At 62.9% G+C, this 113,922-nt stretch carries 101 protein-coding genes and 3 pseudogenes (2 of these 104 cut by a window edge); 45 read left to right on the top strand and 59 right to left on the bottom strand.

Translation table 11 applies throughout. The features are described 5' to 3' along the window. Positions 1–603 carry the 3' portion of a PrpF domain-containing protein gene (locus LFT47_RS09565; protein WP_236817647.1) on the top strand. It extends 537 nt beyond the left edge of the window, so 603 of the gene's 1,140 nt are visible here — the last part of the coding sequence; the start codon falls outside the window, past its left edge; the stop codon is at positions 601–603. 57 nt (positions 604–660) lie between these two features. Further along, complete coding sequence (dctA, locus tag LFT47_RS09570) at positions 661–1,971, top strand: C4-dicarboxylate transporter DctA (RefSeq protein WP_236817649.1); 1,311 nt, start codon at positions 661–663, stop codon at positions 1,969–1,971. 378 nt (positions 1,972–2,349) lie between these two features. Here dctA and LFT47_RS21375 read toward each other — a convergent pair whose 3' ends face one another. From LFT47_RS21375 to LFT47_RS09595, 6 genes are all read right to left on the bottom strand, one after another. After that, positions 2,350–2,484: a hypothetical protein gene (locus LFT47_RS21375; protein WP_272909623.1), complete on the bottom strand. Its 135-nt coding sequence runs from the start codon at positions 2,482–2,484 to the stop codon at positions 2,350–2,352. A gap of 77 nt (positions 2,485–2,561) precedes the next feature. Beyond that, a complete protein-coding gene (locus LFT47_RS09575; RefSeq protein ID WP_236817651.1) occupies positions 2,562–3,383 on the bottom strand; it encodes an SDR family NAD(P)-dependent oxidoreductase in 822 nt (273 codons plus the stop codon). Between the two features lie 31 nt (positions 3,384–3,414). After that, the gene (locus tag LFT47_RS09580; protein ID WP_236817659.1) at positions 3,415–4,227 is read right to left on the bottom strand and encodes a sugar phosphate isomerase/epimerase family protein; all 813 of its coding nucleotides are present in this window, start codon (positions 4,225–4,227) and stop codon (positions 3,415–3,417) included. Between the two features lie 182 nt (positions 4,228–4,409). Next, complete coding sequence (locus LFT47_RS09585; RefSeq protein ID WP_236817661.1) at positions 4,410–5,825, bottom strand: MFS transporter; 1,416 nt, start codon at positions 5,823–5,825, stop codon at positions 4,410–4,412. Positions 5,826–6,201: 376 nt separating this feature from the next. Next, positions 6,202–6,747, bottom strand: a complete 546-nt coding sequence (locus tag LFT47_RS09590; RefSeq protein ID WP_236818494.1) for an AAA family ATPase — start codon at positions 6,745–6,747, stop codon at positions 6,202–6,204. Continuing rightward, on the bottom strand, positions 6,747–7,394 hold the full coding sequence (locus LFT47_RS09595; protein WP_236817663.1) for a bifunctional 4-hydroxy-2-oxoglutarate aldolase/2-dehydro-3-deoxy-phosphogluconate aldolase: 648 nt from the start codon (positions 7,392–7,394) through the stop codon (positions 6,747–6,749). Before LFT47_RS09595 ends, LFT47_RS09590 begins: the two co-directional genes overlap by 1 nt. Positions 7,395–7,545: 151 nt before the next feature. Between LFT47_RS09595 and LFT47_RS09600 the strand changes: the two genes are divergently transcribed. From LFT47_RS09600 to LFT47_RS09625, 6 genes are all read left to right on the top strand, one after another. Continuing rightward, positions 7,546–8,529 (top strand): Gfo/Idh/MocA family protein, encoded by a 984-nt coding sequence (locus tag LFT47_RS09600; protein ID WP_236817669.1) that lies wholly within the window; start codon positions 7,546–7,548, stop codon positions 8,527–8,529. Continuing rightward, the gene (locus tag LFT47_RS09605) at positions 8,492–9,511 is read left to right on the top strand and encodes a LacI family DNA-binding transcriptional regulator (protein ID WP_236817671.1); all 1,020 of its coding nucleotides are present in this window, start codon (positions 8,492–8,494) and stop codon (positions 9,509–9,511) included. The genes LFT47_RS09600 and LFT47_RS09605 overlap by 38 nt, the downstream gene beginning before the upstream one ends. After that, complete coding sequence (locus LFT47_RS09610) at positions 9,508–10,077, top strand: VOC family protein (RefSeq protein ID WP_236817673.1); 570 nt, start codon at positions 9,508–9,510, stop codon at positions 10,075–10,077. The genes LFT47_RS09605 and LFT47_RS09610 overlap by 4 nt, the downstream gene beginning before the upstream one ends. 1 nt (position 10,078) lies before the next feature. Beyond that, the gene (locus LFT47_RS09615; RefSeq protein ID WP_236817675.1) at positions 10,079–10,981 is read left to right on the top strand and encodes a sugar phosphate isomerase/epimerase family protein; all 903 of its coding nucleotides are present in this window, start codon (positions 10,079–10,081) and stop codon (positions 10,979–10,981) included. Continuing rightward, positions 10,978–11,973, top strand: coding sequence for a Gfo/Idh/MocA family protein (locus LFT47_RS09620; protein WP_236817677.1), 996 nt, complete (start codon positions 10,978–10,980; stop codon positions 11,971–11,973). Before LFT47_RS09615 ends, LFT47_RS09620 begins: the two co-directional genes overlap by 4 nt. Positions 11,974–12,124: 151 nt before the next feature. Next, the gene (locus tag LFT47_RS09625; RefSeq protein ID WP_236817679.1) at positions 12,125–12,874 is read left to right on the top strand and encodes an SDR family NAD(P)-dependent oxidoreductase; all 750 of its coding nucleotides are present in this window, start codon (positions 12,125–12,127) and stop codon (positions 12,872–12,874) included. A gap of 163 nt (positions 12,875–13,037) precedes the next feature. On the opposite strand, the gene LFT47_RS09630 is transcribed toward LFT47_RS09625, so the two are convergent. Then, complete coding sequence (locus LFT47_RS09630; RefSeq protein ID WP_236817680.1) at positions 13,038–13,520, bottom strand: winged helix-turn-helix transcriptional regulator; 483 nt, start codon at positions 13,518–13,520, stop codon at positions 13,038–13,040. 127 nt (positions 13,521–13,647) lie between these two features. Here LFT47_RS09630 and LFT47_RS09635 point away from each other — a divergent pair, with 127 nt between their 5' ends. The 3 genes from LFT47_RS09635 to LFT47_RS09645 are packed head-to-tail and all read left to right on the top strand — an operon-like array spanning position 13,648 to position 15,970. After that, positions 13,648–14,364: an SDR family oxidoreductase gene (locus LFT47_RS09635; RefSeq protein WP_236817682.1), complete on the top strand. Its 717-nt coding sequence runs from the start codon at positions 13,648–13,650 to the stop codon at positions 14,362–14,364. 47 nt (positions 14,365–14,411) lie between these two features. Next, a complete protein-coding gene (locus tag LFT47_RS09640; RefSeq protein ID WP_236817684.1) occupies positions 14,412–14,936 on the top strand; it encodes a PaaI family thioesterase in 525 nt (174 codons plus the stop codon). Beyond that, positions 14,933–15,970 carry a TDT family transporter gene (locus LFT47_RS09645; RefSeq protein WP_236817686.1) on the top strand — a complete coding sequence of 346 codons (1,038 nt, stop codon included), beginning with the start codon at positions 14,933–14,935 and terminating at the stop codon, positions 15,968–15,970. Before LFT47_RS09640 ends, LFT47_RS09645 begins: the two co-directional genes overlap by 4 nt. Before the next feature lie 241 nt (positions 15,971–16,211). Here LFT47_RS09645 and LFT47_RS09650 read toward each other — a convergent pair whose 3' ends face one another. The 3 genes from LFT47_RS09650 to LFT47_RS09660 all read right to left on the bottom strand — a co-directional run bounded on the left by LFT47_RS09650 (position 16,212) and on the right by LFT47_RS09660 (position 18,802). Then, the gene (locus tag LFT47_RS09650) at positions 16,212–16,814 is read right to left on the bottom strand and encodes a TetR/AcrR family transcriptional regulator (RefSeq protein ID WP_236817688.1); all 603 of its coding nucleotides are present in this window, start codon (positions 16,812–16,814) and stop codon (positions 16,212–16,214) included. A gap of 77 nt (positions 16,815–16,891) precedes the next feature. Then, positions 16,892–17,758, bottom strand: a complete 867-nt coding sequence (locus LFT47_RS09655; protein WP_236817691.1) for an alpha/beta fold hydrolase — start codon at positions 17,756–17,758, stop codon at positions 16,892–16,894. A gap of 45 nt (positions 17,759–17,803) precedes the next feature. After that, on the bottom strand, positions 17,804–18,802 hold the full coding sequence (locus LFT47_RS09660; RefSeq protein WP_236817693.1) for an NADP-dependent oxidoreductase: 999 nt from the start codon (positions 18,800–18,802) through the stop codon (positions 17,804–17,806). A 1,028-nt stretch (positions 18,803–19,830) separates the two neighbouring features. Here LFT47_RS09660 and LFT47_RS09665 point away from each other — a divergent pair. Next, entirely contained in the window at positions 19,831–19,968 is a 138-nt protein-coding gene (locus LFT47_RS09665; RefSeq protein WP_236817695.1) for a hypothetical protein, read from the top strand. Positions 19,969–20,648: 680 nt separating this feature from the next. Here LFT47_RS09665 and pxpA read toward each other — a convergent pair. Genes pxpA through LFT47_RS09690 form a run of 5 tightly spaced genes read right to left on the bottom strand, consistent with a single transcriptional unit; the run spans position 20,649 to position 26,563 of the window. Further along, positions 20,649–21,386 (bottom strand): 5-oxoprolinase subunit PxpA, encoded by a 738-nt coding sequence (pxpA, locus tag LFT47_RS09670; RefSeq protein WP_236817697.1) that lies wholly within the window; start codon positions 21,384–21,386, stop codon positions 20,649–20,651. Further along, entirely contained in the window at positions 21,383–22,879 is a 1,497-nt protein-coding gene (locus LFT47_RS09675) for an amidase (RefSeq protein WP_236817699.1), read from the bottom strand. The genes pxpA and LFT47_RS09675 overlap by 4 nt, the downstream gene beginning before the upstream one ends. 27 nt (positions 22,880–22,906) lie before the next feature. Further along, complete coding sequence (locus tag LFT47_RS09680) at positions 22,907–23,914, bottom strand: ABC transporter permease (RefSeq protein ID WP_236817700.1); 1,008 nt, start codon at positions 23,912–23,914, stop codon at positions 22,907–22,909. Beyond that, the gene (locus tag LFT47_RS09685; protein ID WP_236817702.1) at positions 23,911–25,464 is read right to left on the bottom strand and encodes a sugar ABC transporter ATP-binding protein; all 1,554 of its coding nucleotides are present in this window, start codon (positions 25,462–25,464) and stop codon (positions 23,911–23,913) included. The genes LFT47_RS09680 and LFT47_RS09685 overlap by 4 nt, the downstream gene beginning before the upstream one ends. Position 25,465: 1 nt before the next feature. Beyond that, complete coding sequence (locus tag LFT47_RS09690) at positions 25,466–26,563, bottom strand: sugar ABC transporter substrate-binding protein (RefSeq protein WP_236817704.1); 1,098 nt, start codon at positions 26,561–26,563, stop codon at positions 25,466–25,468. 157 nt (positions 26,564–26,720) lie between these two features. On the opposite strand from LFT47_RS09690, the gene LFT47_RS09695 reads away from it, so the two are divergent. After that, positions 26,721–27,506, top strand: coding sequence for a FadR/GntR family transcriptional regulator (locus tag LFT47_RS09695; RefSeq protein WP_236817706.1), 786 nt, complete (start codon positions 26,721–26,723; stop codon positions 27,504–27,506). Between the two features lie 383 nt (positions 27,507–27,889). On the opposite strand, the gene LFT47_RS09700 is transcribed toward LFT47_RS09695, so the two are convergent. The 4 genes from LFT47_RS09700 to LFT47_RS09715 are packed head-to-tail and all read right to left on the bottom strand — an operon-like array spanning position 27,890 to position 33,184. Further along, a complete protein-coding gene (locus LFT47_RS09700) occupies positions 27,890–29,596 on the bottom strand; it encodes a flavin monoamine oxidase family protein (RefSeq protein WP_442863450.1) in 1,707 nt (568 codons plus the stop codon). A gap of 8 nt (positions 29,597–29,604) precedes the next feature. Then, a complete protein-coding gene (locus LFT47_RS09705; protein ID WP_236817708.1) occupies positions 29,605–30,426 on the bottom strand; it encodes a nitrilase-related carbon-nitrogen hydrolase in 822 nt (273 codons plus the stop codon). After that, positions 30,423–31,691: a M20 family metallo-hydrolase gene (locus tag LFT47_RS09710; protein ID WP_236817714.1), complete on the bottom strand. Its 1,269-nt coding sequence runs from the start codon at positions 31,689–31,691 to the stop codon at positions 30,423–30,425. The genes LFT47_RS09705 and LFT47_RS09710 overlap by 4 nt, the downstream gene beginning before the upstream one ends. A gap of 5 nt (positions 31,692–31,696) precedes the next feature. After that, entirely contained in the window at positions 31,697–33,184 is a 1,488-nt protein-coding gene (locus LFT47_RS09715; RefSeq protein WP_236817716.1) for an amino acid permease, read from the bottom strand. Positions 33,185–33,362: 178 nt separating this feature from the next. On the opposite strand from LFT47_RS09715, the gene LFT47_RS09720 reads away from it, so the two are divergent. Further along, the gene (locus tag LFT47_RS09720; RefSeq protein WP_236817718.1) at positions 33,363–34,541 is read left to right on the top strand and encodes a helix-turn-helix domain-containing protein; all 1,179 of its coding nucleotides are present in this window, start codon (positions 33,363–33,365) and stop codon (positions 34,539–34,541) included. A gap of 15 nt (positions 34,542–34,556) precedes the next feature. On the opposite strand, the gene LFT47_RS09725 is transcribed toward LFT47_RS09720, so the two are convergent. The 4 genes from LFT47_RS09725 to LFT47_RS09740 all read right to left on the bottom strand — a co-directional run bounded on the left by LFT47_RS09725 (position 34,557) and on the right by LFT47_RS09740 (position 38,446). Next, a complete protein-coding gene (locus LFT47_RS09725; RefSeq protein WP_236817720.1) occupies positions 34,557–35,291 on the bottom strand; it encodes an RraA family protein in 735 nt (244 codons plus the stop codon). Next, a complete protein-coding gene (locus tag LFT47_RS09730) occupies positions 35,288–35,713 on the bottom strand; it encodes a RidA family protein (RefSeq protein WP_236817722.1) in 426 nt (141 codons plus the stop codon). Before LFT47_RS09730 ends, LFT47_RS09725 begins: the two co-directional genes overlap by 4 nt. Next, positions 35,710–37,068: an MFS transporter gene (locus tag LFT47_RS09735; RefSeq protein ID WP_236817724.1), complete on the bottom strand. Its 1,359-nt coding sequence runs from the start codon at positions 37,066–37,068 to the stop codon at positions 35,710–35,712. The genes LFT47_RS09730 and LFT47_RS09735 overlap by 4 nt, the downstream gene beginning before the upstream one ends. Before the next feature lie 175 nt (positions 37,069–37,243). Beyond that, positions 37,244–38,446 (bottom strand): PucR family transcriptional regulator, encoded by a 1,203-nt coding sequence (locus tag LFT47_RS09740; RefSeq protein ID WP_236817726.1) that lies wholly within the window; start codon positions 38,444–38,446, stop codon positions 37,244–37,246. Positions 38,447–38,598: 152 nt separating this feature from the next. Between LFT47_RS09740 and LFT47_RS09745 the strand changes: the two genes are divergently transcribed. From LFT47_RS09745 to LFT47_RS09765, 5 genes are read left to right on the top strand one after another with little or no spacing between them, the layout of a single operon-like run. Further along, positions 38,599–39,936 carry an MFS transporter gene (locus tag LFT47_RS09745; protein WP_236817728.1) on the top strand — a complete coding sequence of 446 codons (1,338 nt, stop codon included), beginning with the start codon at positions 38,599–38,601 and terminating at the stop codon, positions 39,934–39,936. Further along, positions 39,933–41,564: a thiamine pyrophosphate-dependent enzyme gene (locus LFT47_RS09750; protein ID WP_236817730.1), complete on the top strand. Its 1,632-nt coding sequence runs from the start codon at positions 39,933–39,935 to the stop codon at positions 41,562–41,564. The genes LFT47_RS09745 and LFT47_RS09750 overlap by 4 nt, the downstream gene beginning before the upstream one ends. 12 nt (positions 41,565–41,576) lie before the next feature. Then, on the top strand, positions 41,577–42,983 hold the full coding sequence (locus tag LFT47_RS09755) for a gamma-aminobutyraldehyde dehydrogenase (protein WP_236817732.1): 1,407 nt from the start codon (positions 41,577–41,579) through the stop codon (positions 42,981–42,983). 9 nt (positions 42,984–42,992) lie between these two features. Next, on the top strand, positions 42,993–44,687 hold the full coding sequence (locus LFT47_RS09760) for an amidohydrolase (RefSeq protein WP_236817734.1): 1,695 nt from the start codon (positions 42,993–42,995) through the stop codon (positions 44,685–44,687). Positions 44,688–44,731: 44 nt separating this feature from the next. Beyond that, a complete protein-coding gene (locus tag LFT47_RS09765) occupies positions 44,732–45,991 on the top strand; it encodes a M20 family metallo-hydrolase (protein WP_236817736.1) in 1,260 nt (419 codons plus the stop codon). A 271-nt stretch (positions 45,992–46,262) separates the two neighbouring features. Here LFT47_RS09765 and LFT47_RS09770 read toward each other — a convergent pair whose 3' ends face one another. The 9 genes from LFT47_RS09770 to LFT47_RS09810 form a co-directional block, all read right to left on the bottom strand. Next, positions 46,263–47,300, bottom strand: coding sequence for a DUF4862 family protein (locus LFT47_RS09770; RefSeq protein WP_236817738.1), 1,038 nt, complete (start codon positions 47,298–47,300; stop codon positions 46,263–46,265). Between the two features lie 22 nt (positions 47,301–47,322). Beyond that, positions 47,323–48,273, bottom strand: a complete 951-nt coding sequence (locus LFT47_RS09775; RefSeq protein WP_236817740.1) for a sugar kinase — start codon at positions 48,271–48,273, stop codon at positions 47,323–47,325. Continuing rightward, positions 48,270–48,956, bottom strand: coding sequence for a bifunctional 4-hydroxy-2-oxoglutarate aldolase/2-dehydro-3-deoxy-phosphogluconate aldolase (locus tag LFT47_RS09780; protein WP_236817742.1), 687 nt, complete (start codon positions 48,954–48,956; stop codon positions 48,270–48,272). Before LFT47_RS09780 ends, LFT47_RS09775 begins: the two co-directional genes overlap by 4 nt. Positions 48,957–49,032: 76 nt before the next feature. Beyond that, positions 49,033–50,427 (bottom strand): MFS transporter, encoded by a 1,395-nt coding sequence (locus LFT47_RS09785; RefSeq protein ID WP_236817744.1) that lies wholly within the window; start codon positions 50,425–50,427, stop codon positions 49,033–49,035. A gap of 50 nt (positions 50,428–50,477) precedes the next feature. Then, positions 50,478–51,530, bottom strand: a complete 1,053-nt coding sequence (locus LFT47_RS09790; protein WP_236817746.1) for an NAD(P)-dependent alcohol dehydrogenase — start codon at positions 51,528–51,530, stop codon at positions 50,478–50,480. Further along, the gene (locus LFT47_RS09795; RefSeq protein WP_236817748.1) at positions 51,527–53,053 is read right to left on the bottom strand and encodes a mannitol dehydrogenase family protein; all 1,527 of its coding nucleotides are present in this window, start codon (positions 53,051–53,053) and stop codon (positions 51,527–51,529) included. The genes LFT47_RS09790 and LFT47_RS09795 overlap by 4 nt, the downstream gene beginning before the upstream one ends. Positions 53,054–53,056: 3 nt before the next feature. Then, positions 53,057–54,274 (bottom strand): D-mannonate dehydratase ManD, encoded by a 1,218-nt coding sequence (manD, locus tag LFT47_RS09800; RefSeq protein ID WP_236817750.1) that lies wholly within the window; start codon positions 54,272–54,274, stop codon positions 53,057–53,059. Continuing rightward, positions 54,271–55,251 (bottom strand): 2-hydroxyacid dehydrogenase, encoded by a 981-nt coding sequence (locus LFT47_RS09805; RefSeq protein ID WP_236817752.1) that lies wholly within the window; start codon positions 55,249–55,251, stop codon positions 54,271–54,273. The genes manD and LFT47_RS09805 overlap by 4 nt, the downstream gene beginning before the upstream one ends. 2 nt (positions 55,252–55,253) lie before the next feature. After that, the gene (locus LFT47_RS09810) at positions 55,254–56,243 is read right to left on the bottom strand and encodes a LacI family DNA-binding transcriptional regulator (RefSeq protein ID WP_236817754.1); all 990 of its coding nucleotides are present in this window, start codon (positions 56,241–56,243) and stop codon (positions 55,254–55,256) included. Positions 56,244–56,324: 81 nt separating this feature from the next. On the opposite strand from LFT47_RS09810, the gene LFT47_RS09815 reads away from it, so the two are divergent. The 3 genes from LFT47_RS09815 to LFT47_RS21430 all read left to right on the top strand — a co-directional run bounded on the left by LFT47_RS09815 (position 56,325) and on the right by LFT47_RS21430 (position 58,731). Then, complete coding sequence (locus LFT47_RS09815) at positions 56,325–56,531, top strand: hypothetical protein (protein ID WP_236817756.1); 207 nt, start codon at positions 56,325–56,327, stop codon at positions 56,529–56,531. A 1,058-nt stretch (positions 56,532–57,589) separates the two neighbouring features. Continuing rightward, positions 57,590–57,805 (top strand): hypothetical protein, encoded by a 216-nt coding sequence (locus LFT47_RS09820; protein WP_236817763.1) that lies wholly within the window; start codon positions 57,590–57,592, stop codon positions 57,803–57,805. A 776-nt stretch (positions 57,806–58,581) separates the two neighbouring features. Continuing rightward, positions 58,582–58,731 (top strand): DUF1016 N-terminal domain-containing protein, encoded by a 150-nt coding sequence (locus LFT47_RS21430; protein ID WP_336885434.1) that lies wholly within the window; start codon positions 58,582–58,584, stop codon positions 58,729–58,731. A 381-nt stretch (positions 58,732–59,112) separates the two neighbouring features. Here the strand turns inward: LFT47_RS21430 and LFT47_RS09830 are convergent, their stop codons facing one another. From LFT47_RS09830 to LFT47_RS09850, 5 genes are all read right to left on the bottom strand, one after another. Then, positions 59,113–59,259 carry a hypothetical protein gene (locus LFT47_RS09830; protein ID WP_236817765.1) on the bottom strand — a complete coding sequence of 49 codons (147 nt, stop codon included), beginning with the start codon at positions 59,257–59,259 and terminating at the stop codon, positions 59,113–59,115. Positions 59,260–59,357: 98 nt separating this feature from the next. Next, positions 59,358–61,292 carry an ATP-dependent nuclease gene (locus LFT47_RS09835; protein WP_236817767.1) on the bottom strand — a complete coding sequence of 645 codons (1,935 nt, stop codon included), beginning with the start codon at positions 61,290–61,292 and terminating at the stop codon, positions 59,358–59,360. 252 nt (positions 61,293–61,544) lie between these two features. After that, positions 61,545–62,267: a hypothetical protein gene (locus LFT47_RS09840; RefSeq protein WP_236817769.1), complete on the bottom strand. Its 723-nt coding sequence runs from the start codon at positions 62,265–62,267 to the stop codon at positions 61,545–61,547. After that, positions 62,257–62,937, bottom strand: a complete 681-nt coding sequence (locus tag LFT47_RS09845; protein ID WP_236817771.1) for a helix-turn-helix domain-containing protein — start codon at positions 62,935–62,937, stop codon at positions 62,257–62,259. Before LFT47_RS09845 ends, LFT47_RS09840 begins: the two co-directional genes overlap by 11 nt. Before the next feature lie 107 nt (positions 62,938–63,044). Continuing rightward, positions 63,045–64,019 carry a hypothetical protein gene (locus LFT47_RS09850; protein WP_236817774.1) on the bottom strand — a complete coding sequence of 325 codons (975 nt, stop codon included), beginning with the start codon at positions 64,017–64,019 and terminating at the stop codon, positions 63,045–63,047. A gap of 208 nt (positions 64,020–64,227) precedes the next feature. On the opposite strand from LFT47_RS09850, the pseudogene LFT47_RS09855 reads away from it, so the two are divergent. Further along, positions 64,228–65,070, top strand: a pseudogene (locus LFT47_RS09855) (PDDEXK nuclease domain-containing protein); the annotation flags it as partial. A 140-nt stretch (positions 65,071–65,210) separates the two neighbouring features. Then, complete coding sequence (locus LFT47_RS21495) at positions 65,211–65,447, top strand: WYL domain-containing protein (RefSeq protein ID WP_442863465.1); 237 nt, start codon at positions 65,211–65,213, stop codon at positions 65,445–65,447. 335 nt (positions 65,448–65,782) lie between these two features. On the opposite strand, the gene LFT47_RS09860 is transcribed toward LFT47_RS21495, so the two are convergent. Beyond that, positions 65,783–67,612, bottom strand: coding sequence for an ATP-dependent nuclease (locus LFT47_RS09860; protein ID WP_236817775.1), 1,830 nt, complete (start codon positions 67,610–67,612; stop codon positions 65,783–65,785). 785 nt (positions 67,613–68,397) lie between these two features. Next, complete coding sequence (locus tag LFT47_RS09865; RefSeq protein ID WP_236817777.1) at positions 68,398–70,026, bottom strand: fibronectin type III domain-containing protein; 1,629 nt, start codon at positions 70,024–70,026, stop codon at positions 68,398–68,400. Between the two features lie 220 nt (positions 70,027–70,246). Between LFT47_RS09865 and LFT47_RS09870 the strand changes: the two genes are divergently transcribed. Continuing rightward, positions 70,247–70,603 carry a Fic family protein gene (locus LFT47_RS09870; RefSeq protein ID WP_236817778.1) on the top strand — a complete coding sequence of 119 codons (357 nt, stop codon included), beginning with the start codon at positions 70,247–70,249 and terminating at the stop codon, positions 70,601–70,603. 220 nt (positions 70,604–70,823) lie between these two features. On the opposite strand, the gene LFT47_RS09875 is transcribed toward LFT47_RS09870, so the two are convergent. Next, entirely contained in the window at positions 70,824–71,324 is a 501-nt protein-coding gene (locus LFT47_RS09875; RefSeq protein ID WP_236817786.1) for a GrpB family protein, read from the bottom strand. Positions 71,325–71,566: 242 nt separating this feature from the next. Further along, positions 71,567–71,935 carry a VOC family protein gene (locus LFT47_RS09880; protein ID WP_236817788.1) on the bottom strand — a complete coding sequence of 123 codons (369 nt, stop codon included), beginning with the start codon at positions 71,933–71,935 and terminating at the stop codon, positions 71,567–71,569. Positions 71,936–71,997: 62 nt separating this feature from the next. Here LFT47_RS09880 and LFT47_RS09885 point away from each other — a divergent pair, with 62 nt between their 5' ends. Continuing rightward, entirely contained in the window at positions 71,998–72,459 is a 462-nt protein-coding gene (locus LFT47_RS09885; protein ID WP_236817790.1) for a MarR family winged helix-turn-helix transcriptional regulator, read from the top strand. A gap of 8 nt (positions 72,460–72,467) precedes the next feature. Here the strand turns inward: LFT47_RS09885 and LFT47_RS09890 are convergent. The 6 genes and pseudogenes from LFT47_RS09890 to LFT47_RS09915 all read right to left on the bottom strand — a co-directional run bounded on the left by LFT47_RS09890 (position 72,468) and on the right by LFT47_RS09915 (position 79,586). Beyond that, positions 72,468–73,434 (bottom strand): annotated as a pseudogene (locus LFT47_RS09890) (carbohydrate kinase family protein). A gap of 26 nt (positions 73,435–73,460) precedes the next feature. Next, positions 73,461–74,969 carry a glycoside hydrolase family 32 protein gene (locus LFT47_RS09895; RefSeq protein WP_236817792.1) on the bottom strand — a complete coding sequence of 503 codons (1,509 nt, stop codon included), beginning with the start codon at positions 74,967–74,969 and terminating at the stop codon, positions 73,461–73,463. 200 nt (positions 74,970–75,169) lie between these two features. Further along, on the bottom strand, positions 75,170–75,961 hold the full coding sequence (locus LFT47_RS09900; RefSeq protein WP_236818498.1) for a carbohydrate ABC transporter permease: 792 nt from the start codon (positions 75,959–75,961) through the stop codon (positions 75,170–75,172). A gap of 139 nt (positions 75,962–76,100) precedes the next feature. Beyond that, complete coding sequence (locus LFT47_RS09905; protein ID WP_236817799.1) at positions 76,101–77,066, bottom strand: carbohydrate ABC transporter permease; 966 nt, start codon at positions 77,064–77,066, stop codon at positions 76,101–76,103. A gap of 72 nt (positions 77,067–77,138) precedes the next feature. After that, positions 77,139–78,368 carry an ABC transporter substrate-binding protein gene (locus LFT47_RS09910; protein WP_236817801.1) on the bottom strand — a complete coding sequence of 410 codons (1,230 nt, stop codon included), beginning with the start codon at positions 78,366–78,368 and terminating at the stop codon, positions 77,139–77,141. A 192-nt stretch (positions 78,369–78,560) separates the two neighbouring features. Next, entirely contained in the window at positions 78,561–79,586 is a 1,026-nt protein-coding gene (locus tag LFT47_RS09915) for a LacI family DNA-binding transcriptional regulator (RefSeq protein WP_236817803.1), read from the bottom strand. Between the two features lie 590 nt (positions 79,587–80,176). Here LFT47_RS09915 and LFT47_RS09920 point away from each other — a divergent pair. After that, the gene (locus tag LFT47_RS09920; protein WP_236817805.1) at positions 80,177–81,634 is read left to right on the top strand and encodes a hypothetical protein; all 1,458 of its coding nucleotides are present in this window, start codon (positions 80,177–80,179) and stop codon (positions 81,632–81,634) included. A gap of 195 nt (positions 81,635–81,829) precedes the next feature. Here the strand turns inward: LFT47_RS09920 and LFT47_RS09925 are convergent, their stop codons facing one another. After that, entirely contained in the window at positions 81,830–82,006 is a 177-nt protein-coding gene (locus LFT47_RS09925) for a hypothetical protein (protein WP_236817807.1), read from the bottom strand. A gap of 126 nt (positions 82,007–82,132) precedes the next feature. Here LFT47_RS09925 and LFT47_RS09930 point away from each other — a divergent pair, with 126 nt between their 5' ends. The 4 genes and pseudogenes from LFT47_RS09930 to LFT47_RS21500 form a co-directional block, all read left to right on the top strand. Then, a complete protein-coding gene (locus LFT47_RS09930; RefSeq protein ID WP_236817809.1) occupies positions 82,133–83,032 on the top strand; it encodes a helix-turn-helix transcriptional regulator in 900 nt (299 codons plus the stop codon). A 2-nt stretch (positions 83,033–83,034) separates the two neighbouring features. Beyond that, positions 83,035–84,021 carry an aldo/keto reductase gene (locus tag LFT47_RS09935; RefSeq protein ID WP_236817811.1) on the top strand — a complete coding sequence of 329 codons (987 nt, stop codon included), beginning with the start codon at positions 83,035–83,037 and terminating at the stop codon, positions 84,019–84,021. A 22-nt stretch (positions 84,022–84,043) separates the two neighbouring features. Beyond that, positions 84,044–84,466, top strand: a complete 423-nt coding sequence (locus tag LFT47_RS09940; protein WP_236817813.1) for a cupin domain-containing protein — start codon at positions 84,044–84,046, stop codon at positions 84,464–84,466. Between the two features lie 110 nt (positions 84,467–84,576). Beyond that, positions 84,577–84,795 (top strand): annotated as a pseudogene (locus LFT47_RS21500) (SDR family oxidoreductase); the annotation flags it as partial. A gap of 13 nt (positions 84,796–84,808) precedes the next feature. Here the strand turns inward: LFT47_RS21500 and LFT47_RS09950 are convergent. Together LFT47_RS09950 and LFT47_RS09955 are read right to left on the bottom strand one after the other, a co-directional pair. After that, the gene (locus LFT47_RS09950; RefSeq protein WP_236817815.1) at positions 84,809–85,162 is read right to left on the bottom strand and encodes a TraR/DksA family transcriptional regulator; all 354 of its coding nucleotides are present in this window, start codon (positions 85,160–85,162) and stop codon (positions 84,809–84,811) included. Between the two features lie 111 nt (positions 85,163–85,273). Further along, the gene (locus LFT47_RS09955) at positions 85,274–86,332 is read right to left on the bottom strand and encodes an LLM class flavin-dependent oxidoreductase (protein ID WP_236817817.1); all 1,059 of its coding nucleotides are present in this window, start codon (positions 86,330–86,332) and stop codon (positions 85,274–85,276) included. 720 nt (positions 86,333–87,052) lie between these two features. Between LFT47_RS09955 and LFT47_RS09960 the strand changes: the two genes are divergently transcribed. Then, positions 87,053–87,217 carry an isochorismatase family protein gene (locus LFT47_RS09960; protein WP_236817818.1) on the top strand — a complete coding sequence of 55 codons (165 nt, stop codon included), beginning with the start codon at positions 87,053–87,055 and terminating at the stop codon, positions 87,215–87,217. A gap of 491 nt (positions 87,218–87,708) precedes the next feature. Next, entirely contained in the window at positions 87,709–88,359 is a 651-nt protein-coding gene (locus LFT47_RS09965; RefSeq protein ID WP_236817820.1) for a DUF1345 domain-containing protein, read from the top strand. A 107-nt stretch (positions 88,360–88,466) separates the two neighbouring features. Here LFT47_RS09965 and LFT47_RS09970 read toward each other — a convergent pair whose 3' ends face one another. From LFT47_RS09970 to LFT47_RS09990, 5 genes are all read right to left on the bottom strand, one after another. Beyond that, complete coding sequence (locus LFT47_RS09970; protein ID WP_236817839.1) at positions 88,467–89,576, bottom strand: hypothetical protein; 1,110 nt, start codon at positions 89,574–89,576, stop codon at positions 88,467–88,469. 86 nt (positions 89,577–89,662) lie between these two features. Continuing rightward, positions 89,663–91,276 (bottom strand): PucR family transcriptional regulator, encoded by a 1,614-nt coding sequence (locus LFT47_RS09975; RefSeq protein ID WP_236817842.1) that lies wholly within the window; start codon positions 91,274–91,276, stop codon positions 89,663–89,665. Between the two features lie 468 nt (positions 91,277–91,744). Then, positions 91,745–93,487 carry an FAD-dependent oxidoreductase gene (locus LFT47_RS09980; protein WP_236817853.1) on the bottom strand — a complete coding sequence of 581 codons (1,743 nt, stop codon included), beginning with the start codon at positions 93,485–93,487 and terminating at the stop codon, positions 91,745–91,747. 164 nt (positions 93,488–93,651) lie between these two features. Continuing rightward, positions 93,652–94,224: an HdeD family acid-resistance protein gene (locus LFT47_RS09985; RefSeq protein WP_236817855.1), complete on the bottom strand. Its 573-nt coding sequence runs from the start codon at positions 94,222–94,224 to the stop codon at positions 93,652–93,654. A gap of 64 nt (positions 94,225–94,288) precedes the next feature. Continuing rightward, on the bottom strand, positions 94,289–95,158 hold the full coding sequence (locus LFT47_RS09990; RefSeq protein WP_236817857.1) for a S1C family serine protease: 870 nt from the start codon (positions 95,156–95,158) through the stop codon (positions 94,289–94,291). Positions 95,159–95,804: 646 nt separating this feature from the next. On the opposite strand from LFT47_RS09990, the gene dnaK reads away from it, so the two are divergent. From dnaK to LFT47_RS10025, 7 genes are all read left to right on the top strand, one after another. Further along, positions 95,805–97,694, top strand: coding sequence for a molecular chaperone DnaK (gene dnaK / locus LFT47_RS09995; RefSeq protein ID WP_236817859.1), 1,890 nt, complete (start codon positions 95,805–95,807; stop codon positions 97,692–97,694). A gap of 8 nt (positions 97,695–97,702) precedes the next feature. After that, positions 97,703–98,245, top strand: coding sequence for a nucleotide exchange factor GrpE (locus LFT47_RS10000; protein WP_236817861.1), 543 nt, complete (start codon positions 97,703–97,705; stop codon positions 98,243–98,245). Continuing rightward, positions 98,238–99,179, top strand: coding sequence for a DnaJ C-terminal domain-containing protein (locus LFT47_RS10005; RefSeq protein ID WP_236817868.1), 942 nt, complete (start codon positions 98,238–98,240; stop codon positions 99,177–99,179). The genes LFT47_RS10000 and LFT47_RS10005 overlap by 8 nt, the downstream gene beginning before the upstream one ends. After that, complete coding sequence (locus LFT47_RS10010) at positions 99,176–99,490, top strand: chaperone modulator CbpM (RefSeq protein ID WP_236817870.1); 315 nt, start codon at positions 99,176–99,178, stop codon at positions 99,488–99,490. The genes LFT47_RS10005 and LFT47_RS10010 overlap by 4 nt, the downstream gene beginning before the upstream one ends. Then, positions 99,487–102,123: an ATP-dependent chaperone ClpB gene (clpB, locus tag LFT47_RS10015; protein WP_236817872.1), complete on the top strand. Its 2,637-nt coding sequence runs from the start codon at positions 99,487–99,489 to the stop codon at positions 102,121–102,123. Before LFT47_RS10010 ends, clpB begins: the two co-directional genes overlap by 4 nt. Beyond that, a complete protein-coding gene (trxA, locus tag LFT47_RS10020) occupies positions 102,120–102,548 on the top strand; it encodes a thioredoxin (protein WP_236817873.1) in 429 nt (142 codons plus the stop codon). The genes clpB and trxA overlap by 4 nt, the downstream gene beginning before the upstream one ends. Positions 102,549–102,827: 279 nt before the next feature. Beyond that, complete coding sequence (locus tag LFT47_RS10025) at positions 102,828–103,442, top strand: carbonic anhydrase (protein ID WP_236817875.1); 615 nt, start codon at positions 102,828–102,830, stop codon at positions 103,440–103,442. A gap of 156 nt (positions 103,443–103,598) precedes the next feature. Here the strand turns inward: LFT47_RS10025 and fliG are convergent, their stop codons facing one another. Both fliG and LFT47_RS10035 read right to left on the bottom strand, forming a co-directional pair. Next, positions 103,599–104,564 carry a flagellar motor switch protein FliG gene (fliG, locus tag LFT47_RS10030; RefSeq protein ID WP_236818505.1) on the bottom strand — a complete coding sequence of 322 codons (966 nt, stop codon included), beginning with the start codon at positions 104,562–104,564 and terminating at the stop codon, positions 103,599–103,601. Positions 104,565–105,311: 747 nt separating this feature from the next. Further along, entirely contained in the window at positions 105,312–105,470 is a 159-nt protein-coding gene (locus tag LFT47_RS10035; protein ID WP_236817877.1) for a hypothetical protein, read from the bottom strand. A 131-nt stretch (positions 105,471–105,601) separates the two neighbouring features. Between LFT47_RS10035 and LFT47_RS10040 the strand changes: the two genes are divergently transcribed. Continuing rightward, positions 105,602–106,660, top strand: coding sequence for an EAL domain-containing protein (locus tag LFT47_RS10040; protein ID WP_236817879.1), 1,059 nt, complete (start codon positions 105,602–105,604; stop codon positions 106,658–106,660). A 682-nt stretch (positions 106,661–107,342) separates the two neighbouring features. Beyond that, the gene (locus tag LFT47_RS10045) at positions 107,343–107,909 is read left to right on the top strand and encodes a helix-turn-helix domain-containing protein (protein WP_236817881.1); all 567 of its coding nucleotides are present in this window, start codon (positions 107,343–107,345) and stop codon (positions 107,907–107,909) included. A gap of 969 nt (positions 107,910–108,878) precedes the next feature. Here LFT47_RS10045 and LFT47_RS10050 read toward each other — a convergent pair. Next, a complete protein-coding gene (locus LFT47_RS10050; RefSeq protein ID WP_236817883.1) occupies positions 108,879–109,871 on the bottom strand; it encodes a LacI family DNA-binding transcriptional regulator in 993 nt (330 codons plus the stop codon). Between the two features lie 186 nt (positions 109,872–110,057). Here LFT47_RS10050 and LFT47_RS10055 point away from each other — a divergent pair, with 186 nt between their 5' ends. From LFT47_RS10055 to LFT47_RS10065, 3 genes are read left to right on the top strand one after another with little or no spacing between them, the layout of a single operon-like run. After that, positions 110,058–111,014 carry a PfkB family carbohydrate kinase gene (locus LFT47_RS10055; protein ID WP_236817885.1) on the top strand — a complete coding sequence of 319 codons (957 nt, stop codon included), beginning with the start codon at positions 110,058–110,060 and terminating at the stop codon, positions 111,012–111,014. Further along, complete coding sequence (locus LFT47_RS10060; protein ID WP_236817887.1) at positions 111,011–111,472, top strand: RpiB/LacA/LacB family sugar-phosphate isomerase; 462 nt, start codon at positions 111,011–111,013, stop codon at positions 111,470–111,472. Before LFT47_RS10055 ends, LFT47_RS10060 begins: the two co-directional genes overlap by 4 nt. A 41-nt stretch (positions 111,473–111,513) precedes the next feature. Then, positions 111,514–112,848: an MFS transporter gene (locus LFT47_RS10065; RefSeq protein WP_236817889.1), complete on the top strand. Its 1,335-nt coding sequence runs from the start codon at positions 111,514–111,516 to the stop codon at positions 112,846–112,848. A gap of 223 nt (positions 112,849–113,071) precedes the next feature. Here the strand turns inward: LFT47_RS10065 and LFT47_RS10070 are convergent, their stop codons facing one another. Then, positions 113,072–113,922: the 3' portion of an aldo/keto reductase family protein gene (locus LFT47_RS10070; protein WP_236817891.1), read on the bottom strand. Its footprint extends 160 nt past the window's final position; 851 of the gene's 1,011 nt are visible here — the last part of the coding sequence; its start codon lies off the right edge, out of view; the stop codon is at positions 113,072–113,074.

Raw genomic sequence — 113,922 nt, forward strand, 5'->3', positions numbered from 1 at the left:
GGAACCGTGACCGACGAAATCTCTGCCGGCGGGACCACTCTTACGGCGACCCTGGTTGACGCGGGGGCACCGGCGGTGCTGATTCCGGCTGACGAGGCAGGCATCGACCTTTCCTCGATGACCGGCAATCTGTCTGAGCACCTACCCACGCTTGTGGCTGCCCGCGCCTCGGCAGGTCTGATGATGGGGCTGAGGAAGCCTGAAGATCCTCCGCAGAATGCTGTGCCGAAGGTCGGCGTCGTTGCAGGGCCGGGCGACTACACCGCGGCCGACGGAACGAGGATCGCGGCGGATACCCATGACCTGAGGGTGCGCATGCTCTCGATGCTCGCACCCCACCCCGCCATCGGCCTTACCTCAGCCGTTGCGGTCTCCCTCGCTGCTGCCCTGCCCGGATCGGTAGTGGCCAAAGCGCTGCGCACGGCAGACAGCGCTCACCAACGGCGCCGGCTTCTGCGCATCGGAACGCCTGCCGGTGTCATCACCACCGAGGTCGTCGCCGACGACAACGGTTACGTCAGCGAGGTCGCCCTCGACAGGGCGGCCCGCCAACTCGCCGTCGCCGACATCGACGTCGCACAGCCTGTGGCACAGACGGCCTAGCCCCTTCAATCTGCCCCTGCCATCATTAGATGGGGCACTCACCCAGGAAGTTGTTCAATGAAGATCAAATCCATCCTCGGACACCTCTATGTCCAGGTGCTCATCGGCGTCGCGCTCGGCATCCTCGTCGGCGCGCTGTGGCCTGACCTCGGTTCCTCCCTCAAGCCGCTCGGCGACGGCTTCGTGAAGCTCGTCAAGTTCATGATCGCGCCGATTGTCTTTTGCACCATCGTCAGCGGCATCACCTCCCTGACCGACACCAAGAAGGTCGGTCCGACCCTGCTGCGTTCGCTGGGCCTGTTCTACGTGCTCACCTTGGTGGCCCTGGCCATCGGCTTGGGCGCGGTCATGCTGTTCCAGCCGGGCGCCGGAATGCATATCAACCCAGCCCACCTCGATACCTCTGTCGCCTCGAAGTACACAACCCAGCTACCCAGCAGCAACCCGGTGGACTTCCTGCTGAGCATCATCCCCACCAGCTTCGTCGGGGCCTTCGCCAACGGCGAAGTCCTGCCCGTGCTCGTCATCGCCCTGCTCTGCGGGTTCGCCTTCAGCAAGCTCGGCGCACCCGGCCAGCTGGCGCTGAACCTGGTCAACAGCTTCAACAAGCTGCTGTTCGTCGTGTTCGGCTTCCTCATGAAGGTCGCCCCCATCGGGGCGTTCGGCGCCATGGCGTTCACGGTCGGCAAGTACGGAGCCCACTCGATCGGCAACCTCGGGATGCTGATCCTCGCCTTCTACGCCGCGTGCATCGTCTTCGTGGTTGTCGTCCTCGGCATCCTGGCTAAACTGACCGGTTTCAGCCTGTGGCGGATCCTGCGCTACTTCCGCGATGAGTTCCTGATCGTCCTCGCCACGTCCTCAAGCGAACCTGTCCTTCCGCGCCTGCTCTCCAAGCTTGAACGCATCGGCTGCGACCGCGGCGTGGTTGGCCTCGTGGTCCCGACCGGCTACTCCTTCAACCTCACCGGCACCGCCGTCTACCTGACGCTCTCCTCGATGTTCATCGCCCAGGCCTGCGACATCCACCTGAGCTGGGACCAGATCCTGCTCATGCTCGGCATGATGCTGTTGACCTCCAAAGGTGCGGCGGGCGTCACAGGCAGCGGCTTCGTCGCCCTTGTCGCGACCCTGACGGTCATGCCCACGCTTCCGGTTGCGGGCGTGGCCCTCATCGTCGGCATCGACCGCTTCATGAGCGAAGCCCGCGCCCTCACCAGCACCGTGGCCAACATCGTCTCGTGCGTCGCCATAGCCAAGTGGCAGCACGCGCTCGACACCGACAAGCTCCAATCCGAGCTAAAAGCAGGTTTCGTGCCTGCCGAGGCGGAAAAGCACCAGCTGGGCGAACCCGCTCTGGCCCACTGAGAGAGCCCACCACGAATCAGGCTCCTACCCCTGCCCGGGGCCTGACGCGGAGGAATGCCAGACACACCGACACATCTCCGCGCAGCCGCCCCAGGGACCCTTCGAAACCGAATCAGAGACTGAGAGATTGCCTCCAAAAGGCCGCATCGGATACCAGGCCCTGCATATTCCATCGCAACAGGTAACCCGAAAGTCGGGCGCAGGAGCCGGGTCCGATGCCAACGGGGCGGGGAGCAGACACACTGTTCCCCGCCCCGTCCCCACGTGGCCAAGTTCATCCGCGGAACCGGGCACGGACGTTACCTCGATGTGTGTAGGCAACTGTGCGGGTAAGCGGTGCGGGGTCAATCGCTGCCCGCTGGGAGAGGGCGGACTGAGTTAGGGGAAGAGGTTCCGAGCTCCTTCAAAGATCTCAGCCATGGTCCAGGCATCGAAGGAGAGCAGCCTCAGGGTGCCCTCGGCGGCGATGCTCACGTGCTTACCGGCCAAGGTCGGGTAAACGCGGGCATTCATTATGGGTGTAGAAATGGGGCCGGTCCGATTCCAAGCCGAGGCTACGTCAATTCACGCGGTGCCGTTCGATTCGGGCGTCAAGATTTGGAGCTGGGCCGACCAGGAATATGGCTGAGAATAGACTTAGAGAAACCACCATCAACGCAGATGTCTTGGCCGGTTACATAGCCCGATAGCGGACTTACAAGGAATTCGATCACGTTGGCGATGTCCATGGGATCGCCAATTCTTGACAACGGGATAATGTCTTCCCTTGCCTTTTTGATTTTGGGATCTTCATACATTTTTTCAGTCATCCGAGTATGAGTCATACCCGGGGAGACTACATTTACACGAATCCCGTCAGGTGCCCATTCCAGCGCAAGTGTTTGGGCCAGCATCGTCAACGCAGCTTTACTGGGACTGTAAGCACCTGATCCGGCGTGTGGTAGCTGACCAGACATTGAAGAGGTGAAACAAGCGGAGCCGCGGCTCTGCTTCAAATGTGGGTAGCTTGCTTTGGCAAGAAGCCACGGCCCGCGGAGGTTGACCGAGAACATGCTCTCCCAGTCCTCCACGGATAGGTCACAGATCGCAGCGGGGCTCGCGATACCGGCATTCGCTACCAACGCGTCCAAGCCGCCGAACTCCGCTACCGCAGCTTCTACCAGTTGATTTGGCACGTCAGGATCTCCGAGGTCGCCTGCCAATGCGATGGCGGTGCCCCCCATTGACTGGATGGAACGAACTACTTGCTCCTGGCCGCTGTTCGATTCGTGGCCACACACCGCAATCATCGGGTGCGCGCCCCGACCAAGAGCCGCCTCTGCGAGTCTCAGGCACGTAGACGCGCCTATGCCGCTACTTCCGCCACTCACCAAAGCTCTCACCGTACATACTCCTTTTTGATAGGGGTTCATAGGAAAATTATCGCGATCTCGAATGCAGTGCTTAATTCTCTAGTTCCCAGCCTTGATTTTTAAGATCCTGCATTGCCTTCTTAAATTCCTGTACGGGGTTCTCTTCGCGAATTATCTCAAGAACAACGTTATTGATTCCGCAGGTTGTCTTGACGGCCTTACCCAACCCGTCCCAGTCGATCACTCCAGTGCCGATTGGATCATGACCCCAGGTTTCCCTGCCGGTATCGGAGATATGCACTAGCCCTATTGATTCGTGATTGGAGAGCAAACTCGCTACGGGATCCTCCCCTATGTAGGCAGCATTGGCGACATCGTAGACGATCTTGACTGAATCATCGTTGATCTCGTTTACGACGCCGACCAGCTCCTGGATGGTGGGGGTGAAGCAGTACGGGGTGTTTTCGAAAAGCAACCTCGTTCCGGCCTGTTTGGCGAGCGGAATGAGGCTTTCCAGACTCTCGTACATCCACCCGTACGTCTTTTCGAGTGAGGGTGAGATCATGGGGCGTCTTGTGCCGGGGGATATCACGACCTCGCGGACGTCCCAAGCTGCAGCCAGGTCGATCACCGACTGGATGTGCTCAATGCTCTTGCGGCGCATGTTGGCGCCAGGGCTGGCCAAATTGATGTCATATCCGCCGGCATTCAGCGACCTGATTTTTGCGCCGTAGTCGTTGAGCCGTGGACTGATTGCAGAACGCTCCGAGCCGGATATGTCATCGGGCCAACAGTGTGGAGAGCTCACCGGAACTTCAAAAGTTCGGTAGCCATTCTCGGTTAGTTCGGCGATCGCATCAATGGCTGTAGATGACCATAGATAGGAAAACGTATTAATAATCATAAATTGCTCCTTCTCAGTCCTGCGCCTATGGAAAGGGTTACTTCATCTCAATTCAAATGTAAATTTCGACCCTGACGCCGGGGAATCGTCCGCTGTATGCGCCGGGCGGCTCGACAGGCCCCGGGGCTGATACACCCACTTGCCCAATCGAGCCGCCACGGATTTACCGGGACTAAGCGTGCCTAACGCAAGCGCTTCTCGTCGGTTGCCGGCGATGGGGCCGCCAGTAGGTGCTCGCCTTCAAGTACCTCGGCGTCAGCAAGCGCAACGGTGGCGCGGCCGGCCTGGCTGCCGGTCTCCGGGAGGGTGAAGTAGACGATGAGGCAGAGGGCGACGACGACAATCATGTAGACCGCGACAAGCATGGGCTGTCCGGCGCCAACGAACGCAGCGGCGATCAGTGGTGCGGTGCCGCCGAAGACGGCGATGACGATCTGGTGTGCAAACCCGATGCCGGAGACCCGCACCGCGGCGGGAAACAGCTCGGCCTGAATGGTCGGGTAGACGGCCTGCCAGATACCGAGAACCACCCACCCGGACGCCGATACCAGAACGTAGACGCCAAAGCCCGGCTGGTTCAACAGGAGGAGGAGGGGGTAGAAGAGTACGATCATGCCGATGGCACCGATGATGGGGAAGATTTTGCGTCGGCCGAGTCGATCGGACAGTGCGCCGCAGATCGGCACAATCACAACGAGCAAGGCCAGTCCGATAACGTTCCCGGTCAGCGTGGATCCAAGGTCCCGGCCGCTGGTCAGCTTGGCGTAGGTGGGGAGGAAGGTGGCCCAGGTGTAGTAGGCGACGGCCGGGGCGGAGAGGGCTGCCGCCTGCAGCAGCGCCTTGGGGTGTTCGCGAAGCAGGTCCATCAGGCGGGCCGCCGCGGACTTTTGATCGACGAGGGCGGTCGCCTCGAATTCGGGGGTCTCTTCTGCCCGGGCCCTCAAGATGAGGCCGACGACGCCGAGGATGCCGCCCGCGACGAACGGGATGCGCCAACCCCAGGCGGCGAGGTCCGCCGGGGCAAAGGCTGATGTCACCATGGCTGCGGCGCCGGTCGCCGCAAGGGTCGCGAGACCGCTCGCCGTGTTGGAAAAGGAACCAAACAGACCCCTGCGGTTCGCGGGAGCGTGTTCGACCATGAATGCGATGGCGCTCTGCGCTTCACTGCCAGCCGAGATTCCCTGGAGGATGCGTGCCACCAGGAAAAGAATCGGCGCCCCATAGCCGATGGTCGCAAATGAGGGTGTGAGGCCGATGATCAGAGCACCGAGCGCCATTCCGGAGATGGACAGTGTCAGGATGCGCCGGCGGCCGAAACGGTCGGCGAGAGGAGAAATGATGACTCCGCTCAGCGGGCGCACAACAAATCCGACCGCGTAGGTGAGCAGTGCTGCGATAAGGGAGGCGAACTGGGAACCGCTGGGAAATATCTGGGTTGAGAACACCGCTGCGAGCAGCCCGTAAATGTACCAGTCGTACCACTCGACGAAGTGGCCGATCGTTCCGGCCACCATATTCACGTTGCGGCGAGGTCGCGCGGATACTTCCGCAAATCCCGAAGCGCCAGGACTGCCGAAGGCTTCTTGTGAGGTCTTCATTGAACTCTCCATATTTTCACATTTGCTGCGGAGGGGTATTGGAATTCCCGGACACCTGAAACGGTGTGGGGTTCTGGTCCGGCTGTAACTCGGCTCGACCGCACAGCCGACTCCAAAGCCGAGTGACGGCGCAACACATAGGCGCTGCCTGACTTGCAGTTGGGAAAGAACCTGATCCTGCCTCTCTCCCGTGAGATCGATTGCAACAGCCTCATAAATGAGATCGGTTGCTGAGATCGGTTGCAGACAACAATACGTAGGCTTGCCCGCTCTGTCAACGGTCATTTTCGATTCAGCGAACGGAGGTCCAAACCTGTCGCCAGCACATAACGGGAGGACAAGCGGGGGCCTATCCACACGAGCCGGACCTGAACAGTCATCCCTGACTTGGCAGGGACTCCTCATTGTTGAGATCAAGGAAACGGACTCCGGACCAGGTGCAGTCCAAGCTGCCGTACGTTGCCCAGTACTCGTCCCAATGGGCAAGTTTCCAGCGGTCCCTCTCCAGGCCCCGCTGAATGAGTCGGCCCCGGAGAGTATCCTGGGGGACCTGCACCCGCACCACCGTGGTCTCCGTGGGAGGCCAGTGGAATTCTTCCGCGGCCCGCGTCAGGTAGTCCGGCACGGCGAAGTACGCACCGAAGGGCGCGTCGAGTACGACCGATCGTCCCAGTCGCAGATTCGCTCCGGCTATATCCATGAGCGTCTCGTACTCCAGGGGCAGAACATTCTCCCGGTAAAACCCATTGGATTCCCGATCGCTGGGGTCGTGTCCGGCTGCCTTCAAGGCAAACTCGACAAGGCGGCCACAGACCCGGTCCTTGTCCAGATACGCAGCTCCGTGCTCCTTTGCTGTTTGCTGGGCAATGGTTGTCTTTCCGGATCCTGCAGGGCCGATGACAATGAAGACTTTGGGGACCATCACTTGCGTGCCTCTGCCACTGCCGACAGGAACTCCCTGGCGGCCTCGGTGACACGGGAGAAGTCGCCGTCGGACTGCCATGCTTTGGTCACGGCGCTGCCGACCCCAACGCAGGCGACTCCGGCGGCGAACCATTCGGAGACATTCCCCGGGGTGACGCCGCCTGCCGGCATGACCGGCAGGTGCGCCAGCGGGGCGAGGACCGACTTCACGTAGGGGATGCCGCCGGCTTCGGTGGGAAAGACCTTGAGAATGTCCGCGCCGGCTTCGGCGGACTCGACAAGTTCCGTCGGTGTATACGCCCCGCTGATTGTCGGCACCTGGTACCGGTTGGCCATCCGGATCATCGCCGGGTTCAGTTGGGGACTGACCAGGAAATCAGCACCGGCGCGGATGCACTCATAGGCTGAGTGCTCGTCCAGAACCGTTCCGGCTCCGATCGCTACTCCACTGGGCCCGTGCTTGGCAGAGAGTCGTCGGATCACGTCCACCGCACCCGGGATCGAAAGCGTGATTTCAAGGGCGCGAAAACCTCCGGCGATCGCCGCTTCGGCGACGCGTTCTGCCACGTCAGCGTTCTCGAGGCGGACGATGAGGACGGCACCGGATTCGTCGATGGTCTGCAGGGTGCGAAGTTTCTTGTACATTTCTGGCCTTTCTTCCGGCCCAGGCAGCTTCCTAATTCCGGAGCATTCCTGGGCCGCTGTTGAAGTGTCGTTGACAAACTCTCCCACCATCCATAGTGTTATTGCAACCGATCTCAGCAATCGATCTCATACTTAGCAAAGGGGCTCGCAGATGAGTGGACCACGCACGATCATCCTTGGTGCTTCGCACTGGCACGTCCCGCTCTGTGCGCGGGCGATCGGCGAAGAACACGAGGTGGTCGGCATCAGTGACGAGGATGTATCGTTCGTCCGGGGACTTGCGGAGGCGTGGAGCGCTCCGGTGGAGGTTGACTGGCGGAGCCTGGTGGATCTGCCGGATCTCGGGCTTGCCTATGTCTTCGGCCCGCACAATGGCATGGCGGAAAAGTGTCTTGCGCTGATCGAGCGCGGCATTCCGTTCGTGGTGGAGAAGCCTCTAGGCACGTCCCTTGCGGAACTTGTCCAGGTGCGCAAGGCCGCGGAAGCGGCCGGCGTGCCGGCGACAGTCCCGTTCGTTCAGCGGGGCGGCCCCGCCGCCCGTTGGCTGGCCAAGGCCGGTCGTCCGACGTACCAAAGAATGTCCTTTATTGCCGGGCCGCCCTCGCGGTACCTGGATAACGGTAATCCTTGGATGCTGGACCCCGCTGCTGCAGGTGGTGGTTGCTTGGCGAATCTGGCACCCCATTTTGTCGATCTCTTCCTGCAGGGCAGTAACGAGTCAGCGGAGAACGTCGATTCCCGGCTCTCTTCCGTTCTGCACGGTGCGGGCGTTGAGGACCATGCCAGCCTCATCATTACCACCCCGAGCGGGCGTGAAGCCATCATCGAGGTGGGGTACGCATTCCCGGGTTCGCCGTTGAAGCGATACTGCAGCTACACGTCCGCAGGCGAGGCGGGATTCGCCTCTGTCGACTCAGACGGTTCTGCCGCGTTCACCACGCTGGACGGGGCGACGGAGTCCGCCGTGATCGATCTGGACAGTGACCCTCTCTATGATCCGTTTGTACGCCGTGTCGCGAAGACACTGGAAGATGGATTCCGAGGGCTGCCAACACTGGCCCAGCTTGAAGATGCGATGCGCCCGATTTGGGAGGCATATGACGACCACGGAGGAAGAGAAGATGGCAGACCTTAGTATTGACGTTGTCGCGAAGGCGGCCGGCGTCCACCGGTCTACGGTTTCCCGGGCATTCTCCCGGCCGGAAGCGGTAAAAAGCGAAACCCGGGAGCACATTCTCCGCATCGCCGAGGGGCTCGGCTACACGATGAGCCCGCTCGCCCAGGCGTTGCGTCGAAAGACCAGCACCTTCGTCCCGCTGATCGTGCCTGACATCACCAACCCGTTCTTCGCAGAACTTGCCAAGACCATGACGCAGGCCGCTGACGAGCGCGGCTACCAGCTGCTGCTGTGTGTCACGAACGGAGACCCTGCAAAGACCGAGGGGTACTTCACCGCGATGCAGGCCATGTACGCCCCCTTCGGAATCGTCGCGCCCTCGACGAAAGTCGATACCGACGCACTCAAGCGCTTCGATTTTGGCCACCGGGTGGTAGTGATCGACCGCGTGGAAGGCGACTCCTCCGTTCCAACCGTCACTGTCGACAGCCGCCGCGGAATAGTCCTCGCCCTAGAGCACCTGCGTTCCCTGGGGCACACCTCGATCGGCTACGTTTCCGGTATCTCCGGGACCCACACTGCGCAGGACCGGATGGACGCGTATCTGGAGCTGTCAGCGGAAGGCAATAGCACGCCCCTTGTACTCGACAGCGGCTCCGATCCGGACGCAGGGGCGCGCGCGGCAAAGCACTTTCTTGAGATGGAGAATTCCCCGACGGCGATTATCGCCGCCAATGACATGGTCGCCTTCGCGGTGATCTCGGCCCTTGGCCAAAGCGGTATCCGCGTGCCGGAGGACGTATCGGTCATGGGCTTTGACGGCCTGGCATTGGGCGCCCGGTTCAACCCGCCTCTGACCACAGTGCGGCAGCCGATTGCTGACATGGGAAACATCGCGATCGAGCTGGCGGAGAAGCAGAACCTGAACGGATCAGTGGACCACGTTGTTCTGGAACCTGAACTTCTGGTGCGCGCCTCCACCTCAGGGCCGCGCAAATGACCGGGGCCAACGCAAGGACGCTGCGCCGGCTGCCCGGGCTGCGGCACACCGACCACGTCGGTCTGACAGTTCCGAACCTCGAGGACGCAATCAGGTTCTTCGTCGGGGTACTCGGTGCCGAGGAGTTGTACCGCTCCGACCGCGGACCCGACCCCGAGTTCATGCCCACGAACTTCGATGTCCCTGCTGATGCCCGGCTCACCCTCGCCATGCTGCGACTGCCTCCGAACCTGAACATCGAGCTTTTCGAATGGAGCAGCGCTGAACGGCGGGAAACCCCGCCACGGCATTGCGACGCAGGCGGCCACCACCTGTGCTTCGTTGTGGACGACGTAGACGAAGCGGTCGCCGTGCTGCAGGAAACCCCTGGAGTACGCGTGCTCGGGGAGCGCAAGGAAGTCGCCGGCGACAGTCCCCGGGTGGCGGGCAACCGCTGGACTTACTTCATCACACCCTGGGGGCTACTGATGGAAATCGTCGACCGATCCCGGGTCGCAACCCCACCGCGGCTGGTCGGTCCTGCGGACTGGGCGGCAACTCAAGACACTTTCAGGAAGGACGTTTAAAATGCGACTGGCAGGCCACACGCTAGGCACCCCGAACCATACGGTCCCCCAGGCAATCAGGCTTTTCCGAGCCGCAGGGCTCGATGCCGCAGAAGTCATTTACCAGGACGGCTACACTTCGGGTCTCCCTCAGGGGGACCGGCGCGCCGCAATGGAGGCATTGAGGGCAGCGGAAGATGAAGGCGTGCCCATCATTGGCCTTACCCCCTACACCACGGCCATCAACGCTCTGGACGAGAGTGAATGGCGCGGGGGAGTAGACGAATTCCGTGGCGCGATTGAGACCGCGCATCTGCTCGGGGCCGACCGGGTGCGCGTGTACGCGGGATCCTGGCATCCGGGGGACGCCGATCATGCCGGGCGATGGGCGAGACTGCGGGAGGCCCTGCAGACCCTGGCACCTGAGGCTGAACAGGCCGGAGTGCGTCTGTGCGTGGAGAACCATTTCGGCACCATGACCCAGACTGCGGCCGAAACCGCAGCGCTCGTCCGGGAGGTTGCGCACCCAGCCGTTCGTGTTCTCTACGACCAGGCCAACCTGACCTTCACCCACGACGAGACGTTCGAACAGGCCTTTGATGTTCAAGGCGATCTGGTCGGTCACGTACACGTCAAGGACCTCGTTTTCACCGATCCCTCCGCTGCCTTCCGCGCAACGGAAACCGCCCGCGTCAACTCGTCCGAGCGCGCCGTCCGATCACGGGTCGTCGGCACCGGCGTCCTTCCCTGGCCCCAGATCCTCGCGGCGCTGCTGCGCTACGGCTACGATGACCTGCTGAGCATCGAGTACGAGTACCGCTGGCACCCGCAAGACCTCCCAACCCCCGAGGACGGATTCCGGAAATCCGCGGCCGCCCTGCGCGGAATGCTCACTGATCTCGCTGAAATGGAGAAGGCCCGATGAGTGGGCAGCGCCTCCGCGTCGGCGTCATCGGCGCAGGCAACATCGCCACCATCGCCCAGTTGCCCACACTCGTCCAGCGCGATGATGTTGACCTGGCTGCCTTGGTGTCCCGCCGCGAGGACCCGGGAAACCTGGTCCGGCGCTGGGGTTTCGGCGCCGCCTACCGGTCAGTAGAGGACATGCTGGCTTCCCAGGACCTGGATGCCGTCTTCGTCCTCACGCCGCGGTCCGAGCACGCGCACGCCGTCCAGCTGTGCCTGGACTATGACGTCGACGTGTTCTGCGAAAAACCCCTGGCCCCGGCCACCGAGGAGGCGGGACGTCTGGCGGACCTCGCCGAGGAGCGTGGCCGCATCCTGATGGTCGACTTCAACCGCCGCTACGCACCTGTCTACATTGCAGGGCGCGAGGCCTTCGGCGAGAAGGGCGCTACCTTCTGCGTCGCCCAAAAGAACCGCCCCGGTTCGGAATACCGCGCAACGTTCGAGAACGCCATCCACATGGTCGATCTCCTCCGCTGGTACTGCGGCGGCGAACCCGTGGACGTGGCCGCGCACGCAGCCGGCGATGACCCTTGGCAAGAAGACGGCGTCGCGGCCATCATACGCTTCAGCACCGGCAACACCGGAGTGCTGATGGCAGCTCGAACCGCAGGTGCCTGGAACGAAAAACTGGATGCTTACGGCGACGGAAAGACCGTGGAAGTACGTGCACCCGAAACGGTATCGACCACTGTCAACGGAGTCACCACATCACGCGAGCTCAGCGCCGAGGCCTACGGCTGGGCAACAGCAACCGACACACTCGGATTCTCCGCCGCCGTCCACCACTTCCTCGACCGCGTGGCCGACAGGGCGCAGCCGCTCACCTCGGGTCGCGAGGCCGTTCATACCCAGCGATTGCTCGATCGGATCCTCGCAGCCTCCGGACTACCCGCGGAGGAACAACATGGCCGGCAGTGGGAAAGCCATGCCACGAGTGCCAACAGCTAAACCGTAAAGGCATCACGTGCGTCAACAGGCCGTCCGGAAGCGGACCCTTGTACAAACACCCCAAGTAAGGAACCAGGCAGATGAAAAGAGCAGCCCAGAAACCAACCGCAGGGACGCTGCGGATCAGCCAGCCCATGAGCGGAAATGACAAATGAGCCTGAAAGACCACGTCGTTCTGGTAACCGGATCGAGCGGCGGAATCGGCGACGCAGTCATCGATGCGCTTAGAGCCGAAGGGGCCCTCATCATAGGAGCCGACCGAGCCCCCAAAGACGGCCAGGAGATAGCCGCTTTCTTCCCGCTCGACGTCACCTCCGAAGAGCAATGCGCCGCCGTCGTCCGCGACATTACGAGCAAATACGGGCGCATCGACGCCCTCATTCACGCCGCCGGTGTCTTGGGCACCACCCCTGACATCATGGAAACCACGACGGAAGAATACGAATCCGTCATGCGGATCAACTCCTCCGGCACATTCTCAATGGTCCGGGAAACGGCACAGTCAATGATTGAGGCCGGCACTGCCGGTGCCATCGTCATCCTCTCCTCCGTCGCCGCTAAGGAAGCCCGCCGCAACTACCTGCCCTACAACGCAAGCAAACTCGCCGTGCTTCACATCATGTGGTCCTTCGCCGAGATACTCGGACCCCGCGGCATCTCCGTCAACGCCATTGCGCCCGGTCCCGTGAACACCCCTATGTGGGCGCAGTTCGCAAAAGACTCCGGCCCGGATGCGATCGCCAACCGGGCCAAACGCGCCGCGGAACTCCCAATGCGCCGGTTCGCCGAACCCGACGAAGTCGCCCGCGCCATCCTTTTCCTTGCCGACCCCGACAACCGCTACATCACCGGCGTAACGCTCGACGTGGCAGGCGGAGCACACCTCGGCATGGGCACATGAACCGCGTTCGGTAGGGCACCTCGGGCGATACCGGCGTCAGTCTGCTTCGAAAAGGAACTTGAGGGCTGAGTCCCCTGAATCAGCCGGCAAAAGCCGGGCGCAAACCTTGGCAAGAGAACGACGGCGGGATGTGCCGCCGTCGTCCTCGGTTCGGTTTTTGTGGTTACTGGCCGGACGCCGGGTCGGTACCCGCGCTTGACACAAGCGGTCCCAGTAACAGACTTCCTGGCGTGAACTCCTCACCGCATTCCGCACACAACACCACCGGTTTCAGGTCCGCCCCGCAACTGTGCCGGTAAGAAGCGCGGGGCGTCTCGTCCCGCATCCATGTGCTGCTCCACGCCGCGAGTGAAATGAGGATGGGCGCGACTTCCGCTCCGGAGGTTGTGAGGTGGTACTCGTAGCGCGCGGGGCGCTCGGAGTACTGGACACGCTCAATCACGCCACGGTTTTCGAGCATGCGCAGCCGGTCCGTCAGGATGTCGCGGGACGCGCCGGTATTGCGCGCAATCTGATCGAACCGGTGAACGCCCAACGACATCTCGCGAAGGGCGAGCAGGGCCCACCGTTCGCCTAAAACGTCGAGGCCTGCCGCAATGAAACACGCCCTCGGCGCATTTACTGCCTTCTCGGCCAGCTTATTCATCGTTCACCTGCTTTCAGTACTCTCGCCAAGTATACAGGTTAGTTGGAAAATCCAACTCACTCGGCTAATCTGATGTTCTGAGACCGCGACAACCGCGTCGCCGCCCCATCCGACAGTAGGAGAATCCATGCCACAGCTATCTGGTGCCGTCGTCCTTGTCACCGGCGCGAACGGAGGACTGGGCCGCGAGCTCGTGGAGCAGGCCCTCGCCCGGGGTGCTGCAAAGGTGTACGCGACCGCCCGCCGCCCGCAAGAGTGGAACGATGCCCGGGTCGTCCCTCTCACTCTCGATGTCACCGACGCTGACTCGGTCCGGGCCGCCGTCGCCCAGGCCCAGGACGTCACGGTCCTGATCAACAACGCCGGTACGAGCGTCGAATCCGACACTCTGTTGGCACTCTCCGACGAGGAGATCCGCGACGTCATGGAGGCCAACTTCTTCGGACCCGTCGCCATGACCAGGGCATTCGCGCCGGTGCTTGCCGTGAGCGAGACATCAGCGGTCCTCAACATCCACTCGGTGCTCAGTTGGATCGCACTCACCGGCGCCTACAGCGCATCAAAGGCCGCGTTGTGGTCGGCGACCAACTCCTTCCGCGTGGAACTGGCACCTCAAGGCACCCAGGTGACCGGTGTTCACGTCGGCTACATCGACACGGCCATGGCCAGGGGGGTGGATGCCCCGAAGACCTCCCCCGGGGAAGTCGCACGGAAGTCATTCGATGGGCTCGAGCACGGTGATTACGAGATCATCGTGGACGAGATCAGCGCCCGCGTGAAGCTCGGCCTGTCCGGTCCGATCTCGGGTCTGTACCCGGTCCTGGCATCCAATTCCCCGGCATGACCGCGGCAACGCCTGAAGACTTGCAGAGAACCTAAGGAGGGCACCTGGTGTCACCGAACGCCTCCGCGCAACGCTCGGAAACCTTCACCTGGACGGATCCGGCAATCGCGCTCGAACAGCTGCCACGGCTGTCGGGTCTGGACTACTTTTCCGGCCTCCGCGACGGCAGTATCGCGCCGCCGCCGATTGCTTCCCTCATGAATTTCGATCTCGTCGATGCGAAATACGGGCACGTCGAGTTCCAGTGCCGGCCGGGAGAAGCGCACTACAACCCCCTCGGAATGGTGCACGGCGGCCTGGCCTGCACGCTCCTTGACACGGTGCTCGGTTGCGCAGCACACAGTACCTTGGAAGCAGGGATCGGTTACACCTCCATTGACCTGGCGGTCAAGTATCTGCGACCCATCACACTCCAGAAGGGTGCTCTTCGCGCAGTGGGGTCAGTCGTGAAGACCGGCTCGCGCGTGATATTCACCGAAGGCAGGCTCAGCACCGCTGGGGGAGAACTCCTCGCCACCGCGACGAGCACGCTGCTCATCTTCACCCACCAACCAGGCGCTCTGACAAGATGACTGATACCGGTACCGCTGTTGCGCTGACGCCGGCCCCTACGGATCGCGTCTTGTCCCGGGCCACCCTGTCGGGAATACCGGCGTTGAGCCGCTTCGGCATTCCCTTGGGGCTTGCCGGTCTTGGCGGCGGATGGTCCGCCGCGAGGAGCTCTCTCGGATCCCCGATGTGGCCCGAAGAAATCCTTTACGGGGCATCAGGCTCCCTGTGGTTGATCCTGTCCGCCGTCTACGTGGTCCGGGGCCTTCGCCGAAAAGGAACATTCCGGGCCGACTTGCGACACGAAGTGGCAGGGCCCTTTGCGTCCTTCATCCCACTCATCGGGATCCTGCTTTCGTCCCACTACAGCCAGTATCTGCCGCCATGGGGCGCCTGGCCGTGTGTGGCTTTCATCGCCGGCCTTGCCGTCGTCGCTGCCCAGCTCCTCGCCCACTGGGTCACCGGCGGGGTATCCATGCAATCCATCCATCCCGGCTACCTGCTGCCCGTCGCGGCCGGATCCTTCGTTGCCAGCATCGGGTTCTCAAGCATCCACGCCCATAGTGCGGCCATGGCAGCGTTCGGCGTTGGAGTGTTCTTCTGGCTGGTGATGGGAACTGTCGTCACCGTCCGCCTGATGACCGGCGGCGAGGTGCTACCGGCCGCCAAGGTCGGACTGTCCGCCTATCTGGCTGCGCCGGCAACGGCCAACATCGCGTGGATGGTGTCACATCCAGGACCCATGGGAGCGATTCAGCTCGGACTTACAGGCATCCTGTTGATCATGGTGCTGATGCAGGTCATGCTCCTCCCCGAATACCGCAAACTTCCCTTCACGCAAATGTTTTGGGTATTCACCTTTCCCGTGGGCGCGACCACGAACTATGCCATCCGCTGGCTTGCAACAACCGACCTCCCCGGCCGGGAGATCTACGCCTGGGCGATTCTCGGCCTTGCAACAGCCTTCACCTTGGTCATCGCCGCTCGCACCGTGCCGACGCCCATCGCCCCAAAGGCAGCGAGACTGGCCGCACCACGGAGCACGGAAGTGCACTGAAGCTCCCGCTTCCTGCTTTTCCTGCTCGACCTTCGACGACATAGACACATCGGATTGGGGCGTTCTGCCCCCTTCAGCAAGTCCTCTATGCGGTGCCCGCAGACCCCAGCGGCATCCTGGGCCCTGCGATGGAAACCGGCCCTCAACACCTTCGCCATCACCTTCGAAGGAAGAATCAACTAAATGCCAATCCCGAATCCACCGTTAAACGGACAGTCCCCGTGACAACTGGAGGTTGGTGTCAGCGGGGCAGGAGCAGGCGGATCTGGGTGCTGATGTCCTGCACAATGTCCTCGGTGCGAAGAGCGGGATTTGCATTGACTGCCATGCTGAGGAACATGATCGCCGAGACGATGCGTGCGGTTGTTGCGGCATCATCGGCATTGAGAAGTTCATCGCGGCCCAGGACGGCGGCGATGGCTTCCTGGGTCTGAGCGACGATGGAGAGAGCCTGGCTGTGTTGCGGCTCGGCCGGGTCGCCGAAGACCATTTCCCGCAGATAAGTGCGTCCGTTATCGACTTGGATACGGTTGCACTCCACGATCGGCCGCACGATGGCCATCACTGCGTCCAGTGGATTCGGGATGGTTTCAGCATCGGCCCGGCCCCGTTCGAGCGCTTCAGCGTAGTGGGCGTTCTGCACGAGCAGGAGGAGTTCTCCCTTGGTCTTGGCGTAGAGGAACAGGGTTCCGGTGCCGATGTCAGCCTTATCGGCGATCTGCTGGGTGGTGACATCCTCCACGCCGTGCTTGGCGAACAGCTCGCTGGCTGCGGCGGTGATGCGGTCCAGCTTCTGCTGCTTGTTCCGCTCACGCCGTCCTAGCGGCTGGGATGCGACAGGCATGCAGGCCCCTCTCTCTTCTCCAGTTAACTGACTGGGCTCAGTTAGGAGTGTAGTCCTCCAGGAGCGGCATTTTCTGGTCAGGTGGCCAGGAAGTCGACGACGGCTGGAGCGAATGTGGCGTGGTGCTGGAAGATGCCGCCGTGGCCGGAGTCTGGGTAGATGATCAGCTCCGATCCTTGGATGCGCCGGTGCAGGTCTTCGGAGAGGACGGATGGCACCATGCGGTCGTTGTCGCCGTTGGCGATGAGGGTGGGGTGCGTGAGTGTGGACAGGTCTGACGGGGCGGAGCGGCCGAAGGCCTGGATTGCCTTCAACTGGGTTTGGAATGCGTGGGTGCTGATCGGCTTGTCACGGTCGGCGCTGCGCTCCTGGAGGCGCTTGATGAACGCTTTCGCTGCGGGCTTGCCGGTGGTGTTGCGGTTGAAGAACAGGAACTCCTTGGGATCGGACCTTGTCAGGATTGCGCGGAGGATGTCCCAGTAGGTGGTGCCGACGACCTTGTCGATATCCTTGCCGCCGCGAGGGCCGGTTCCGGTGAGCACGAGCTTGCGGACAAGGTCGGGATGTTTGAGGGCCAGGTCCTGGGCGATCATGCCCCCCAATGAGAAGGAGAAGACATCGATTTTGTCGAACCCGAGAGCCTTGATGAAGGTGTAGGAGTCGTCGGCCATTGCCTCGATGTTGCGGGGAACTTGCCCGGTGGAAGCGCCGACACCGGGCTGGTCGAAGGCGATGACGTGGCGGTTCTTCGCGATCGGGTCGATGATCCGGGGATCCCAGTTATCCAGTGTGGCGGCTAGGTGCACGAAGAACAGGACGGGGATGCCGCCCTTCGGCCCCAGCTCCCGGTAGGCGTAGGTGACACCTTCGGCTGTGATGGCTTTGGTAGGTGCTATCGCGTACGAGGTAACGACAGAGTCCTGCGGGGTTCCGGTGTTGTCCATGACGGTTGTTCTCCTGCGTGGTTTGTGAGGTGGAAAGATGGCGGTTCAGTTGGTCAGGGCGACGACTGCTTTGCCGCGGATGGCGCCCTCGGCCAGGTACTGCAGCGCCTCTGGGGTCTGGTCGAAGCTGAAGACCTTCCCTACGACGGGGCGCAGCACGCCGTCGTCGACCAGCGATGCGATCTGGCGAAGTTGGTCGCCGCTTGCGCGCATGAAGAGAAACTCGTAGCTGACGCCAAGCTTCCTGGCATGCCGGCGAATTTTGGTGCTGAGTACAGTGATTGCCAGGCGAAGCGCAGGATTCAGCCCGGCTTCGCGGGCGAATGCCGGATCCGGCGGTCCGGAGATACCGATGGCCTTGCCGCCGGGTTTGAGGATGCGCAGTGACTTCTCGAGGTTCTCCCCGCCGAGGCTGTCGAGCACGAGGTCGTAGCCGCTGAGGAGTTGCTCGAAGTCCTGGGTGCGGTAGTCGATCACGATGTCGGCTCCGAGGTCGCGCAGGAAGCCGGCGTTGGAGCCGCTCGCGGTGGTTGCAACGGTCGCGCCGAGGTGCTTCGCGAGCTGGACGGCGATAGAGCCGACCCCACCGGCTCCCGCGTGAATGAGAACCTTCTGTCCGGGACGCACATTGCCCCGCTCAACGAGGGCCTGCCATGCGGTCAGCGCCACCAGCGGCAGCGAGCCGGCCTCCTCCATGCTGGCCGATGCAGGCTTCAACGCAAGATCGTCCTCGGCGACCGCGATGCGCTCGGCGAACGTGCCGATGCGGTCCTTATCGGGGCGGCCGTAAACCTCATCACCGGGCTTGAACCCGCGCACTCTAGACCCGACCTTCAGGACGGTGCCGGCCACGTCATTGCCGAGGATCAGCTGGAGCTTGTAGGGGAGGATTTGCTTGAACTCGCCCAGCCGGATCTTCTCGTCCAACTGGTTCAGGCCTGCCGCTTGAACCTCCACGAGCACGTCGCTCTCGCCGACAGTCGGCTCAGCAACCTCCGCTTCGCGCAGCGGCTCCTTGTACTTGGTGACGACGAATGCCCGCATGCTGTAATGCTCCTTCTGGGGGTTTTGGTTAGTAGCGATATCTCGGGGCGTTGCCCTGCCGCGCCGGGCACTCTTGTCAGTACCGGCATATTTGGACGAGCCACGAAGAGAGTGATTACAATCAATTATGACTGCACTCAGATATTTGTCAAGACCGGGCCTCGTTGATTGCGAGCAGGGGAGTGCGGCGAACCGCGGCGAACCAAATTGAGAAAGGATGGACGGGACACAGCTCGCCCAATTTAGTTGAAGCTTCAAATATTTTACTGATAGCGGTGCACATTCGCTCTCGAACTATTGACTGCTTTGCGTCCTGTAACCTGCGGGCGGGTTGGTATTGAGAGATTCACAGGATTCATAAGATTCATCGACATTCACAGCACCGGTGTTGAGAACCCATTTCGACCGACGGCTGGGGCGACGCCGCCGGATCTTATCGGGCGCGGCGGAGTGCTCGACGAGTTCGCTTATGGTCTGCGGATCGGGTCGGGGGCGCCGGGGCTCCTGACGATCTTTACCGGGGCGAGGGGGTCGGCAAGACCGTCATGCTCGGTGCCGCCGAGGACCTGGCCGTGGCCGGTGGCTGGGCGGTGGTGTCCGGGACCGCGACCGGCGGATTCCTGGGCCGTATCGGGGAGGCGATGCGCAGGCTGACGAATGAACTGGGGGATGCGCCGACGGGCCGCCGGGTGACGGGGGTGTCGGTGGCTCCCGGTTCTCGGTCACGACCCAGCTTGCGCCCGAGGAGCAGGTCGATTGGCGGGGGCGGGGAGCGGTGCTTTTGCGTTTGCTGGCGGAGCGGGGGGGACGGGGTTGGTCACCACGGTGGATGAGATTCATGCGGCGGACCGGGTCGAGTTGTCCCAGCTGGCCGCGGATGTCCAGCATTTATTCGCGAGGGCCTGCCGATCGGGCTGATTTTCGCGGGTTTACCTGCGGCTGTTTCCGATTTGCTGAACGAGGGAGTAGCTACGTTCCTGCGGCGCGCTGACCGGATCGATCTGCATGCGGCCTCGAGGCGTACCGGGATGCGGCCGAACGCCGTCGGTAACTACCGGACGCGTTTGATGGATGCGGGTCTGATCGAACCGGCAGGTTACGGGCTCGTGGACTTCGCCATCCCTGGGCTGCGCGAATACATGACCGCCGGTCCGGCCAGGAAATAAGCCGCGCGCCCGGCGGAACCTCGGACCGATCTCCCTAGTCCATAAAGCTGGCATTCCCAGTGTGTTGACAGTGTCAACACTTTTGCCTTCGGACTGGGTCGTACATCGGTCGGTTTGGCTCGGATTGGCTATGTTTTCGGGAGTTCCCAGTGTTTCCGCAGCCTGGAATGCCGTTCGGTCCCACCTCGGGCACAGTGTTTCCGCAGTTCAGGGGCCTATTGGCCCCGGACTGTTGACAAAGCTTGACTTTTTGCATTGGTTGGTCTTCCCACCCAATCGCAATCGTATCGGTAGGCGGGAAGATTGATGTGGCAGGACTTGCCATTCCGCTTTCCTAGGCGGGGCCGAAAATGGCGGCGGCCCGCACCCGCCGTAATCGTGACCGCCCGAGCATCTCGATGACACTGTCAAAGCCGCCGAGCTGATCCTGGACCGGGAGATCCTGGATCGAATCACGGCGCGCTGGCCGACGTCATTGAGCGGACCCCCGCGAAAGTCGAATCCTTCCCGGAACGCGTCTAACTCCGGCCTCCATGGTCCAGGACCTGGTCCTGGTGACTAGTGAACGGGAAATTGTCCTCGATTCCCCACTTGATCGAGCGGGAGACCCGCTCTTTGCGCCTTCGCCGGGTGCCCGAGTTGATCGGGCACCCGGCTTTGTTGGGCTTGGTGGGCGCGGATCAGTCGTTGAGGGCTTTCCGGACTGCGGTTGCCAGTTCGACGGAATTTGACTGGTCGGAGTGGATGCAGATGGTGTCCGCCCTGACTCTGACGGTTTCGCCCGTGACGGAAGCTATCGTGCCTTCCTCCAGGTACCTGTGGGTGCGTTGAACGGCTTGTGCTATCCCGGATACATGGCTTGAGCGGTTGACGATGACGGTGCCGTCGGCGTTGTAGTCGAGGTCGACATACAGTTCGCCGATGAAGGGGATTCCCCGGCGTGCCGCGGTTGTTTCGTGGCAGGTTGCCGGAAGTCCGTAGACCGGCACATTGAATTGCTCTGCCACGTCGCAGAGGGCGTCCATGAGTTCCTCGCTTCTGGACAGCATGGCGAACAGGGCACCGTGGGGCTTGATGTGGTTAAGGGGAACCCCCGCGGAGTCGAGGAATCCCCACAATGCACCAACCTGATACCGGACCAGGTCGCGGACCTCGTCTTTCCGCAAGACCATTTCGCGTCGTCCGAAGCCGACAGGATCCGGCAGGCCGGGGTGGGCGCCGACGCGGACACCGGCGGAGGCTGCCGCAGCGACGATGCGGTTCATCGTGCTCGGATCACCGGCATGCATGCCGCAGGCGACGTTGATGGAATCGACGAGGGGCAGCAGTGCTTCGTCGTTTCCGAAGGAATGGATCCCGTAGGACTCGCCCATGTCCGAGTTGAGTGTCAGCTGGGGGATCAAGGTCTTGCCTTTCATGCTTTCACCCGGGACAGGCTGGGTGCCCTGCGGGCCGCGGTGGCCTTCTCGACCCCGTGTGCCAGTCCGAGCAGTTGCGGTTCGGAGTAGGGCAGCGCCATGATTTCCAGCCCGACGGGCAGTCCGCGGCTGGTGAATCCGGCGGGAACGGTGATGGCGGGGAACAATAGCTGGGAGGCGATGACGGTGTTGGTCGGGTAAGTCAGGCATGTCCAGCGGTCCGCGAAGATGTCTTCCTGGCTCGGGGCTGCGAGTTTCACGTCCGGGAGGCAGATGGCGTCTAGCTTTTGTTCGGCCATGATTCCTGCCACCAGTCGTTGGAAGTCGCCTTGGAGGGCAACCCGGTCGGGGTACGTTGGGTCGTCTTTTGCCGTCGCCGGACCGGTCGCAATCCCGACGAACAGATCCAGCTTCTCGTGAAACTTGCCCTCCGCGTGAAGCTGTTCGATCGAGTCGATGCCGAGTTGGGGCCGTTTGGCGATGAAGGCGTTCATGTCCTGGCGGGACCGTGAGAAGTACACCGAAGTGTCGGCGACGTAGTCGTTCAGGTTCGGTACTTCCACATCAACGAGCTGGGCTCCTGCCGCTTCCACGGCAGCCAGGGCCTGGCGGATGACGTCGTTGACTTCCGCCGATTCTGCGTCCGACTCGGGGCCGAAGGCCTGGCGCAGCACACCGATGCGTTTGCCGGCGAGCCCGTTCTTGGCCACGGCTTCGGCGTAGGTACCGGAGTGGCGGGCAATGGCGTACGCCGCGGTGTAAGGGTCTTTCCGGTCGAAGCCGACAAGTGCATCCAAGACGACGGCGGCATCCGTGACGGTTCGGGTGATGGGCCCGGCCGTGTCCTGCGGCACGACGAGGGAGGACATCCCGGTCCGGCTGATCAGGCCCGGCGTTACGCGGAGTCCCACGACGTTGCAGAAGGAAGAGGGCAGCCGGATGGAACCGCCGGTGTCTTCGCCGATGCCCACGAGGGCGAGGTTGGCGGCGACAGCGGCTGCGGAGCCGCTGCTGGATCCGCCCGGGTCGCGGGCAAGGTCGTAGGGGTTACGGGTGATCCCGCTCCTGGAGGAAGTGGAGAACCAAGATGTGGCGAAGTCCGGCATGGTGGTCTTGGCGAGGATGATCGCGCCGGCGACACGCAGCTGGGCGATCGCGGTTGCGTCCTGGGCGGCTGTGTAGGCGCCGGTCGCGGCGCTGCCGAAGCTCGTGGGTATTCCGGCAGTTTCGATCTGGTCTTTGACTACGACAGGGACCCCGTGGAGCGGTCCGGAGAGCTTGCCGTTCGCGGCGAGGTAGGCGTCCTGCGCGTCGGCTTCTTCGAGGGCGGTGCTGGAGACGGTGACGATGGAGTTCAGTGCCGGCCCCTCGGCGTCGAGGGTGCGGATGCGTTCCAGGTACGCCTCGACGAGCTCCCGCACGGTGAAGGTTCCTGCGAGGAGTGCATCGTGGACATCGGCGATGGTCAGTTCTTCGATGGTTGTGATGGTCATGGTGAGTCCTTGGGTGGGTTCTGGTTCTTATTTGGAGGAGTTGGGGCGGCGCAGTCTGCGCGCGGGCCGCATTCCGGAGAGCCGGGTCAGGGCGGCGATGATGATGATGCCCTTGATGATGTTCTGGTAGTACGAATCGATGTCCAGGAGGTTGAAGCCGTTCTGGAGGGTGGCCAGGATTGCCACGCCGACGGCGGTCCGCCAGATGGCGCCTTTTCCTCCAGTCAACGACGTGCCGCCGACGATGACAACGGTCAGGACATCGAAGACCAGGTTCGGGTTGAGGTTGGGCTGTGCCGATCCCAGTTGCGAGGCCGTGACGACCCCGGCGATGCTGGCACACAGCCCTGAGAGCGTGTAGGTGCTGGCCACGACGCCGCGGGTTCGGATACCCGCGAGTCGGCTGGCTTCCTGGTTCCCTCCGACCGCGTAGACGGATTGCCCGTAGGGCGTGAATGCCAGGATGCAGCCGGCCATCAGAAGCAGCGCGACCAGGAGCATTCCCGAATACGGGATGCCGGCGAGCCGCCCGCTGCCGAGTTCCTGGAACGGGGCGAAGCTGACGACGACGGCCCGGTTTCCCGTGATGACCAGCGTGGTGCCTGAGATGATCAGGGAACTGCCGAGGGTGGCGATGAACGGGTTGACCTTCAGCCCGGTGACGATCCACCCGTTGACGAGCCCGGCTACGATACCGGCTCCGGCCGCTGCGGCGAACGCGACGATCGGGGCCTCTGTCCGGCCGACGGTTGCCGCGATGACGGCGGTAAGGGAATAGATGGCCCCGACCGAGAGGTCAAAACCGCTCGTGATGACCACGTACGTCATGCCGATTCCCATGATGGCCACAGGGGCCCATTGGCTGACGATGTTCATCAGGTTCCCGCCGGCGAGGAAGCCGGGCTGAGCGATACTGATGAGGGCGACCAGAACCAGCAAGGCTGCCAGGACGCCGAAACGGCGCAGGGTTGGACCTATCCGTGGCGTCCGCGCGGGCACGGACATCCGGGTGTTCTGAAGGGTTGTCGTGCTCATGACGTTGCCATATCTGTTGTTGTGGGCCCGATGCTTCCGGGCGCCGGTGCGGTGTAGGTGTGGGTGAGGATGTCCTGGACGGTGGACCGTGCCGGTAGTTCGGCCACCGCCCGGCCGGAGGCCAGGACGATGGTTCTGTCGCTGTACCGGGTGACCTCGTCCAGATCACTGCTGCACCAGATGACGCAGAGCCCCTCGTCGGCGAGCTGGCGGACCGTGGCAAAGATCTGGGCTTTGGCGCCGATGTCAATGCCCCGTGTTGGTTCATCCAGGAGCAGGCAACCGAGTCCGCGGTCCAGCCATCGGGCCAGCACGAGTTTCTGTTGGTTTCCGCCCGACAGGGTCCCTGCGGGCCCGTTCAGCCGGCTCGGGTCGAACCCCATCCGTCCAGCGCCGGGACTTGCCCATCCGGCCAGCGCGCCGTTCCGGAAGGGACGGCGGCCCGATGCCTTGGCGAATTGGCCCAGGGCCACGTTCCAGGCCGCGCTCCGGTCCAGAACCAGGGCCTGGTCTTTCCGGTCCTCCGGGGCCAGCGCGATCCCGCGTCGGATGGCGTCCCGGGGGGAACGAGGCCATGGAACCTGCTTTCCATCGAGTGTGAGGGTTCCGGTTGTTTGGCGGTTCGCGCCGGCCAGGGTCCGCAGCAGCCTGGTGCGTCCCGAACCGACGAGTCCGGCCAGGCCGATGATCTCGCCTTCGCGGATGTCCAGCGTCGGAAGATCGACACCTGGGGCCGTCAGCCCGCGGACGCTCAGGGCGATCCGGCCCTTGGTGTGCGCCGGGGCGGTGGGCTGGACCTCGGCCGGGTTGCCGCCGAGCATCGCGACGATCAGGGAGGGTTTATCCCAGTCGACTGTTGCTCTGCTGTCGATCACGGCGCCTTCGCGCAGCACGGTGATGCTGTCGGCGATGTCCAGGACGTCGTCGAGATTGTGGGAAATGTAGACAATCGAGCATCCGGCGGAGGTGAGTTCCCTAATGGCTTTGTGGAGCGAACGGCTGTCTTCCGGGCCGAGCGAGGCCGTGGGCTCATCCATGACGATCAGGCGGCGGTGACTGGCCAAGGCCCGCATGATTTCTAGCATCTGCTGGTTGGCCGTGGACAGGTCCCCGGCCCGGGTGCCTGCGGGTATGGAGGTGCCGGCTGCTGCAGCAGCCTCCCGGTACCGAGCCAAGGCCGCCGGGCGGTCGATGAAACCAAACCTCCGCGGTGACCTGCCGAGCAACACGTTGGCCAGAGCTGTCATTTCCGGGACGATGGTCAGCTCCTGGTAGATCACCGCAAGCCCCGCGGCGGCAGCCTTGCCGGGCTGCCCTCCGTCGAGCTCCTGGCCCCAGATGCTGACCGTTCCGCTGTCCTGCCCGACGGCGCCGGCCACGGTTTTGATCAGCGTTGACTTTCCAGCCCCGTTTTCCCCGACGAGAGCATGTACTTCACCTGCCCTGACTGTGAGGGAAACGTTCCTCAGGACCGGGATGTCCCCGTACTGCTTGTTCATGCCACGGACGACGAGTGCGTCGGCAGCGGGGGATGGATCGTGGGTGCGCATGTCAGTACTCCGGGTGGAATTTGCTTGCATTGGCTGCTGTGATGAAGATCGAGCCGGGGCCCAGGGTGACGGCGGGTGCCTGGGCCAAGTACGCGAAGCCGGGCGTGTTTTCACCGCTGGAAAGTGCACGGACCAGTTGGGCAACACCGTAGGAGGATTCCTCGTACGGAAGCAGGACCGATGTTGAGGTCCACGCCCCGCCGGTTACCTTGGCCACGCCTGCATTGGTGCCTCCCACGCTGTAGATGCGGACGTCCTTCCCCGGGGTCTTCCCGGCATCGCGAACCGCCTGCTCCACACCGCGGGTCATGTCGTCCCAAGAGGAAAGCACGACGTCGATCTTGCTGTTCGCGCTGATCGCGTCCTGGACCACCGAGAGGGCTTTGGCGGGGTCGAAGTTTCCTGGCTGGTCGGAGACAACTTTGACGTTGGGGTATTTCGCGGCCGCTGTCTTGACGGCGGTCTCCCAGCGGGTGAACAAGTCGGATCCGACGAAGCCTCCGACGGCGACCGCATTGCAGGAAGCCGTGCAGGACTTGAAGGCGTTTTCGACGTGCTCGGTGAAGAACTGGGTGGTCTGCATGCCGACGAATCCGGCAGTCTCCGGGGTGTAGTCGGGGTTGCCGCACATGGGGCTGTTGATGGTGGTGACGGGCTTGCCGCTGGCCTGCAGCAGGTGGAAGTCCGAGCATCCAGGGGCGTCGGCCACGGGCGAGAAGATGTATCCGTCGAACCCTCGCTGCACGGCGTCCTGGACTTGCTGCAACTGGGCGGCCGTGTCGAAGTTCGCGTCAAAAACGGTCACCTCGACACCCATTTTGGCTGCCGTCTCCTGAGCGCCCTTCAGCCGGGTCTGGCAGTAGGCATTGGCGGCTGCGCATTCTGCCAGATAGGCCACCTTCTTGCCCGCGGGCGCCTTGGTCCCGGCATCGACAAACTTCAGGGTATTGCCCATGGCTTCGGTGCTGGCCGCGGCCGTGGATGTCGTGGCGGTGGCCGGGGAATCGCTTGCAGCTTTGGGAGGTGCGGTGCAGGCGCTGAGGGCGATTGCGGACACGAGTGCAGCGATCCCCAACGCTGTGCTGATCTTCAGAGTCATCGGTTTCTCCAAGTGTTGGATGGGGTGGCTCCCGCAACGAATGTTGAGGGAAAAGTGAATGTCTAACTTTGGACATTATGCAAGGAGTATCCTTTACTTGTAAAGGGGTTTCCACCGATGTGAAGGCAGGGTGCGTTTAGCGATGCCAGAAGAGTTCGTGCCTGTTCAGCTGGGCCGCAAGGACGCGTCCGGGCAGATTGCCCGCCAACTGCGGAGGGCGATCAGCATCGGCCAATGGCTGCCGGGCGAACGGCTGCCCTCCGAGGTTGAGCTGGCGGAATCGTTCGATGTGGCACGCGCAACCGCCCGGGAAGCCCTGAAGATCCTGGCCGCAACCGGACTCGTGGTCTCGTCCCGCGGCAGCAGGGGAGGGACTTATGTCGCCGTGCCCGATGCTGAGACCGTCGCCGAACAGCTCAGCGACGCCATCCGATTGTGGTACCGGGCAGGCAACGTCTCCCTGCATGACGTCGACGAGGCGCGCTGGGTGCTGGAAATGCAATGCGTCGATCTGGCCGCAAGGCGGCGCACGGAGGAAGACCTTGAGGCGATCTACCAGCCGATACAGCTCGCGTCGAACCCCGACCTCGACCTCGCGGAATGGCTTCAGCTCGACATCGAGTTCCATACTGCGATCACCAGGGCCGCAAAGAACCAGATTCTCGAACTCGCGATGATGTCCGTGCATCTCATGCGGCCGGCCACCAACACCGTCTTCGTGGATCTGCTGGACCGCGAAGCCGTCTGGGCGCAACACGCGGTCATCTACCAGGCCATTGCGGACCAAGACCCGGGAGCCGCCCGGGCGGCATTCCAAAGCCACGTCGGATACCTCGACGACACCCGGCGCAAGGCACTGGCGGACATCAGCGCGACGGACATTTTCGTGGCAACACTGCCCGACTCGAGCCGACTCGCGGCCTCGAGACCCCGCACCGAATAACTGCATGCACTGGCCCGCGACGGGAGCTGTGGGTCTTTGACGCGCCGCTCCCTCAAGGCAGTCGGCCTAGCATCTCGCGCCACTTCTCCCGACCCAGAAAAGGGCGCTTCCTATCCAAGACCGCGTCGCCCTTTTGGCGCGGGGTGCCGACTGAATGATGATCTCGGTTTGGCTTTTGCGGTCCGCGACCGGGACGGCGACGCATTCTGCCCGGCTAGAGTCGATGAGGCTTCGTTCACGAACCGTCAGGGCCGACTGCCCTTTGGGCGATTAGCGCTGGAGCCCGCCCCTGGTGGCGCGCGCCAAGGTCGGACGAGACGTCCCGCACCGCAGTCGCCGACGCTGAACCATGAACAAACGCCTCGGCCCATCCGGATGGAGCCTCAGGGGAGGCGGATGGGCTTGAGTTCTTCGAAGCGGTCGCCGGGGCCGGGGTTCTCCGCCGGGGATGAGCCGCCCAGCTGGTTCATGACGCCCCACACCGCGTTCAGGCCTGTGGTGACGGCTCCGTCGGCCCAGCCTCCGGTCCAGGAAACGTCATCGCCTGCGAGGAAGATGCCGCGGTGTTCCGGCGGGTGGCCTTCCTGCATGAAGTGGGTGTAGAGCCGTTCCTGGTAGCGGTAGTGGCCGGGGAGGTTGTCGCTGAAGGCGCCCATGAAGTTGGGGTCGTCCTCCCAGGAGACAGTGATGGGGTCGCCGATGATGTGCGAGGCGATGTCCACCGTGGGGTAGATCTGCTTGAGGGAGTGCAGCATGAGCCGCACCCGCTCGTCGGCATCCAAGGGGAGCCACTTGAGGGCGTCGTCGTTCCAGGTGTAGGACAGGCAGATCAGCGCGGGCTGGTCCGGGCCGTTGTCCAGGAGGTAGGTTCCGCGGGTGAGCCTGTCTGTAAGGGTGGTGCTCATGACCTGCCGTCCTGTTTCGGGGTCGATGTCCTTCCAGAAGGGCCGGTCCACCACCACGAAGGTCTTGGACGACTGCATGTAGTGGCTGCGTTCGATCGCCGTCCAGAGTTTGTGGCTGAAGAGTGATTCGTCGACGTCGATGCGCGCCGAGAGTAGCCAGCTCTGGCACGTGGCGATGACTGCCGGGTATTCGGCAGTTCGTCCCCAGCGGTCCGTGACGGCGATGTCGCCGGGGGCGCCGCCGTCGTTCTTCACGCGCGCGACGGCGGCAACGGCGCCGCGGGGGTGGCCGCCATGTAGCGACGCCAGGCTAGTGCCGGTGGGCCAGTGCGTAAGGTTTTCCGGTGCGTGCTGCCACAGGCATTCGGGGACTAGTTGCGCTCCTCCGATGATCCGATGCTGGTCTGCGTCTGCGTCGACGTAAACCACCCTGAGGATTTCCAGGAATGAGTCGGGGAAGTTGGTGTCCCAGCCGCCGGTGCCGAAGCCGACCTGGCCGAAGGCTTCGCGGTATTCGAAAGGCAGAGCGGAGAAGGCTTTGGAAGTGGCGAGGTAGCCGGAGAAGGAAACATCGTCGAACTTCGGGACCAGTTCGTTCCAGAGTCTCTTGATGGTGGCCAGGTCGCGGTTGCGGATGGCTTCCTGCATGGCGGCGAAGTGGGCGTGTTCTTCGAGGCAGTCGTCCCATGCGTTGGAGACTTCGGTGAAGAACTGGGGGAGGTCCGCCGTGGTTTCGGCGTAGTGGGCCTTGCCGCCGAGTTCGATCACGGTGCTGCCCGCCGCCTGCGTCAGCGGGTTGGGGAACGGCTGGGTTTCGATCCCGAGCTTATCGGCATAGTGGAAGAACGACCTGCCCGAGCGGGGGAAGCGCATGCCGCCCAGGTCCGCCACAGGTCCGGCCTGACCTTCAGGACGGCCGGCACGGAGGCGGCCGCCGATCCTTGACGATTCGTAGATGACCGGTTTGAGGCCCATCTTCATGAGCTCGTACGCTGCCACCAGCCCGGACAATCCGGCCCCGATGACGGCGATCTCAGTGCCGTGCATATGTTCCGGCACCGCCCCGAGGCCGGCCGGGTGCGTGAGGTAGTCGTCGTAGGGGAACGGGAAGTCCGGGTTGAGCATGGTGATGGGGGCCGCCGCCGGGACGGACCCTGCTGCGGGGGTTGTTGCTGCGATGGTCACTGCTGTCCTTACAGGTGTGAAGAGGGGATGGATTGCGTGAAGCGGGCCAGGTAGTCGGTATCCCTTCGGGCCTCAACCAGGGTCTGCAGGTCGATGTCGGCGACGATGAGTTCGCCGTCATCGGCTGCTTCCGAGAGCTGCCGGCCGTAAGGGTCGGCGATGGTGCTAAGGCCTGCGAAGTTTGGTCCTGCGTGGTTGGCGTAGGCGATGAAGAGCTGGCTTTCGAGGGCGCGGGTTGGGACCACCATGGCGGGGATCAGCCGCGTGTCAAAGGGCTGACCGCCGGCGTCGTCCGCGGCACGCAGCGGAACCGCCGTCGGCACGCACAACAGCTCGGCGCCCGCCAGTGCGGTGGAGCGCACGAACTCGGGGAACTCGACGTCGAAACAGATCCCCAAAGCGATCTTGAAGCCGCTGAATTCGACGACGGCGGGCGGCTCGGTTCCGGGCGTGAACACCGATTTCTCGTCGGCGCCAAACAGGTTCTGCTTGCGGTAGCGGGTCAGTTCCGCGCCGTCGGGGCCGAACAGGGAGGCGCTGATGTAGTGCCTGCCAGCCTCGTGTTCGACCGTGGAGGCCACCAGCGCGATGCCGTGGCCCGCGGCGACAGCCGCGAGGTGCTGCCGGTGCGTGGTGCCGTCCGTGCCGTGGACCAGGGTCGGGGCGTAGCCGCTGGCGAACAGCTCGGGAGTGACGAGCAGGTTTGCGCCGCGTTGCCGGGCTTCCTGCGCCCGGGCGGCGATGCGCCGTATGTTCTCCGCTGCCGAGTTGACCAGGCCGGTGGCCTGCAGGACCGCTACACGCAAGCCAGGCTGGCGCGCTGCTGTCATTTCGCCCCGTCGAGTTCGCCGCGGCAGAGGCGGGCGACGACTTCGGTGAGCATGTCCACCCCGGCGCAGGCGTCGTCGTCGTGCGTGAACTCGCGCTCGTTGTGGGAGATGCCGTCCACGCTGGGGACGAAGAGCATCACGGTGGGGACGATGTCTTTCATGTTGATCGAGTCATGGCCGGCGAGGGTGAAGACGGGTGCGTGGCTGAGCTCGAGTTTGTCGGCGCATTCGCGGGCGAGGTCGACGCCGGCGGGCTGGTACGGGTTGAGGCCCCAGGCATGTGATTGTTGGACGTCGATGGTGACGTTGGCGTCGGACTCGATCCGCGTGATGCCCTCGTGGAGCAGCTTCTGGGCGGCGGCGAGGACTTCCTCGTCGGCGCTGCGCAGGTCCATCACCAGGTCCACCCTGGAGGGAACCACCACGGGTGAGTTGGGGTAGACATCGAGTTGGCCGACGGAGGTGTGCAACACGGCGCCGGGGAAGGCATGGGTGGTTTCCCGCAGCAGCACCACCAGCATCGAAGCGCCGAGCAGGGCGTCCTTGCGGTCGGCGATGACCGCCGAACCGGTGTGGGCCTGCTCGCCGTGGACGGTGACGCTGTATTTGGCCGCAGCCCAGCAGGAGTGGACCAGGCCGATGGTGGTTCCGGTGTCTTCCAGGGACCGGCCTTGTTCGATGTGGATCTCGGCGTACGCTGCCGCGGTGGGGCCTGTGCCCGCGCCCAGGTGGCCGATGGCTTCCAGTGCCTGGGCCACAGTGGTGCCTTGTTTGTCCTGGACGGCGAGGGCCTCCTCGACCGGGAGTTTGCCGGTGTACACGGAGCTGCCCATCATGGACGGGGCGAAGCGGCAACCTTCCTCGTTGAACCAGTCCACCACCGCCAGATTGTATTTTGGCTCCTCGCCCGGAACGGTGGATTCCGCAAGGCGCCGTCCGGCATGCAGAGCGGCCGCGACCCCGTAGGCGCCGTCATACTTGCCGGCGGTCGGCTGGCTGTCCAGGTGGGAACCGACCAGCACAGAGGGCGCACCGGGCGTCCACTCGAGGAGGGCGAAGACATTGCCGGTCCGGTCGACTTCGGTCCTGAACCCGTACTGGGCGGCCAGGGAGGTGAACCAGGCTCGGGCCTGCGCGTCGGCCGCGGTGGCTGCCTGGCGGTCCACGCCGTGCCCGGGGGTTTCTCCGATGACGGACAAGCTCCGGAAATCGCGCAGGAACGCCTGCGCGTCGGCTGTCGTGGTGGTGCTTTCAACGGTACTCATGGTGATCAGCTTTCCTTCGGGTCGTTCTTAACAGGACTGGAGAGGAGAGGAAGCACATGGCTTCCCGGGTTGACGAGAGCAAGTTCGTTGACGCGTTTCCTGACGGCGAACCAGCCGATCACCAGTGCAGGGATGAAGATGACAAGAGCTGCCACCGTGTAGGTGCCCACCGGGAAGTCGAACAGCATGAGGACCAAGACTCCGCCCAGGAAGGACAGCGTCAAGTAGGACGTCCAAGGAGCACCCAGCATCCGGAACGACGGGCGCTGGATGAGTCCTTTCTTGGACAGCTTGTAGAGCTTGAGCTGGCAGAGGACGATGGTTCCCCAGGTGCACAGGATGGCAAGGGCCGTTGCATTCAGGGCGATTTCGAAGGCCATGGCAGGGACCACTGCGTTCAGTCCGACCCCGAGCAGGGTGATGGCGGCGGTGAAGAGGATTCCGCCGTAGGGGACGCCGCCGCGGCTCATGCGCTCCATGAATTTGGGGGCTGCGCCGGTTTGTGCCATCGAGCGGTAGATGCGGCCCGTTGAGTAGAGACCGGCGTTGAGGCTGGAGAGGGCGGCAGTGAGGACCACGAAGTTCATCACGTCGCCCGCGCCGGGAACCCCAATGGCCGCAAAGAATGTGACAAACGGTGATTCGCCGGCTTTGTAGGCGCTGAATGGCAGCAGCATCCCCAGCAGGGCCGAGGATCCTACATAGAAGATGGCGATACGGAAGATGACGGCGTTGACGGCTTTGGGCATGACCTTGTGTGGGTTTTTCGCCTCGCCGGCGGCGACGCCAATGAGGTCGATACCGGCGTAGGCGAAGACGATGCCCTGGACGATCACGATGGCGGGGAGCAGGCCGTTCGGCAGTAGTCCGCCGTTGTTTGCGATCAGGGAGAGACCGGGGCTGTGTCCCGCTACCGGGAAGTTCCCGGCGAAGAAGATGCCACCGACGAGGAGGAAGGTGACCAGGGCGCCGACTTTGATGACTGAGAACCAGAATTCGAGTTCGCCGAACAGCTTCACTGAGATGAGGTTTACCGCGGTGACGACACCCAATGCGGCCAACGCCAGGACCCACTGGGGGAAGCTGCTGAATGCGGTCCAATAATGGAAGTACACGGCTATGGCTGTGATGTCCACGATGGCCGTGAGAGCCCAGGAAATGGCGTACACCCAGCCGGAAACATAGGCAGCCTTCTCCCCGTAAAATTCCCGCGCATAGGAAACGAAAGAACCGGACGAGGGCCGGTGCAGCACCAGCTCGCCAAGAGCCCGCAGGACAAAGAAAGCGAAGACGCCACAAATGGCGTAGATGATGGGGAGGACCGGGCCCGCGGAAGCCAAGCGGCCGCCGGCACCGAGGAACAAACCTGTTCCGATGGCACCGCCGATGCCTATCATCTGGATCTGCCTGTTGGAAAGGCCCTTCTTATAGCCTGCTTGTTCGTCCACGCGGACCGCCGTTGGCCGCTCCTGGACTGGATCTGCTGTGCTCATGGAAACTCCTGGATGTGATTGCCGCCACTGGGCGACAGGAATCGATCATTCCAGCGGATTCGACTCCCGCCAATGACAGGGAGCAGGAGAATGGGGAGCAAAAATTGGATGAAAGTACAGTGCTTTTTGCGCGAGCCAGAGCCATGCTATTTGTACGTCACACGTGGAGGGGAAGAACTTGATCGAAGACGCACAGTGGCAGCAGATCATCGAACGTTTGGCCGGTCAGGTGCCTGAACTTGCGGAGAATTTCCTGGGCCGGATTCTCCTGGATCCGGCCTACTCGGAATCCGGGCTCACTTTGGAAGACTTGAGGAGCAGCAGCGAAAAGTGCTTCAACGCAATGCTTGAGTCCTTGGCCAAGGGCGGCACGGACATGACTTCATTGGAGTCGCTGGCTGCTGAGCTGGGCGCCAAGCGCGCACAGCAGGGGATCCCCTTGGAGAGTCTGGTGCGGGCTATCCGGACTGACTTCTCGGTGCTCTGGGAGGCGCTCTCGGCACCGTCCCTTGGCGTCAATCCGGGGCTGCTGGTCCGCAAGACAGAACTGGTCTGGCAAGTAGTGGACACCTTTGCGGTCCGCGTCAAGGAAAGCTATGTCGCAGAGACGGAGGATCTTGAGACAGCGACCGCGGATTTGCAGCATCAGTACCTTACGAAGCTCCTGGCAGCTGCCGAACCGTCGCCGTCGGACATGCTGCGCATAGCGGGTGCCCTCAAGATAGACCCTGGCGCCGAATTCCTGGTGGCCGCCATCAGCAGGGACGACAGCCTCATGTTACGCCGGCGGCTGGGCAGTTTGTCTGCACCGCGGGCCGCCGCGAGGTTCGCCTTCGACCAAGGGCACCACACGATCGTGATTCTGCAGCGAAAGCAAGGCCTGCGTCTCGACCTGGCGTTTGACGAGCGCGCTCTCTTCGAAGGACTCGCCGCCGGCGTCGCCCCCATTGCCCAGGGCATCGCTGGCGTCCGCATGGCGGTCCTTGCCGCACGGGAAATCATGGCCGACCTTGCCGTGGGTGAAACCGGTGTTTTTCGGCTCGAGGATCGTTGGGAGTCGGTGACGCGTTATCGTCTGGCGCAAGTAGGGTGTGATCCGGCCTTTCTTGTGGACCCGTATCTTCGCCGCTGCTCACCGGGGGAGCGGGGTCGATTGTTGGAAACGGTCACGGTCTTCCTGGACTCCGGTAGCCTCTTGGAGACATCCGCGATCCTCGGATGTCATCGGAATACGATCGTGAATCGCTTGGCGTCCTTCGAAAAGTACACCGGGCTTGACCTTCAGAAGCCCCGCGGGGCGGCTACTGCGTTTCTGGCGCTGTCCAAGCTGCGGAGTCCTGATTCAGGCCGGCAATGAGATGGCGCCATCACGTCACAAAGGGCCGGGTAGGGCCAACGGCTCAGGAGCAGGACCGGGTTTAGGGCCTTCCGGGACCGTATCCTCCAGGGCGAGGATCGTATCGAGTAACTCGCCGGCGGAGATGCGCGCCAGGATTGCCGGTTCGGCCGCATCCGAGGCTGCGGCCAGGTCCACGACGGCGCTGGCGGCTTCCCCGCTCAGCACCAGAACGCCGTTGCTGTCCGCGAGCACGAAGTCACCGGGATTGACTGTGACGCCGCCGCACTGGACCGGTACGTTCACGGCCGAACCAGTGCCGTAGACACGCTTCGTGGTAAGGGACGAGGTACCGCGGGCAAAGACGGGGAGCGCCGTCTGCCGCAGTTCCAGCAGATCGGTCGCCACACCATCCACGACGACGCCGGCGGCGCCTTGCGCTTTCGCCGCGGCGGCCGTGACGGCCCCCACCGGTGCATGGCGGTGGTCGCCGGACATGTCCACCACCAGCACGCTGCCCGGAGTCAGGGCGAGCAGCGCGCGGTTCATGGCGATGGCGTCGTTGTCGACGATCCGGACGGTGACGGCGGTGCCGGCGATCTTGACGGCGTCAAACCCGTCCTCCGTCAGCGACGAGTCCAGTAGCGATTGGATGGCTGGATCGACAAATCCGTCCTCCAGGAAGTGACCGATCGTGGGGTAGCTGACCTCGGCAAGCCGGGCCAACAGGCCTGCCGAGGACAGAAGCTCCGCCGTGGAAGCCTGGCTCATGCGAGCACCGCCACGCATTCAATCTCAAGGGAGACTCCCCAGAGGCTCACGCACACCGAAGTGCGCGCGGGCTTCGCCGGGCCGAAGTACTCCGTGTAGACGCGGTTGTACTCCTCGAGTTGGTCCTGGCTGGTCAAGTAGGTGTTGACCTTGACCACGTGCGCCAGGCTGGAACCGGCTGCTTCAAGGACCGCACGCAGGTTTTCGATGGTCTGCCGGACTTGCCCTTCGAAGGTCTTCGGTTGATCGTCCAGGCCCGTGATGGCCGGGATTTGTCCGGAGGTGAACACGAAACCGTTGGCGATCACCACGGGGGAGAACGGTCCGACGGCGGCCGCCTGGCCGGGGATCTCGGCGAGCCGCGTGATGGTGGCCGGGTTGGTGGTGATCCCGGCCGCGTTAGTCGCCAGGGAATCGCTCATTTGGCGGCCGCTTCCACGGCATCCACGGGGGCCTCGTCGACGGCGTCGATGTTGCCGTGACGGGTTTCCGTCAGGACCAACAGCGCCGCCAGGGAGATCAGGGCAGCGGCCGTGATGTACCAGGCAATGGAGGAGCTCTGGTGCGTCAGGCCCAGGAGCCAGGTGGTGATGAACGGGGTGGCGGCGCTGCCGAGGAGACCGGAGAGCATGTAGGCCACTGACAGTCCCGAGTAGCGGACCTTGGAACCGAAGAGTTCGGCCAGGAACGTGGCGATGGGACCGTAGTTGGCTGCGAAGGCCGTCATCATTCCGAGGTAGGCGACGAACAGCAGGGGTACGGACTTGGTGTCCATGAGCCAGAACATCGGGAAGGCGAAGAGAGCCTCCGCCGCGACGCCGGCGTAGATGATCGGCTTGCGGCCGTACTTGTCCGAGAGCTTGCCGAAGAAGGGGATGAGCACAAAGCACAGTGCGCAGGAAGCCAGGACAACCCAGAGCATGAGGCTCTCCGAGTGGCCGAGGTCCTTCTTGCCGTAGGAAACACCGGAAGCAACCAACAGGGTAAAGGTGCTGCCGGTAGACAGGGTGGCGATGCCGCCGAGGACAACTTGCTTCCAGTACTTGGCCATAAGGGCGGCAAAGGGCATTTTCGCCTTGGCGCCGGCGGTCTTGACGGCCTGGAACGACGGGGTTTCCTCGATGTGGAGACGGATGTAGATGCCGACAGCCACCAGCAGGCAGGAGGCCAGGAACGGGATGCGCCAACCCCAGCTGAGCAGCGCGTCCGAGCTGACGGTGGAAGCGACGATCAGGAACGCGACGTTGGCGATCAAGGTGCCGGCAGGAACGCCTACCTGGACCAGGGAGCCGTAGAAGCCACGGCGGGCGGAGGGAGCATGCTCAACGGTCATGAGTACCGCGCCGCCCCATTCGCCGCCCAAAGCCAGGCCTTGGATGACGCGTAGCAAGAGCAGCAACAGTGGCGCCATGATGCCGATGCTGTTGTAGTCAGGCAGCAAGCCGATGGCGAAGGTTGCCGCTCCCATGGTGAGCAGGGAGATCAGGAGCATGGACTTGCGGCCGAGCCGGTCACCGAAGTGGCCGAAGATGATGGCGCCCACCATGCGCGCAATGTAGGCGGAGGCGAAGGTGCCGAAGGCCAGCATGGTGCCGACGATCGGGTCGAAGCTGGGGAAGAAGATCTTGTTGAAGACCAAGGCGGACGCTGTTCCGAACACGAACAGGTCGTACCACTCGACAGTGGTGCCGATGACGCTGGCGAGGGCAATTTTGCGCATCTTGGCCAGGTCAAGCCTGGCTGCGGACGCGGAGGCGGCATTTACCGTTTGGGCCATGAGAAGCTCCAGATGAGTGTGGGGGCGAGTGCCCGGGTGAGGATGCAGATAACTATCCTGTGTTGCGTAACACACTTCAATGGCTGAATTTCCAGCAAAAAAAGGCAGAAAATGTGTGTTCACACAATGGCTGCTTTCCTGTGTTGCAGTCCTCAGCCTGAAGCCCGGCCCAGCATCAGGCCCAGGCCACCACCAGCCGGGCCGCTTGCGCCGGCACGGCCAGATCGATGCCCGTGAGCTCCTGGAAACGGTTCAGCCGGTTGAGGATGGTGTTCCGGTGGCAAAACAATTCCTGCGCCGTGGTGGTGATGTTGCCCGTGTGGAGGAAATTGCGCACCGTCTCGGTCAGCCGCTCGCGCTCGCCGTCGCGGCACTCCGAGAGGGCGGACTCAAGATCGGCCCAAAGATCCAGGCCCGCGTCCTGGAGTTGCTGCTTGGCGAGCCGGGCCCACGCTGCTGCGGCGGTCAACGGACCTCGGTCCGCCGGGTGGAGCAGCAAAGCGAGGCGCTCTGCCGTCCGGGCTGCGGACGGGAGGGAGCGCAGGCCCGAAAATCCTTCGACATAACCGCAAGGTATTCCGGTGATGGCAGCTGGAATGTAGGCAGGTCCTGCCCCGCCAGAACCTGCGCCTTGGGCCCGGGGCAATGCCCAGAACACGTAGGTGCTGCCGCCGAATTCGTGGACGTAGAGCCGTTGGGACGGTTGGAGCCAGCCCCCTTGGGTGGCGATCGTCCGCAGTTTCGAAGCTGCGTCCCCACTCGCTGCCACGATGGAGAACCTTGCTTCCGGGTCCGTGACGAGGGCCGCCGCGGCCTGGCTGATGGTGTCTGCCGATAGCTCGGACTTGCTGAACAGCCGGGCGATGAACTCCCGGCGGATGTTTGATTCCTCCTGGGCCATGCGGACCCGCTCGCTCGAATAGCTGGAATGGGTTTGGGTGGCAAACTCATCCACCACGCGCCACACCTGGTCCACATGGGACGTCAGGAGCACTGCGTCCTCCGCATCGGCGATTTGCAGGAGATCTGCCCAGAGAATGCTGAAATCCAGGCGTACAGCTGAAATCAGGGCCTCTGGCGAAATGCCGGCACGCGCCCGTTTGGCACCCAGTTCCGAGGCGAAGCGCGCCAGCGAATCCTGGCTGCCGTGGGAGTTCGAATGGCGGAACTTCTCGTCCCGCAGTCCGTCGATGAGGCGCCGGAAAGTTTCACGTGCCGTGTTCCGCAACTCCGGCAAGCTCACCCTGTTGTCGGCATATTCGGGGATCTCCTGGACGCGCGTCACGAAGAGCTCGACAAGTTCCTCCAGCCGCCCGTGCAGCCCTTCCACGAGCTCTCCCCAGCGTGAGGCGTCACCAGCCCTCTCTGTATTGTGCATTCACACATTCTAAGGGCAATATTCCGTGGCGCGGAGCTAGTTTTTTTGGGCGGATCTACTGGCACTATGGGAGTAGTCACTGCCGAGTGAGGCCAATCACAACCGGCGGTTCCCCAGTTTTCACGGTATCGTTCGAATCTTTTGGAGTAATCATGGCCAGCAGAGCAGGCAGCGCCCCCACGCATCTGACTCCCGGGACGCCCCGCACAGTCGACGAGAGGGTCACCAGGAAGGTCGCCCTCGCCGCCCTCGTAGGCACAGCGCTGGAGTGGTACGACTTCTTCCTCTTCACCACCGCAGCGGCCTTGGTGTTCAACGCCCAATTCTTTGTCTCGCAGGATCCATTCGTGGCGGCGATGGGCTCTTTCGCCACCCTCGCCGTCGGGTTCGTCGCCCGTCCCATCGGTGGATTCATCTTCGGCGCCCTCGGCGACAAAGTAGGCCGGAAGAAGATCCTGATGGTCACCATCGTCGGAATCGGCGTCGTCACCGGCCTGATCGGCTTGCTGCCGAACTACATGACGATTGGCCTGGCCGCCCCCATCCTCCTGGTGGCCCTGCGGATCGTCCAAGGGCTCGCCGTCGGTGGCGAATGGAGTGGCGCGGTGATCATCGCCGTCGAAAACGCGCCAGTTGCCAAGCGGGCCCGTTACGCGGCGCTGCCGCAGATCGGCTCTCCGATCGGGACCATCCTGTCCTCGGGAGGCTTCTTCGGCATGCTCTTCCTGGTGGGCCAGAATAGCTTCGATGCGTGGGGCTGGCGCATCCCGTTCATTGCAGCCATCCCGCTCCTGGCCATCTCCATGTGGATCCGCAGCAGGCTCAGCGAGTCGCCCGAATTCGAAGCACTCATGGAATCCGGCGAGACCGAGCATGCCCCTATTCGCGGCGTGCTGAGGAACAGCTGGCGCCAAATCCTGGTGGGCATGTGTTCGGCACTGCTCGGCATCGGCGGCTTTTACCTCATCACCAGCTTCGTGGTCTTCTACGGCACCAAGGTCCTGAAACTCCCGTCCGAGCTGCTTCTCCTGGGCACCCTCCTCGCGGCCGCGCTCGAAATCGGGGCCCTGGTCTGGGCCGGCAGAATGGGCGAAAAGTTCGGTGCCAGCAAAGTCATCTTGTGGGGTGGCGTGGCCTCGGCCATCATTGCGGTCCCTGTCTTCCTTGCCATTGACAGCCGCAACCCCGTCCTGGTGGTCGTCGGCATGATGATCGGCGTCGCCGTCCTCTCCATCCCGTATGCCGTCTCGGGCACGGCGTTGACGGCACTGTTCGCCACCAGGGTCCGCTACACCGGCGTCGCCATCACTTCCAATACCGCAGGCGTCATCTCCGGTTTTGTGCCGCTGATCGCCACGGCGCTGGTGGCCGCCAATGGCAACTCGTATTGGCCGGGCGCCATCATTCTCCTGGTTGTTTCCGTACTGACCGCACTGTCCGGCATCTTCCTGCCCGGACTGAGCATCAAAGAAGAAGGAATGAAGCATTGAGCACCATTACAGCAGGCCACCTCATCGTCGAGCAGCTTGAACGCGCAGACATCAAACGGGTCTACGGCGTCCCCGGCGAGAGCTATCTGGACGTCCTGGACGGACTCCACGACTCGTCGATCGAGACCATCGTGACCCGCCACGAAGGCGGAGCAGGTTTCATGGCGCTGGCCGAGGGCCGCCTCACCGAACTCCCCGGCGTCGCCATGGTGACGCGCGGCCCCGGCGCCGCCAACGCGTTCATCGCCATCCATACGGCGCACCAGGACGCGACACCCATGATCCTGTTCGTGGGCCTCATCCCCGTGGCGGACCGCGGCCGGGAATCCTTCCAGGAATTCGACATCAACGCCTGGTTCGGCAGCACCGCCAAGAAAGTCGTGACTCTCGACGACGCCGCGTCCGCCGCACGCGTAGTGGATGATGCCATCTTCACCGCCTTGAGCGGACGCCCGGGCCCTGTAGTCATCGGGCTGCCGGAGGACGTCTTGGTTCACGCGATCAACGAAGACACAGTGGAGCCGCGTCGCGTCTCGCGTTCCGGTCCCTCAGTGGCGGCCTTGGCCGAACTGGAAACGCGTCTCGCCGGAGCCGCCAAGCCGCTCATCGTGGTGGGTGGCGAAGGTTGGACCCAGGAATCCGGGGCCGCGCTGGCCGCCTGGGCGGCACGCCACAGCGTCCCGGTCGTGGCGGATTTCCGCGCCTACGACGCCGTCCCGCACAGCAGCGAGTCTTACGCCGGCTTCCTGGGATACGGCCGCAGCGACGCCACCGCGGCACTTCTGGACGACGCGGATCTCCTCATTTTCCTCGGTTGTGTCCGCGGCGACGTCCTCTCCGATGGCTACACCCGCGGCCTCAAGGCCACCACGGTGGTGATCAACCCGGACCCAGATCTCCTCGGCCACTTCGGCCAAGTTGATCAGCACATGACCGCCGACGTCTCGGCCTTCTCGCTTGCCATCGCGGACACGGACTCGGCCGTGCGGCCCGTCGCAGGCTGGTTCCAGGATGCCCGGGCAAATTACCTCAAGTTCTCCTCGGCCCAAGCTGACGGGGTCCTCGGAGTGGACACAAACACAGTGGATCTCGGCGTCGTGATGGAGATCCTCAAACAAGAGATGGACGACGACGCCGTCCTCACCTTCGGCGCGGGCAACCACGCCCTGTGGCCGGCCCGCTACCTGAAGCACAACAGCGCCAACTCCCTGGCCGCTCCCCGCAACGGAGCCATGGGCATGGGAATCCCGGCCGCCGTTGCTGCGTCCCTGGCCTACCCTGGCCGACAGGTCATCTCGGTGGCCGGCGACGGCTGCTTCATGATGAACGGTCAGGAAATCGCCACGGCCATGGGCCACGGCGCGCAGTTCGTCGTACTGGTGGTGGACAACGGCATCTTCGCCACCATCCGCGAGCACCAGGAAGCCCACTACCCGGGCCGCCCGTCCGGCACGCACATGACCAACCCGGACTTCGCGGCCCTGGCCCGCTCATACGGCGGCTACGGCGAGCGCGTGGACAGGGCGGAGGACTTCGCTGCAGCGTTCCGCCGCGCGGTCGACTCCGGCCTCCCGGCCGTATTGCACCTCCCGCAGGACCCGACCACCCGTTCCCCCAAGAGCAACTGACTGGAGCCCCACGTGATCACGCTCAAGAACATCATCAATGGCCAAGCGGTGGACGCCCCGGCGAGCCTGCCCTTCTTCGATCCCAGGACAGGTAACCAGATCGGCACGGCCCCGGATAGTGACGCAGCCGCCGTCGACCTCGCCTTCCAATCCGCAGCCGCAGCTTTCAAGAGTTACAAGCGCACGACGCCGGGCGAGCGCCAGGGCCTTGTGTTGCAGCTCGCGGACCTCATTGAAGCCAACGTGGACCGGCTCCTGGACGCCGAAGTGGCGTGCACGGGAAAGCCGCGTGCCGTGACCCGCGAACTGGAGATCCTGCGCGGCGCCGACCAATTGCGCTTCTTCGCCGGAGCTTGCCGCGTGGTGTCCGGTACCGCGTCCACAGAGTACGTGCAGGGCTTCACGTCCACAGTCCGACGCGAACCGCTGGGGGTGGTCGCGCAGATTACTCCGTGGAACTACCCGTTCATGATGGCCATCTGGAAGATCGGGCCGGCGTTGGCGGCGGGAAACACGCTGGTTTTGAAGCCAGCGGACACCACCCCTTGGTCCACCGTGATCCTGGGCGAGTTGGCCCAGCAAGTGTACCCGGCCGGCGTCGTGAACATCGTCTGCGGAGGCCGTGAAGCCGGTGCCGCGATGGTGGACCACGAGATCCCCGAGATGGTGTCGATCACTGGTTCCACCCGGGCGGGCGCCCAGGTCATGTCCGCTGCGTCCAAGACGCTGAAGGATGTCCACTTGGAGCTGGGCGGAAAGGCGCCGGCGATCGTTTTCGCCGACGTCGATATCGCCCGCACTGCGCAGGAAATTGCCCTGAGCGCATTCTTCAACGCAGGCCAGGACTGCACCGCCGTGACCAGGGTGCTCGTTCACGCGGACATTCACGCCGAGTTCGCCAAGGCCCTCGGCGCTGCGGCCGCCGCGCTGGCCCTCGGGGATGACGCCTCGGACCTCGGGCCGCTGAACAGTGCCGCGCAGCTTGAGCGCGTGGAAGGCTTCATGACCCGGCTTCCGGCCAACGCCACCGTCCTGTCGGGCGGCAAGCGCACCGGCGCGGGGTACTACTTCGAACCGACAGTGATCGACGGCGTCTTCCAGACTGATGAGGTGGTGTGCGACGAGATCTTCGGCCCCGTGCTCACAGTCCAGCCTTTCACCACCGAGGAAGAAGCGCTTGAGTTGGCGAACGGAACCAAGTACGCGCTGGCTTCCAGCGTTTGGTCCGAAAACCACGGAGTGGTCACCCGCGTGTCCAATGAGCTCGACTTCGGCGCGGTGTGGATCAATTGCCATCAAGTCATTCCGGCCGAGGCGCCGCATGGTGGTTTCAAGCACTCCGGCACGGGCAAGGACCTCTCCGTCTTCGGGCTGGAGGACTACACCCGGATCAAGTCCGTCACCACCTCGCACCGCTAGGCCATTGGTATGAAACTCGATCTGCTCCTGCGCAATGCGGACATCATCACCATGGACCCGGACCGTCCCAGCGCCCGCACGCTGGGAGTCTGGCGGGGCCTCGTGGTGGGACTCGATGAAGACGTGGATGACCTCGCAGCCGCAGAGATCCTCGACCTCGGCGGCGCCACCGTCACGCCCGGCTTCATCGACGCCCACTGCCACACCACGTGGTTCGGGCTGGGACTGGCCGAGCTGGATGTGTCGAAGGCGCGGGGGCTGGAGGAGTTGTACGCGCTGCTGGAGGGTGCCGGCCCGGCTTCCGGCGCCGACGCCGGGGCTGGCGTCGAGGCGGAGTCGTGGCTCATGGCCACGGGCTTCAGCCAGCAGCGGCACGGCGGCGAGTTCCCGGACATCCGGGAACTTGACCGCATCACGGGCGACCGGCCGCTTTTCATGCGGCACAACTCCGGGCACATGGCCGTCGTCAACACAGCCGCACTGCGGCTGGCAGGTGCTGAATCGCCGTCGTACGCAGATCCTGACGGCGGCGTGATCGTCCGCGACGCGGCGGGACGTCCCACGGGACTCGTGCAGGAAACGGCACAGGCACTGATCCAGCAGTTGATCCTGCCGTATTCGGTCAGCGAGATCGAGGCGGCGCTGGAGCGTGCCACGCGCCACTACGCCTCCGAAGGCATCACGAGCTTCACCGAGGCGGGCGTGGGCGGCGGCTGGATCGGGCACAGCCCGGTGGAGCTAGCCGCCTACCAACGGGCCGCGGCAAACGGTAAGCTCCATGCGCGCGCCCAGGTGATGCCCGTGCTGGACGTTTTTCACCGGCTAGACGGCCATGGCGACGACGGTTCCGGTCCCGGTGCCATTGGCCTGGATTTGGGCATGACCAGCGGATTCGGCGACGAATACCTCTCCCTGGGCCCAGCCAAGGTCTTCCTGGACGGCTCGCTCCTCGGCGAAACCGCCGCGGTCAGCCATGAATTCTGCAGCCACGGGCAGAAGGACAACAGCGGCAACAGGGGCTACTTCCAAGCCGAACCCGCGCTCCTGCGGGAACGGATCGAGGCTGCCTACGCTGCCGGATGGTCGATTGCGGCGCATGCCATCGGAGACCGGGCTGTTGATCTCGCGATCGACATTCTTGCGGATTGCGACGCCACGTACGGCCCGCGCACCATGCCGAACCGGATCGAGCACGCCTCCATGACCAGGCCGGAACAGCTCGGGCGGCTCGCCGCTGCGGGGATCGCAGTGACTCCTCAGTCCAGCTTCTTCCACGACGGCGGCGACGGCATGGCCGCGTCGCTCGGTCCGGAGCGACTGCCCTGGGCCTACCGCGCGTCGTCGTTCCTGTCCGCAGGCGTGACGCTGGCCGGAAGCTCCGACCGCCCCGTCGCGGACGGAAACGTTCTGCGCGGCATGCAAGCCTTCGTGGACCGGAAAACCTCCTCCGGCGCGGTGTTCGGCAACCCGTCAGAACGGCTCACTCCCTCCGAGGCACTAGCCGCCTACACTACGGGAGCGGCCGCCGCCACGGGAACGTCGGCCGTGAAGGGCTCCCTGGCTCCGGGCAAACTTGCCGACTTCACCGTCCTGTCAGGCTCGCCGCTTCGTGCCGACAGAATCGCGGAGCTGGACGTCCTGGCCACCGTCGTCGGCGGACGCTTCACCCACAACACTTTGACCGCACTTCAACACAGTTCATAGATTCAGCACATTTCTTGGATCCAACACAGTTCATAGGGGAACCAATGACGTCCACCACCAGCTTTACCGCCCAGGACACCGCATTTGTCCGGGACTTCCAGACCATGAGCGCGTTCGGGGCCACCGCGAACGGCGGCGTGGACCGGCAGGCCGCCAGCCATCCCGACGGCGAACAGCGCCACTGGCTCACCGGCTTGCTGGAAGCCCGCGGCCTCACCGTCCGCTTCGACCGCGTCGGCAACCAGTGGGGTCTCTATGAGGCCGTGCCCGGAGCTCCCTATGTTGTGGTTGGCTCGCACATGGATTCCCAGCCGACTGCGGGACGTTACGACGGCGCATACGGTGTCCTGGCCGCCGCGCACGCCGCATTCCGGCTGGTTGAGCGGTGGAACGCGCCCGGAGCTGAGGCACCGAAGTTCAACATCGCCGTCGTGAACTGGTTCAACGAGGAAGGCAGCCGCTTCAAGCCCTCCATGATGGGGTCTTCCGTTTACACCGGAAAGCTCCCGCTGGACACGGCGCTGGCCACCACCGATGCCGCCGGGATTTCCGTGCAGGACGCCCTGGACGACATCGCTTGCCGCGGTTCATTCGACGGACCCGAGCCGGCATACTGCGCGGAAATCCATATCGAACAGGGTCGAAGCATGGAACGGGAAGGCATCACGATCGGCCTGGTGTCGTCCAACTGGGCAGCCAACAAGTACGAATTCGTGGTCCACGGCGAGCAGGCACACACGGGCTCCACAATCATCGCGGACCGCAGGGACGCCCTGCTGGGAGCCTCGATGCTGGTGGTTGCCGCCCGGGAGATCGCCAACCGCTTCCCCGGAGTGCTGCACACCTCGGTGGGACAGCTGAACGTCTACCCGAATTCGCCCGTTGTGGTGCCATCCCGCGTCAACTTGCTGCTGGACCTGCGCAGTGCCGACGAAGCCGTGCTCGCCCAAGCCGATGCCCTGCTGCACGAGCGCATCGCGGAAATCGAGACGCTGGCCAATGTTTCCGTGGAACAGCACCATTCGCACTCGTGGCCGGTCACTCCTTACCAGCCCGAGGGCGTGGAACTCGCCGCAAAAGTTGCCGCCGACCTGAGGCTGTCCAACAAGAAAGTCATGACCCTGGCCGGGCACGACTCCACCAACATGAAGGACATCGTTCCCACCGTGATGCTCTTTGTTCCCAGCGTGGACGGCATTTCCCACAACGAGCACGAATACACCAAGGACGAGGACATCGTCGCCGGCCTGGCGATGCTCACCGAGGTGGTCAATCGGCTCTGCAACGGAGCGCTGGAGGTTTAGGGCCCACACCGGGCGCACCGAGTTCTCCCCTCCAGAGGTCCTCTGCGGTGACCATCCGCGAAAAGTGGGGGGAGCTCGTCCCGCACCGCTGGGAAGAGGGTTTCGCGCCGAGCGCCTGGACCTGACGACCGCGGAGAACTCGGAGTTCCTGGGCACACGGGTGGCGAAGCGCAGTGCTGTGCCGGAGTCTCTGTAATGGTGGAAAAGGGGTGTATGGGCTTCCCGCTTGACCTTGAACAGGGCCGGACTCAGGCGTTTTCTGTCAGCAGGGTCAGGCTGGGAGGTTCCGGGAAGGCTGCTGCGCGACCGCTAGCGTCTGGGCAATGGCCATGACGCGCTGTTCCACGCTGGCATTGGGCGGCGCTGCCACCTTGATCGCCCGGAACCCTGTTTCGGACAGGGGGCCGGCAGCCCGCAGGCACTCTTCTATCCGCCCAATGGTCAGTAGCGAGCCAGGCTCAAGGAGTCCATCTGAACGGATGGTCGGGTCGGAAGCCCCGGACCGGGCTGATTCTGGCGGGGCGGGCGGTACGTGGACATCAGCCCAGGCAGGACCATACCTTGTGTCAATGCTGGAGCACCCGGAAAGTACTACCCCGCCCAGAAGTCCACGTTCACGAAGGTAGGTTATGTGTTCGTGCCCGGCCTCTGGTCGCCGCTGCTCGATGACCGACCGCCCCCAGTTGATCACCATGCCGAAAGGATGACCTGTGGCGTCACCTGCCCGCTGGACAGCCTCTGCCTCCGCTTCAAGGGTAAGGAAGCCTTTGGCGGGGGCCTGGTCTGGTATTAGGGCGTCGCAGTGTTCCAGTACGAGGCGGGCGCCGGCCGTGTCCCGGCCAGCCAGTTCGGTCAGCGAGGCTTCAAGCGCCGCAGCCGACGCGGCATCTCTGGCGGCTACCGGGGCAGCATGCAGCTCGAGGGCGACGACGGCGGGCCTCCCCAACTGCCGGTTCAGGCGCTTCACCGACTCCAGCGCATCCTGGACAAAATCCAGTGCCGACCTCCGGCCGGAGGCGGACGTTGAAGCGAGGCCGAAGCTCTGGTCGGCCTGCACCCTGGCCATGGTCCCGGGGATCGTCGTCACAACGAAGCACGCATCTTCGGGGAGCTGTCGCAGGAACCAGGCTTCATCCTCTTTATGCAGCTTTCCCGAGAAGGGAATTTCCAGGCCGGCCACATCGTCCAAGGCAAACACGGAAGCCAGGAATTTTCCTTCAGCAACGGGATCCCATCCCGTGAGGCTTGGTGCGGCGGCATAAGCGCCAATGAAGTAGGGAGTTCTTTCCGGGCTTGTCAAAGGCACCATGGTCTCCATGGGTTTGTGGCCGTTAGCGGCTGACGGGCTCGCGTGTCTGCAGCATCGGCAGCTCGTGTCGGCGGGGGAGGCCTTCCCAGTCACCAGGAACGAGGCAAGCAAATGCGCCTGTTGTCGTGGCGGTAATGAGCCTGTCCTGTGGTTCCCGAGCTGCCACGAGTTCAGCCAGGTATCCGGCGACGAATGCGTCGCCGGCGCCAACTGTGTCCACGGTGTCGACGGCTACTGCCGCTTGGCGGAATATTGTGCCGTCGATGAGGGCCAGCGAGCCATCCGCGCCGAGCTTAATGACGGCCTGGCTTGGACCGAGCGCAGAGATGCGCCGGGCGAGCTCCTCCGGGTCGCCCGCGCCGACCGCGATCGCGGCTTCATCGTCGCCCGCGAACACGATGTCGGCGAGCGGGATGATGTCCCGGTAGACACTTCGTGCAGCTTCCGGTGACCACAGGTTTCCGCGGTAATTCAGGTCAAAGGAGACGGTCACGCCGTGGGCACGCGCTGCGTTCACCGCATACCTGAGGGTTGATTCCGCCTGCGTGGAAAGCGCGGGTGTGATACCGGTGACGTGCAGCAAGGCAGCTCCGGACACCAGTTGTTCGTTGATGTCCTCCGGCGTGATCCTGGATCCGGCGCTGCCGGACCGGTAGTAGCTGACGCGTTGGGTGGCGGGCGTCCGGCGTTCCTTGATCATTAGCCCGGTAGGGGCGAAAGGGTCGACGGCGGCCCGGACGTCAACGCCTTCGGCTCGGATCTCCCGCTCCACCAAGGCGCCCAATGAGTCAGCTCCCACGCGTCCGCACCAGACAGCCTGTACGCCGAGCCGTTGGAGCCCGATGGCGACGTTGGATTCCGAGCCGCCGATGCCCAGGCTCAGAGTGGATGCGTGGGCGAGTGGCCCCACCTGGTCAGTGCGCATCAGCGCCATGGTTTCGCCGAAGGTGAGAACGTATGGGGCGTCGTTCATCGGGCGGCTCCGAGCTCGGCTGCTGTCTGGTCCACCAGGTCGCGGACGCGCCGGGCCCGGGCTGTAAGTTCCTGGAGGTCGCCGCCTTTGAAGGCATCACCCAGCAGTGGGCCGCCCAGGCTGACCGCAAGTGCTCCTGCCCGGATCCAGGCGGGGACGTCGTCGATGTCCACGCCGCCGGAAGGGATGACCTGGATGTCTGGGAAGGGTCCGCGCAGCTGTGAGACATAGCCGGCACCCACGGTGGAGGCGGGGAACACCTTGACAGCTGTGGCGCCCAGTTTCCATCCGGCGTGGAGTTCGGTGGGGGTAAGGCCGCCCGGGTAGACGGCCACGCCGCGACGGACGCAGGCGGAAATAATGTCCGGAGTGGTGACGGGAGTCACGATGTAGGCGGCGCCGAGGTCCAGGGCGGTTTCTGCTTCGGCGGCCGTGGTGATGGTTCCGACGCCGACTTCCAAGGCGTCGCCGAACCTTTCTTGAAGGCGAGGAAGTTCGTCCCATACACCTGGCGTGCTCAAGGTCAGTTCGATGCTCCGTACCCCGCCCAGCTGGAGGGCTTCGATGATCGGGGCGTACTCGGAAGCATGGCTGGCACGGAGGACGGCCACAACCCGGGTTGCGCTAAGGATGGCTGATGGGGCCGGGCGGAGAAGAGTGCCCTGGTCATCGAGGCGCTGCATTGAATTTCCTTCTGGTCAGGTGTGCGATGGTGACGTTCCCGACGGCGGCGCGTGCCGCCGTCGGGTGTCAAGGGTTCTATTTGGCGTGCTGGGCTGCCGTCGCGTCGGCGCCCGCACCGGCCGCTGCCGTGATCATTTCGCTGTGGTGCCGGGCGTCTTCGGGGTCGGTGAGGTCGCGGTTGAGCGTTTCCGGCGTGAGCCGGGTCGCGATGAAGCTGACCACCATGGTCAGCGACATGTAGATGGCGACCGGGATCCAGGAGTTGCTGAAGAGCCCCAGCAGCCCGGCGCAGATCATTGGTGCGACACCGCCGCCGATGATCGAGGAGAATTCGCGACCCAGGGTGACGCCGGCGTAGCGGTAGCGGCTGCCGAAGATTTCGGGGAAGTAGCTCATGTGGACGCCGACGACGCCCTGGCAGGCCAGCATGAAGCCAACGATAATCACCAGGACAATGGCCACGGGGGACCCGGTGGTGAGGAGCATGAAGGCCGGTGCCGGAAAGAGGATCAGTGCCCCGGTGATGAGCGAGACGACGCGGCGGCGGCCGATCTTGTCCGACAGGATTCCGAAGGAGACGGCCGCGACCCCGCCGCACAGTGCACCAATGAGGAGGACCGGGGGGATGAACTTGGGGTCGGTTCCGACGACGGTGATCAGGTAGGAGGCCATGAACACCTGGATGGTGTAGGACTGGGTGCTGACGCCGAAGTTCATGAGGATGACCCGCAGGACGTTGGCCTTGCCGTTGTTGGCAACTTCCTTCAGCGGGGCCGGGGGGACGGTGCGGGCCTGCTTGATTTCTTCGAAGACGGGGGACTCGTCGAGCTTGCGCCGGATGACCAGCGCAGCAATCGTCACGAAGATGCTGGACAGGAACACCAGCCGCCAGCCCCAGGTCAGCATGTCGTTCGGGGCGAGGGATTGGGCCGCGATCCACACGAGAGCGCCGAGGGCGGTCCCGGCAGCGGCGCCGACCATGATGAGTGAGGCGATCTTCCCGCGGGTGCCAGGCGCGGCGGATTCGGTGAGCAGCGTGGCGCCGCCGGACTGCTCGGCGCCGGCGCCGAAGCCTTGGGCTGCGCGGCAGACGCAGAGCAGGACGGGGGCGACGATGCCGATCTGGCCAAAGGTCGGCAGGAGCCCGATAGCCAGCGTGGCGCCGCCCATGAGCAGCAGGGTGACCACCAGAACCCACTTGCGGCCGAGCCGGTCGCCGAAATGGGAGAAGAAGATCCCGCCGAGGGGACGGAACAGGAACCCTACGGCGAAGGTGGTGAAGCTGGCGATGAGGGCCGCCGCGGGGGAGACGTTAGGGAAGAACAGTTTGCTGAAGACCAGGGCGGAGGCGGTGCCGTAGATGACGAAGTCATACAGTTCGAGGGTTGTGCCGATGAGGCCGGCGACGGCGGCCTTCCGGACCTTGCTTTGGTCAACGTTCCCCGGGGGAACGTGCGCTGCTGTGGTCATTTCCATACTCCTTTGAATGGATGCCTGCTGTGTTTTTTGTTTGTGGTGAATCAGTAGGTGATGAGGACTTTGAGGTTGGTCGGGTCGACCACCGGTGCCGTGAGGGCGGCGGCGGCGTCTTCGAGTGGGTAGGTGCTGGTGATGATGGACTGCAGGTCCACCACGCCGGAGGCGGCGAGGTCGATCGCCGTCGGGAACGCGTTGGCGTACCGGAACGCGGTGACGAGGTCGATCTCGTAGCGCTGGAGGAATCCGAGCGGAATCCCGTCCACGGTGGGTTTGGCCTGGCCGACGACGGTGGCGCGGGTTGCCGGTGCCAGGGTCTGGATGCCGTCGGCGAGGGCACGCGCGTTCCCGGAGCATTCGATCAGCCGATCCATGCCTGCAAGATCCAGGGGTGTGGTGGCGGTGTTGATGGTGCGGGTGGCGCTGAATTTTGTGGCGACGGCGAGGCGGTCGTCGTTCACGTCCGTCACTACGATTTCGGCGGCGCCTCGGGATGCCGCGACACGGGCGACGAGCAGTCCGATGGGTCCGGCGCCGGTGATCAGGACCCGGTGGCCTTTGCGGACCTGCGCCCGTTCGACGGCCCAGACGGCGACGGCGAGCGGTTCGATCGCGGCGCCGATTTCGGCCGGGATGGTGTCCGGCAAGGGGTGGACGGCGGCTTCGGGGACCACCACGTGGCGCGCGAAAAGCCCATCGGTCGGGGGAGATCCGAAGCAGGTTCCGGTGGGGCAGAGGTTGTAGCGTCCGGACAGGCAGGTGGCGCATTCCCGGCAGGGCAGTGCGGGTTCAATGACGACGGCGGTGCCGGGGGCCACTTTCGCGTTGGGTCCCGCAGCGATGACCACGCCGGCGCCTTCGTGTCCCAGGACCGTGGGCTGGCGCAGCACGTTGGTGCCGTTTCGTCCCTCGGCGAAGTAGTGCATGTCCGAGCCGCAGATTCCGCCGGAGCGCATTTCGACCAGGAGGTCATCCGGGCCTAGGGGTGTCAGTACCTTGTGCTCGATGCGCAGATCGCGGGCGCCGTGCAGCACGGCGGCCTGGGTGCCGGTGGGAAGCGCAGGCGTGTTCGTTTCGTGGATCGCTTGGGTGGTCATGGTGTGCTCCGTGTGGGTTGGAGGGCCGGGGCTGAAGCGAGGGAAACGGGTGTTCCGGCTTCTGTGATGGCGGCCATTGGTCCCGCTGTGTGAATAATGTCGATGAACTCGCCGGTGCGCAGGATGAAGGCGTCGCGTTCGGCAAGTTCCTCGCCAAGGAGGTGGTGGTCGCCGATGACCTTGCGGGCGAGGTCGTGCCCGGAGCGGGATCCTGCTGCGAGGCCTGCCAGCAGTGCGCGTGCCGGGTCCTCCATGGCGTGGGCCTGTGGTCCGGGATCGAAGCCTGGCAGCGGGGCAATGCATGCGAGATACGCGGCGGTGGTGAGGGCCAGGAGCTGGGGCATTCCGCCGTCGTCGAGCAGCCGCAGTGCAGGCAGCGGGATTCGCTGGCGGAGTTTGACGGATCCGTCGGATCCCACCTGGCTGGTGCGGTGACCGAGGGCAGTGTTGCGCCAGCGGGTGAAGAGCTCTTCCTCGTAGGCGTCCACGTCGACATCGCGCGGCACCGAAACGGTGGGCAGGTACTCGTGGCGGAGCACGGAGCGGGCAGCCAGTTCGATGGAAGGGTGCGAAATGGATTCGGGGATGGTGACGGCGCCGGTCAGGGCCCCGAGGTAGGCGATGAGGGAGTGCGTGCCGTTCAGGAGCCGGACCTTCAGTTGCTCGTACGCGGCCACCTCGTCGGAAAACACTGCTCCGCCGTCCTCCCAGGTGGGGCGACCGGAAATGAAGTTGTCCTCGATGATCCACATGCTGAACGGTTCAGCGGGGACCGGGATCCGGTCGTCGTAGCCGCGGTGGGATGCGACCATCCTCCGGTAGTGGTCCGTGGTGGCCGGCACGATGCGGTCCACCATGGAGGAGGGGAAGCTGGTGCGGGCGTCGATGAAGGCAAGGGCTTCGGCGGCTTCGGCGGCCGGGAGCAGGGACGCGAATTCACGGACCAAACGCTGTGTGTGGTGGCCGTTGTCGGCCAGGTTGTCGCAGCTGAGGATGGCGACGGGTTCGCCGTGGGACCGGGACCGGTGCTGCAGGCCCCGGACAATCTGCCCGATCGGAGTCTGCGGTGAGCCGGGGTGGGCCAGATCGCGCCGGATTGCCGGGTCCTGGAGGTTGAGTGAGCCGGTGGCGGGGGTGTAGTTATAGCCGTTCTCGGTGACGGTGAGGGACACGATCCTGGTACCGGCGTCGCCGATTGCCTTTGTTACGCGGTCCGGGTCGGCGGCGGCCGTGAAGGCGTCCGTGTGTACGCGGGGAACAGTGAAAGCTGAGCCCGTGGGTGATATTTCCACCACGGTGTAGAGCATGTCCTGGGTGTGCATAGCGTCCGGGATGGTGGTGGAGCGGCTGGCGACGCCGATGATGCCCCAGTCACCGCCGTTAGCGGTGATGGCGGCGTCGGTGTAGACGGCCTGGTGTGCGCGGTGGAAGTTGCCGAGGCCCAGATGGACAATCCCCGGGGCCGGTGCTGCCGGCCGCCGCAGGATTCCAGGGATGGCCGCGGTCAGTGGCGAGGTGGCCATGGTTCACCAGTCCTTCATGGAGCCGTCGAGCTCCCGTGCGATGGGTAGGTAGGCCTGCTTGTAGGGGAACCGGGCTGCCGCTGCTTCGTCGATGTGGACGCCGAGGCCGGGTTCTTCGCCGGGGTGGAGATAGCCGTCCTCGAACCGGAAACTGGACTGGAAAACCTCCGACACCAGGGGGTCGTAGCCCATGTATTCCTGGATGGCGAAGTTGGTGGTCGCCAGGCCGAGGTGCAGCGATGCCGACAGGTTGATCGGGGAGACATCGGAGGGGCCATGGGGTGCGCCCTTGATCTGGTACACCTCGGCCAGCGCCAGGATTTTGCGGACGTGGGAGATGCCTCCGGCGTGGACGACGGCGGTTCGGATGAAGTCGATGAGGCGTTCTGTGATGAGTTGCTCACAGTCCCAGATGGTGTTGAAGACCTCGCCGATGGCCAGCGGGATGGTGGTCTGCTGGCGAAGGGTGCGCAGGAGACGCTGGTTTTCGGCCGGGGTGACGTCTTCGAGCCAGAACAGGTCTACGTCTTCGAGGGACCGGGCCAGGCGGGCGGCTTCGGTGGGGTTGAGGCGGTGGTGGACGTCGTGGAGCAGCTTCAGTTCGGGCCCGACGTGCTCGCGGACGGCGGTCAGGACTTTCGGGGCGTGGCGGAGGTAGGCGGAAGTGTCCCAGTCCTCTTCGACCGGTCCGGCGCCGCGGCCGGCGGGCTCATAGCCGGCAGCTCCCTTGGTGACACCGTAGACCTTGTCCAGGCCCGGTACACCTGACTGGGCGCGGACGGCACGGAAGCCTTGTTCGCGGCGGCGGTCAACGGAGTCGAGGAGTTCGGGGAGGTCCCAGCCGGTCGCGTGGGTGTAGGTGAGGATCTTGTCCCTGGCGGCTCCGCCGAGCAGCTGGTAGACGGGTACGTCCAGTGCCTTGCCCTTGATGTCCCAGAGGGCGAGGTCGATCGCTCCGATGGCTGCCATGGTGACGGGTCCGCGGCGCCAGTAGGCGCCCCGGTAAAAGTACTGCCAGGTGTCTTCGATGCGGTCGGGGTCCCGTCCGAGCAAGGCGGGGGCGAGGTGGTCGCGGAGGTAGCTGGCTACGGAGAGTTCCCGGCCGTTCAGGGTGGCGTCGCCCCAGCCTATGATGCCGTCGTCGGTGGTGATTTTGAGGGTGACGAAGTTGCGGCTTGGGCTGGTGACTATGACGTCGACGTCGACGATTTTTCGGGTCATCGGGAGATCACTACATTCTTCAGGGGCTGGTTCGTGGACAGTCGGGTGATGTTTTCAGCGATTTCGATTGCGCGGCCGCGGAAGGTTTCGGCGGTGACGCCGGAGGAGTGTGGGGTCATGATGATGTTGTCCAGGCGGCCGAAGGGCAGGGCTGACGGTTCCCCGCGTCCCTCCGGGCCGGGGTACTGGTACCAAACGTCGATGGCGGCGCCGGCGATCCGGCGGTCCCTCAGCGCATCGTAGAGCGCGGTTTCGTCGACGACGGGCCCGCGGGCGACGTTGACGATCTGCCCGTCGGGGCCGAGGTCGTCCAGTTCCGCCGCGCCGATCAGGGAGGTGGTTCCGGCGTCGAGCGGGATGCTGACCACCAGCACGTCGGATTCGCTGAGGGCCTCGCCCAGGCGCTCCGTGGTCCCGGTCCACCGCAGGGAGTGTTCTTCGGCGCTGACGGAGCCGCTGCGGGTGATGGCAATGCCTTCCGCGCCGAAGGCCTGCAGCAGGTTCCAGGCGGCGCTGCCGATGTGGCCGAATCCGAGGAAGGTCACCACCGCTCCGCGCAGCGTTTCTGGCTGGCGGATGTCGGAGGAGTAGACGGACGAAGACCAGACGCCGGTGCGCAGGGCGGCATCCTGGCCCAGCAGGTTGCGTCGCAGAGCCACGAGCACGGTGGCGATGTGCTCGGCGATGGAGCCCTCATGGTGGAAGGTGTTGGCGCAGACGGTCCCGGCTGGCAGCGCGTCGGCATCGATCCCGTCATAGCCGGCCCCGGCGACGTGGACCAGCCGGAGGTTCCGGGCGTCGGCGCCCATGGCAGCGGTGAACTTCGGTCCAACATAGACGTCGGCGTCTTTCAGGTCTGTCAGGACCGAGTGTTCGTTCCAACTCTCGTGCCAGGAGGTGACGGTGCCGTTCGGCAATGCCGCTTCGAAGGTGGCACGTTGCGGCATCAGGTTGGAGTCTGCGATGACGATTCTCATGGTTACTTTCCCTGGAGGGTATGGTCTGCGTTGCGGGCGGCGAAGGTTGATCCGCGCACGATGAGCTGGGAGTTGAGGTGGACCGCCTCGGTGGCGGTCGGTTTGCCGGCGATCTGTTCGAGCAGGAGTTCCAGCGCCAAGGAGCCGCTTCGGCTAATAGGTACACGGACCGAGGTCAGCCCTGGCTCGGCCGCCGCAGCGATGTCAAGATCGTCGATGCCCACAACACTGATGTCCTCAGGGCAGTGGTAACCGAGGGTCCGCGCGCCGGCGAGCACGCCGATGCCCACCAAGTCGTTGTAGGCGATGACGGCCGTGGCACCGCTCGCGACCACCGAAGCGGAGGCGGCCAGTCCGCCGTCGACCGTCGCGTTCTGGTTACCAACGGTGACCAGTTCGATGCCCCACTCATCACAAAGCCGGGTGACCGCGGCGAGGCGCTGGCTGTTGGCCCAAGAGGACGCCGGGCCGGGAACGTAGGCCAGCTTCCGGTGCCCCAACGCATAAAGGTGCTCCACCGCCTGGCGGAGTCCCTCGCCGACTTCCATCAACACCCGCGCTGCGTGCTCGGCTTCGCCGTTGATCACCACGAGCGGTGCGTTGCCGGCAAGGTTGTGGATGTCCTTGGAGGGGAGCCGGGGGGAGCACAGGATGATGCCGTCTACCCCGGATGCAAAAGCGGACAGGTGCTCACGTTCACGGGTGGATGACTCGGAGGTATCAGCCAGGACCATGCGGTGCCGACCGTGCCAGGCTTGATCCTGGATGGCCTTGATCAGGGCCGCGAAGACGGCGTTGGAGATGTCCGGGACGATGACACCGAACGTCCGGCTGCCCGAGAGCCCCGGGACGTCGTAGCCAAGTTGAACGGCCGCGTCCATGACCTTCTGTCGGGTTTCAGCGGCAAGCCGGCCCGGATCGCCAAAGGCCCGTGACGCCGTTGCGAGCGACACTCCCGCGAGTTTTGCGACGTCAGTCAGTTTTGCGGCCATCGGCCCTCCAGTTGCTTCGTTGAAACCTTGCCTCATCAGTATGGAAATACTTGTACAAGTTTGTCAAGGAGTTTCCATGACGTGCATCACGGAGTTTTGGAGATCGCGAGCCAGATCGATCTGCATGCGGCCTCGATCACGGAGTTGGAGCGTTCGTTCGCCGAAACCTTCGCCGGGGCGGGCGTGGCCCTGGACGGTGAGCTGGCCAGGGTCGCGGCGGAGGGCATGGGCGGTTATCCGTTGACGGGCTCGTGGACTTCGCCATCCCTGGACTGCGCGAATACATGACCGCCGGTCCGGCCAGGCAATAAGCCGCGCGCCCGGCAGAAGTTCGGATCTCCCTAGTCCATAAAGCTCGCATTCCCGGTGTGTTAACGCTGTCAACACCTTTGCCGTCGGTCTGGGCCGTACATCGGCCGAGCTGGCCCGTACTCGGCATGTTTTCGGGAGTTCCCTATGTTTCAAGGGTTGGAATGCGGTTCGCGTCCCACCTCGGGCACAGCATTCCCCCTCGCCAGAGGGGGTTTTTGCTATAACGTGCGTACAAAGCTTGTGATGGCGTCCCTCTGCCGCTAAGTTCGCGGGCTTTGGCCTGGCCGCCGCGGTGGCCTATTCAGGTGTGTGGGTGACGGCTTCAGGGCCCTGGCTGGTGGGCCTCCCGCCCGCTGTGGGTGGGGTAATGCGGTTCCTCGTTCCGGTTCGCTCGCGTTGGTCGTGGATGGCCAACACCCGTTCATGGTTCGGGGTTCCGGGCACAACGTGATGAAACCGGGCTTGGCGCGGAAGTCTCCTGGAGAGCTACTTCGAGTCCTACGGGGGAGTGCTGTGCCTGTGGGTTTGACCTGCCAAAGTGGGTGTGGACAGTGTCCAAACTTACGTCTGCTTTATGGAGGAGCCGATGGCGTCCGCTCTGAGCCTTCGACGTACATGCCGTCAATGCATGCGCGGGCTCGGAGCTAGATGCGGGACTACTCGGGTTTTGTTGACTGCTTGACCTAGCGAGCGGATACTCGTGAAACGATTCTGAGAGGCCAGTGGCTTGCCCGAGCAGTACTCCTACGACGCCACGCTTCGCGGCGACGCCTCCGACTGGCCGCGGGGGTCGCCGGGATCGGCGAACAGATGGCGGCGTTTTTGCTCGCGGCTGCGATGGCTTCAGCCAGCGGACTGTGCACCCGTGAGGTCTAAACCCGCCGGCTCCTAGACAAGCTATTCCGACACTCTGGAGAGCTCGGGCCCGGGTCCGTGGCCTGGACAGTTCGCCAAGAAGCCGTCGCGGTACTGGGTGATACCGGTTGCCGACGGCGGGCATCGATCGCGGTTATTCGGAGTCTTCGAGAATTATGGTGAGGTCCAGCGTACAGACGCTGAAATCCATTTCGACTTGCGCCTCGAGTAGCTTCCTCTCTCCTCTGGTTGGCCGGCTGGTAGTTGAGTGGGGCGTCAATACCCAGGCCTGGTACCGGTACGGCGAAACGGCGGCGAAACTGCCTGTTTTGGAGATCGCCGACCGGGACAAGGACGCCCTGATGACACGTAAGTTCGGCCTCAACAGGAACTGATCGAGCCAGCTATCACCACTCTGACCGCGTGCGACGATGACCGCAGAATGCCTCGACCCCCGCGGAAAACCGCTAAGGTCCGCGGACAGTCAGGACGTCATACGCCGGTGGCGGACAGTGAAATACACCGTCCCATGAGAAGAGGTCAGGAGTTCGAATCTCCTTAGCTCCACAATGAAGGCCCTCTGACCTGCGGAAACGTGGGAGTGGGGGGCCTTTTTCGCGTTTAGTTTTGAACCCACCCCACGTTTACCCCACGTTTTGGGACGAAGACGCGCGCCGGGCTGGACCGCACCGCGACACTAGATCAACACCAATTAGTGCTTGCTAAAGCACCAGGCGGAAGGCATTGCCGCAGGTCAGAGCCCTGCTGCATCGAAAACTAGGCCCGTGAGTCAAGTCAGGTGGGATGGGGTCTTTTTCACCGCGAGTTCTGAACCCACCCCACGTTTACCCCACGTTTTGGATGAAAACGCTGCCAGCGTGGAGGGTCTGGCCGTGTGTTGCGGCCGCTACCGGGCGATTCGGGGTGGGTCTCCCGAAGGCGGCGAAGAGCGAATCTATGGAGCGTAGAGGATGTCAGTCGCAAGGGACGGAAGCTGGTCGAAATGATGACAGGGATCCACGCGGTCGGCCAGAGGCTCGCACTTCTTCATGACGGACACCCGTGATCTTGCCCTCCCTGCCGGCTACCCAGAGCTCCTCGTCGAGCTCAAGAACCGGGTCCGGGAATCGCGCACCAAGGCGCTGCGAACAACAACATCCAGCTTGTCGAGTTGTATTGGTCCATTGGGCGGGCGATCCTGGAGCGCCAGGAAGTCGAGAGCAGGGGGAGCGGGGTCATTGGACGACTGGCAGAGGACCTAAGGGCGGAGTTCCCGGAGATGGAGGGACTGCCGCGCCAATCGCTCACCGTAAAGGCGTGATTACGCCCCTGGACAAATTGGGATCGAAATTCATCTCTGAAGCCTACGAAAAGTTCTGGAAGGCCGCGAGTCAGCTGACCAACGCAGATCCGAGTGCACTGGCGGCCCCGCTGTTCTCGAAAGCCCGGTGGCAAAGGAAGTTATCCCGCCGCTATGATGGCTATCTTGGGCTAGTTAAGCGAGCTTGGCATTGGACGTCGATCAGATCAAGCACGCTCTGGGCGGCTGGGAGGAAGACAGATCGCTTCCGGGCTCCACGCGCGTCAGCTGGCGCTGGCCATCGCCGACGAACAGCTAGGGTCCGGGCGGGACGTCTTTGTCGGGCGGTACCTCACCCGCACGGACTTCATCGAAGTCCTCGAGGGCCTTGCCGAACGTCGATCAGCTCCCTTTCACGAATTTATCCTCGACGTCGGCTCCGAGCACCTTGCGGCCCGGCTGGGTGGCCGCGCGGACTCCCCGTCCCGCACCGAGCATGTGATCAACGGCCGACTCGTCGGACCGCGCGACGCCACACGCCTCGTTCATTCCCTGTCCGACTTGCGTCCGAGCCCCCACCCAGGGCGGATCTGGGGTCGACGCCAACGGAACGCTGGAGGAAACGCTAACGTCGGTTGTCGCTGCTTCTATTGAAGAGGCACCCTAGACTCGTCAGTCCGGGGAGCTGGAAGCATGTTGTTGAGACGACCAAATAATTTGCCAAAGCGCAGTATGTCTTCGTCTGTTAGTTTGTCGATGAAGGTCGGGTTGCGGCTGAGGAAGCTGGCGGGGTGGTAGTGGTCGAATCTCCCGCCCAAAAGGCGCTCGATCTGGGGCATGACGCGACCTGGATTGAGGCTGTCCAAGGAGAAACTGCCGATGCCGGATTCGTCCAAGAGTTCCAAGTACCATGTGCGGTCAAAGAGGTCTTCTACGTCTGCTTCTCGGGTGTTTGTGAATTCGGTCAGTCGAATGATGGCTGAATGCTCGATGAGACCTCTGTTGATGATGTCGTCGATGCGCTGGTTTCCCTTTGCCGCGACGTCGATCATGGCGGCAATGTTGAGATTGCTGCCAGTGAACAGACTGATGAACGCGGGCATTTTCTCGATCCCGCCGGCAGGGACGACGCTCCATCGGGGGTCTAGCCCCGCCGTAGGATCATCTGTTCGCGTCTTCACGGCTTCGGACATGATGGCGAGGTACATAAGATCGCTCGGGCCTTCGACGAGCAGTTGGTGTGGGCCGATGAGAAGTGTCTGTGCCAGATCAACGCCGATTGCGGCGAGCAGTGGAAACATCGTTTCTTGTCCGGCGCGTAGAACGTCGGCGGTGATCCTTGTGCCCTCGTGCTGTCGGTCCTCCACGGTCCGGCATCGTTCGATGTGGGAGGCATCGATCATGAAGGGTGAGTGTGTGGTGTAGATGACCTGGTGGTGCGGGGCCAGTTCATCTTCGATGTATCGAAGCAGGTCGGCCTGGGCCGTTGCATGGAGGCTTAGGCCTGGCTCGTCAAGCAGGATGATCTTCGGTGTCTTGTCGCGGGCGTATTCACTGAAGGCGGCTAGGAAGGAGAAGAACCAGAGAAACCCTCGGGATCGCTGGCCGATGTCGAGGGTGACTTGGTGGCGATTGTTGAACACGCCTATCTTCAAGTAGGGATCAAAGTCGAACTGGGGCACGCTGAGGCCCTGCTGGCTCACAATGGGCTCGATCGCGGTCTTGCGCATGTCGACATCCAGAGTGATGCGAAGGTCCTGGTTCTGGCTCCAGTACTTGAAGAGTTTTCGGGTGAGGCTGTTTGCGGCTCCCTCCATGGAGGCCTTCCGCATAGTGTAGTTCTCCTCAGTGAATCGCCCGGCGTCGGCTTTGGCGACCCTGAGCAATGACAGTGCCGTGCGTTCAGAGGGAGTCAAATCCGATTCGTCGTCTAGGAGACGGTTGACGGGGATGTCATCGCCGATCGTCCCCCACTCGTCAAAATAGACAAACTTAGGGATCAGGGGCCGGAGGAAGGTTCTGACTTCCTGTTTGAAGTCCATTTCTGCTAGTTTTTCGCCGAGCGCGATGACGGCAGGCGCCTCATTTTCGCCTTGGAGCCGGTCAATAATGGCCTTCAGAGACGTTCCAGCGGCGTACTTGTTTTCATCGAGACCGGCGGCGGCCACAAAATGCTTGGCCATTGCAAGTTCATCGATTTCCACAGTCATGAACATCGTGTCGTCGTCGTAGTGACGACTGACTGTGATCGCATCACCTGTGAATGTCTTGGACCCAAATTGTCCAGCGATGGCGTCTTTGTCGTCGTCGTCCAAGGAGAAGACCGCTGTGACAGGCGACGACTTGGCGATGTTTCCATCGGCCTCATCCTCGTTGTAGTCCCCGCGAGGATAGTCCCTGAGCGCGTCGAACCCGCGGGCGTAGCCGGAAGCGACCGGGTTGACTCGGTACAGGGCCTGGAGTGCCGCTGTCTTTCCGGATTCATTCTTCCCCACCAATGCGGTTACATCGGGTTCAAGGTCGAATTTTCCGGAATCATCGACGCTCTTGAACCTCTTAATATGAACAGATGTAAGCCTCATTGGTGCCCCCGCCTAGGTTGAACGACGAAAGTAAGTCTTGCATACCGGACCGACCTGCCGGAGGCAAGAAACGGGACCGGCTCCGGCGCGAATGGCGAAAAGCAACGCCAGGTGACGCCGTTGTCGAATTGGGTAGGTTGTGTCCAGCATCGTCTTCGACACCAACAATGGCACGTCCTCGAGCCGGAAGCGGCTGTTCGAAGAAATCTATCGACAAGTCGAAAGTGATCGACCGCCGATGCAGGTTGGGTGTTAGCTCAGCGAGATCCGAAGCCGCTCCACGCCCGGCGCCCCCTCCGGCACGAGCTCCAAGAGTTGCGGGCCATTGGCCAAATGGCCGAGCATATTGGCCAGGTGGTCGCGTTCTGCGGGCTGGTACCTGACGCCCCGAAGGTCCCCGGCACCAACGACAGCCGCGAGTGTAAGAAAGTCGGTGATGTGTCGTTCCCGGTTCGGGTCGTCCAAGATTTTCAAGGCGGCGGCCTTGCCTATCAGGCAACCGAGCAGCGTGGGTCTATTGACGCTTCCCGCCGCGGTCCCGGCGATGACGTCCACGGTTTCTCCCCGGTCAAGGGCTTGCTGGCTTGCCGGGCCTGCAATGGTGGTGCCGCCGGTGACCCCTCGGCGGCTGTTTGCCCGTTCCCCCAGATGCCGGGGGATGAGGACATCCACAATGGCCTCGCCGCGCAGCCAGCGATGCTGGTGCCCTTCGAGTGATTCGCCGGCCGATTCGAAACCGAGGCTCACGAGCAATGCAGTGAAGTCATGAAGCATCCTCGGGTACGCGCGGATGTCCAGAGCCATGTCGGCGTCTTTGGTGGGCCGGACAAGCGGGGCGCTGCGCTCAATCGCGTGGAGATAAACGGCCTGGCCGCCGACAAGGACCCATCCGTGGGACATGGCCTTGTGGATCTCGAAGACAGCATTCCAGGCTTCCTGCTGTTCGATGAGCATTGCGGGCAGTTCAATCGGCACGGATGCTCCTGATGATGTCGAGGGCGGCATTGCGTTCACGGACACCTGGCCGTTCGGCCAGATCGGCGGCCACCAACAGGCGAGGGAGTTCCTCGGGTACATCGTCGGCGATGTGGAGGACGATGTTGGCCCGTTGGCCGATGGCCGCATTTACGAGGAACCAGTCCCGGACGAGACCGTTGAAGTCCTTGCGGCTCACGTATGCCTCGAGCTCGGATCCGGATAGCAGCCCGGAATCCGGATGGGAGACTCCGGAAAGCCGGAGGCGCGGGTCCTCGCGCAGTTCTGAAAGGTCTGCGGGGTTGGAGTAGAACTCCTGCTTCTCGGCGCGCTTGGCCAGCAACGCGTTGAGGAGAGTCAACGGGTCCGGTGATTCCTGCAACCGCTGCAATCGTTGGTTTAGTCGGTGCCTTTCGACTGGTGACAGGTCGGGATCATCTGCCTTGTGAACCGCGTGATTGCGTGCGTGCTTGAGAAGCTGCCAGGCGCTGCGCTCGGATAAGGGCCGCCCCGAGGGTCCACCGGCCCTGTATTTGGCAGCGTCTGCTTCATCGATGATCCATTGTCCGCCGACCATCTGGGCAGGGATGCGGCCTGACCTCACGAGAAGGCGTGCCCGGCTTTCGTTGACGTGGAGGCGTTTCGCCAGTTCTGGAACACTCAAGGCCATTACGTAATTATATCGGAGTCGATACGAATATGTAACCCGGGTTAGTTGAACCGCAAGGCCGGTGGCTTTAGTTCCAGGAAGCGTTGATCATGACGTCATCCTGCTCGTTAATGTCCCGGGGAAATGAGATCGTGAACCACGGGACCGATTCCGGAGGCCGCTTTAACTGGTGTCGGCGGTATCCAACGCGTCTCATAAGCCCAGTCAATCCCCTCGGCACCACGCTGCGAACCAATGATCCGGCCGGACTCATCACGTGCGGCGACCCGAACACGCTGGTAGTGAGCTCGACGGATGTGAGGTGGCATCCGCCAGCTGCCGGAGTCGTCAGGTCTTTCCGTTGCCTTGTGGCCACGGATTTGACGAAACGCCTGTCCGACCCGCCAGCCGAGGTTCCCGATCTGCGCGTCCCGCATATGGTGGGGTCGGGCTACACTGGCGGGCGGAACCCAGTCCACGTCACGGTCAGAAGCGCCCAGATACAACATGAGTTGCAACGACAGAGATGTCATGAACGCCCCGACCGCCTTGTCCCCACCGAAATCCTGACGCCGTGCTGCTTCTGCGATGTAGTCGCCCAGGGTTTGTCCTGCGATCAATTCCCCGCGAGTCATGAAAATGACCGGCTGCAGGCCAGGAATGGGAAGGTCGTCCACCGAGTAAGTCCAAAGGCAAAGAATGCCCGCCGCTTCTCCGATCGGTCCGTAGGTAGTGGTGGTGCCGGTCAGGGTGATTCCGCAGGCCACTAAACCGTTGTAGCGGTAGATATGGTTGCTGCGGGACAGGACCAGTGGATCCGGGAACGAGAAGCCAACAGCGCCATACGCTTGTTTGTCCAGCCAGTCACCGGTTATTTCGACGTTGGCGTCCGTGTCAGCAAGTGCAATGGCGAAGTCGTGGTCGACACGGAGCATGACCGGACTTTGGGCCCACTGGTTCAGTGTGCCGTAAGCGCCCGCCGCAGCTGCCGCATCGTTCTGCAGCCGCGCCGCTGTTTCCAGCGCGCTGATGACAGCGGAAGCATCGTGGATCTTGATGCTGCGCGCAGCTTTCTGGGTGCCTTGCCGGCTTGCTTTGCCCATGCCGAAAGCCTAGTCGGTTGATGTCTAGGTTCCCTGCGGCAGAGGCTGTGCCCGGTGATGGCCGTCAGGAAATGACGCGGCAATTAATTCTGCGTGTGACTGGCTGCAGAAACCGATGCCCGTATCTCTACACATGTGTGTGGCATGCAAAGAGTGGGCTTCAAGGGGATCGGAGCCGCCTCTGGGAGGACGTATTCAGCCAGTTCCGGAGTTCCCGGAGATGAAGGGACTGTCGCGCCGCAATCTTTTCTATATGCGTGGATTCGCAGCCGCATGGCCGGATCCAATTGTGCAACAGCCTGTTGCACAATTGCCGTGGGGTCACATCACCGTCTTGTTGGACAAAGCGGAAACCTCGGCGCAACGGGCCTGGTACGCGTCGGCGGCCGTCGAATACGGCTGGTCCAGGAACGTACTCCTGAACATGATGATGAGCAAATCCATGGAACGCACCGGGGCAGCGCCGTCGAACTTTGTGCAACAGCTTGTTGCACCAGATTCGGAGCTCGCCCAACAAGTCGCCAAAGACCCTTACAACTTCGAGTTCCTTGGCCTGTCCGGTGAAGTCGCCGAACGGGACCTCGAGAATGCACTAACGAACAGAATCACCGAAACCCTGCGGGAGCTCGGGCCGGGCTTTTCCTTCGTCGGGCGGCAAGTACATTTTGACGTCGACGGTGACGACTACTACGTCGATTTGCTGTTCTTTCACATCGAACAGCTTCGGTACGTCGTCATCGAACTTAAGACAGGTAAGTTTCAGCCGGAATGGGAGGGCAAGTTGAACTTCTATGTAGCCCTCGTCGACGACACGCTCCGCCGGGACCATCACAATGAAACAATCGGGATCCTGATTTGTGGTACGAAGAATGACCGCAGCTTCCGTTACAGCCTGGGCCGCTCCACCTCCCCCATGGCAGTCGCCGCCTACACCTACGACAAACTCCCCGTTGCAGAACGAGACGCTCTCCCGGCCGAAGACAATCTTGTCGCCGCACTCGAATGGGCCGAACCCAATGAGCACACGGACTTTGATTCGGAGGATGTCTAGCGAAATAGTTTCTGTCCAGGCACCCGACACCTCCGGCGTCGAAACGTAATATGCGCTGTTATCGGCGTTTCATCGGTCGTCGAATCTCGGAACCCGTCCGCATCTGACACACTTCCTGTATGACACCGATGGAAATCTTGATGGAAGAAGCCCGTGCTCAAAGGACAGTACTCATAACCGCCGCTGAATCCGATGGTTCCGTAGAAACGCGCGAAATTGAGCCCTACAGTCTCCGCCCCGGCAAGCCGGGCACGGAGCCTCGTCTCTTCGGCTGGTGCATGACGCGAAACGCAATAAGGAGCTGGAGCGTTTCGAATATTCGGTTATCGGTGCCCACGGGGAACTCCTTCAGCCCTCGCTGGCCGGTCGAGTTTTAAGGCTAACCAACCACCTGCACTAGGCCGCGATGTTGAGCTACGTCCTTAGCTTGGATCAGGTTTTATGAAATATCGTCGGTGCCTTGTGCAAGACTTTTCGAATAATGGTGAAGGGAGGAAGCTTTGCAATGGATGCAATGCGGACGCGGGTACGTCACGAGGAAGCGCCCGCGCCCAACGGCTGCAGGCGATGTGGTCATGAATCGCGCGGGCATGGTTATCAATTCTGTCGGGCCACGGGGCTGCATCCTTGGGAGCCGCCGACCGACGAGCAGCGCAAGGCCCGGATGCTAGCCCGAGCGCGACGGGTCAGTTCGTAACGCTTTGTCTAATTGTCACGTCGCACGGGCTTGTAACTGTTCGAATACGGCCCGGAGATCTTCTGGGACATCATCGGGCGTAGTGAGGCTCATGGCCATTTCCATGGTTAGCTGCTGCTTTCGCATAGGGCCGGACAAGCTTTCCGTCTTGAACATGGACAGTAGTTCATCGCTGAACTTCTTCGACTTCCTCAGATCGCTGATATGTGTTTCAGCCCACGGCGTCTTGTCAACCCGCGGCCATTTGGAGTTGGCAACTCTGACCCACTGAGCATCAGAAAAGACATCTTCAAATTCTTTGGGATTACCAATGTAAAGTGCATGCTTATTCGGATCGAGCCCCTTGGCCGCTAGGCGCTTGTCTGACATAGCGTTATTGCTGGCAGACTTGGAATCGGCATCAATGACGAAAGCAACTTCTCTGTCGTGCTCGACCAGGAACTTCGCAAAGTCAGTTGCTCCCTCATTGTTGCGGCAGGCCCACAGCGCGATCCCACATGATTCCAAATGCCTTCCCATCGACAATCTGAATAGAACGGGGAAGGCGCCTTGCTCGGACACGCCTTCCACTCCGACGAACAACCGCTCGTGTAGGAGGACGGTGTTCCTCAGCCCGAGAGAAGCCGCGACGGATCCCAAGTGGCGACCAACATCGGATTCATCGGCAATCCGGTCGATTACTGTTCGGTGACCCTCATGTCTGACATGTACAACATCGCTGATATCGACGCCATCGATAAGGTTCATCGAGTGCGTCGCTATGACCATTTGGATATTCGGGAGTTCGCATTGCTCCCGGAAGAGTCTCATCAGGTCTCGCTGATGCGAATAATCGAGATGAGTATCGGGCTCGTCATACAGGAGAACGACATTTCCGACGCCTGGGCCCGCGAGCAAGCCACGGGTGTATTCCCAGACCGCCAAGGCTAACCGTCGAGCTCTCCCGGCGCCCGCTTCGCCGAGCCTGACGCCTTCTCCTTCTTTGGCAGTCACGCTGACCTGCGTTGCTTTGAGACCAGAGGTGAAGCTGACATCCGGAACGATGGTTACCTGGCCGATGTCACTGCATCTGTCCATGATGTGCTGGCGAATCTGGGCAGCGTCTTTGGCAAGCTTTTCCTGTAGCTCGACTTCTAGTGCGCCGAGCTTACCCTTTAGGTCTGGTTGACCGGCGTGCGCTTCGTATGCCGCTTGCAATGCGGCTTTAATGGTCTGCTCGGCGTCGTTCTGGCCGGCTTGATCGAAGCTGAGGACCTTTGGAAGTGCTTTGATCAGGCCGGCCGAGACCGGCTCCCATTGCCATATTTTGTCGGCAAGCCCAGCGGCCATCTCAAGGGCCGTTAGTAGCATGGGCTTGGTTTGCCCCTCCGGGATTAGTGCGAGCTCAGCGATAAGCTCCTTCAGACCATCGACTTTCAGGGTTGAGAAAGACCGAAGTCGAGAGTCAATGGGGACTTCACAAAACCTCTCGTACACGGCGGGTCCGTCGGCTTGAAAGCGTCGCCGGATTCGAACTGTTTCTGGGAGACTTAGCTCTTCTTGTTCCTCAGCATCAAGTAGAAACTGCCCTTCGACGCACGTCAGCGGGACCCTGGTGGTCTGTTGGGCTGAAGTTTTCTCACCCGTCCCGTTTTCGGTGGGCGCTGCTTCTTCTTCGGCTTCGGAGAGGTACGTTCTATCTCTGTCATTTGGAGGATAGGCGTTTAGTAAAAAACGAATAGCGTCGAGAGAAGCGGACTTTCCTGCATCGTTGTGTCCGGTCAGAAGCGTCGGAGTCCCGATTTTCAGATGTTCCAGGCTTTCGATAGAACGAAATCCTGTGATGGAAATGTGCTCAAGCCGCACGGCCGCCTCCTGTGTATGTACCTCAAGTTTGTCGGAAAATAGTTCCGTCTACCCGGAGGCGGGGCCCGGCACGCCTCTAACAAATTTAGGTTATCGGCATTGACCATTTCAGGATTCATAGGTAGTTGCGGGGTCCGGTACACGAGGCTTCTGGCGACCTTGAACAGTTCGGCGATCTCGGCGGTAGCGTGTTGTCCTCCTGAGCCAAATACCGCTTCGACCGCTAAGTTGTCCCCCGAACTGGACACATTAAGGGATTCGATGAAGCCGTTCTGCCAGGGTGATCATGGTCGATGGACGCGGTGTCCACCCCGGTATTGCTGCACGGCTCAATGAGCGCCCGCGATGAATTCCGGCCGCCGGGTCGCACTCGACATAGGCAAGGGCGATCCGGGTTTCGGCGATCTGCTGTGAAGTGCTTCTGTTCCGGGCCTCGGGAACGGTGCGTTGTCCGACTCCTTGATCGACGCCGAAATCCACCCCACGTTTACCCCACGAAAACGATGAAAAACGTTGACATGTCATGCCCTCGGCCTAGCACTAAAAACCGCGAGATTCCGCGAATCTTCGAGCCAACACAAGCCCTTGGAAGACAACGAAATATGCCCTCCCGTGAGAAGAGGTCAGGAGTTCGAATCTCCCTAGCTCCATAGTGAAGGCCCTCCCACCTGCGGAAACGCTGGGTGGGAGGGCCTTCGTCTTGCCTGTTTGGGGCTAGCCCGACGATTTGAGACTAAAACCGACGGCAGTCGTCTTTGAACGTGGCTTTGGCGACGCTGATCGGCTTAGCCTCGGTCCTTGTTCCCGTTGCCGCCTTGTTGGTGTGAATCGGAGCGTGGCCGCTGGAGCGTGAAGGATTCGAAGGATGCGAGCTGTCCTTGGGGACCGGTGACGTTGTAGTAGGTGACCTCCATCTTCGTCGTGCCTCCGGGTTCGGTGCCGGGGTCGACGCTGAAGGCCGCGAAACCATAGGAGTTCGCGGCATCGCGCTGTGCCGACCAGGGTGCGTCTTCCTGGACGTAGACCGGTGGCCGCTTATGCGTTGTGGGGTCGGGTGCGCCAACGCTCGTGATGACACGGCACGCGGGAGGGTTGTAGAACAACTGATTCGACGGCACGGACGTTCCGCCCCCGCCCAATACCATGTGTACCGTCCCTTTGGTGGTATCGATGACGTCGGTGCGGGTGTCTGCCGGAATGGGGGTCAGCGTTGCGTTGGCTTGTTGACCGCGGATCGGGTGGGAGCGTTCGTAGTGGTGCTCGTGCCCGCAGACAACCAGGTCCACGCCATACTTGTCGAACAGCGGCACCCATTCCTGCCGTATGCCCAGATCGGCTCCGTTGAAAGATCCTGCCGTGCTGATGACAACCTGGTGCATGCAGACGACCACCCAGTCGATGTTCCTATCCGACCTTGCCGCACTGAGTTCATTTTCGAGCCAGGTTTTCTGGGCGCCCTTCGAATAGCCCCTGACGTAGCTGTTGCCGCCGTCCTGGTAGCAGACGTCGTCGTTGGCGAGGCTGATGACCCGTACTGAACCTGCGGTGAAGGAGTACCAGAGGCCGCGGGTGAGGTCGGTCTGCCCCGGCTGCGGCGGGACGGAGAAGTACGTCTGGTAGGCGGCATATCCGATCGGGCCGTTGCCCAGTTCGTTTTCGTGGTTTCCTGCGGCGGGCATCCACGGCCGGTGACGGGCGCTGCGTGAGTTGTTGTCCCAGAAGTCGGTCCAGGTCCGCACCCGGTTCTCCGAGATATTGGCGTAGCAGAGATCGCCGTTGAACAGGTGGAACAGAGGCTGGACGCGTTCGACGCCGGCCGGCATGTCACCGGCAGCAGGGGAACCGAGGTTGTCGTTGACCCACTGCTGCGTTCCTGACCCGGAGCTGGACTTCTTTCCGAGCGTGGGGGTGCCTTGGTCGCCGAAGCTTGTGAAGGTGAATTTTCCGCGTCCGCGCGGAGCCGTACGGAAAGAACCAAACTCTGGCTGCGCGCCGTCGTGAATGGCTGCATATACGTAGTCATGGGATGGACCGAGCTCGGTGAGTTTCGCGTGGTACGCGTACACCTTCTGGCCGGATTTGGCGTCGACGTAGCTGGTCTCTACCGCGTCCTGGCTTCGTCCGTAACTTCCGTCGGTTTCGCCGAGCATCGCCCGGGCGTGCTTGACGGGCTGCAAGGTGTGCCACGACACCACAACTTCGCTGGATGCATCGGTACCGAACTGCAGATGCAGTCCGTTCACCGCCGGGGTGGTCAGTGGGTCGCCGACGGCGGAGGGCAGTGTTGTCCTTGCGCCGGCAGCTGATGCCGGGGTTGCGCCTGCCAAAACGGCGCCGGCGCTGGCGGCTCCGGCGGCCGTGAAGAAGCCGCGGCGCGAGAATCCGGTCCTAAAGATTTCCTTGTCATCAGTCATGGATTCAGCGTGGTGCGGCGCCGAGGCGAGACAGTGAAAACCGTCCAAGCGGCCAGCCACCGACAAGTTAATTCTTGGTAACCCCCTTCACTTAGTGAGTATCCCCGTTGCTGTCGCTGTCGCGGCCGGGAAGTCCGGAAGATGGCGGATACACAACTCGTCGACCACCCGCTATCGGTCAAGGCGAGGACGCTGAGCTGTTCACCCGTCTTGAGGATGCGTGAATTCGTACCTCGAAATCGAGGACGAACTGCAGGTGATCGACCGGTACGGATTCCACCTCCGCGACATCGGGCTGCTCGCCTCCGCCTTGGCGCGCCCCGCGACGACGGTCACGGGCACGGAAGCCTATCCTCAACTGGCCCTGAAGGCTGCAGCCCTGCTCGAGTCCGTGGCAAGGTTTCATCCTCTCATCGACGGCAACAAACGCACCGCCTGGACGCCGTACTCGCCATGTTTTCGGGACTTCCCTGTGTTTTCAAGGGTTGGAATGCGGTTCGGGTCACACCTCGGGCAGAGTGTTTCTGCAGGTCAGGGACTTATTTTGCCCCGGACCCTGCGCAAAATCAGCCTTTAATCGGCCCTTCGGGGCCGTTGTTGTTGGCGGCGGGTTGGTGCCCTTGCTTCCTCATACGGATGGGCTTCCCCATCGCCGATGGCTGGCCTCGCGACGCCCGCCCGCGGGGGTCGCCGGCTAGCGGCTCGCACAACGGCATCTTTGGATCCGGGGTCAAAGCTACCAACGGCCCTGACCCCGGCGTTCGGTAAAGGACCGACCTCCGGGACGCAGGTCTGCACTAGTCGTGGTATCCGGCGCTTTTGAGGATCGCCGCTACCACGTCCGCTTTGTGCGCTGTGTACGCGCCCCAGTCTTTGGTACCGGCGGCTGCCTCCCGCTTGACGCTCAGATACCGTTCCCTTGCTTGAATATCCTTCCGCAAGATGTCGCGGAACACTATGCGCCGGTGCCACTGGCGTCCATGGATCTGGACAAGGTGGACGACGATTTGTCTGTTACTCCTGTCGGGCAGGCTGAACCAGGCGTGTCCTTCGCTGTGGCCCTCGCAGTCGAATCCATCCGAGCTGAGCAGGTCGATTGCGGGCGACCATCGGTGTAAATTCACGCCCACCAATACGTCGACAACGTCCTTGGCAGGAAGATCCGGAATGGAGGTCGAACCTATGTGCTCGACCTCCGCGTCCGGTAACAGGGAAGCCAGCCTTTCGCCCACGACATCAAATCTTTCTGCCCATCCCTGTGGGTCAGCAGGGACAAGTTCGATGCTGTCCGATTCCATAATCCCTACCGTGGCTGCTTTGAAGATGCCTCAAGGCCCTGGGGACTGGCTGCTCCGACGAAGCCAAATGCGGCATTTCCCCTGATGCTAATACACGCCGCCGCTAGGCTACGCAGATGAATTGGGTGTGCGTTATGTGGCCGGGAAACGGACAGTCGTGATCCCTTGGCCGGCGCTCCTAATCCTTGGGGCGTGATTACCGCCCGTTTGCGGGCGCCAGCCGCGCGGCGGCGTTCGGCGCCTTAGGCCCGGTCATGGAGGGTGACATGGTAGCCGTCGGGGTCGGAGAAGGTGAAGGTGCGACCGAATGGGCCGTCGATCGGGGACGAGATGATCGTGTGGCCGTCGGCGACGAGAGCGTCGTGGATGGCTTGGACGTCGGTGGCGTGGAGCCAGATCGCGGCCCCGATGCCGGGCTGAGCGACGGACGCGAGATCGGTGCCTGGAACGATGTCTCGAAGTGCGAATGTGATAGGTGTCGTCTCGAAGACGACGGCGTGCGGCGGGCCCGCCTGGGAGCGGACGAGGCCGAGATACTGCTCGTAGAACGCCTGTGACGCGTCAAGATTGCGAGCTTGGAGTGAGATGAAGTCGGGACCGGTGGCGGGCATGGGATGCTTCTTTCCTTTATGTCAGTTATCTGACATGGACTAAGCTATGTCAGAATGTTGACATGAGTCAAGACGGAGTCGACCTGGAAACGTCCCTGGGCTACTTGCTGAAAGAGGCGTCGAGCGCCCTCCGCGCCGCCATGGAGGCAGCGCTGCGCCCACTCGGGATGACCGTGACGCACTATTCCTGCCTGGAATTGCTCGCACAGCGCCCGGGCATGTCCAGCTCCGAGCTTGCGCGAGGAGCGTTCGTGACACGGCAATCCATGAGCGTTCTGCTGCAAGCCCTGGAACGAGACGGATACGTGACCCGGCCGGCGGAGGCGCCCGTTGGGAAAGTTCTTCCCACGCAGCTCACGCCACGCGGTCGACGCAGCCTCGCGAGGGCGACCGTTGCGGTCCGATCCGTCGAGGTCAGGATGCTGGGCGGTCTGACCCAGGAAAAGCAGTCCGATGCGTACCAAATCCTGCAGAGCATGATCCAGTCTCTGCGCAACGAGGACGAGGGTGGGTCGCGGCGGTAAGTGGCAGCCTAGCTGCCCGTAGGCCGGTCGATCAGCGTGCCGCGGAAGCCCGTCGCCATGCTCGCTTGGAGTTCCCCGATCGTTGGGAGGTCCGCCCCGGGCCTACCGACGGTGATGGCGGCGGCTGTTGACGCGGACTGCCCGAGCTGTTCCAGGGCGCGGGGCGTGAGGCGATCGGCCCCGTGGGTGAGTAGTCCTAGGATCAGGGCTGCCATGTACGAGTCGCCGGCCCCGATCGTGTCGGCGACCTCGGACTTCACTGAGGGGATGGCCAGACGCGTCGTGGGTGTGGCGAGCAGCGGACCCCGGGAGCCTTTGGTGATGGCTGTCAGCCCTGCTCCCAATCCCAGGATGTGTGACGCCGTGTCGTCCAAGTTCTTCCGCGGGTAGAGCCAATGTGCGTCTTCATCACTGAGTTTGACGACGTCGGTCAACTGAACCAGTTCTTCAAAATGGCTCTTGCCTCGGCATGGCTGCCGGGGACAGAGGGCCTGATGTTGGGATCGTAGGTGACTACGCATGCGCGGTGGGATTGCTGCAGGAGCTCTTTGACGGCGTTGGCTCCGGGTGCGAGAAAGGTGGCGACCGAACCAGTGTGGAGCACCTTCGGGACATAAGCGGGAGCGCCCGAGTCCAGGTGCCAGTCGATGTCGAATTCGTAGCTGGCCGAGCCATCGGCGGCGAGATTTGCTGTTGCCGAGCCGGTCCTGTCCAAGGACCATGAGCCCGGCAGGATCGTCATGCCGGCGCTGCTCAGGTGCGCTTCGATGGCGGCGCCGCGTTCGTCGTCGCCGAGGGCGGTCAGCAGCTCCGTGGTAACGTCGAGCCGGCACAGCCCGTAGGCGACGTTTGCCGGTGACCCCCTGGGTGTTCGCTCGTGCCCTCGGGCGACGTGACGACGTCCATGAGGGCTTCACCGACAACGATGACGTCCGGGATCTTTGGGTCCCCGTATTTGGCGTCGGGGTTTTGCATGTCAGGTCTTTCTTCGCGTTGTGCGGTCATGCCAGTTGAGTGACTTTCAAGCTGTTAATGGTTGCCGTGCCGCCGCACGCGTAGACGGACACGTCCGTGCTGGTGCTGGCCGGGAAGATCAGCTCGGACAGGGTGATCTGGCCCCCCTGGGCGAAGACCTCGACGGAGCAATGGTCCACGTAGATGGTGACTTCATAAGAATTCCCTGTTGGCTGGATGGGGGCTGCGTCGGTCGAAGCGAACGATTCGTGGAAGCCTGTTTGACCGGATTCCCGGCGGTCGACGACGATGCGGCCTTCAGCGGGCCTGATGCCGATTCGGGTGCCCCGGGTTCCTTCTCCGCGGACGATGACTCCGAATTCTTCGGCTGTTCCAGTGGAGAGGCTTGCCTCTATCCTTTGGACGCTGCCTGCGGCACTGTCCAGGAGGTGTTTGCCTTCGGCAATCTCGGTGTCATCGGCCGTGAATGGCGGGTGCACGGAAGGGAGGGACGCGAGCTCTCGTGCAACGTGTTGCACGAGTCGAGGAGTTCCGTCCACGCTCTGCAGGGACACCTCCCGGATAAGGGACATGGGGCTGCGCCAGGGCGAGGTGGGAATCTCGTTGGCGTACTGCCAGTTATTCATCCAAGCGATCATGAGCCGCCGGCCGTCGGGGACGTCGCTGAATGAAACTGCCGCGTAGTAGTCGCGACCCCAATCGAGCCATTGATAGTCGCCCAGTCTGTCCGGGGCTTGCAGGCCTTCGGTGACGGTGGAGGAGGAGGTGAAGGTGACGCCGTCGAAATCTCCGACGAAGTACTGCCCGGCGGAACCGCTGTTGGGCCCCCCGGGGTTGAGGTTTATTGTCAGGACCCATTTCAGGTTTTCGGGATCACCGTCAACCGGCAGTGGAAAGAGATCGGGGCATTCCCATACTCCACCGGTCGCGTTCGCGGGGCCGAAACTGCTCAGCAGTTCCCATTTTTTGAGGTCGAGAGAGCTGTAGAAAACGACTTTGAAGTCCAGGGCCTCTACGGCCACCATGATCCAGTAGCTTTCGGCGTCCGATTCGAAGCGGAAGACCTTCGGGTCGCGAAATTCGGATGATCCCCGGTTCAGGACCGGGTTGCCGGCGTATTTGGTCCAGGTGTAGCCGCCGTCCAGGCTGTAGGCCAGTGACTGGGCCTGTACGCCGCTAAGCTCCGAGGCGGGTTTGAAGGCGCTGGTGTAGACGGCCACGAGCGGAGGCCTCGCCTCGGTGCCGAATCCGCTGGTGTTGTACCGGTCAAACACGATGCTGCCGGAATAGATGTCTTCCAGTTCGTCGTACGCAATCGCAACTGGTTGCTCCACCCATGTCACAAGGTCCGTGGATGTGGCGTGGCCCCAGGACATGTTTCCCCAGACATTACCTTCCGGGTTGTTCTGGTAATACAGGTGGTAAATGCCCTCGTGGAAAATCAGGCCGTTGGGGTCGTTCAGCCAAGTACTGCGGGCGGCGTAATGCATGGCAGGCCGGAAAGCATCGGGTGTCGTGGCGGTCACGGCGGTCATGTGGTCTGAATCTCGTTTCTGTTTTGGGTGCGGGGTGCCGACTTGCGTTCAGGATTCCGACGGCGGGAGGTTGGCCACCCTTGGGTGCTGAGAATTTCAAGGCGCACGCGAAGGCGGCCGGCGCTCCTGCCAGTCTCAGGGGGCGGTTGAGACCATTGAGACTGGCAGGAGCAGGGCTCCTCGGCTTGAGAATTCCATGCTTAGCCTTTGACGCCGCTTGAGGCGATGCTGTTCACGAACGAGCGTTGGAACGCGATGAACAAGGCGACTACCGGCAGGGTGATCATGGACGAGTAGGCCATGACCTGGCCCCAAGAGACATTGAGCTGGAAGAAGTACTGGACACCGATCATGACCGGGCGCAGCTCTTCGCTCTGGACGACCATGAGGGGCCACAGGTAGGAGTTCCATGCCGGGAGGAAGGTCAAGATCGAGACCGTGGCGATGGCCGGCCCGGACAGCGGCATGACAATCTTGCGGTAGATCTTGAACCAACTGGCCCCGTCCACGCGCGCTGCTTCGTCCAGTTCCTTGGGAATCGAGTCGAAGTACTGGTGGAAGAGGTAGATGGAGAACGCGTTGGCCACAAACGGAATGATCTGCACCTGGTAGGTGTCCAGCCATCCGGTGGTCAGCGACAGGTTGAAGCCGTCGAGCTCGAGCGAAGGCAACTGGTTGACCCACCAGACCAGGGGCAGGGCCAGTGTTTCGAACGGCACTATGAGTGTGGCGATGATAAGGGTCAGGATGATTCCTTTGCCTCGGACCCTCATCCGCGAGAGGGCGAACGCCGCGAGGCTGTTGATCAGGACTCCCAAAATAACGGTCACAGCGGAGATCCCGATGGAGTTGATCAGGAACCGGGCAGCGGGAACCCGGTCAAAGACGGCGCCGTAGTTGTCGAACGAGAGGTTGCCCACCGGCAGGAAGGCGGCAATCGAGGACAGATCCCCGAAGATCTGCTGGTCCGGCTTCATTGAGGACACGAACATGAACAACAACGGGAAAGCGAAGACGACGCCGAGAAGGATCCGCGCGATCCAGCCGCCGGTGCCGCGCAGCCGCCGGGGTTTTGGTGAGGTTGAACGGGCCCCGGCGCGGCCGCCGGAGCTCTCAAGGATGGTGGCCATGTTAGGACTTCTCTCGGGTGAGGTAGCGCTGTACTGCGGAGATGATGAGGACCAGCCCGAAGAAAACGAGGGAAATCGCGGAGGCGTAGGAGGTTTCCTGCTGCTTGAACCCGGCACGGACAGCCTGGTAGACGATCGTCGTCGTCGAATCCAGCGGCCCGCCTTGGGTCATCACGTTGATCTGCGTGAACAGGCTCAGTGCCTGGATCGTGATGGTGATCAGGATCAGACTCCGGGTGGAGGAAAGCCCCGGCCAGGTGATGTACCGGAACCGCTGCCACCGGCTGACGCCGTCGATGTCGGCTGCTTCGTATAGTTCAGCCGAAATGGTCTGGAGCCCTGAAAGCCAGATGATCATATGGAAACCGGCGCCCTGCCACACCGACATCAGGATGATGGCCGGCATTGCCGTGGCCGTGTTATTCAACCAGTCCGGGCCATGGACCGTGCCGAAGGTCAGCCTGGTGATGATTTCGTTGAGCAGACCGTCCTGACGGTAGATGAACAACCACAGGAGGGAGACGACCACCATGGAGGTGACCACGGGCAGAAAATACACGGTGCGGAAGAAGTTGACCCCGCGGACCTTCGCATTGACCAGCAGCGCCATGACCAGCGCCACACCGGCCTGCAGCGGCACCACGACGACTGCGAAGTACGCCACGTTCAGGAGCGACCGGTAGAACCCGTCATCTCCGAAGAGGCGTACGAAGTTGTCCAGGCCGACGAATGTCGGCGGGTTTGGTGAGATCAAGCGTGCGTTGGTGAACGCCAGGCCAAAGGCGAGCATGGCAGGCACGAACACGAAAAGCAGTAGCAGGAGAAGTGCCGGGCTCAGCATGGCCCACCCGGCTCGCTGCTCGCGCCGGTGGTATTTCCTGAGCTGACGTGGTTTCTGAAGAGATGGTGTTGAAGGGATGACACGGGTGGTTGCCGGCAAAGCTGCCGGGGCTGAAGAGGAGTTCATCGTGAGTGGTCCTGAGTGGTCCGGTCCGGGGTGCCGCGCTGCTAGCTCGCATCGCGGCACCTCGGAGGCTGGCTAGCTCTTGTAGCCGTTGTTGGACTTGATGTTTGAATCGATGTTCTTGACGGCTTTGTCGAGGACCTGCTTCGGCTCAGCACCGGAAATGATGTCCTGGGCGGCCTTGCCGAACTCGGTAGCAATGAACGGATAGGCAGGCGTTTCGGGTCGCAGCACCGCAGACTTCTTGGAGAAGTCAAGGAAGACTCGGTTCTTGCCCGTCGGCTCGTAACCGGGCACCAGGGCGGCGGCGGCATCGGTAGCCGGAATCGTCCCGGTGGCCTTGGCAACCTTGGCGATGTTCTCCGGCTTGAGGGAGAAGGAGAGGTAGTCCATCGCTGCGTCCGGGTTCTTGCAGCCTGTGGTCACACCCCACTGCCAGGATCCGCCGCCGATCTTCGGTCCGTTGCCGAGGTCGACTGAGGGCATGACGACAAGGTCGTCGCCCAGCGCGGTGCGGGCCTTATCGGCGGCCCAGCTGCCCGTGTAGACAATGGCGCTCTTGTTGTTCAGGAAATCTGCCGTGGAATCCTTTCCGCTCTTCTGCGCGGCGTAGCCTTTGGCGATGAGGCCATGGAACCAGTCTGCCCACTCGACTGCCTTGTCACCGTTAAGCGCGCCGTCTGCGCTCTGGAAGTCCTTACGGTTGATCAGGTCCCCGCCGAAGGACTGCAGGAACGGTGAGTAGGCGTAGGGGAGCCACTCACCTGTGCCCGCCGTCCCGAGGTCCAGCGGGTTGTCCCATTTGCCCAGCTTTTTCAGCGCGGCCAGGGCGGATTCAAATTCATCTTTGGTCCACGGCTTGTCCACGGTAGCCACGCGGACACCGGCAGCTTTCAGGTCCGATGCGCGGGCAAGCATTGCCAAAGCGACATCGTAGTATCCGAACGAGTAAGTTTGGCCGTTCCATTTACCCAAGGTGCTGGGCAAATCCTGGGACAGATCTGCCGAGAGCTTCAGTGGCGTAAGGTATTTCGACCACGCCCAGTTGGGGACGTTCGGTCCGTCAATGTCGACGATGCAGGGCAGTTTGTTCGCCGAGGCAGCAGCGACGACAGAGTCGTTGTAGGAGTCCTGCGGGAAAGCCTGAACCTTGACCTTCACCTTGCTCTGGCTCTGGTTGTAGGCGTCTACAACCGACTGGATGGATGCAAGTTCGTCCGGGTTTCCGGCGTTGTGGGTCCAGAGGGTGAGTTCGCCGTTGGCCCCGTCCTTCGAGTTTCCACCGCCTGTGCCGCAGGCTGCCATGCTGCCCACAAGGGCGGCGGCGGTTAGACTTGCGGTTAGGAACCGCTTGAAATGAGTGTTCATTACCGGTGAATCTTTCTGTTGGATTCTTGCGTTGATGGTTTCGGTTCCGCCCAGGGAGCGTGGCCGTTGCAGCGGCCACGCTCCCATTTCTGGGCGAAGCGGGGGGTTTACTTGCAGTGTGCTGCCACTTCAGGTCTGCGGCGGCGGTGCGACTGACCCGCGCTGGACCAGCGGGCAGTCGAACATCATCTGGACGGGTTCCACATCGTCCCGGTTTTCGATCTCGTTCAAAAGCTGGGTCACGGCCCAGCGCCCCATGTCGTAGTGAGGCAAGGCCATCGTTGTCAGGCCGGGCCACAAGGCTCCAGCGATCAATTCGAGATTGTCAATCCCAATGACTGACAGATCCTGCGGGATCCTCAGGCCCAGGGCACCGGCCGCTTGGTAGGCGCCCATGGCCATCTGGTCGTTGAAGCAAAACAACGCCGTAGGCCTCGAAGGCCGGGACAGCAGCTCCATCCCCGCCTCCCTGCCGCCGTTGGCTACGGGGACTGCTGCGGCAACCAAGGCGGGATCAAATTCAATCCCGCTCCCCTTCAGCGCTTCCTGATAGCCGGCCAGGCGTCCGTGGGTGGCCGGAATGTCATCGACATTGTTGATGAATCCGATGCTCCGGTGCCCGGCGCCGATCAGGAACCGCACGGCATTCCGTGCGGCTTCCACCTCGTCCGGGACCACTGAGGACACTTCTCCGTCGTCCGAGAGGGCATCCAGGAGGACCGTCGGCGTTCCGGCCAGTTCAGCCGGGAGCCCAATCCGCTGATGGTACATCCTCGCGTAGACGATGCCATCGACCTGGTGTTGAAGGAAAGTGCTGACCTGCCGCTTTTCCAGTTCACTGTCGCGGGCGCTGTCCAACATCATCAGGACACACCCGCGCTCGTACGCGGCATCCTGTGCACCCAGGATCATGTCGCCGGCAAATGGAGTCGTCGCAACCTCATCGCTCACCAAGCCGATCAGGTATGAGCGATTGTTGCGCAGCCCGCTCGCCAGCCGGTTCGGTGCATAGCCCAGTTCCTCGGCAACAGAGCGGACATGCTCCCTCGTCGCGGCGCTGATGCGGGAGCCCCTCCGGTTATTCAGAGCATGCGACACTGTCGTAACGGAAACCTGTGCGGCTTTCGCTACGTCGCGGATGCCTACTCTTGCCACGGCCCTGCCCCTTTGCAAAACGTTTTTTCACTTGTTGTGCAAGTCACATTAGCTAAAACGGTTTTTCATGTCAATACTCCAAGCTCAGAGCTCCCCCCGGCCTAGTACACAGCAATGACGCCCTCGTCTTCGACACCGTCCACTCCGGGGAATGCCGATGCGGTAAGCATCGGCACCGTTTTAGGTTGCGGAACCCAGGGACGGCCGCTCGGCCGAGTTTGCGACCCGTCATTGGGAGAGCATTGCGTCCACCGCATCGCGGGTCATTCGCGGGCCCATCGCTGACCGGTCGCCGACAATGACGGGGGATGGTGGTCGGTAACCGTCAGCCGATCTTGCGCGGATCGTTGGCGTTTCGGGAGTGCTGCGTCCTATGCTCCCAGGGAGAGCGCATTGAGTTGACCTTGCCTGCGTCGATGTTCAACTTCTACAACTCCGGTGAGCCGATCTTCACGCGGCGGAGCATCGCCAACGGCCAGAACGGTCCGCGAGGCTCTGGGCCCAATCGTTCCAGCGGTGCCTGCGTCAATGATTCCCGTCTCCGGAGAGAGCGCGGCTCGCAACGACCAGAGGATCGGACCGAAGGAAACATGGATACTATCGACGCTCGCGTTGGGCGCCAGCTGATCATTGATGACTACCTACTCGATCAACGCTCTCTGGCACGTAAGTGGCTGCCGCCCATTCCCCACGCCGAAAACCCGGTGCTGGCCCCAACCACGGACCGGGACATGAATGGAGGCCGTTGTCCGGTGGCTGCACCGTTCGATGACGGTATCCTCTACGACCCCGATAAAGGGGAGTGGCGAGTCTGGTACATGTCGGGATGGTTTGACCGGACCTCCCTGCGCATCTCGGCCGACGGCATCGCCTGGAATGACGCTGAGCCACTGGAACTCACAGGGCTCGAGTATGAGATCCAGGGAAGCATATTGCAGCGGGACGGCGTCAGCATTTGCCGCGATTACTTCGAGCCTGAATCCCCCTTCCGCATGTTGCGGTGGGTCCGCCGGCGGTCCCCGGAATTCGGCCCTGACGATCTGGCCGCCCATTCAACGCCCGTCATCTCCGAGTGCGGCGAAATCTACTCAAGCGAAGATGGCGAGCACTGGATCCACGAAGGACCGTCTGGACCGTGCGGGGACAACACGACCTTCTTTTACGACCCTTTTCGACGGAAGTGGGTGTTCAGCCTCCGCACACACCTCGGGCCATATGGGCGTGGACGGGGCTGGCATGAAGCAGACCACTTCCATGATGCGGCACGCTGGTCCGGGGATGACGTCATTCCCTGGGTGGGGAGTCATGGCTTCGGGACCGCTGCCGCCATCGGGGATCTGCGCGCGTCCGAAATCTATAAGGTAACTTGCATGCCCTATGAAAGCGCCATGCTCGGGGTGTTTGCCGTATACCGGGGTCCATCCAACAACTATGCCGAAGCGAATGGCATGCCGAAAATCATCGACCTGCACCTCGGCATCTCAAGGGATGGCTTTCACTACACCGTGGCTCCTGAACCATTCCTGGCGTCTTCCCTGGCCCGGGATGCCTGGGACTACGGGTACCTGCACCTGGTCAACGGCGGCATAGTCCCGTACGGGGACGATACGAGGATCTATTACACAGGGTTCTCCGGACTCTCCCCGGCTCTCGGTCACCACATGTACGCCGGCGGTTCGATGGGCCTCGCCACCCTACGGCGGGACGGATTCTGCGCCTTGACTCCAGGTTCTGAAGGAACGGGAATGGTGCGTACGAAACCCCTCCTTGTGCAGGGAAGCCACCTGTTCGTCAATATCCGTACGGGCAGGGGCGAAGGCAAAGCAGCCGTGACGAATCTAGACACGGGTGAAACGGAAACCCATGCTATCCCGTCCGGCATCGACAGCACCCGTCACGGGATCCCCCTGGTTTGCGGGAACAGCCGTGACACACGCCGCGTCACCGTAACCATCAGCGTCTCCGCCGACGCGCACTTGTACTCGTTCTGGTTCTCCGACGAATCGGGTCGCAGCGGCGGATACAGTGCCGCGGGCCCCATCAAATGAAGTTGAACGGATGACTTGATGTGAACATGTGGCACTGTCTGAACTGCCGCAGACTGCGAACGCGATTCTCCTCAGCGCCGCGCCACCCTGCGTGGACAGCGTCAGCATAGTCCGAAGCACTCTCTCGCGTTCAGTGGGTGGCGGGGCTGGCTCACTCGGATTGGGCTTCTCCACAGCGGAATCACCATGGTGGGGCTAGTGACCCTCCTGCCGTCCTGAGCGGCGTGACGATAAGCTGAAAATGCTCAGTTCTCTTCCTCGATGATGCCCTTCAATACGCTCATCGCTCGTGTAGTGGACCATTCCGGGCGCGAAGTCGCCGAAGGCGTTCTTCCCACCGGTCCAGCCGGTGTTCTGCTCTTTGGTGCTCATGGTCTTACTCCTTCGTCCTTGATTGGACGAGTCCAGTCCATCGCAAAGGCGGCAGGGGGAGTCTCCAGTGAAGGGTGTACCAGTGGGGACTCCCTCCGAAGCGGTCGCCGAAATAACGTTGTCTGCATGGATACCAGAGACGAAGCACGGGAGTTCCTTATGTCCCGTCGGGCCAATCTCGGCCCCGAACAGGCCGGTCTGGCGGTCTCAGGGCCCCGTCGCGTGGCGGGCTTGAGGCGGGGCGAGGTCGCGATGCTCGCGGACGTGAGCCCGGAGTATTACGCCAAGATCGAGCGGGGGAACCTCGTAGGAGTGTCAGACTCTGTGCTGGAGTCGGTGGCACGAGCTCTGCAGCTCGACGACGCCGAGCGCGAGCACCTTTTTGACCTCGCGCGAGCGGCAAACGGGGGCGCGCAGCCCGTGCGCCGGCGCAAGCCGAAGACGTGGGTGGCCCGGGATGGCCTGACCCGTGCGCTGGACGTCATCGTGAACGGCCCGGCATTCGTACGCAACGGGCGGATGGACATCCTGGCGACCAATGCCCTGGGCCGCGCGTTCTACGATGAAGTCTTCGACGGGCCCGGGCAGGGGAACCTCGCCCGGTATTGCTTCCTTGACGAGCGCGCCAAGTCCTTCTACCCGGACTGGGAGGCGGCCGCAGACGTCACCGTGGCGATCTTGCGCACGGAAGCCGGTCATGATCCTCGTGACAAGCAGTTGCAGGACCTTGTCGGTGAACTCTCCACCTGCAGCGACGCTTTCCGTACGCGATGGGGTGCGCACAACGTCCGCCGCCACGGCTCGGGTACAAAGGATTTTCACCATCACGAGGTCGGCGACCTCACCCTGACGTATGAGGGTTTGGAGCTGACTGCTGAGCCCGGGCTTTCGTTCCTCATTTACACCGCTGAGTCCGGTTCGCCGAGCGAGCAGCGGCTCCAGCTGTTGGCGAGCCTCGCCGCCACTGTGACCGCGTCGCCGTCGCGCCACGTCCTCGATGACACTACGACTACTACGAAGGACTGATCATGCACATCAGAACACTTGGCCAGGGCCTTGAGGTCTCCGCGATCGGGCTCGGCGCAATGGGCATGTCCCAGAGCTACGGACCCAACCCCGGCGATCGCGACGAGATGATTTCCGTGCTGCGCTCGGCCGTCGACGATGGCGTGACATTTTTCGACACGGCAGAGGTGTACGGGCCGTACGCCAACGAGGAGCTCGTCGGGGAGGCGCTTGAGCCGATTCGCGACCGGGTCGTAATTGCCACCAAGTTCGGCTGGGACATCCAGGATGGCCAGAGTGTCGGGCTGGACAGCCGGCCCGAGCAGATCCGACGCGTCGCCGAGGCGTCGCTGAAACGGTTGCGTACGGATGTGATCGACTTGTTCTATCAGCATCGCGTCGATCCCGACGTGCCGATTGACGATGTCGCCGGGGCTGTTGGCGAGCTGATCGCCGAAGGCAAGGTGAAGCACTTCGGCCTCTCTGAGGCCTCCGCCACCACGATCCGCCGCGCTCATGCCGTGCACCCGGTCACCGCGGTCCAGAGCGAGTACTCGCTCTGGACACGGGATCCCGAGGCTGAGGTGCTGCCGACCCTGGCGGAGCTCGGCATCGGCTTCGTACCGTTCAGCCCGCTCGGCAAGGGCTTCCTTACCGGCACCGTCGAGGCATCCACCGCCTTCGCCGAGGGAGACATCCGTCGGCGTGTTCCGCGGTTCGAGGCAGAGAATCTCGCCGCGAACCAGAAACTCCTTGACCACGTCAAGAGCCTGGCGGAGGCAAAGCGTTCGACGCCGGGCCAGATCGCCTTGGCCTGGTTGCTGGCGCAGCAGCCGTGGATCGTACCGATTCCTGGCACTCGACGTACCGAGCGCATCCGGGAGAATGCGACGGCCACGCAGCTCGCCCTCTCCGCGGACGAGCGCGCCGACCTCGACAGCCTCGCCCAGAGCATCGGAATACGCGGCGACCGCTACAACGCCGAGCACATGGCGTACGTCAACCACTGACCAAGACAAAAGGAAAATCAGAATGACCGACAACAACTTCCAGCAGATCTTCCCGCTCGGAGCTCCCAACGACGCCTTCGCGCAGTACTTCATCGGCCAGAGCTACCTGGCCCCGCTAGCCGGCGGGAAGGTTCCCGTCAACAACGTCTCCTTCGAACCGGGATGCCGCAACAACTGGCACATCCACCACGGCACCGGTGGGGGCGGTGACCAGATCCTGCTCTGCACGGCGGGCAGCGGCTGGTACCAGGCCGAGGGTCAGGACCCCGTCAGCCTGGAGCCGGGAACGGTGATCCACGTCCAGGCCGGGACGAAACACTGGCACGGCGCGAAGGTCGACTCGTGGTTCTCCCACCTGGCCTTCATCACCCCGGGCGACAACGTCAGTAACGAATGGCTCGAGCCCGTCACCGACGAGGTGTACGGAGAACTGCAGAAGAACTGAGAAGGCATGAGCATCCTGAACGAGAAACAGGCCATCCGAGGAGGCAGAATGCGACAGTCCGCTGGCGGCGCCAGGGCTTCCACAGTCCGTTGGGCACGCACGCTACCCGCAGCGTTGCTCCGGGCGAAATTGCGACGCCGATGACGGGCAACAGCGACAAGGACCCCACAGCCATTGAGCTCCCGTGGTGCCGCTGGGCCAGCCGCGGGTGCCCGTGAGGTCGCAGCGGTGATTGCCTTCCCGGCTATACCGGCGTCGTCGACGGAGGGATGCTTCAGATGGGCCCTCGCGCCGGATCGTACATCGTTGGCAACGAGTGGCGGGAGGGGTATTCGCCTTGGCTTAGCTCTGACCGGATGCGTGCTCTATGCAATACGGAGTCCAAGGCCTTGCCTCCAGGCGGCCCTCCGCGATGGGCTTGCCGCACACGGCGCACAGTCCGTAACTCCCGTTGGCAATCCGCAGCAAAGCGGCCTCGATCTGTTCCAGGCCCACCCGGCTCTGCTCCATGAGTGCGGAAGCCTGGGAGAGTTCGAAGGCGATCGTGCTCCCTTCCGGATCGTGTTCGTCGTCGACGTTGGCGTCCTGCCTGGCGACGTTTACCGAAGTGATGTCCCCACGGAGGGCTCTCAAGAGCGCAACCTTGCGGTCACGTTCCTCCTCAAGGAGTACCCGGAATCGCTTCGCATCGACCATGGGTCGAAAGGCTACCGCACAGGACCGCTCTGACAACTGGGAGCACCGCGACTCGGCTGCGCACAGCCGCCCAGGAATGCCCAACGTGTGGTCGATTGTAGGCCGTGCCGCCTACTGCGCGCTGCGCCGGACTTCAGCTGGGGTCCATCCCAGGGCTGGACCGAGTTTGCTGGCGATGTCGGTGAGGATCTGGATGTAATCCTCGTGGTCGAAGCTGAAGGGCAGCGCAAACGCCACCTCGTCGACTTCCTGAAATCCTGCGTGTGCATATAGCTGTTCGGCGATCTCGTCGCTGGTACCGATCAGGTCCGCGGCAAACAGCATGCCCCTTGCCCCCTGCGGCGCCCGTGTGCGGGGAGTGCGTTCATCAACATACCGCTGGTATTTCTCCCGCTGACCCGGCGAAGCCGAATCAGTTGGGATCACCACCAGGCCCTGCGACACACGGGCCTGTCCGTGCGCCTGGGCTGACGTTTCAGAGGCTTCACGGAAGGCACGAATCTGCGACTGCTGGATTCGGGCAAAGTCCGGTTCCTGATCCGCTTCCGGAAAGATGACGCTGCTGGAGAGGAGATTGAAGCCGTTTGCCCCGGCCCAGACGGCCGACTTCCTGCTGGCCGCCCCATACCAAAGGCGATCCCGGAGCCCGGCAGAATGCGGCTCGACGCGGTTGGAGAATTCCTCGACTACACCTTGCCTGCCGGAAAAGTCCCGCACCTTTTCCCCCGCGATCAGACGGGCAAGTCGGTTCAGGCGCCCGTAGCTGAAATCCTCTGACTCGGAGGAATCCGGGTACAGCTCGTGCTTCACCGTGTCGTAATGCATCGGTTCACCCACGCTCAGCCCCGGATTGATGCGTCCCCCGGCGAGCAGATCCACCGTGCCCAGGTCTTCCGCAAGGCGCAAGGGGTTTTCCCAGCCCAGCGGTGTTACAGCGGTTCCAAGCTCGATCCGTGAGGTGCGCTGGCTGGCGGCGGCCATCATCGCGATGGGGGAGGAGATTCCGAACTGCAAATGACGGTGCCGCAGCCACGCGCTGTCGAATCCGAGGCCTTCGCCGAGTTCGATGATCTGCAAAGTGGATTCGTGGCCCGGGGCGGGATCCGCCGGATCGAACAGGCCGATAGTGAGGAATCCAAGTTTGCGTAAGGGACGTGAGGGGTCGGGCATGGCTTCCTTCAGGATCGGATACGGCTGGTCTCAGAATATGCGCCGGGACCTGCAGGCTCTTCTGACCGTTGCGGGAAGTTACCCTTCGTGTCGGCTCATCGTCACGGCCGTGGTCTTGAGGTCAGTGCTGGCGTGGACTTCGTGCTGCGCCACGATGCTGGGTTGTTGAAGCGCTTTGAGGAGCCCTGAGTTGGCTCGGCCCGGCTCCGGAACGGAATGGAGAAGAGGCATAGTGGCGGCGGAGTCATTAGGAACTCTTGGCCAAGCGGCCTGTTGACCGGCTTGCTGTGGATGCCCGTAAGAAGCACCTGCAATCGGGCCTCGGCCGGGGGGGGGGGCGGCGCCGAGGGCATCGCCGAGTACACAACCACCCAATACATCGGCATCGCCGATCCCTACGCTAACCAGGAAGGCCAGGCATTGTGATTAGTGGAGCGAAAGGTCACTTAGTCGTGATCGACATGCAGCGTGCCTTCCGCCAAGCGGGGGAGTGGCACGTCCCGCGGTACGACGAAGAGGCCCGAAGCATCACGCGCCTGGTGGCCTCCGGATGGGAACCTATCCTCACGCGATTCATCCCTGACCCTGCGGAGGAAGGCTCGTGGTCCGCGTACTACGAGCGCTGGCAAAGCATGCGCCGGGCTCCCGCCGATCCCATTTGGCACATCGAACTCCCGGGCGTTGAGGTCCGCGACTCGATTGACCTTCTCACACTCTCCAATGGGGGAAGCGCGGGCGGACCGGATTCCCGTCGGGGAAGAGATAATCCTCACTGGTGTCGCAACCGACTTCTGCATCCTGGCGACCGCACTCGGGGCCTCGGACGCGGGCCGGTATGTGACCGTGGTCGAAGACGCCTGCTCGGGGAGTCGCCGGCCCGTTTAGCCGGCTAACGGACGTTTCTCTGCCTGCCCAATGGGCCAGCGGCGGCTGTGGCCTGGCCGTCGCGGTGGCCTTTCGACCTCGCCCTCGCCGATGCTTCCCGATTGGCCCCGGTCCCGTGATTTTGCGGGCGGGGCGAGCACTCGACAGCGTGTGCCCGCGGCGTTACTTTGGGCGAGTGAATGACGAGCGCGCAAGAGCGCACCACACTCGCGGTGCGCACCTAGCACCGCAGAACATCGCAGCTCTTTGCCAGCCGACGCCAACACTGTCAACCCACCGCTAGGCGGAGGTTTTCAAATGAAGGAATGTATCCGCTATTGGGAGGTTTTCTATGAGTCCACGCGAGACGCTTCCCATGGCCGAGGCAACCGATATGGGTGAGGGTTCCGTTGCGTCCCCTTATCTGAGCCCGGACGCCGCTCGGCGAACGGTGTGGTGTCTCCGGCCGTTGCGGCCCGGGTTCAGCTGTTCGATTCGGAGGGGGCCAGGTCGTGAGCACCCGTAGTTACACTTCCCCGGTTAATAGCACTCGGGTTCGGCTGGCGGTGATGGCAGCCGGCGGGCTGGCCGTGGCCGTTGCAGTGGGGTTTCTGGGCTCCTGGGCCTATGCCCCGGCTCTAGGGTGGGCGGCCGCGTCGCTGATCTACCTGGTCTGGGTCTGGTCCGTGATCGGGCGCCTTGATGCGTCGGAGACCTCTGCCCATGCGGTCCGGGAGGATCCCGGCCGGTTCGCCTCCGACATTCTCGTCCTGGCGGCCACGATGGGTAGCTTCGGGGGCGTCGCCCTCATCCTGCTGGAGGCAGCTCCTGCGGAGGGGGGAACGAAAGCACTCATCATTGGCGTTGCCCTGGGCAGCGTCGCACTCTCCTGGCTCCTGGTCCACACCCTCTTCACACTTCGCTACGCCACTCTTTATTACTTGGCTAAGGACGGTGTGGACTTCAACAAGAAGAATCCGCCCAAATACGCGGACTTCGCGTATCTATCCTTCACCATTGGCATGACATATCAGGTCTCCGACACCGACCTGACCACGGACGCCATCCGGTATGCCGCATTGCGCCAGGCCCTGCTTTCCTATGTGTTGGGAGCCATCGTGCTGGCCACGGCGATCAATCTCGTCGCGGGCCTCGTCCACTGATCGGCGCCAGGTCGGAAACCGAGCGCCCTGGCTGGGTTCCCGATATTCGGCAGGGGCCTTTGGCGGCACCCGGCGTTGGCGTGAGCCCGCCCAGCGGCGCATCCGGATTATTCGCCTGCATCCATCGACTGGCGACGATGACGTTCTCGTTGGCCGTAGGCCGCCCGAAGAATGTCGTCCTTTGACTCGAATCCCGAGCCTAACGCACCACCGATGAGCGCTGCCGATGTCGTCATCCAGGCGACGTCCACAAAATCCCAAACAGTCACGGGATGCTGCAGGGTCAGCGCCAATAGGCCTGCGTCGATGGTGAACGCCGCGGCCAGCAGCACGGCCACGAGTAGCAGGACGTAGCTCATCACGACGCCGATCATCAACGACCACACTGTAGAAGTGTTGTACAAGGAAGCCTTGTATCGTTCGAGGGGATCGTCGCGCCGGGGGCTTTCCCACAGATCGTGTTGGCTGATGATCCAGAACACCATCGAGCTGATCGAAAGGATCATCAACACCGTCAATCTCGGCGCCCCCAGGAGGTCTGCGAGTTGCCAGATTGTGTTCGTGACAAGCGCGAACGCGCCCGTGGCGATCGCGGCGGCCATTGCGCTTCTCAAGCCGAAGACCAGCCGCCAAGGACGGTTTGCCCGGAGCATGCCTGCCAGCAACCGTCCGCGGCCGAGGCGGGATGCTGAGACGTAGCGGAACCCAATCGACCCGCCGTCAAGAACAGCGGTCTCGATACGCCGCGATCGGTGCAGCGAGGGAGGACCGAATTCGCCGGCGTCATCCTCGGGATCGAAGTGGCGGTGCATCGCCCAGCCGAGGTCGGCGACTGCAGCGCGGACCCGGCGGTCGATGTTGACGGCGCCGAGCGCAGGCAAGGAAACCAGGGAGACCGGCTCCCCGAGCGCAACTTCCGCGACCACCGTCCGGTCCTCGAAACGGATCGGAAGATCGGTCAGGCAGACCATGACATCCCACGCGCGGCGGATCCGGTGCTTGGCCATGGAGTCCAGCATCGGCGTCAGTCCGTTGCCAGCGTTAAAATCCTGGTACTCGATCACCACGGACCAGTCGTGGCGCTCATCGGCAAGGTTGAGCAGCTGCCCCACGTCGCGGCCGTTGCGCTCGGCAAACTCGGCGGTGACTTCCGGTTCGGCGAGCACACCCAGCGTACGGGATCCGGTGCGGTTCACGTCGCCCGAACTTTCCGGCACGTCCGGCCTCCTATGCTTCAGTGTTTATGACCTGCGGGTCAACCGGCACTGTGCTGACTGCGGCGATTCGGTCGGTTGAGGGCTGGCTACGGGACGTGAAAAGGGGCGCCGTGCGGGTGAAGGCGCCATGCGCGCGTTGCGACGTGCAGGTTTAGTCGGGTTTCGGGATCGGCGAGGTTGAAGCCGGTGATCTGCCGGATGGACTTCAAGCGGTAACGCAGAGTGCTTCGATGGATGGTCAGGCTCTCGGCCGTACTGTCATAGTTGCCGCCGCGGTCCAGGTACTGGGCCAGGGTTTGCACGAGGTCAGACCCCCGGCTTTCGTCGGCGCGTTGAAGGGTTCCGAGCCACTCGTCGACATAGCCCGCCAGGTCCGGTTCGCCTCCAGCTGTGTCCAAGATGCGGTAGATCCCCAGTTGATCAAAGCGGGTGACACCGTAGTGATCGATTGAACCGGCCCGAATGTGCAGCGCGTGCAGGGCTTCCGAGAAGGAGCGCGGAATCTGGGCGACCTCCAGGCTTGGACCGCCGATGCCCACTGCCCCGGTGGCACTTCGTAGGGTCCTGGCGACAACGGAAAAGACCTCGGCGCCCAACGGATGTCCACGTACTACGGCAACGGCCATGTCCGCGCGCCGTGAAACGAGCGCGGATGAATGGAGTTCCAGCAACGTCCTGCGCAACGCAAGCACGAGAGTATCGTCGGTTCGCGGCGGCTGCCACTCCGCCACAATCACGTGCTGCGGACCACTGATGTCATATCCCAATGCCTCGGCACGAACGCCTGCGGCCGCGCTATCCATTCCGGACACGAGTTCGTCCACGAGGTCGCGCCCCAGCCTCAGTTCCAGCCGGGCCATGCTGCGGCGGTGCGACAACTCGACCTCCAAGAGCCGCGTCGCGTACTTCAAAGCGAAGAGGTTGCTGGCTGTGACCGGCCTGTCGGTTTCCAGCATGCAAATAGCCCCCAACACCTCGCCGTGCGACAGGGCAACGGCAACGAGCCTTCGCGGTTCGGGAACCGGTGAACCGGAGGCAAGCCAGAGCTGCGCAGTCCGCGACCTGGCCGCCGGACCAGGCCTGGGGTAGGGGCGTCTGGACCCGGTCCCAGCCGCCGCGCTAATGTGCCCGAACGCGTCCTCAATACAGATGGGCCGCCCCGTCAGTCGTGAAAGGACCTCCGCGAGGAGTCCCTCCCTGGAGTCACTGTCCCCAAGGTCGGGACTCGTGCCCTGGTCAAGGGCATCCCGGATCTTGGCGTTTTCTTCAAGCTCAAATACCGTCGCCGAGAGGGATAGGAGACGCTGGTTCATATCGTCACGGCGGGGCAGCTGGCCGAATGGGTCATTCCGGAATTCCCCGGGGGTTTCCCTGGCATGAGTCGTTCCGGCCGTCCCCGCAGCTGTCCGGAGCTGGATCAGTTGGGGGAAATCCGGAGGGTCGGCGGCGGACAGCACCAGACATCCGTTCAGATCGCCATCGTCGCCAACGGTGAACAACGCATATCGCCAGCCCGGCCTGGCGGACGGGAGGACGGAGTCCCTGCCCTTGAGGCACCGGACGTCCAGATCCTGAGGCAACGCCGCGCGTTCAGGGACGGGATCCAACCGGCCATTCACCGCGAGGTAGCGGTCCTCGACCTCGCAGAACGACATCTCCGACACCGTCCGCGCGGCCGTGTTGAGGATTTCCTCTGCCATACGTCGATCGAACATAATGATTCTCGTCTCTGTCCACCGCAACGGGGGTCTTACCGGAAATACGAGCCTGGCAGACCGCAGTCCGTTGCCCGCTGTGGTCGAGATCCGGCTTGAGCCGCTTGTCCCCATCACGGAGTCGAGAGTCGATCATTTTCGGGCCCGACGGTTTGCCGTCGTGAACCTTAACCCTCGGCGCAGGCCATCCGACGCCGTACTTGGCTGGGATACCCATGGTCGCCTCTTGCGGGCCCGGCACATTCTGCGGCCGATGCGGCTAGGCCGGGATCGGCGCTCCAATACCATCCAAGCTACGCCCGTATGTCGCCGTTGTTAAGCTCTTGCCATGCACCTTCGGATTGCCGTCAGTGACGGACGCTCAACGGCATTTCGGGAGGCACACGAGGCAGATAGCAGTAAAAGGAAGAACCTTTCTTGGCCTCCAGGAGGCCGGCTCGGTCCTGTTGGACTTCACTGTCCCTCATTCCAACGCGCACCGGACGGTCCATCCCGGAGGAGGCGCAGGTGCTCGTGGATCATTGCCACTGCTGTTGAGCCTTCACCGGCGGCAGCCGTTACGCGTTTCACCGAGCCATGCCGAACATCGCCGGCCGCGAACATCCCGGGGACGCTGGTTTCAAGCGGCATTCGTCTGCGGCCCAGATTGCTGAACTCAGGAGGAAAGTCCTCGAGATCAGCCCCGGTGAGGATATAGCCATCGTCATCCAGGGCGAGCTTGCCCTGCAGCCATTCTGTGTGTGGCTTGGCTCCAATGAAAATGAAGAGGTACCTGGACTCGAAGATGCGTTGTTCGCCCGTGGCTCCCAGATCGACGACTATCCGTTCAAGGGCGCCTGAACCGTCCACGCCCACGATGTTGGCCCGCAGCAGCACCTCTATGCCTTGGTGCTCCTGGATCCGTTCCGCGAGGTACCTGGACATGCCCGCCCGGAGGTCCGCCCCGCGCAGAACCAGCCGCACTGGTGCTCCCGTGCCAGCAAGGAAAAGAGCGGCCTGTCCCGCGGAGTTTCCACCGCCGACGACGGTCACCGGCTGAAATCCGCAGAGCCTGGCCTCATGGACAGTGGCGGCGTGGAAGACACTGATCCCCTCGAATTCCTCCAGCCCGGGGACCGGCAGCCGGCGGTAACGAACCCCGGTGGCGAGCAGCGCAGCCCGTGAGGAGGCAGGGCCGCTCTCGTTGAACTCGGCGCGGAACTCGCCGTCCCTGAACTCGATGGTGCTTGCCCGGCAGGCGACGTTGATCTGGACTCTGAACTTGCGGGCCTGAATGGCCGCTCTTTCAGTGAGTTCCCCGCCGGAGATCCCGGCGGGAAAGCCGAGAAAGTTCTCGATCCGCGGAGACGTGCCGGCCTGCCCCCCTATCGCGAAGCCTTCCTTAAGGAGGACCGACAACCCGTCGGACGCTGCGTAGACGGCGGCCGCCAGGCCAGCCGGCCCGGCCCCGATCACCATGAGATCGTAGGAGGCCGAGTGCTCTTTCGCCACCCGTAGGCCCATGGCAACGGCCAGAACTCCGTTTGAAGGGTTTCTGAGGACCCGCGAGGCGCTAAGTACCACTGCCGGCAGGTCGTTCGCGAGGATCCCGGCCCGGTCCAGGATGGCCTGCGTCTGCTCGTCATTTTCCAGATCGACCAGCCGGTGGGGCAGGCGGTTGGCGGCCGCAAATTCCAGGAGGCGAATCGTGTCACGGCTGAAGCGGGATCCAACGATGCGAATGCCCGCGCCCGAGCTGATCATCAGGATCCGGCGCTGAAGATAAGCCCGCAGGATGGTCTCGCCCACCGCGGCGTGCGTCAGGACCACGCGGCGTAGATCGTCCCCGCTGATCTGGAGCACTTCCCCTGCCTCGGCGGATACCGTGCTGGTAAAGGCCGGTTGCCCTTCGACCAGGCCCAATTCCCCGAGGAACCGCCCCGGACCGTGAATTTCGAGGATCCGCGTGCCGGGGCCCGGATCAGCAGGCTGTTTGCTCCCGGCGACATGCGGCCCCTCCAGGACCAGTACCGTGCCCTGGAGGATGACGAAGAAGTCGGTGTCGAAGTCTCCCTCCTGAATGAGGACTTCTCCGGCCGACGTAGCCCGGCTGGTGCCGGCACGGCCCAACAATTCGATCTGGGCTTGGCCGAGCGTGGGATAGGCGCCGGAGACGTCCGGCGTCTCGATCATCCTCGAGCCCTCGACAGGTTCCATCAGCTGGTTGCGCCGCCGGTACCTTAGACGAATGCCTCATGGAGATAGCACCAGCGCCAGTCTTCGCCTGAAATCATGTTGGCTCCTATGTCAATCCGGTCACGGGGCCGGCATCGGCGCGACAGCCGGCGTAAGCGTTGTGTTCCGCACTGGTTGGCAGGCTATTAGCCCATCGAGAGGCGGGTAAAAGGGCTTTTTCCCAGCCTGCGCAGTGCAGCTCCGGATGCGATGAGAAGTATTCCGACGAGAACTGCGAAGGACGAGAGCAGCCCCAGGAGACTGAGTATGCCTGGGCCCGGAAGAACGACCAGGAAGAGCCCGAAGACAGTGGTGACGATACCTGTGATGAGCCAGAGCCACCATGACCCGACAGTCTTTTTGACTTCAAAGGCCAGCGCCATCTGGGAGACACCGAGAATGAGCGCCCACAGGCCGATGACGAGCGCCAGTGAAAGGGCGGTGATGCCCGGCCAGACGAACGCGACGAGACCCGCGAGCACGGAGATGATGCCGCCCAATAGTTGCGAGACGGACCGGCGCCGCTTGCGCGTGACGTAGTGCGCGATGTTGGTGACGCCGTCAAAGACGGCGTAGACACCGAAGAGGATCACCATTGCGAGTACGGAAACACCGGGCCAGACGACAACCAAAATGCCGAATAGAACGGCCGCAATGCCCCGGATAATCAACGCAGTTCCTGATCCCTTAAACAATTGTTGTGCCAGTGGGTCAGTCATGGCCACACCTCGTTTCTGGAAACGGTTCATCGTAATCTTTACTGGTCAGGCCCCAGGATCAGGTCTATTCCTTTGCAGTGCTCCCCAAGGTGACTTTCACTGACTTTGTGTCTTGCCCGCGCTGAAGCCCGACGTCGGACTGCTGGCCCGGCTCTTTCTTGCGGACAGCGGCAAGAAGGTCGGTCACACTGGCGATCTTCTGTCCGTCGAACTGGGTGATGATGTCCCCTGGCTGCAATCCCGCTTTGGCTGCCGGTCCGCCCTGGGCAACTTCGATGACCAGCGCGCCCGACATTGTAGGCAGGCCAAAGCGATTTGCGAGCTCAGGAGAGATGTCGGTCGGGACGATTCCAAGGACCGGGTGTGTGGCCACTCCGCTCTTCAGTATCTGGTCCGCCACGTCGCTCACCGTGGTTGCGGGGGTCACGAACCCGATCGACACGGCACCCGAACTGGGCGGCAGATACGCTTCGGAGAGTCCAATGATCTCCGAACTGCTATTGACCACGGCGCCACCGGAGTTGCCCGGGGAGATGGGCGCGTCTGTCTGGATAAGGTCGATAAGCCCCTGCGGCGATTCCCCGGACGGTGGCATATTACGGTGAAGTGCGGAAACAATGCCCGCCGTGACGGTCTGCTCGAGTCCGAGCGGACTGCCAATCACAACCGCCAGCTGCCCGACTTCGAGAAGCGCCGTCGAGAATTTGGCGGCAGGCAGGTTGCCCCTGTCAGCCTTCACCACTGCCACATCGGTTGGGTCGTCGACACCCAGCACGGTGGCCGACGCCTGGGATCCGTCCGCGAAGTGGATCCGGACGCTCTTCAACGGCTTCTTTTGTGGGTCCTCCACCACGTGGGCGTCCGTGACGATGGTGCCGTCGCTGCGGTAGACCACCCCGCTGCCGATGCCGCTTGACGTCTCGATCGTGACCACGGAGGGCTCGACTTCCCTGACTATTCCAGGAACGGCTGAAAGGTCTCCTGTGGAACTCGAACCTCCCGCGCTTGCGGATTGTGATGCCGGCGCCGGAGGCGACCCTGTACACGCCGACCCGAATATGAGTAGCCCCGCGCCGAGAACGGCGGTCCACCTGCCCCTGCATCCTAGCGACAGGAGTGAGGCTGTCCCCTCGGCGGCCGCTGGTCTGCTCTTACTCATGGGATTCCCACTGCCTTCCCTGGCTTTCTAGGAAACAGGTGACAGGTTGAGTCTCCTCCGCTGCCCTCTCGTCCGCATTGCCCCGGGACGCCTAAAAACGGTCCGCATATGAATCCCCCAGGTCAACCAGCGGCCGCGGACGTAGGCGCGAGACGTGCGCGGCAACGCGCAGGCTGAGTCGGATCCCGAGGTAGCGCGGATGCGGCTGTGGATCCTAGCCCTGATAGGTCAATTCCCTGGAGCATATTTGGACCCTGGAGGGTCATGCCGTCGTTCCTGCCTAAGGGGCAGACTCAACCGTATAAGGCCCCATGACAAAGCCCGTTGAGCTTCATGGCCCAACAGGGCGTGAGTCATGCGGTGCAATCTCGGGCGGACGCCGCCACCGGACCGGTCGCGCCCTCTAAGACCGGAGTGAGTCATGGCCAAAGCAGTAGGAATCGATCTCGGAACAACCAACTCGGTGATCGCCGTCTGGGAAGGCGGGGAGGCCCGGGTCATAGCCAATGCGGAAGGTGCCCGGACCACTCCGTCAGTTGTGGCGTACACCGACACCGGGGAGCGGCTTGTGGGGCAACTGGCCCGCAGGCAGGCGATTCTCAACCCCAAGGGAACCATCACGTCGGCCAAGCGGTTTATCGGCCGACACTATGACGAGATCACGGATGAGGCCAAGGCCGTGAGCTTCGACGTCGTAGCGGACGACAACGGGGTGGCGCGTTTCCAGGTTCAGGGCAAGAAAGTCGCACCCGAAGAGGTGAGCGCGCTCGTTCTCCGCAAGCTAGTGGACGACGCCGCGAAGCAGCTGGGCGAAAAGGTGACGGAGGCCGTCATCACGGTTCCCGCGTACTTCAACGACGCACAGCGCACCGCGACCAAGGACGCGGGCAGAATTGCGGGGCTCGAGGTCCTGCGCATCATCAACGAACCTACTGCAGCGGCCCTGGCCTACGGCATCGACAAACGTCAGCATGAGACGGTTTTGGTCTTCGACCTTGGCGGCGGAACCTTTGACGTGAGCCTGCTGGACGTGGGGGACGGCGTTGTGGAGGTCCGCTCCACGGCCGGTGACACGCACCTCGGCGGAGACGATTTTGACCGCCGCCTTGTGGACTACTTGGCCGAGGACTTCCAGAAGGAGGTGGGCATCGACCTCCGGTCCGACGCCCAGGCGCTGCAACGCCTGTTTGAGGCGGCCGAGAAAGCGAAGGTCGAACTGAGTTCTGTGACCCAGACCCAGGTCAACCTTCCCTTCATCACTGCCGACGCCACGGGGCCCAAGCATCTGACGGCCACTGTTCGGCGCTCCGTTTTTGAAGACATCACCCATGACCTGGTAGAGCGCACCATGGATCCGGTCAAGCAGGCGATGGCGGACGCCAAGGTTACCGCCGACGACATCGATGAAGTGATTTTGGTTGGCGGCTCCACTCGCATTCCCGCAGTACAGAACGTCGTCCGGCGCCTGACCGGCGGCAAAGATCCCAACATGAGCGTCAATCCAGACGAAGTCGTGGCTATCGGTGCGGCCATCCAGGCCGGCGTGCTTAAAGGAGAGGTCTCGGACGTCCTGCTACTAGACGTTGTGCCGCTTTCCCTCGGTGTCGAGACCCGCGGCGGCGTGATGACCAAAATCATCGAGCGCAACACGACCATCCCCGCAAGGCGCAGCGAAGTGTTCTCCACCGCTGACGATAACCAGCCCGCCGTGGACGTGGTGGTCTTGCAGGGGGAGCGGGAACTGGCGGCGGATAACCGGGTGCTGGGCCGGTTCCAGCTGACCGATATCCGGCAGGCGCCTCGCGGGGAACCGCAGATCGAGGTCACGTTCGACGTGGACGCCAACGGCATTCTGAACGTCACCGCCCGCGACAAGGACACGGGCAAGGAACAAGGCATCACCATCAGCGAAGGCTCCAACCTCGACGCCAAGGAAGTCGAGCGCATGATTGCCGAGGCGGAGTCTCACCGAAGCGAGGACCTGCAGAACCGGGAGCGGATCGACACCCTCAACGAACTCGACGCGGTGGCCTATCGCGTTGAGCGGGCCGTCAATGAGCTTGGTGGCGCAGCCCCGGTGCATGACAAAGCCCGGGCGGAACTGCTGATCGGCCAGGCACGGGACGCCGTCAGCAGCCAGGCGGACGTTGGCACCGCGAGGGAACTGATTTCCGAGCTTCAGCAGATGCAGTCGGCGCTAAGTGCCTCCGCAGCCACTGCAGGGGCGGGCCAGGGGTCCGGAGCTCAGCCCGGTGCGTCCAACGATGCAGATGACGCTGACATTGTCGATGCAGAATTCGATCGTGGCTAGGAACGGCCATGAGCGACCAGGCAGGGCGGGCCGGCCGGGCCAATCCGGAAAATGACGAGGCACGGGCCGCCGCACCTGATGAAAGGGAAACCGAACCGGCTTCACAGGCGGACGCGCTGGCCAAAATGGAGGATCTGTGGCGCCGTGCGCTGGCTGACGCAGATAATGTTCGGAAGCGCGCCGCCCGGGACGGCGCACAGCTAAGGGCACAGGAGCGCGCAGCGGTCTCGTTGGCGTGGCTGCCCGTCTTGGACAATCTGGAATTGGCCCTAGCCCACGCCCCGTCTGCCGGGGACCCGCTCGTCGAAGGCATAGCCGCTATCCGTTCCCAAGCTATCGATACCCTGGCCCGCCTGGGCTACCCGCGGATCGACGTCGAGAATGTCCCCTTCGACCCGCGGATTCACGAGGTGGTCAGTGTGTCGGAAACGGACGAGGCGGCCCCCGGGACTGTGCTGACCGTGCTGCGCCCGGGCTACGGCGGCACGGACACCATCCTCAGGCCAGCCGCCGTCGTTGTGAGCCGGGCGGTGAACGCTGACCGTGGCTAGGGACCCATATTCCGTTCTCGGCGTCTCCCGGACGGCGGACGCCGACCAGATCCAGCGCGCCTACCGCAAGCTGGCGCGAAAATATCATCCGGACGTCAATCGCGATCCGGACGCCGCCGACCGGTTCAAGGAAATCGGCGAGGCCTACAGCACCCTTTCGGATGCCGAAACGAAGGCCCGCTATGACCGATTCGGCGCCGATTACCGGCAGTACGCCGGCAGCGGAGCCGGTCCGGCTGGAGGAACTCCGCGATGGGGGTCCGGCGGCCCTCGACCAAGTCCGCCGTCGGGACGAGGCGGGTACGGCAACGTTGACCTCAATATGGGCGGCGACCTCGATTGGGAGGATCTGCTCGGTGGCTGGCTCCGTCAGCAGGGGGCAGGCCCGGCGCAGGGATCGGACCACGAGGCCGAGCTTAGGCTGACCCTCGAAGAAGCGATCCGCGGCGGACGGCGCACGGTCCGCCTGGCCCAGCCGGGTGGCGAAACCCGGAACTATGACGTCGACGTACCCGCCGGTGTGGTGGAAGGCCAGCGCATCCGCCTCGCGGGGGAGGGCGCCGGGGGCCGCGACGGCGGCCCGCCCGGGGATTTGTTCCTGACCGTACGCATCCAGCCGGACACCAGATACCGCCTCAAGGGCCGGGACATCCATTTCGACCTTCCGGTCACGCCGTCGGAAGCCGCTCTCGGGGCCAAGATCAAGGTCAACGCGCCTGCGGGACCGGTCACCATCACCGTTCCCGCAGGGTCTTCCAGCGGGCGCAGACTTCGGCTTCGCGGCCAGGGCGTGCCCGATCCGAAGGGCCACCCCGGGAATCTCTACGCGGAGATCCGCGTCATGGTGCCCGCGCGACTGAGCAGTGAGGTGCGCAAGCTATACGAGCAGCTTGCCGCCGTGTCCGACTTTCACCCTCGGGAGGGAATTCTATGAGCCGAGAATATCCGCTCGCCTATCCGTGGCGCCTGAATCTCGAGGCAGTGGCACGCAGCAGCGGCGTCCACCCCGACGTCGTCATGCGGTTCGTAGATCTGGACCTGATTCGGCCGCTGGGTGATGCGCCGGGCGGACCCTGGTTCAGCCCGAAGGCCCCGGAACTCATAGCGCGTGTCATGAGACTCCATTCGGAGCTGTCGCTGAACTACGCGGCAATCCCGCTGGTACTCGATCTGTTGATGCGGGTTGACTCGCTTGAACGACGTTTGGTTGAAATCACGCAGGTCGAAGGGACTGCTTCACGATGAACATGGAGAGTTTGACGCAAAAATCGCAGGAGGCCTTGGCAGAGGCTCAACGGATAGCCGAACGCAATGGGCACACTGAGACCGATGGCGAACACCTGCTTCTGGCCCTGCTGGAGCAGGAAAATGGCCTTGTCCCGCGCCTGCTCACGGGCATGCAGGTGGATGTGGATGAGCTGAGGGCTGCCGTCGAAGCCGAGCTGAGGCGCAAGCCGAAGGTCACTGGCCCGGGGGCGGCCCCTGGCCAGGTGTATGTGAGCCGCAGGCTGGGCGCACTCTTGGACGCCGCCGAACGTGAGGCCAAGCGACTCAAAGACGAGTATGTCTCGGTGGAGCACCTGTTCGTGGCCTTGGCGGAGGAGGGACGGTCGACTGCGGCCGGGAGGGTGCTGGCTGAACACCGGATCACCCGTGAGGCATTCCTGTCCGTCCTGACCCAGGTACGGGGAAATCAGCGCGTCACTTCGGCAACACCGGAGCAGACTTACGAGGCGCTGGAGAAGTACGGCCGCGATCTGGTGGCGGACGCCCGCACCGGAAAGCTGGATCCGGTCATCGGCCGCGACGCGGAAATCCGGCGGGTCGTCCAGATACTTTCACGCAAGACTAAAAACAATCCGGTGCTCATCGGCGAGCCTGGAGTCGGCAAGACCGCCATTGTGGAGGGACTGGCCCAGCGGATCGTCCGGCAGGATGTGCCGGAAGGGCTGAAGAACAAGACCATCTTCTCGCTCGACATGAGCGCGCTCGTGGCCGGTGCCAAGTACCGCGGCGAGTTCGAGGAGCGGCTGAAGGCGGTGCTGGCCGAGGTGCTGGCGGCAGAAGGCAGGATCCTGCTCTTCGTCGACGAGCTGCACACCGTTGTCGGAGCTGGCGCGTCCGAGGGGTCGATGGACGCCGGGAACATGCTGAAGCCAATGCTTGCTCGCGGGGAACTGCACATGATCGGCGCCACCACCCTCGACGAATACCGCAAACACATTGAGTCGGATGCGGCTTTGGAACGCCGCTTCCAGCCAGTCACGGTTGACGAGCCCGACGTCGAGGATGCCATTTCGATTCTTCGCGGGCTGCGGGAGCGGCTTGAGGTCTTCCACGGCGTACGGATCCAGGACAGCGCCCTGGTGGCTGCGGCCACTCTTTCCCACCGGTACATCACTGATCGGTTCCTTCCGGACAAGGCCATTGACCTCGTGGATGAGGCGTGCGCCAGGCTGCGGACGGAAATTGATTCGATGCCGGCGGAACTCGATGAACTCACCCGGAAGGTCACGCGGCTCGAAATCGAGGAGGCGGCACTCTCCAAGGAGACCGATCCGGCCAGCAAGACCCGGCTCGAGGAGTTGCGGCGCGAATTGGCGGACCTGCGGGCCGATGCTGATGCGAAAAGGGCCCAATGGGAAGCCGAGCGCCAAGCGATTCACAAACTGCAGGAAATCCGCAGCGAACTGGAGCGGGTGCGGCAGGACGCGGAGGAAGCCGAGCGGAACTATGACCTCAACCGGGCCGCGGAGCTCCGATACGGCAGGCTTGCCGACCTCGAACGGCGGCTGGCCGCCGAGGAGGAACGGCTGACCGCGAAACAAGGTGAAAAACGCCTGCTCCGCGAGGTGGTGACGGAGGACGAGATCGCCGACATCGTCGCGGCCTGGACAGGTATACCGGTCGCACGGCTGAAGGAGGGCGAACGTGAAAAAGTCCTGCACATGGATGAAATCCTGCGCGCCCGCGTCGTGGGGCAAGAAGAAGCGATTAGCGCGGTGTCGGACGCCATCATCCGCGCCCGTTCCGGTATCCGCGATCCCCGCCGGCCCATCGGCTCCTTCATCTTTCTCGGCCCGACGGGCGTCGGGAAGACCGAGCTTGCAAAGGCTCTGGCTGCGGCGCTCTTCGACAGTGAGAACGCAATGATCCGGCTGGATATGAGTGAGTACCAGGAGCGCCACACCGTGAGCCGACTGCTGGGGGCGCCTCCTGGTTACATCGGTTATGACGAAGGAGGACAGCTCACGGAAGCGGTACGCCGGAAGCCGTACTCGGTGGTGCTGTTCGATGAGGTGGAAAAGGCCCATCCGGACATTTTCAACACGTTGCTGCAGGTGCTCGACGATGGAAGGATTACGGACTCGCAGGGCCGCACCGTCGATTTCCGCAACACCGTCATCATTATGACCTCCAATATCGGCTCCCAGTATCTTCTGGAGGGTTCGGCCGAAGGCGGGGCGATCACCGAGGAGGCGCGCGGCAGGGTGATGAGTGAGCTCCGGGCGTACTTCCGTCCCGAGTTCCTCAACCGGGTGGACGATACGGTCCTGTTCGCGCCCTTGGGGCTGCCGCAAATCGAACGCATCGTTGATCTGCAGTTCCAGCAGCTGCGGCAGCGGCTGTCCGAGCAGCAAATAGAGCTGCACCTCAGCGAGGAGGCGCGCCTTCTGATAGCCGAACGCGGCTTTGATCCGGTCTACGGAGCTAGGCCTTTGCGCCGCTATATTTCCCATGTGGTGGAAACGCAGGTAGGCCGGGCCCTGCTGCGTGGCAGCATCGCGGAGGGAGGGGTGGTCACGGTGACTGCATCCGGAGGGGAATTAGTGGTTGACTACAGCACGATGGAGCTGGAAGGGGCCGGAGCCGCATGAACCAGGCCATCATCCAATGTCCGCATTGCGGCAAATCCAACCGCGTGCCGGCCGTCGCCGACGGCCGGCCACGCTGCGGGAGTTGCCATCGGGAGTTGCCTTGGGTTGTTGTGGCGGGCGACGACGACTTCGGCGAGATCGCGGAACGGTCCGGCGTTCCGGTATTGGTGGACTTTTGGGCGGTGTGGTGCGGACCCTGCCGAATGGTGAGCCCCGTGCTGGACCAGTTGGCACACGAGCGCGCGGGGCAGATCAAACTTGTAAAGGTCGATGTGGACCACTCACCGCAACTCTCCGCCAGATTTGCCATTCAGGCAGTGCCAACGTTAATGATCATCGTGGACGGCAAGATCGTCGCGAGGCAGGCCGGCGCAGCTCCCGCCCCTGTGCTGAGGTCCTGGCTGGAGGGGGCACTCACGACGTGATAAAAACAGCAGGCGGCGGTTTCCCGCCACCGTCCACACAGGCCCTGGGATCCCGGTCGCGTGCTCGCCGTGATTGGCAATGCGTGGGCATTATCGGGTGAGCAGGGCTCCGGGCTCGCTAATGGGACCGGCGCGAAGAGGAAAGCGAGGCAGGCCGACGGGAGTCGACGAGGTTCGGGACGCCTCCGAAGGAGGCCAGAGTCCGGGAGGTCTCGACGAACTCGCGTGCCAGCTTGTCGTTGACGTCAGTGCGCCAGGCGGCGTCGTATAGTAAGTAGGGTGACTAATACGATCAGCCCGTCCGAAGCATGGCATCGCCTACGTGAAGGCAACGCGCGTTTCGTCTCCGGAGGCGCGCTTCACCCGAACCAGGGCGCGTCGCGGCGCAGCGAACTGGTGAACACCCAAAACCCCTTCGCGGTGATCTTCGGCTGCTCGGACTCCCGTCTCGCCGCGGAGATCATCTTCGACCTCGGCCTAGGTGACGCATTCGTGGTCCGCACGGCCGGCCATGTCCTCGACGATGCGGTCCTGGGCTCCCTCGAGTACAGCGTTTCCATGCTCAATGTCCCGCTGATCGTTGTCCTGGGACACGACAGCTGCGGCGCCGTGACGGCCACCAAGGACGCAGTGGAGACCGGACAGATGCCTCCGCGCTTTATCCGGGATCTCGTCGAACGCATTACCCCCTCGGTGCTGACGTCGCTGCGGGAGGGTAAAGCGGAGGTCAACGACATGGTCGTCGAGCACGCCAAGCAGACCGTGGACCGGTTGCTGGAAAGCTCCCAGGTGATTGCCTCCGCTGTGAACGATTCCTCCACCGCCGTGATCGCCGTTGCGTACCAACTCGAAGAAGGCCGCGCCCAGCTCATCTCGGAATCCAGCCTGGTCTAGAATCCAGCCTGGTCTAAAGGGAGGGGCACCAGGCTGGCATCACTGCCCTCAACGACTACGCTGGCCGGGGCGCGTAGCTCAGTTGGCAACCGTCCTGGTGCCTTTGCCAACTCCGGTGAGTCATTAGGGCGGAGCGTAGGAATATTCCGGGTGGAGTTAGTCGATGTAGTCCTCCTCGTCCGCGCGTCGTATAACCATGGTTCCGTTGGAGGTTTCCTCGCGGATGGAGCGCACGATCTGTGCCCGTGCCTCTTCGACTTGCGAGGCCCGCACGGGCCCCGAATTGGCCATTTCGAATTCCAGGATTTCTCTGTTCCGATCGGAGATATTGTTTCGGACGGCTTCAAGGACTACGGCCGCGGCGCCCTTGAGGGCGGTCGCCAGCAATTCCGGGCTGACGCCACGCAGGATCTGCTGGAGATCGCGCCGTTCGAGCCTGACGATGTCCTTGAACGTCAGCATTTGGGCGCGGACCTCGCCGGCGAGTTCGGAATCAAGGTTATCCAGCCCGTCCAGGACCGTACGCTCAGTCCGGGTATCAGAGCGGGTGAGGATGTCCACAAGTGGTTGGATGCCGCCGACGTTTTCGGTGGACTTTCCTGGCGATACCACCGAACCGGCGCGCTGTTTCAGGACTTCGGCCACGATGGACACGACTTCGGGTGCTACCGGCCCCATCGTGGCGATGCAGCGCGCCACTTCGCTGGCTTGCCCGTCGTCTAGGCCGGCCAGAACGGCTGAGGCCTTGCTGGGCCGCAGGTGCGCGAGGATCAGGGCCATGGTTTGTGAAAGCTCCCCGTCAACCAACGCCAATATTTGTTCGGGGGACATGGGTTCGAGGAAGTCGAACGACTTTCCCGCCATGGTCGATGCAAGCCGGTCCAATAGGCCTGCGGCCTTGTCGGCGCCGAAGGATGCTTCCAGAAGCCCGGCAGCGAAGTCGCGTCCACCACGTGCCGTCCTTCGGCCGCTGGCGACATATTCATGGAACTCGTTGACCGCTGTGCTCGCCACGGAGGAAGAAACTCGGCGGAGCCGCACGATTTCTGCGGCGATTTCCTCGGCCTCGGACTCAGAAAACTGTGCAAACAGGGAAGCGGCGCTGGTAGGACTCAGCTGCATGAGAACCACGGCAACTTTTTGCGCACCGCTCAAAGCCGGGACTGCTGGGGAGAGGCCAGTATTCACCTGAGCCACCCGCTCCGCAGAGGGGCGCGGTCTGGCGTGCAATCCCCGGAGGACCCCATCGCAACGAATTCCACTTCAGTTTTCCAATCCACATTGCGCCCTGGATCGGGAGGGCGCCGTTGAGCGAGGGCCGAAGAGCCGGTCGGGGTAGGGCTGGCGTTCATTTCACTATTCAAACTCAGGGTTCTGTTTTGGGCGATCAGTCCTGCCCAATTCGCTCCTTTGTGCACGCATTGGTCGAGTTATCGCCTAAGTCTGCACGGAATGGACCTCCTGGCCAGGTTCACCGAACGTAGCCGGCCGTAGGATTTGCTACGAAGCTGATCTTCAGAGCCCCCAAAACGGATGGAAACGGGAATCGTTGCACTTCCTCGGGTTCACGTGGAATCCGATCTATGAGTGTTCTGAATACAGGCTCGACCGATAACAGTTTTTAGGTGTCATCGGCCCCTTCCGGGCAGCACTGCCCCGGATACGGAGAGCCCTCGAAACCACGCAAATTTGTTGAAGCCCAACTTGGGTGCCGGAATCCAGTCGAGAGAGCGGTACGACGGGCGGATCCCAAGAACCAGAGAAAGCAGGAACGGCAGAGTGATCACGACGACCGAGACCGGGCGTATTTATCGCGTCACGGGAGACAAGGTTCGTATCGTAAACGCGGACCTGAACGCTGCCGTCGAGTTAACCCAACAACGCGCCATAGGGGAGGGCAAGCATGGTGTCCTCGTGGAGCACGATAGTGACGCCGTGCAGGAGGGATGCGGCACCGGAGGCAGGCAGCGCCTCGGTACGACAAATTTTGGTCGAATCAGGAATCAACTCCGGAAGGAGCGCTGACATGCCGTCATCAGTCGGCCACGGAGCCGCCCGGACGGTGCGTTGATGCGGAAGACGGTGCGTTGATGCGGAAGTTAAACGGCGCAGGGGAAGAATTTACCCGCCGGTATCCGAAGGGGGTACGCCGGGCTTCAATGGATCACGTCAATCGCTGTCCGTTGTCTCCGGCCGGTTTGTGGCTGCTCGTTGTCGTGTACGTCGACGCTGCGTTCGCTCTGTCCATTTGGCTGCTGCCGATGGTGTTCGGCCAAGAACCCTGGGAGGGTGTCGACGGACCGGCCCTTGTCCCCGCTCTTGGGACCGTACTGCTGGTTCCGGTGGTCTTGCATGCTGTTTGGCGTCTTCTGCGGAAACAACATGATGAACGGGCGCAGGCTGGAATAGGTCGCCCAGGGGACTGCCGTGCAGCAGGCAGCCTTGCGGCTGATGAAGTCAGGGAGCGCGTCGAAGGCGTACTGACCGAGCGGACCTTGATGACGGCGTTCCAGCCGATCCGTTGCCTTGGCACGGGCGCCGTTATCGGGGCCGAAGCCCTCACGCGTTTTGTCACTTCACCGGTGAGATCGGCGGAGACATGGTTCGCCGACGCGGCCTCCATCGGGCGTGGTCCGGATCTCGAATTCCTGGCGATGGAAACTGCGCTCGTGGCCGCGGCCAAGCTCCCGCCCCACCTTTACATCGCCATCAACCTTTCACCCGCTGCGTGCCTCGACTCCCGGTTAAGCGAGATCCTGCAACGCTCCGGCGTGCCCGCGGGACGCATTGTGGTGGAGGTGACCGAACGCTCCGCTGTTGACGACTACGAGCCCCTCGCCGCAGCGCTGGCGCGCCTTCGACGCTCCGGGCTGCGCGTCGCCGTCGACGATGCGGGCGCTGGCTTCGCCTCCATGCGCCACATCCTTCAACTCCGGCCCGAGGTGATCAAACTGGACCGGACCATCATCGCCGGTATCGACGCCGACCCCGGCCAGAGAGCCCTTGGCATGGCCATGGTCAGCTTCGCAACAGGAATCGGCGCCGCACTGATCGCCGAAGGAATCGAGACAGACACAGAACTCACCACAGTCACTGAGCTCGGTATGAACGTTGGCCAAGGCTATCTCCTCGGCAGGCCCGCCGTCCGTCCCGAAGACTGGGCCCACTGGCATAACTCGTCGCGGCGGGATGTCCGGGCCAACGTCCAAGACACCTAGATCCTGGAATTCGGTGGGGCGAAGTACCTTCCGGCTGCACTTGCGCAGTTTCCGCTATGGTCCGCCCTCCAAGCTGCAAGGCTGCAAGAAGCAAGGACGCTCTCTGTCGAGCACTTGAACTCTCTTCCGTATAACGTAGATGAGTCTTTATGTCGCATATATGCGACGCATTAATCGCTTTTCATCCGGCCGAAGGGTCCCAGATCCCATGGAATTCACGCCTCCCGCCAGCACCGACGCACCGGATGCAGTACCGCATGATCGGACAACACGCTACAGCGTTCCTCCCGGACTGAGCCCCGAGGAAAAATTCGAACATTGGCGTACTTGGTACGGCAGCGCCATCGACACTCCCGTACGGTTGGAAAAAATCGAGAAACCAGTGCGTCCGAGTTTCAATCCAACTGCTTTAAGCCTGGACGGTCCTGGATTCAGCCTTGTTGACGTCACGAATGAGCCCGCTACTTGCTACTGGAACGGCGATACGTCTGCCGGGGACTGGCTGGTACATTTCCGAAGTCCATGTCCCGAGTTCAGTTTCTCGAGATGTTCCGAAGAAATTTCTGCTGGCACCGTCAGGTTTCTTGACCTTTCTTCCCCCGGTAGCTTCCATGCTCCGGCCGGGTTAAGCGCGGTGCGGCTCCAACTGGATCGGTGCCTGCTGGGTCTGGACGATAGGACAGTGAAACAGTTGCAGGGACTGGCCGACATCAGGGAAAACCCTCTGGTGCGAGGGTTGATCCTTCCGGCGCTGTCCGGCTGGCAGCGGACGGGAATTGGCCGGGAGGCGCCGCGTCTCCAGCCGATCTTCCGGTCCATGATGACCGCCCTGGTCAGCTCGCTGCTCGAAGCCCCCGCCGAACCCGGTGACCTGAAACTGGCCCGCGTCATGGAGATCAAGAGGTTCATACGCAGGAACTACCGGAACCGGGCCCTTGATGTGGACGAGGTTGTGGCCTACTCGTTTCTTTCACGCCGTGCCCTTTACTACCTCTTCGAGGAAGAAGAGTTCCAAGTCAGCGGATACATTCGCGCGCTGAGGACCCTGGAGGCCCTTGAGCTCCTCAGCAACGCAAACCCGTGGAAACGCTCCCTGACGGACATAGCGAACGCCAGCGGATTCACAAGCCTGCCAGCGATGCGGCGCGCTGTCAGAGAGTCAACCGGTATCTCTCTTAGAGATGTGCAGGAGAACCCGGAAGTACTTCGAATTCGAGCAGCCGAACTCAGAAAGCTGATCGGGCTGTAAATACGCGGGGTCGGATCTGGCCTAGCCAAGCCGAAGGGGAGATCGCCAGGCGATGCCGTGCCTTGCCGGTAGGCCGCTGGGGTGAATTCCTCCACGTTTGGCCGGTCTCGCCTCTTTCGTTTACCTGTCCAGTGGCGAGGAGAATGTTTGAGCTTATGGGCCGACGGGCAGGCAGGCCGGACCGATTCACACTTTTCCCGTCGGACTGGGCCCACCTCGGGCACAGCGTTTCCACTGGTCAGGGGGTCTGGCCCTCTGACTGTTGACGGAGCTCGGCCGGGCATGAGGGTTGGATGGCAAGCTGCGTAAAGCGGCCTGGTCGCGCGGAGAACCCGCCCAGCGACCATGGAGCGTCGGAACGACAAACAATGAAGGTCCTCCGTGACGCCCATGAATGGCCGGGCTCCGGGCTACCGCCTCCCGAACACAACCTGGAGGCGGTAGGCCTCGCCTAACAGTTGGAAACGTTGCACGGAATACCGCCTAGCCGGCTTGATTCTCGTGACCCTCTGCGCGGCGCAGGACGGCTCGTGCTTCCCAGAGTGCGGCGTGCCGTGGTCCGCCAGGCCACATACCGGCTAGCTGTTCGGCCTGGGCGAGACGGCGGCGACGAGGACTACACCGTGGCGAAGCTTGACGGCATGCTCCCCGCAACCAGGTCAGGGACGCCAAGAGCCGCACACCTGCGGACAACCAGACCGTCCGCAACGTGTTCGTCATCGGGCCGGACGAGAACCAAGCCGAACATTCGGATCGTTCCGCAGCCGGTGTGATCGCGCACAAGTGAGGACACTGACATGACCTTAGACCGGTCTCCGCTGGCTGGCCGGTCGGATGCCGAGCGGGGACCGCTTGTCGTCGGTGTGTTGTTCGCCTTCCCGAAGCAGGGCTCCCCAGACTGTCGAACGTGTCCGCGCCGTTTCCCCCGCGACGTCATGGAAACACAACCTAGGGCCGATGCAGCGGCATTCATGACATGCCCGCGGAGCGATCGAAGAACTCAGTCGGGACCCGCAGCGAATCCACGCTGCGCCCGTTAATCAAGTCGACGAGCCCCGCGACTCCGAGCCGTCCGATGGTTGCCGCATCGTTTCTAACCGCGCTGATCGCCGGCGACGCGAACTCGAACCAGTCGAGGTCATCGAAGGAAACGATTGCGATGTTCGCCGCCCAGTCGGCGCCGAGGCGTTGACGAAGCGCGCGAACCACTCCCAAAGTCGTTGGGCCGTTCGCGCCGAACACCGCGGTTGGGCGCATGCCCCTGTCGAGAATTCGGTGCATTGCCTTCGCAGCGCCGCCGGGCAGGAAGTCGCCGGTGTCGATGAGTGCGTCGTCCATGCTGATTCCATGGGATTCGCGCCCCGCCCGGTATGCGGCGAGGCGCTCGGCACCAGTGGAAATAGTCGACGGGCCGCCGACAAATGCGACATCTCGGTGCCCACGCCGCTGCAGCCAGTCGAGCACACTAGCGACGCCCCCGGCGTTGTCGGTTCCGAACATCGGTGCGTCGAGACCGTCCACGGTACGGTTTAAGAGCACCAGTGGTAGCCCCGTCGCCCGAAGCAATTCAAGTTGCGGTGAGTGCCCGCCCTGTGGAGACAGCAGAAGTCCATCGATGCGCTGCGAAGCGAAAATGCGCAAGTAGTCATCGACCTTCGCCTGGTCTTCGTTGGCGTTCGCAAGGAGCACGGTGTACCCGAGCCTTCCGGCCTCTTGCTCAGCGGCATGGGCAAGGTCCGAGAAGAAGGGATTCCGGATGTCTGACACCAGCAGGCCGAGCACGTCGGTCCTGGAGCGGCGCAATGAGCGTGCCGGCCCGTTGGCGATGTAATTCAGCTCTGCGGCGGCCGCCAGCACGCGTGAGCGAGAATCAGCCGAGGTCTGGCTGCTTCCCGAGAGCACGCGCGATGCCGTTCCGAGCGCGACTCCGGCGCGCGCTGCAACGTCTTTGATGGTTGCCACTTACCTACCCCTTCATGGAAACGTTCCCGAGTATACATCCCTTTCGGGGGTGCGACGGCGCACGGCCGCCCCCTTCGCCGATTGCCCGCAGACTGGTTGCAGCTTGCAAGAACCCATCCCGTCATGCACTATTGAACCCATCACATCCATGGAAACGGTTCCATGGATTTTTTACGAGGAGGTGAAATGATGAACGGAACGGTTGTTGTCTTCGGCAGCATCAATGCCGACACGAGCTACAGAATGACGGCGCTCCCGACTCCCGGCGAAACGGTCATCGCCTCGACCGCGAGTGCGTCCCCTGGCGGCAAAGGGGCCAATCAGGCCATCGCCGCGGCGGCAGCCGGCGCAGTGACGCGCATGATCGGAATGGTCGGTGATGATTCCGAAGCCGCCGCTCAGCTTGCGGCACTCGTCTTGCGCGGCGTCGACACCAGTTCGGTCGCGACGCGCCGCGGAATCGCGACCGGCCGAGCGATCGTCTTCGTCGATGACTCGGGTGAGAACTCCATCGTCGTACTCCCGGGGGCCAATGACTTGCTCGACGGGGACGTGGCGGCGACCGGCCTCGCTTGGATCTCGACGGGTGATGTGCTCGTGCTGCAGAACGAAGTTCCGGCCGACGCAAACCGTGCCGCTGCCCGCCTGGCACGGTCCCGTGGCGCTACGGTCATTTGGAATGCAGCTCCTGCACCCACCGCGGCCGCAGATCTCGTGGACGACGTCGATCTCCTCGTCGTCAATGAACACGAGCTCAAGCAGATCAGTGTAATCCTCGGAATCGAGACCATCAGGGAGGGCTCGGGCAGTTCCGCGCTTGGCGCTCTGCTGGCCGAATGCGCACGCGCGCTGGATGCCGACGCCATCTGCACGCTCGGCTCTGACGGGGCGATGTTTTTCGCGGACGGACTGTTGGGTAGCGTCCCTGCTCCGAAGGTGCGAGCGGTCGATACCACCGCTGCTGGCGACACCGTCGTCGGCTATCTTGCCGCGCACGCGGGACTCCCGTTGGAGGAACGGCTTCGCCTGGCGGTCGCCGCGGGGGCCCTCGCCGTCACCGTCGTGGGAGCATCCTCATCCATCCCGCACCTCGGCGACGTCGAGCCTTTGCCCGTCGTCGCCACCGAAAGGACACCAGCATGATCGTTGCCGTGGGAGCAGACCACGCCGGATTTCCCATCAAACAGCGCGTGATCGAAGCCATTGAGCAACTCGGCCACACCGTGATCGAACGAGGCGCCATCAGCACAGAGCCCGTTGATTTCCCCGACGTGACACAGGAGACCTGCGCGCCCGTGCTTGACGGCAGCGCGGAGCGCGCAGTCCTGGTATGCGGAACGGGTGCCGGCGCCATTATGGCAGCCAACAAGATTCCCGGCATCCGGTGTGGTCTAGCCAACGAGTCATACTCCGCCCATCAAATGGTCGAACACGACGACGCAAATGCCCTTGCCTTGGGCGCCTGGCTGGTTCCACCCGCCTTCATCGAGGCGATCGTGGAACAGTTCCTTGCCGCAACATTCGACGACGACGACGACACGCGCCGCCGCGTTGAGAAGTTGAACGCCCTCGACAATCTCCGGCCAGCATTCGCCGGCTAAACACAGGCTCCGCACCACCACAGATCAAAGGAGATCCACCCATGACGACAACGACCTCGATTCCGCAGAAATCTGCGCTCGGATCGAAAGACCGCAACAAGACTGCATTCGCCGCCGCTCTGGGGACGAGCGTAGAGAACTACGACTTCATTGCCTATGGCACGGCCTCCGCACTGTATTTCAGCGCGGTCTTCTTTCCCCAGAGTGACCGTTTCATTGGAACGCTCCTCTCCTTCGCCACACTCGCGGTCGGCTTCCTCATGCGGCCCCTCGGCGGCGCGGTCGGCGGTTACCTCGCCGACAAGTTCGGCCGCAAGCCGGTTCTCGTCGGCGCGATGCTGGTGATGGGAGGGGCAACCTGCCTCATCGGGCTCCTGCCCACCTACGCCCAGGTCGGTGTCATTGCACCGGTGCTCTTGGTCATCATCCGGATGATCCAGGGCCTCGCGTTTGGAGCCGAATGGGGCGGTGCCATCACGATGACATATGAGCATGCGCCATGGAACCGCCGTGGCATGTACGCCGCTATTCCTCAGGCCGGAAACCCTCTTGGCATCGCACTCGCGAGCGCGATGTTCCTCATCAGCGCGCGCCTTGAAGGAGACATGGCTTGGCGGGTGCCGTTCCTCTTCAGCGCCGTCCTCGTCGTCGTTGCCCTGGTCGTCCGTTCACGATTGTCGGAGTCGCCCGAATTCGAAGCGGCCAAGGCTGAGGGAAAGATCGAAAAGAACCCGTTCCTCACAACACTTCGTCGTGACTGGCACAGCATCCTCCGCGTGATCGCCCTGCGCATGGTGGAGTCGTTTGCCTATTACTCGACTGCCACCTTCCTGCTCAGCTACCTTTCCCAGCGCTTCCCCGACATTCGCCCCACAGCACTCGGCTCCATCACCGCGGCCAGCATCGTGGCGATCGTCGTCACATTCGCCATGGGGGCGCTCACTGACAAGGTGGGCCGTCGGCCGATCTACATCGTGGCTTGCCTCGCGGCAATCCTGTTCGCGTTCCCGATGTACCTGCTCACAAATGACGGCACACCGGCACTTGTCATCGCCGTGTTCATCTTCGGCATCGGTATCGTGCACGCTTCGCTCACCGGCGTGCAGGGCTCGCTGCTCACTGAACAGTTCGGCACCTCGACGCGCACGTCCGGTGCTTCGCTCGGCTATCAGATCGCCGCTGCGATCGGCGGGTTCGCGCCACTTCTCGCAACTCTGCTCGTCGGCCGGATTGGCTGGCCTGGAGCTTCATTGCTCTACATGCTGGCAGCCATCATCGGGCTGATCGGCATTCTGGTGACCAAAGAGACGTACAGCCGCGCAGAGCGGGCCCGCGTCACCGCCCTAGTCGCCGCGGAGAAACGACAGGGGGCCTGACTCAATTCGAAGGCGGGTTGAAGAAGCTCGGGTCGCTGAAGCCTGAGCAGGGGCGCGGCCTGGTGGTTCCCGAGCAGAAGATCCAGGAAGTCGTTGAGCTGACGCAGAAATCAAGGCCCGAGGCACAGACCCGTTTGTCCCTTTGGACGAAGATGTGTAACGAGGGTGGCCGGACGTCCCCCGCCGAAAGGCGGGCGTCCGGCCGACCTCTGCAGTTTGGTGCTTATGCTTCCCGGGTGGCGGGTGAGGAATCTTTGGTCCGGGCGGGGTCGCGTTCGGCGAGGGAGCCGATTGCGGTGTCGATTTTGTCCATGATCTCCTGATCCAGTTTCACTCCGGATGCGTCCACGTTGGCCGCGACCTGCTCGGGCCGGGACGCGCCGATGATGGCCGAGGCCACGTTCTGGTTCTGCAGGACCCAGGCGATGCTGAGCTGGGCCATGGTCAGTCCGGCCTCTTCCGCGATCGGTTTGAGCTTCTGGACGCCGGTCAGGACCTCGTTGGACATCCAACGCTTGATCATCTGCGCTCCGCCCTTGGCGTCGGTGGCGCGGCTGCCCTCGGGAGCAGGTTTTCCGGGCTGGTATTTGCCGCTCAGGACGCCCTGGGCCATGGGGGACCACACGATCTGGGAGAGTCCGAGTTCTTCCGACGCCGGGACCACTTCGGACTCGATGACCCTCCAGAGCATCGAGTACTGCGGCTGGTTGGATATCAGCTGGAATCCCAGATCTTTGGCCAGTGAGTGGCCGTCACGGATCTGCTCCACTGTCCATTCGCTCACGCCGATGTACAGGGCTTTGCCTTGCCGCACGATGTCCGCGAAGGCCTGCATGGTTTCTTCCAGCGGGGTCTCGAAATCGTAGCGGTGGGCCTGGTAGAGGTCCACGTAATCAGTCTGCAGGCGCCTGAGGGAGCCGTTGATGGATTCCATGATGTGCTTGCGGGAGAGCCCGAGATCGTTGTGGCCCTTGGGCCCGGTGGGACCGAATACCTTCGTGAAGATCTCCAGGGATTCCCGGCGTTCGCCGTTCAGGGCGTTGCCGAGGACGGTCTCGGCCGCAGTGTTGGCAT

This window comes from Arthrobacter sp. FW306-2-2C-D06B, from assembly GCF_021789175.1.
Lineage (GTDB): Bacteria > Actinomycetota > Actinomycetes > Actinomycetales > Micrococcaceae > Arthrobacter.

What these genes read in the sequence shown, in the direction of transcription:
- dctA (WP_236817649.1), top strand. Translation starts at nt 661, where the DNA reads ATGAAGATCAAATCCATCCTCGGACACCTCTATGTCCAGGTGCTCATC.
- LFT47_RS21375 (WP_272909623.1), bottom strand. Translation starts at nt 2,484, where the DNA reads ATGAATGCCCGCGTTTACCCGACCTTGGCCGGTAAGCACGTGAGCATC.
- LFT47_RS09575 (WP_236817651.1), bottom strand. Translation starts at nt 3,383, where the DNA reads ATGAACCCCTATCAAAAAGGAGTATGTACGGTGAGAGCTTTGGTGAGT.
- LFT47_RS09580 (WP_236817659.1), bottom strand. Translation starts at nt 4,227, where the DNA reads ATGATTATTAATACGTTTTCCTATCTATGGTCATCTACAGCCATTGAT.
- LFT47_RS09585 (WP_236817661.1), bottom strand. Translation starts at nt 5,825, where the DNA reads ATGAAGACCTCACAAGAAGCCTTCGGCAGTCCTGGCGCTTCGGGATTT.
- LFT47_RS09590 (WP_236818494.1), bottom strand. Translation starts at nt 6,747, where the DNA reads ATGGTCCCCAAAGTCTTCATTGTCATCGGCCCTGCAGGATCCGGAAAG.
- LFT47_RS09595 (WP_236817663.1), bottom strand. Translation starts at nt 7,394, where the DNA reads ATGTACAAGAAACTTCGCACCCTGCAGACCATCGACGAATCCGGTGCC.
- LFT47_RS09600 (WP_236817669.1), top strand. Translation starts at nt 7,546, where the DNA reads ATGAGTGGACCACGCACGATCATCCTTGGTGCTTCGCACTGGCACGTC.
- LFT47_RS09605 (WP_236817671.1), top strand. Translation starts at nt 8,492, where the DNA reads ATGACGACCACGGAGGAAGAGAAGATGGCAGACCTTAGTATTGACGTT.
- LFT47_RS09610 (WP_236817673.1), top strand. Translation starts at nt 9,508, where the DNA reads ATGACCGGGGCCAACGCAAGGACGCTGCGCCGGCTGCCCGGGCTGCGG.
- LFT47_RS09615 (WP_236817675.1), top strand. Translation starts at nt 10,079, where the DNA reads ATGCGACTGGCAGGCCACACGCTAGGCACCCCGAACCATACGGTCCCC.
- LFT47_RS09620 (WP_236817677.1), top strand. Translation starts at nt 10,978, where the DNA reads ATGAGTGGGCAGCGCCTCCGCGTCGGCGTCATCGGCGCAGGCAACATC.
- LFT47_RS09625 (WP_236817679.1), top strand. Translation starts at nt 12,125, where the DNA reads ATGAGCCTGAAAGACCACGTCGTTCTGGTAACCGGATCGAGCGGCGGA.
- LFT47_RS09630 (WP_236817680.1), bottom strand. Translation starts at nt 13,520, where the DNA reads ATGAATAAGCTGGCCGAGAAGGCAGTAAATGCGCCGAGGGCGTGTTTC.
- LFT47_RS09635 (WP_236817682.1), top strand. Translation starts at nt 13,648, where the DNA reads ATGCCACAGCTATCTGGTGCCGTCGTCCTTGTCACCGGCGCGAACGGA.
- LFT47_RS09645 (WP_236817686.1), top strand. Translation starts at nt 14,933, where the DNA reads ATGACTGATACCGGTACCGCTGTTGCGCTGACGCCGGCCCCTACGGAT.
- LFT47_RS09650 (WP_236817688.1), bottom strand. Translation starts at nt 16,814, where the DNA reads ATGCCTGTCGCATCCCAGCCGCTAGGACGGCGTGAGCGGAACAAGCAG.
- LFT47_RS09655 (WP_236817691.1), bottom strand. Translation starts at nt 17,758, where the DNA reads ATGGACAACACCGGAACCCCGCAGGACTCTGTCGTTACCTCGTACGCG.
- LFT47_RS09660 (WP_236817693.1), bottom strand. Translation starts at nt 18,802, where the DNA reads ATGCGGGCATTCGTCGTCACCAAGTACAAGGAGCCGCTGCGCGAAGCG.
- LFT47_RS09665 (WP_236817695.1), top strand. Translation starts at nt 19,831, where the DNA reads ATGCGGCCGAACGCCGTCGGTAACTACCGGACGCGTTTGATGGATGCG.
- pxpA (WP_236817697.1), bottom strand. Translation starts at nt 21,386, where the DNA reads ATGAAAGGCAAGACCTTGATCCCCCAGCTGACACTCAACTCGGACATG.
- LFT47_RS09675 (WP_236817699.1), bottom strand. Translation starts at nt 22,879, where the DNA reads ATGACCATCACAACCATCGAAGAACTGACCATCGCCGATGTCCACGAT.
- LFT47_RS09680 (WP_236817700.1), bottom strand. Translation starts at nt 23,914, where the DNA reads ATGAGCACGACAACCCTTCAGAACACCCGGATGTCCGTGCCCGCGCGG.
- LFT47_RS09685 (WP_236817702.1), bottom strand. Translation starts at nt 25,464, where the DNA reads ATGCGCACCCACGATCCATCCCCCGCTGCCGACGCACTCGTCGTCCGT.
- LFT47_RS09690 (WP_236817704.1), bottom strand. Translation starts at nt 26,563, where the DNA reads ATGACTCTGAAGATCAGCACAGCGTTGGGGATCGCTGCACTCGTGTCC.
- LFT47_RS09705 (WP_236817708.1), bottom strand. Translation starts at nt 30,426, where the DNA reads ATGACAGCAGCGCGCCAGCCTGGCTTGCGTGTAGCGGTCCTGCAGGCC.
- LFT47_RS09710 (WP_236817714.1), bottom strand. Translation starts at nt 31,691, where the DNA reads ATGAGTACCGTTGAAAGCACCACCACGACAGCCGACGCGCAGGCGTTC.
- LFT47_RS09715 (WP_236817716.1), bottom strand. Translation starts at nt 33,184, where the DNA reads ATGAGCACAGCAGATCCAGTCCAGGAGCGGCCAACGGCGGTCCGCGTG.
- LFT47_RS09725 (WP_236817720.1), bottom strand. Translation starts at nt 35,291, where the DNA reads ATGAGCCAGGCTTCCACGGCGGAGCTTCTGTCCTCGGCAGGCCTGTTG.
- LFT47_RS09730 (WP_236817722.1), bottom strand. Translation starts at nt 35,713, where the DNA reads ATGAGCGATTCCCTGGCGACTAACGCGGCCGGGATCACCACCAACCCG.
- LFT47_RS09735 (WP_236817724.1), bottom strand. Translation starts at nt 37,068, where the DNA reads ATGGCCCAAACGGTAAATGCCGCCTCCGCGTCCGCAGCCAGGCTTGAC.
- LFT47_RS09740 (WP_236817726.1), bottom strand. Translation starts at nt 38,446, where the DNA reads ATGCACAATACAGAGAGGGCTGGTGACGCCTCACGCTGGGGAGAGCTC.
- LFT47_RS09745 (WP_236817728.1), top strand. Translation starts at nt 38,599, where the DNA reads ATGGCCAGCAGAGCAGGCAGCGCCCCCACGCATCTGACTCCCGGGACG.
- LFT47_RS09760 (WP_236817734.1), top strand. Translation starts at nt 42,993, where the DNA reads ATGAAACTCGATCTGCTCCTGCGCAATGCGGACATCATCACCATGGAC.
- LFT47_RS09765 (WP_236817736.1), top strand. Translation starts at nt 44,732, where the DNA reads ATGACGTCCACCACCAGCTTTACCGCCCAGGACACCGCATTTGTCCGG.
- LFT47_RS09770 (WP_236817738.1), bottom strand. Translation starts at nt 47,300, where the DNA reads ATGGTGCCTTTGACAAGCCCGGAAAGAACTCCCTACTTCATTGGCGCT.
- LFT47_RS09775 (WP_236817740.1), bottom strand. Translation starts at nt 48,273, where the DNA reads ATGAACGACGCCCCATACGTTCTCACCTTCGGCGAAACCATGGCGCTG.
- LFT47_RS09780 (WP_236817742.1), bottom strand. Translation starts at nt 48,956, where the DNA reads ATGCAGCGCCTCGATGACCAGGGCACTCTTCTCCGCCCGGCCCCATCA.
- LFT47_RS09785 (WP_236817744.1), bottom strand. Translation starts at nt 50,427, where the DNA reads ATGACCACAGCAGCGCACGTTCCCCCGGGGAACGTTGACCAAAGCAAG.
- LFT47_RS09790 (WP_236817746.1), bottom strand. Translation starts at nt 51,530, where the DNA reads ATGACCACCCAAGCGATCCACGAAACGAACACGCCTGCGCTTCCCACC.
- LFT47_RS09795 (WP_236817748.1), bottom strand. Translation starts at nt 53,053, where the DNA reads ATGGCCACCTCGCCACTGACCGCGGCCATCCCTGGAATCCTGCGGCGG.
- manD (WP_236817750.1), bottom strand. Translation starts at nt 54,274, where the DNA reads ATGACCCGAAAAATCGTCGACGTCGACGTCATAGTCACCAGCCCAAGC.
- LFT47_RS09805 (WP_236817752.1), bottom strand. Translation starts at nt 55,251, where the DNA reads ATGAGAATCGTCATCGCAGACTCCAACCTGATGCCGCAACGTGCCACC.
- LFT47_RS09810 (WP_236817754.1), bottom strand. Translation starts at nt 56,243, where the DNA reads ATGGCCGCAAAACTGACTGACGTCGCAAAACTCGCGGGAGTGTCGCTC.
- LFT47_RS09830 (WP_236817765.1), bottom strand. Translation starts at nt 59,259, where the DNA reads ATGAACGAGGCGTGTGGCGTCGCGCGGTCCGACGAGTCGGCCGTTGAT.
- LFT47_RS09835 (WP_236817767.1), bottom strand. Translation starts at nt 61,292, where the DNA reads ATGAGGCTTACATCTGTTCATATTAAGAGGTTCAAGAGCGTCGATGAT.
- LFT47_RS09845 (WP_236817771.1), bottom strand. Translation starts at nt 62,937, where the DNA reads ATGGCCTTGAGTGTTCCAGAACTGGCGAAACGCCTCCACGTCAACGAA.
- LFT47_RS09850 (WP_236817774.1), bottom strand. Translation starts at nt 64,019, where the DNA reads ATGGGCAAAGCAAGCCGGCAAGGCACCCAGAAAGCTGCGCGCAGCATC.
- LFT47_RS21495 (WP_442863465.1), top strand. Translation starts at nt 65,211, where the DNA reads ATGGAAGAAGCCCGTGCTCAAAGGACAGTACTCATAACCGCCGCTGAA.
- LFT47_RS09865 (WP_236817777.1), bottom strand. Translation starts at nt 70,026, where the DNA reads ATGACTGATGACAAGGAAATCTTTAGGACCGGATTCTCGCGCCGCGGC.
- LFT47_RS09875 (WP_236817786.1), bottom strand. Translation starts at nt 71,324, where the DNA reads ATGGAATCGGACAGCATCGAACTTGTCCCTGCTGACCCACAGGGATGG.
- LFT47_RS09880 (WP_236817788.1), bottom strand. Translation starts at nt 71,935, where the DNA reads ATGCCCGCCACCGGTCCCGACTTCATCTCACTCCAAGCTCGCAATCTT.
- LFT47_RS09885 (WP_236817790.1), top strand. Translation starts at nt 71,998, where the DNA reads ATGAGTCAAGACGGAGTCGACCTGGAAACGTCCCTGGGCTACTTGCTG.
- LFT47_RS09895 (WP_236817792.1), bottom strand. Translation starts at nt 74,969, where the DNA reads ATGACCGCCGTGACCGCCACGACACCCGATGCTTTCCGGCCTGCCATG.
- LFT47_RS09900 (WP_236818498.1), bottom strand. Translation starts at nt 75,961, where the DNA reads ATGTTCGTGTCCTCAATGAAGCCGGACCAGCAGATCTTCGGGGATCTG.
- LFT47_RS09905 (WP_236817799.1), bottom strand. Translation starts at nt 77,066, where the DNA reads ATGAACTCCTCTTCAGCCCCGGCAGCTTTGCCGGCAACCACCCGTGTC.
- LFT47_RS09910 (WP_236817801.1), bottom strand. Translation starts at nt 78,368, where the DNA reads ATGGCAGCCTGCGGCACAGGCGGTGGAAACTCGAAGGACGGGGCCAAC.
- LFT47_RS09920 (WP_236817805.1), top strand. Translation starts at nt 80,177, where the DNA reads ATGGATACTATCGACGCTCGCGTTGGGCGCCAGCTGATCATTGATGAC.
- LFT47_RS09925 (WP_236817807.1), bottom strand. Translation starts at nt 82,006, where the DNA reads ATGAGCACCAAAGAGCAGAACACCGGCTGGACCGGTGGGAAGAACGCC.
- LFT47_RS09930 (WP_236817809.1), top strand. Translation starts at nt 82,133, where the DNA reads ATGGATACCAGAGACGAAGCACGGGAGTTCCTTATGTCCCGTCGGGCC.
- LFT47_RS09935 (WP_236817811.1), top strand. Translation starts at nt 83,035, where the DNA reads ATGCACATCAGAACACTTGGCCAGGGCCTTGAGGTCTCCGCGATCGGG.
- LFT47_RS09940 (WP_236817813.1), top strand. Translation starts at nt 84,044, where the DNA reads ATGACCGACAACAACTTCCAGCAGATCTTCCCGCTCGGAGCTCCCAAC.
- LFT47_RS09950 (WP_236817815.1), bottom strand. Translation starts at nt 85,162, where the DNA reads ATGGTCGATGCGAAGCGATTCCGGGTACTCCTTGAGGAGGAACGTGAC.
- LFT47_RS09955 (WP_236817817.1), bottom strand. Translation starts at nt 86,332, where the DNA reads ATGCCCGACCCCTCACGTCCCTTACGCAAACTTGGATTCCTCACTATC.
- LFT47_RS09960 (WP_236817818.1), top strand. Translation starts at nt 87,053, where the DNA reads ATGGGGGAAGCGCGGGCGGACCGGATTCCCGTCGGGGAAGAGATAATC.
- LFT47_RS09975 (WP_236817842.1), bottom strand. Translation starts at nt 91,276, where the DNA reads ATGGCAGAGGAAATCCTCAACACGGCCGCGCGGACGGTGTCGGAGATG.
- LFT47_RS09980 (WP_236817853.1), bottom strand. Translation starts at nt 93,487, where the DNA reads ATGGAACCTGTCGAGGGCTCGAGGATGATCGAGACGCCGGACGTCTCC.
- LFT47_RS09985 (WP_236817855.1), bottom strand. Translation starts at nt 94,224, where the DNA reads ATGACTGACCCACTGGCACAACAATTGTTTAAGGGATCAGGAACTGCG.
- dnaK (WP_236817859.1), top strand. Translation starts at nt 95,805, where the DNA reads ATGGCCAAAGCAGTAGGAATCGATCTCGGAACAACCAACTCGGTGATC.
- LFT47_RS10000 (WP_236817861.1), top strand. Translation starts at nt 97,703, where the DNA reads ATGAGCGACCAGGCAGGGCGGGCCGGCCGGGCCAATCCGGAAAATGAC.
- LFT47_RS10010 (WP_236817870.1), top strand. Translation starts at nt 99,176, where the DNA reads ATGAGCCGAGAATATCCGCTCGCCTATCCGTGGCGCCTGAATCTCGAG.
- clpB (WP_236817872.1), top strand. Translation starts at nt 99,487, where the DNA reads ATGAACATGGAGAGTTTGACGCAAAAATCGCAGGAGGCCTTGGCAGAG.
- trxA (WP_236817873.1), top strand. Translation starts at nt 102,120, where the DNA reads ATGAACCAGGCCATCATCCAATGTCCGCATTGCGGCAAATCCAACCGC.
- fliG (WP_236818505.1), bottom strand. Translation starts at nt 104,564, where the DNA reads ATGCAGCTGAGTCCTACCAGCGCCGCTTCCCTGTTTGCACAGTTTTCT.
- LFT47_RS10035 (WP_236817877.1), bottom strand. Translation starts at nt 105,470, where the DNA reads ATGTCAGCGCTCCTTCCGGAGTTGATTCCTGATTCGACCAAAATTTGT.
- LFT47_RS10040 (WP_236817879.1), top strand. Translation starts at nt 105,602, where the DNA reads ATGGATCACGTCAATCGCTGTCCGTTGTCTCCGGCCGGTTTGTGGCTG.
- LFT47_RS10055 (WP_236817885.1), top strand. Translation starts at nt 110,058, where the DNA reads ATGATGAACGGAACGGTTGTTGTCTTCGGCAGCATCAATGCCGACACG.
- LFT47_RS10060 (WP_236817887.1), top strand. Translation starts at nt 111,011, where the DNA reads ATGATCGTTGCCGTGGGAGCAGACCACGCCGGATTTCCCATCAAACAG.
- LFT47_RS10065 (WP_236817889.1), top strand. Translation starts at nt 111,514, where the DNA reads ATGACGACAACGACCTCGATTCCGCAGAAATCTGCGCTCGGATCGAAA.